The sequence below is a fragment of the Deefgea piscis genome (assembly GCF_013284055.1).
Taxonomy (GTDB): Bacteria; Pseudomonadota; Gammaproteobacteria; order Burkholderiales; family Chitinibacteraceae; genus Deefgea; species Deefgea piscis.
The window spans coordinates 916,463-1,030,638 of sequence record NZ_CP054143.1 but is presented as its reverse complement, the minus strand read 5'-3'; the positions used below and the strand labels follow the sequence as shown (position 1 = coordinate 1,030,638).

The window sequence follows — 114,176 nt, the reverse complement described above, 5'->3', positions numbered from 1 at the left end:
TCAATCCATTTTAATTACCGGCGCTACTGGCGCGATTGGTGGCGCTTTGGCGCTGGCGTATGCCGCGAGCGGGGTGCGTTTGATTTTGCTCGGCCAGCGCGCAGATCGCTTGGAGGCGGTGGCGCAAGCTTGCCGCGAGCAAGGCGCGAGCGTGTTGCCGGTGGTGCTCGATTGTCGCGATATTGGCGCTTTGCAAGCATGGGCGGCGCGCTGCTTGGTGAACGACGTGCCGGATTTATTGATTGCCAATGCCGGGGTCAATATTAATGTGTCTGATACCGCCGAGGGCGAGTTGTGGGCCGATATGCAGCGCCTATTTGAGGTGAATGTATTGGCCACCTTGGCCTTGGTGAATGCGTTTTTACCGGTGATGCGCCAGCGTGGGTCGGGGCAGATTGCTTTGGTTAGCTCGTTGGCGGCGTATTTTGGCCTGCCGATGACGCCAAGTTATAGCGCCAGTAAGGCGGCGATTAAGGCGTATGGCGAGGGTTTGCGCGCTTTATTGGCTGATGAGGGCATTGCGGTGAATGTGATTATGCCGGGCTATGTCACCTCGCCAATGTGCGAGGCGATGCCTGGGCCCAAGCCTTGGCAGTGGTCGCCTGAGCGCGCGGCGGCGTATATTCAGCGCGGTTTGCAGCGCAATCGGGCGCGGATTAGTTTTCCTTTTCCGCTCAATTGGGGTAGTTGGTGGTTGGCGGTGTTGCCCGCGGCGTTGTCGCAGCGAGTTTTGCGTTGGATCGGTTATCGTGTTTGATGGATTGCTTGCGGGGTGGGGGTTGCTGGCGTCGGCTTGCGCTTGGCCGGTGGCGCTGGGGCTGACCGCCACGGTGTTGATTGAGCGCTTGGCCCAGCCTCGGCCACAGGCGATTTGGCGGCGACCTTGGGCAATGAATGCTTTGCTGGTGTGCGCTTGGGCGGCTTTATTTTGCTTTGAGCTGGCGTTGTTTCAGCGGCCAGCATTTGCGGCGGTGTTGGCAACGGGTTTGTTGCTGCTGCTGGTGCTGATTAGCAATAGCAAGTTTCATAGCTTGCGCGAGCCGTTTATTGTGCAAGATTTTGAATACATCGCCGATGCGATTCGCCATCCGCGCTTGTATCTGCCTTTTTTTGGCGTGGCGAAGGCGCTATTTTGTACCGCGCTATTTTTTGCGCTGCTGTATTTGGGCGTGGCGCTGGAAGATTCGGTGCTCAATTCTGTCAGCTACGCCGTGTATTGGTCGGCGTGGGCGGGCTTGGTGTTGGCGGTTGTATTGGCGGTGCAGTTATTGCGCCGCGCGGTGCCAGCGATGCAGTTTTGCCCAACGCAGGATCAGCAGCAGTTTGGGTTTTTTGCGACTTTATTTGCTTATTATTGGGCCGAGCAACGCCACCCCGAGTTAACGCCACCAGCGTGGCCGCTGCCGCAGCCGAATCAGGGTGTGGTACCGCATTTATTGGTGGTGCAAAGCGAGTCTTTTGTGGATTTTCGCCGTTATTATCCGCAAATTCGCCCGGATATTTTGAGCGAATATGATCGGTTTTGCGCCGAGTCATTGCAGTACGGCCAGCTGGCAGTACCGGCTTGGGGCGCCAATACCGTGCGTAGCGAATTTGCGTTTTTGTCGGGTTTATCGCCGCAGCAATTGGGCGTGCATCAATTTAATCCTTACCGCCGTTTTGCCCGCCAGTATTCGGCATCATTGGCGGCGCAGTTGCGCCAGCAGGGTTATCGCACCGTGTGCATTCACCCGTATGCCGCCAGTTTTTACCACCGCGATGCCTTGTATCCGCAATTGGGTTTTGATGAATTTATCGACATCAGCGCCTTTGCGCCACCGCCCGCTGGCATGCCGTATGTGGATGATTTACAAGTGGCGGCCAAAATGGGTGAGGTGCTAGCGGCAGCGACACAACCGACGTTTATTTTTGTCATCACCATGGAAAATCACGGCCCTTTGCATTTAGAGCAATTGGCGGCGGGCGACGCCGAGCAGGTGTACCACGGCGCAGCGCCCAAAGACGGCGAAGAATTAACCATTTATTTGCGTCACCAAGCCAACGCCAACCGGATGTTGGCGCAACTACGAGCGCAACTCACCGCCTTAGCCAGACCCGCCACCTTGTGTTGGTACGGCGACCATGTGCCGATCTTGCCCAAGGTCTACGCCGCCCACGGTGAGCCCAGCGGCAACACCGATTATTTTATTTGGCAAACCCCACGTAAGACGGGTTATCGTAGGGTGTGCAAATCCAAAGGATTTGCGCACGCGCCAGCATCGCAGGTCTCCACCATTGCCCCGCGTGCGCCAAGGCGCACCCTACAACATCGTTCCGGGTCAAGATCACCATTGCTTGCACAAATGCCGTCGACGTCGTGCATCGCCGCACATCAATTGGCTGGAGACGTTTTACGCCATTTGGCTCGATAAAAATGCCACGGTACGTGGCATGGTGTTCACCACCATCGCTCGGTGCGCCAAGGCGCACCCGACGAAGCATTACGAATCAATGGGTCGTCGGTGACCTTGTTCGAGGTGGGTGACTAGGCGGTTGGCGAAGCGCATGAGGGGGGCGCCGTCGGTGACGTCGTGGTCGGCGCTGAGGTTGAGTTGTATATATTCGCTGCTTTTGAATTGCTCGCCGCTGGCGACGATGCGCTGGCTGGCGCCGCCGATGGATAGCGTTAGGCTTAGTGGCGATATGGGGAGTATCACCGCCGCGCCTTTGGCAAACATGCCGTTCGAGGTAATACCCACAGTGCCGAGCATTTGCTTGCGCGAATAGGGGTCGTAGCGCAGCCACCACCACACTGGTTTTCTAAGCCAGCTTGGTAGCTTAAAAAATGCCAATTCCAAGGCGGTGAGTGGCCCGCCGTTGCCGATTTCGCCGGTTTTGGCTTGGCTTAATTCGGCTTGGATTTGCGTTAGATTTTTGCTGCCGGCATTACGAATGATGTAATGCAAAGGTTGGTAGGATTGGTCGGCGAGTTGCCGCTCGATCATCACGGCGATATCGACTTCTTGAAAAATCACCCGCCGTGTTTTGCCGCGCAAACTCGATTGAATCGCCAAATCTTCATGAACCGCAGAGGCTAAACCTTTGGCAATCCAGCTGGTAAGCGAGATGCCGTGGTCCTTGCGGTATTGCTGCGCGGTGTCGCTGCAAAATTCGCTCACTAGATGGATATTATTTTTGCGCCGACCTTCGCGCAAAATATCCTCGATCAGGTGGCGCTCGACCGGGATTTTTTGCTCGATGGCGGGCGCTTTGGGCGCAAATAGCTCGGTGATCAGCTGCCGAACAATCAGCGAATACTTGGCCATTTATGCGCGTAATGCTGCTTGCAGTGCGTCGAGCGTGGCGTCGATTTGTTGTTCGCTGTGCTCGCAGCTAATAAAAAATCGCAGTCGCGCGGCTTTTTCTGGCACGGCGGGGTACAAAATCGGCTGCACATTCATCCCTTGGGCAAATAGTGCTGCTGACAAGCGCGCGGCTTTCAGCGAGCTGCCAACAATCGCCGGGATAATCGCCAAGCCTGCGCTGTGGCCGGTGTCGATGCCGCGCTGTTTGGCTTGCGCCAAAAAATATTGCCCGCGAGCTTGTAGCGTTTGCACCCGCTGGTTTTCTTGCTGCATACAGTTAAGTGCTGCCAAAGCCGCCGCGGCAACGGGGGCTGGCATGCCCACGCTGTATAAAAAGCCGGGGGCTAAGAATTTTAAATGCTCAATCAACGCCGATTCGCCAGCGATATAGCCGCCGCACGCTGATAGCGTTTTGCTCAGGGTGCCCATCCAGATATCAACGTCTTGCCCAGCCACGCCAAAATGCTCGCGGATGCCCATGCCGGTTGGCCCCATCACGCCAAACGAATGCGCTTCATCGACCATCAGCAAGGCGCGGTGGCGGTTTTTGATTTCGATGAGCTGTGGCAGATCGGGAAAATCCCCGTCCATGCTGTAAATGCCTTCAACCACAATCAATACCCGCTCAAATTGGCGGCGCTGCGTGCTGAGGATTTCATCTAGCGCGGCGTAATTATTGTGGGCAAACGGCAGGCGTTTGGCGCCCGACAGCAAAATGCCTTGCAAGGCGCTGTTGTGAATCAGTTCGTCATGCAGCACCAAGTCTTTGGGGCCAAATAAATGGCCGATGGTGCTGACATTGGTGGCGTGGCCGCTGACAAAAGTTACCGCGTCATCGACGCCATAGGCATCGGCAATGGCGCGCTCAAGTTCACGGTGAATTGGCCGCTCGCCTGAGACCACGCGGCTGGCCGAGACCGAAACGCCATATTGATCAATCGCGTCTTTGGCCGCTTGGTGCACTGCGGGGTGCTGATTTAAATCGAGGTAGTTGTAGCTGGCAAAGTTGATATACGGCTGGCCGTCGATTTGGCTGATTGCGCCAGCGATGCCGTCGTGTTGCTTAAAAAATGGGCTGGCAATGCCCATTTTTTTGGCGCCTTCATTGATGATACGCAGCTGCAAATAGCCCGGATGCAGATGAAAACGATAAAACGCTTCGGGGATATCGTCGCGCGCAGCAGGGCGAGCGATGGGCGCTTCGGCGTTTTTAAGCTTGCGCTCGAGCGCTTGCTGAATCAGCTGGTCTTTCAATTTGCTGGTGATACTCATTGAATAATCCGCGTAGTGCTTTGCTGGCTGATTTGGCTGGCTAAAGCATGTGAATCGGTTTCGCTACTTGCGCCATGCACGGCAGATAAATGCTGCACTTGCGCCAATGTGGCGTCGTCGCTGACGGCTTCGTGGTGTTTAAGCTGCAAAATCAAGCGATCGGCTAGCTTGTTAATCGTTGGGCTTTCGCTCAGCGCCATCACTGGCAGGCGGGTACCAAAACGCTCTTCGAGCGCCACCACCAGTTCAACGCCCATCAGCGAATCTAAACCGATGTCGTATAAAGAGCCGCTGGCGTCGATTTTTTCGGCATTCACGCGCAAAATTTGCGCGACTTCTTGTTTAAGCATGCTGACAAACGTAGCGTGCAGCTCAGTATCGCTTAGCGTGTCGATCAAGCTTTGAATATCGCTGGCTTGATCATTCGCTTGATCATTGCTTTGCATGCGGCGGGCGATGGCGCTAAATTTTGGCGATTTGGCGCTGGGTAAAAAGCGCGCCAAAGCCGGCCAATCAAGCTCTAACACGCTCAAGCCCGAGCTTTGCTCGATCAGCATTTGCTCTAGATAATTGAGTGCTTGATCAGAGCTCAGTGCCTTGCCGCCCATGCGATTTTGTAGCGCATCTTTGATTTTTTCATTGCGCGCCAAAAAGCCTACGTCGTCAATCGCGCCCCAGCACACGCTGGTGGCCGGTAGGCCTTGCGCGCGGCGTTGCTCTGCGAGTGCTTCCATATAATGATTGGCGGCGACATAGCTCGCTTGGCCCGGATTACCAAAAATCGTTGTTGCCGATGAATACAGCACAAAGAAATCCAAATCGAGCGGCGCGCTTAGTTGATGCAAGTAATCGGCGCCGAGCATTTTGGGCGCCAGCACTTTATTGATTTGCGCCGGTTCGGTATTGCGAATTAGCGCGTCATCAATCACCACCGCGGCGTGCACAATGCCTTTGAGCGGCGGCATGGTTTGGCCAAAGTGGGAAAATACTTGAGCCAGTTCGGCCAATTGGGTGACGTCGCAAGCCAGTGGCAACACTTTAACGCCGCGCAAACGCAGCGCGGCAATCGCCGCTTGCGCTTCGGGGGCGCTTGGGCCGCTGCGGCTGATTAACACTAGATTTTTAGCGCCTTTATCAGCTAGCCATTGCGCGGTTTTAAGGCCAAAGCCAGCTAAACCGCCAGTCACCAAATAGCTGCCCTCAGCCGACAATTGCAACGCGGCTGGTTGCGGCGCGGCATGTTGCGCCATCAGGCCATGCGAATAAGTGACGACAATTTTGCCGATTTGTTTGGCCTGCTGCATATGGCGGAAGGCGTCGACAATCTGCTCGGCATCAAACACTTGATACGGCAATGGCGACAATACGCCCTCACTAAACAGCGCCATCACTTCAGTAAACAAACGCTGGGTGAGCGCGGGACGCACTTGCATCATTTGGTCGGCATCAATGCCGAAATAACTGATGTTATTGCGGAATGGCCGTAGGCCAATTTTGCTGTTTTCGTAAAAATCGCGTTTGCCCAATTCCAAGAAACGGCCAAACGGTTTAAGTACCGAGAAATTGCGATTAATTGCTTCACCAGCCAGCGAATTGAGCACCACATCGACGCCTAAATCGGCGGTGTCGCGCAAGATTTCATCGGCGTAGCTGAGCGAGCGCGAATCATAAATATGCTGCACGCCCATTTGTTGCAAGAAGGCGCGTTTTTCATCCGAACCGGCCGTGGCGTAAATTTCTGCGCCTAAGTGCTTGGCCAATTGAATTGCGGCAATACCTACGCCACCGGCGGCACCATGAATTAAGATTTTTTCACCGGGCTCTAAGCGCGCCAGATGCTGCAGCGCGTAGTACACGGTGAAAAACACGCTAGGAATCGTCGCTGCGGCAGCAAATGAAATGCCTGCGGGGATTTTGGCAATGGCGCTGCTTTGGGTGCGTACCCGATTGGCAAAGCTCGATGGGCCAAAACCAACCACTTCATCGCCAACTTGATAACCCACCACGTCGGCGCCCACTTGGCGCACCACACCAGCAAATTCAAGCCCTAAGGTTGGGCCAGCAAAGCCGTTTTCGACTGCTTCATCCGAGAGTAAACCCAGCGCATACATCACATCGCGGAAATTAAGCCCAGTGGCCACAACGTCGATGTCGATTTGATCGGCAGCCAGCGGCGCAGGCGTGGTGGCGGCCCAGCGCAAATTGCGTAATTGGCCGGGGAATTCAAAACCAAGCTGGATGATTTCGCCGTCGTTGGCGGCGGATTTTTCGCTATGCGCCGCTTGAACTAACTGCAGGCGCGGCACAAAGCGCGCGCCATTGGCGTCGATAATGACTTCTTGCTCGGGGCTTTGCGCGGCGATTTCTCGCGCTAATGCGGCGGTCTGAATCGCCGAGTTGTTGTTGGCAAAGTCGATTAAGTGAAACGCCGCATCGCTGGCTTCATTGAGTAAAGTGCGGGCAAAACCCCAAAGCGCACTGTCGGCGCGCTCTGTGGCTGCCGCGGCCGGCGTTAGATCGGTGGCACCTTGGGTGATAATCCAGCAATCAGCGGCGCATTGGCTGTGCTCGACGGCGCTGAGTAATTGCGCCAATTGCCCGCAGCGTTGGGTTTGTTGCGCTAGCACGCTTAAGCTGTCGCTTGCAGGGCGATACCCCGGGTGCAAAATAATATGCCCGCGTTGCGCGCTAAATAATTGGCTGATAACGGCATTGAGCGGCTGCTCGGTGCTGGCCTGATGCAGCTCGGCAGTGATGCCTTGAACGCTCAGTTGTTGCTGCAGTTCAGCCAGCCATGCTTGGTGCGCTGCATCGTCGATTTGCGATGGATCGATAAGGATGAGGCAAGGCGTGATATCGCTGGCCGTGGCCACCATCGGCGCGGGCTGATCTAGAGTCGCGATTTGGAAAAACAAGTCAGTATAGCGATCAGGCGCAGCTTCAATTAGCTCGGCACAGCAATACCCTTGCTGGCTGAGGTGGCTGGCCCAGTATTCGCTCGGGCTTTCCAGTGGCTGAGCGAGATCGGCGCAAATAAAATCCAGCCATTGCGAACGATGACGACCAATCAGTAAGAGCTTGCCTTGTGGTGCCAATTGCGCGCTGGCATAAGCGATGGCGGCTTTGGCGCTGCTGACATCACTAAAGTCCAGACTCACTATCGCCAGATCAACGCCGTGTGGCACGCTGCGCTCGATTTGCTCGATGGCTGGGATTTTCTCGATGCGTAAATCCGGCAGCTGCTGACGCCATTGCGTGAGCTCGGCCAAGGTGTCGTCTGATGGTGTGGCAAACCCATAGTCGCAGTGGGTTAAATCGAGTTGGCTGGCGGCTTCTTGGGCAAAAATCGGTGCGCCTGCGGCGACTTCTAACAGACTCAGGCGTTGGCCAATATCGAGCATCGCTGCGTGCTCGGCGAGTAAATCGGCGATGTGTTTAGCCAGCGCTTGTTGGCGTTGACCACCTAAAGCGGCGCGCCACAGGCTTGGATAATCGCTGGCGGCGAGATGCGGCTGCGCGGCGCTCGGATCAAAGTCGGCTTGATGGCGAATTTTGGCCAAACCAATGGCATGAATGCTGTGGAAATACGCGCTGTATTCGCTGACCAACACTTGCCAAATGGCATTGGCGCTAATGCCGTCGTCGCTATTGGCGCTGCGTTGCCATTGATCACCATGGCGCTCAATCAGCTGATCTTTGGCGGCAATCGCCAAGCAGTTGAGATAGCGCTCAGAATTGTTGGCCGCATCCAGCTCGCCCAGCAGCTCGATATTGCTATGGCTAGCAAGGCTGTCGAGCAGTGGCTCGACTTCGTTTAAATAGCGATTAAACTCGGCTTGCTCGCTTAAGCTGGCAACGTGTTGCTGCAGGCTAGCAGCCAGTGCGTTAACAGGCAGTTGTGGCAATTGCTGCGCCGGTAAAGGTGCGGCTTGGCCGCGATAGTGCAACAGATGCAGGGCATCGTGCTGGGTTTTACGCAGCCGAACGCTGCGAAAGCGCGCTTCTTTAATCGCGACAATCACTTCACCCGCTGCGTCGCAAATAATGAAATCTGCGGTTAAAGAATGCGGCGCACGTTGAATTAATGTGAGCTGGGCCAAAGCCGGTGGATTGCTGTTGCTGGCAAAAGCAATTCGGCCAATTTTGGTGGGCACAAACGCTACGCCAGAGAGCGCCGCCATTTCGTCTTGCAATAGCTGAATAATCAGCTGGAATGTGCAATCGAGTAGCGCAGGGTGCAAGTGATAATCAGCTAGCTCGGCTTGCAGTGCCGTTGGATATTGCAGCTTGGCAGTCACTTGATTGCCGTCGATCCAGCCGTGCTCAACACACAAAAATGCCGCGCCGTAATCTAAGCCTGCCGCTTGGGTGAGGGCTTGATGGCTGGCGCCGTTAAAGTCGACGCAGCGCTGCGGAATTTGAATGTGGCTTTGCGCGAGTAATAGCGCATTGGGTTCGGGCTTAATGCGCGCCTTGGCATGGCTGGTCCATAAGTCTTCACCACAATAGTCCCGCGCACTGATGTGGATTTGTTGCCCGCTAATGACGGTGCGAACCAGCTTGGTAGGGGATTCGGCCAAAATCAGTGGTGCGAGAATTTCTAATTCTTCAATTTCAATCAATGCACTTTGGGTGTGCTGGCTGGCCGCTGCCAGCGCCAGCTCAACATAACCAGTGCCGGGGAAAACCACCGCGTCGCCGACGACATGATCGGCCAGTACGGTGTTTTTGATGGTGTCGAGTTGGTTTTCCCAGCTGCTAGTGTGTTGCTTGAGCGCGTAGCCCAATAGCGGGTGCAGCATGTCGCGGCTCAGTTGCCCTAGCGATTCGGTGCTGCTATTGACCCATAAGCGTTCGCGTTGCCACGGGTAATTGGGCAATTGCATAAATTGCCCGGGCGTTGGAAATTGCGTTGCCCAGTCAATTTCGCAACCACTGGCGATAATGCTGGCCATGGCGCTAAAGACTTTATTTTCGCAATGTTCGGTTTTGCTTAATGTGCCAAGCACTAAACCTTCGCAAGCATTATTTTTTAGTGTTTCTAAAATATATGAGCGCAATACGCTGTGTGGACCGACTTCTAAAAAGACATTGGCGCCAGATTGATTGATCGCGTTAATGGCATTTTCAAATAGCACCGGTTGGCGGATGTTATGCCACCAATATTGGGCATTGAGTTTCTCGCCGCTGAGTAATTCGCCGGTTACGGTGGAATAAAATGCAATGCTATTTAATTGCGGTTTAATGTCGCTGAGCGCGGCAATTAAATCGTTTTCAATTGGATCCATTTTTGCGCTGTGAAATGCGTAATCTAAATCCAAGCGTTTAAAGCGAATGTTTCGCGCGGCAAGTTGCGCTTCGATTTGGCTTAAGGCATTGACTTCACCAGCCAATGTAATCCCCCGCGCGCTATTAATACCCGCAATCGCAATATTGAGGCCGCATTCGGCTAATAGCGCATTCATTTCGCTTTCGCCCATGGCTACGGCGGTCATTTGCCCGCTGCCTTTGGTTTTGCCTTGCATGCGGCTGCGATGATAAATCACTGCGGTGGCGTCTTTGAGCGTTAGTGCGCCAGCGGCCCATGCGGCTGCAACTTCACCGACGCTATGCCCTGTTACGGCCGACGGTGTAATGCCTTGGCTGCGCAGCATTTGCACTAGGGCAACTTGAATTGCAAACAGCGCGGGTTGGGCGATCTCGGTTTGTGCGTAACGATTGTCGCTATCTTGGCCATTGCGGCCGGCGATTTCGTCTTGTAATCCATAGCCGCTGAGCGGCATAAAGTGCGCGTCGACTTCAGCAATGGCTTGTTGAAATACGGCGTTGCTGGCGAGTAAAGATCGGCCCATGCTGGCCCATTGCGAGCCATTGCCAGAGAAAACAAACACCGGCCCTTGCGCCTTGGCGATGGTTTTGCCGCCGAGCACGGGCTCTGATTGCGCAATGACTTGGCTTAAAAATGCGCTGACTTCGCTTGGCGTTTGGCAAAACGCCATCACTTGATGCGGGTGTTGTTCGCGGCGCAGAGTGAGCTGGTAAGCCAGATCATAAACGTTGAAATCGGGCGTTTTGGCCAAGTAGTCATTCAGATTGCTGGCTGCCGCGGGCAAGGCAGCGGCGGAGCGGGCGCTTAAAATAATCGGCAACGCTTGCGCTGGTGCGGCTGACGCGCTGGCCGCGTGCTGTGGTGCGCTTTCTAAAATCACATGGGCATTGGCGCCACCAAAACCAAAGGAATTCACCCCAATCACTAAGCGGCCAGTGGCTTTTAATGGCTGCGCTTGGGTGACAACCTTAAGGTTGAGCTCAGCAAATTTAATTTTTGGATTGAGTTTTTTAATGCCAATCGTCGCTGGCACCATCCGGTATTGCAGGCAATGCAAGGCTTTGACTAAACCCGCGACGCCTGAGGCGGCTTCTAAATGGCCCAGATTACTTTTGACCGAGCCAATTAATAATGGCGATTCGCTGCTGCGGTGCTGGCCAAGCGCGAGGCCAATGGCGCGGGTTTCGATGGGATCGCCCACGGCGGTGCCGGTGCCATGCGCTTCGAGATAATCAATTTCGCTGGCTGCGATGCCGGCTTTAGCATAGGTTTGCTTGAGTAGCTCGGCTTGCGCGGTGCAGCTGGGTACGGTGAGGCCATTTTTTTTGCCATCGGTATTGACGCCCGAATGCGCGACCACGGCAATAATCGGATCGCCATCGGCAAGGGCTAAATCATAATCTTTTAAGACAAAAATCCCGCCGCCTTCTGAGCGCACATAGCCGTCGCCAGCTTCATCAAAGACATTGCAGCGGCCTTTTTTGGACAGCATTGAGGCTTTGGAGAAAATAATAAAGCCATAAGGGTGCAAGTGCAGGCTAATGCCGCCCGCTAAAGCTTGGCTGTTTTCGCCAGAGAGAATCGATTGGCAGGCTTGATGAAAAGCCACCATTGAGGATGAACAGGCGGTATCAATCGCCATGCTCGGGCCACGCAAATCGAGCGCGTAGGAGAGTCGATTGGCGGCGATACTGGCGGTGTTACCCGTGGCAACGGCTGAATCAATCGCGGCCAAATCGTCGGCTAAACGATAGGAATAATCGGCGCTGGCAATGCCAATATACACGCCGCATTGGCTGCCGCGAATCGTTGATGGCTTGATGCCGGCGTTTTCTAATGCTTCCCAACTGAGCTCAAGCAAAATGCGTTGTTGCGGATCCATTTGCGCCGCTTCGCGCGGGGCAATGCCAAAAAAGCCCGCATCAAAACCAGAAATATCGCCAATTGAACCGGCTTTAAAGGTATAGCTGGTGCCTGCGTGGTTTTTATTGGCGTGAAGAAAAGCTTCTTTAGACCAGCGGCCAGCCTCGACTTCGGTAATGAGATGTTCTTCATTGAGAAGATTATCCCAGTAGCTATTACCAGTTGAATTAGGCAGTCTGTGAGAATAACCGATGATGGCAACGCGTTTTGTCATTGAGATTAATTGCTTTTTTGATCTAGTAAGTCTTGGACCACATCTTTAAATATCAATTTCTGAATGAAATAAAATTTAAATCAGTTGAAGTAATTAGCAACAGACGATTGTTTTTCTTGCGGCAATATCGGGGCTATCTGCCCCATGTGGCCGATGCATCAATTAGAAATCGGTGTTTTTAACTACGAATGCTTGAGCGCACAATCCAATCAAATTTGAATGTTGAAAATTGTCATCAAATTTTAACACTGCTTGATGTTTACTTCATGAGTAATTTCATTTTGTCGCGCAGAATGTGACGTAAATCAGGCGAATGAGGGTTTTTTGCTTTTGCGCATTTGAATAGTAACAATTTTAATCGTTGACCTTTATGGCTCGGCGGAGGATTTAATTTGATATTGACTGTTTTAATCGCGAGTTTTTAGCCAATAGCAGGAGGATGCAAGTTTTGTTGTTGCCATGAAATATATGCTGCATCAGCGTGCGGTTGTGGGTTTGCGTGATTGTGTAGGGTGCGCCTTGGCGCACGCGGTTGCGATGGTGGATGGCTTCACGGTCGGCGTGTTCTTGTTTTGCGGTGTATCCGCGTGCGCAAATCCTGCGGATTTGCACACCCTACGGTCATGCGGGTTGGGTGTGCGTGATTGGTAGGGGGCGCTTTTGCGCACGCGGTTGCGATGGTGCGGTGTGCGTAAATCTGGTGGATTTGTACACGATCGATTTTAAATCGAGCTCTTAAATTTCACCCAAGATGCGTGCGTTTTTTATCCAATTTGCTGGGGGTTTCCATATCGGCTAAGCCTTGCAAAATCCCGCAAGGATTGTGATTGCTTTGGCAGTGTTGGCGTAGCTCGGTGAGTTGTTGTTTGAGTTGTTTGAGCTCTTTGATGCGGGTGTCGACGTGGGCGATGTGCTCGTCAAATACATCATTAATTGCGCTGCACCCATCGCCGCCTTGATCGGCCAAACGCAGCAAGGTGTGGATTTCTTCGTGGCTCATATCGAGTGCGCGGCAATTGCGGATAAAGCGCAGCCGTTCAATATGCGCCGGGCCATAAACGCGAAAATTGCCGATGGTTCTTTCGGCGGTTGGCAGTAGCCCTTCTTTTTCATAAAACCGAATGGTTTCAACCGAGCATTGCGCTAGCTTGGCCAGTTCGCCGATTTTCATTTCTCGATTCCTTTATCCGTGTTGTCGCATTGCTTGATTCAAATGGCTTGGTAGCCGCGCGCGCAAATTTTGCAGGTTTGCACACGGTGAAATTTAGGGTTTTTAGGGTGCGCATTTGCGCACGCTGTTGCGATGGTGGGGCGTGCGCAAACCCTGAAATTTGCCCGCTTTACGATCACACTTTCACGATCTACTGAATTAAATTTTGCAATACTGCACAACGTTGATTTTAGCGGTTGACTCTATAGTAACTTCAGGGTGTGTAATGTATTTAATGTTTAATCGTTGGAGCTGCCTTATGTCGCAATATCGTCAACATTCTTCCGCGCATGCGGCGCATTCCTCGGTCAGCCATGCGGCGTGTTGTGCGGGGCATAGCGAGGGCGCGGCATTGACCACCTTGGCTGCAGCTGAGCTAACAGCTGATGGTTGGGCGCAAACGCCGATTCGCATTATGCAAATGGATTGCCCAACCGAAGAGGCTTTATTGCGTAAAAAACTCGGCGCGATGACGGCGGTTTCGGGTTTGGAATTTAACCTCATGCAGCGGGTGCTGACGGTGCAGCATCAGCCCGAAGCGCTTGAGGCCATTTTGGCGGCGATTCGCAGCTTGGGCTTTACGCCCGAGCTGGGCGAGGCGGTGGCCACTGACGCACCGGTAAAGCCATGGTGGCCTTTGGCGCTAGCGGGGGTGGCGGCTTTGGCCGCTGAAGTGACGCATTGGCTCGATGGACCAACGCTGTTGGTGGCAGGCTTGGCGCTGCTGGCGGTCTTGGCTTGCGGCTTAACAACGTATAAAAAAGGCTGGATTGCACTCAGCAATGGCAATTTAAATATCAACGCTTTGATGAGTATTGCTGTGACCGGGGCAATGCTGATTGGTCAGTGGCCCGAGGCGGCGATGGTGATGGTGTTGTTTACTGTGGCTGAATTAATCGAGGCCAAATCGCTGGATCGGGCACGCAATGCAATTCAAGGTTTGCTACGACTGGCGCCGGATAAGGCGACAGTGCAGCAAGACGATGGCAGTTGGCTGGATGTCCCTGCGCAATCGCTGCTAATTGGTCAGCGCGTGCGGGTTAAACCGGGCGAGCAAATCGCGGTGGATGGGCAAATTTGCGCTGGGCAATCAACGATTAATCAAGCGCCGATTACCGGCGAGAGTTTGGCGGTGGATAAGGGCGTGGGTGATCCGGTATTTGCTGGCAGTATTAATGAGGCCGGTTCTTTTGAATTTACCGTGACAGCATTGGCCAGTAATAGCACGTTGGCGCGGATTATTCATGCAGTAGAAGCTGCGCAAGGAACACGCGCGCCGATTCAACGCTTTATTGATCAATTTGCACGGGTATATACCCCCATCGTCTTTGCGATTGCGCTTTTGGTGGCGATACTCCCGCCCTTGTTTTTTGCTGGGGATTGGCTGGCGTGGGTGTATAAGGCGCTGGTTTTATTAGTGATTGCTTGCCCTTGCGCTTTGGTGATTTCAACGCCGGTAACGATTGTTAGTGGTTTAGCAGCGGCAGCGCGGCACGGTATTTTGATTAAGGGCGGGGTGTATTTAGAAGAAGGCCGCAAGCTGGCGTGTATTGCGCTCGATAAAACCGGCACGCTGACGCATGGCAAGCCAGTGCAAACCGATTTTATTGATTTGCAAACGCCGGCGCAGCAAACGGCCAGCGCGGCGCAAGGCATCGCGGTTGAACAATTAGCCGTGAGTTTGGCGCAGCGCTCAGATCATCCGGTATCGCGCGCTTTGGCGCTGGCTGGCCAAGATGTAGCACTGTTAGAGGTGAGTGGTTTCACGGCTTTGCTTGGCTTGGGCGTAGAAGGGACGATTGCGGGTCAGCGCTATTATTTAGGCAATCATCGTTTAATTCATCAGCAAGGTTGGTGCTCGGCTGAGCTTGAGGCGCAATTGTTGCCACTGGAAGCGCAAGGTAAAAGCGTGATTTTATTGGCCAGCGAGCAAGGGGTATTGGCTTTGTTTGCTGTGGCCGATACGGTCAAAGACAGTAGCCGCCAAGCGATTGCTGAGCTGCATGCCTTGGGGGTCAAAACCATGATGCTCACGGGCGACAATGCCCACACCGCGCGCAGTATTGCCGAGCAAGTCGGCATTGATGAAGCTCGAGGCGATTTATTGCCGACAGATAAATTAGAGCTGATTGTGGCACAGCAAGCTCAGCTCACATCAAGCCAAAAAATCGGCATGGTTGGCGACGGGATTAATGACGCACCTGCTTTGGCGCGCGCCGATATTGGTTTTGCGATGGGCGCCGCTGGTAGCGGCACGGCGATTGAAACCGCCGATGTGGCGTTAATGGACGATGATTTACGCAAATTGCCACGTTTTATCCGCTTATCGCAGCTAACCCACCGTATTTTGTTGCAAAACATCGCCTTGGCGTTGGGGATTAAATTGCTGTTTTTAATCTTAACTTTGCTCGGCTACGGCAGCATGTGGATGGCGGTTTTTGCCGATGTGGGCGCCAGTTTATTAGTGGTGGCCAATGGTTTGCGATTGCTACGCACGGACGCATTGTTTAAACGCGAATAAATTGAATTAAACATTTAATCAACGCCACGCTGCAGTATTGAATGCAATTGGAATAATCAATTGTGGCGTGGCAATTAAATGCGTGCTGATTGAATTAAACGCTGTTTTGCATGGTAAATATTACAACTTATTTCTGCCGTTTCCTTTGATTTATGCTGTTGGAAGTCAAGTAAAATGCTGAAAAATAAAGGGCTGGCAGTGGTTGATTTTTAATCATTGTTTTACTGTTTGCCCTGCTAGATCGCATTAAAAAGAACGGCTACTTTTTAATGCTGCGCTGGTTTTCAATTTGACTAACAACAACGGATATAAATTAAATATGGCATTGATGAGTTGGCTTCGAGCAAAATTATCGAGTCGTGATATTAACAATGATGCAGAAGATACCGAAGAGCTGGTGCTGACTGCAGAAGAAAATAATCTCGATGGACTCAATTTAAGCCAAGCCTTGGCGGCGCATACCGCATGGAAAACGCGCTTAAGTGATGAATTAGCCGGAGCAAATGCCGAAAAACTCGATATCGCTTTGTTATCGCAAGATAATCAATGTGAATTGGGTCGGTGGCTGTATGGTGAAGGCAGCTTGAAGTATTCGCAAATTCCAGAATTTAATATGGTATGCCGAGCGCATTCTGAATTTCATTTTTGTGCCGCAGAAGTGGTGATTGAGCATCAATCGGGCGCGGTAGAGCAGGCGAAGTCTTTGTTAAAAGGCAAATTTCGCCAAGCATCCAATAAAAATCAATTAGAACTGGTGCGATTTTTTGCGGTGGCTAAAAAATTACTTTAATTTTATTCAATGCATTCACCCCGATTTTTAACGGTGAAATGGCTCGCTCAAACCCGCGTTTATCACGCGGGTTTTTTTTTCTTGATCGCGCGAGCTTGGCCAAATACGCCTGCTGTGCAGGCGGCTGGATGTCGATAAATATAGTTTCGTGAGAATAATTATTTATTTTATCGTGGTTTGAGTCTGTTGCTCGACTTGGTCGGCGCTGGTCTGGTTTGGGCGAGAATCCAAGCTAGATGCGAGTTTAATCTGCAGTTTGTGAAGAAAAAGCCCGAAAAAGTAACAAAATTTACCGTCAAGTTGTGATTGATTTTTTATCATTAAGATTGATATACTTTCGATGAGATAAATTTTATTGTGCACGACGTGATGAAAATACAAATAGATGCCCAATTATTGGTCGACTTTATTGCCGCCGTGTTGGGTGAAGATTCTGAAGTCGTCGTGCATGATTTATCGGATGTAAATGCGTCGCTTGCGGCGATTAGCCATGGTCATTTATCGGGTCGCACCGTTGGGGCGCCAGCAACCGATTTGGCGCTGCGCATGCTGCAAGAATGTATGCAGGTCAGCGACGTGAGCTACAAACTGAATTACCGCAGTAAAACGCGAGGTGGTGTTTTGCTGCGCTCTTCGACCTTGATTATTAAAGGCGAGAATGGTCAAGCCGCAGCTATGCTCTGCGTGAATACCGATGATAAGCGCTTGCTTGAGTTGCAAGAGTCGGTCAATAAGCTGCTTCCAGCGGATATGGCCGAACAGCATCAAGAATTGTTGTCGGCATCGGTCGACGATGTTGGGCAAGAAATTTTACACAGTGTGCTAGAGCAATATCCGATTACGCCATCGCGGATGTCGGCCGATGAGAAATCCCAAGTCGTGAAAGATTTAGAGCAACGAGGTTTGTTTTCAATTCGTGGCTTTGTGGCTAAAACGGCGGCGATTTTGGAGATTTCTGAGCCCACACTGTATCGCTATCTAAAAACCAATACCCATTAAACCTCAGTGCAGCATGCCAGCCACGCAGCAGCATGCTGAGATATTTGACATCAAAAAGGTCTAAAAACGCATGAATATGTCTTCTTCACACGCCCTATGGCCAGAATTTATTAAAGCAGTTCAGCACGAAGTAGCACCGGCATTGGGCTGTACTGAGCCAATTTCTTTGGCTTTAGCTTCAGCAATTGCTGCGCAGCATTTGGCAAAAACGCCAGAGCGCATTGAAGCCAAAGTGTCGGCCAATTTAATGAAAAACGGCATGGGCGTCGCAGTGCCAGGTACCGGTACTGTTGGGTTAAAAATTGCCGCTGCGGTGGGTGCATTGGCTGGCAACCCAGATGGCAAATTGGAAGTGCTCAAAGGCTTAACACAGGCGCAAGTGGATGCGGGCAAGGCGATGATTGCCGAGCAGCGCGTTGAGTTATCGATTGCCAATGTGCCGCATATTTTGTATTCGGAAGCGTGTGTGTTTCACGGTGAGGAGTGGGCCAAGGTACGCATTGCCGATAGCCATACCCGAGTTATTTATATTGAGCACAATGGCCACGTTATTTTTGAATTGGCGGATGTGGGCGCAGCAACGGCTGCCGCCGCTTACGATATTGCCAGTGCGACAGCGCAAGATGTTTATGATTTTGCCACGCTGGCACCCTTAGAAATGATTGATTTTATCGACGCGGCTGGCGTGTTAAATGATGCTTTGTCGCAAGAAGGCATGAAGGGCACGTTTGGTTTACATATTGGCGCGACATTGCAGCGCCAAATCGCCGCAGGCTTGATGTCGGAAGGCTTGTTGAGCCAGATCTTGATTCGTACTACGGCCGCTTCAGACGCCCGAATGGGTGGTGCGACGTTGCCAGCAATGAGTAACTCTGGCTCGGGCAATCAGGGTATTGCCGCAACGATGCCGGTAGTCGTGGTGGCCGAGCATATACAGGCGAGTAAAGAGCAATTAACTCGCGCTTTGATGATGTCGCATTTAATGGCGATTTACATTCACAGCAAACTACCGAAACTATCGGCATTGTGCGCGGTGACAACGGCATCGATGGGCGCGGCTGCGGGTGTGGCTTGGTTGCTCAAAGGCGATTTTAAAACCGTGAGCATGGCGATCTCGAGCATGATTGGCGATTTGTCCGGCATGGTGTGCGATGGCGCATCCAATAGCTGTGCGATGAAGGTCTCGACTTCGGCGCAATCGGTTTATAAATCAGTTTTGATGGCGATGGATGGCGTTTGCGTAACGGGTAATGAAGGTATTGTGGCGCATGACGTTGATCAATCGATCAATAATTTAGGGCAGTTGGCTTGTCAGGGTATGGTACAAACTGACGTGCAAATTTTGCAAATTATGCTGCATAAACAAGCAAAATAATGCCAGAGTAGGATTGAGCGAGTGAATACTGGCTCGTACTGAGTTTGATTTCAGTTTTAATATTTTAAAGGAATGAAGATGAAGGAAATTATTTTTACCGACGCCGCACCAGCAGCTATTGGTCCGTATTCACAAGCGACTGCGTTTGGAAACCTGATTTTTACTTCGGGCCAAATTCCATTAGTGCCAGCAACGGGTGAAGTGATTGCCGGTGATGTGTCGGTGCAAGCACGCCAAGCGTTAGAAAACCTGAAAGCGGTGTTGCTGCAAGGCAATAGCTCGCTCGACAATGTGTTGAAAACCACGTGTTTCTTGGCCGATATGGCTGATTTTGCTGCATTTAACGTGATTTACACCGAGTATTTTGGTGCTGGCGTTCCGGCACGCTCTTGCGTGGCAGTGAAAACCTTGCCAAAAAATGTATTGGTTGAAGTCGAAGCCATTGCGTATCGCGTTTAAGGTTTTAATTTAACGCGCTAGGCGCGAAAAACAATCACCGCCCGCCTTTCAATTTAGAAAGCGCAAGGCGGTGATTTTTTTTTGCCTGGCACTTTTGTTTGAGCAATTCAAATCCGCTTTGCTGTTGAGGTTTTCGCCGTTTCTGAAATACAACAGTTTGTATTTTATTTCACATTTGTTACATCTTTTTTGTCTGCCCATATGCGGCGTTTGAAATGAGATGGCAGGGTATCTTTATTGAGCCATTAATAAGTATGTCTTTGTAATATATACCTATGTTTTATTGGTTTTCACCTTGGACTTGAGATTGACGTTGTAACGCCGAGCGCATGCGGGTGTGTGGTGTTTTTGGATGGGGGATAACCCGCGTGTTGCTGCGATTTCGCTATGGCAAAATCCAGCCGGAGTTGGTTTATATCAATAAAAATAAGATCTGGAGCTGTGGTGAAAACAAATTTTCCGATAACAGAACATGAAGTGTTGGTGAGTAAAGATCGACCGTTAGTGACCAAAACAGATTTAAAGGGCGTGATTACTTATGCAAACCGCAGTTTTATTGAAATTAGCGGTTTTACTGAGAGCGAATTAATCGGCAAATCGCACAATATGGTGCGCCATCCGTTTATGCCTGAGGCGGCGTTTTTTGATATGTGGCGCTCGCTCAAGGCCGATCAGCCTTGGCAGGGCATGGTCAAAAATCGAACTAAATCAGGTGATTTTTATTGGGTGCATGCCTACGTTACCTGTTTGTATGAAAACGGCATCAAGACCGGCTATATGTCGGTGCGATCAATGCCAAGCGACGCGGAAAAACGCGCTGCGCAGGCTTTATATCAAGCGGTGAATCAGCGGCAGGCAACGTTGCCGGTGAGTTTGGCGCGGCCAGGCTTTTCATTGGCGCAGTTGGGTATGCTGTTTTGCTTGCCGATTTTATTGCTCTTGATCGGTCTGTGTTGGTTGGTACCGGGGGTTTGGATATTGGCTGCGGCATTAATGCTGTGGATAGCTGGCGGGGTGTGGTGGTTAACGCGGCAAACCGCGCAAGGCTTGCAACAGGCGGCATCGGCCTTGGCTTTATTTGCCGAGGGGCAGTTTAGTCAGTCGTTAACGCCGAGTGGCTTTCGGGAAATGAAAAGCGTATTGATGCGGCTTGAATCAATGCGGATTAATTTGCGGGCCTTACTCGCTGATGTGGTAATGACTGGGCGTGAAGTGGCGCAAGCGGCGCAAACCGCCAAGTTAGAAGCGCAGCAGGTCGAGCTACGCTCGGGGAAAACCGCAGAAGAAATTACCCGGATTGCTGCCGCTTTAGAGGAGTTATCGGTATCGGTTGAGGATATTTCTGAAACCACCCAGCGCTCTGAGTTGAGCGCCAATGAGGCTTGCCAACAAGTCAGCGTTGGCGCGCAAAAAATGACGCAATCGAAATTAGCCAATGACGCAGTGAGCGAGCAAGTACGGATGTCGTGCACCGCCATTGGTGAGCTCAATGCCGTGGCGCAGCAAATTGAATCGATTACGGCGGTGATTAATCAAATTGCCGATCGCACTAATTTATTGGCACTCAACGCCAGTATCGAGGCGGCACGCGCGGGTGAGCATGGGCGAGGATTTTCGGTGGTGGCCGACGAGGTGAGAAAGCTTGCTGAGAGTACCGGCATAAATATCAGTGATATTTCACAAGCGATTTTGGCCTTGCGCGCGCAGGTGTTGGCAACGCAAGCGCAGATCAATACTGTTTCACTCAGTAGTGAGCAGGCCAATCAGCAAATTGATCAAACGGTTGAGAGCTTAGATAGCCTGCGGCAATCAAGTGCTTTGATTGTGATTGCAGCCGGTGAAGTGGCCAATATGCTGGCGCAGCAAGTGAAGGCCACGACCGATGTGGCGCAAAGCATGGAGGCGGTGAGTGTATTGACCGAGGAAAATCATCAAGGCATTCAACGAACCAAAAATTGCGCCACTCAGCTGCAATCATCGGCGCATTCTTTGCATTTGCTGCTGGCGTATTTTGAGAAGTCGCTCTAAACGCCGCCGCATTGGGGCGAGCGAAAGCTGGAACTGATGCTGCTGCTAAAGATCCAATCGCTGGGTTGTGGCTCAGCGATTGGTGTTCGCACAGCGAATGAAAAATAATTCGTCATTTTTCGGCCTGCGCGTTAATAATCTATTTAGCTAGAAATCATCATGAAAGGTTTAAAGCATGGTCAGCAGCAAGGTGCAGCTGCATTTGAATGTTCCTTTTAAGGCAAAATCAAGCTAAGTAGCTAGGGGCTGTTGACGTTTGTTTTTTGGGCGCTATAGCGTCATTCTGGTTAATTTATTGGAGTATATGAATGAAGCTAAATAAAATCGCTGCATTGGTGGCAATACTCTTGGCGGGTGCTGTGAGCGCCAAGCCGCTAACGGTGTGCACTGAGGCCAGCCCAGATGGCTTTGATGTAGTGCAATACAATTCACTCACCAATACCAACGCGGCAGCTGATCCGATTTTTAATCGTTTGCTCGAATATGATGCGGCGACAGGTAAGCTGGTGCCGAGCTTGGCGCAGTCGTGGCAGGTGAGCGACGATCATTTGCAATACACGTTTAAATTACGCAAAAACGTGGCGTTTCAAAAAACGGATTACTTTCAGCCCAGCCGTGCTTTGAATGCCGATGATGTGGTGTTTAGTTTTCAGCGCATGCTCGATCCAAATCATCCATGGTATGCCAGCGCCCCGAACGGCTACCCGCACGCGCAATCCTTTGGCTTGGCTAAATTGATTGCGAGTATTAAAAAAACCGCCGATGACACGGTGGTGATTCAGCTTAAACAAGCCGATGCGACTTTTTTGCCGCTGCTCAGTATGGGGTTTACGTCGATTTATTCGGCGCAATACGCCAATCAATTGCTGGCGGCCAATCAGCAGGGGCAGTTGAATACTAAACCGATTGGCACTGGGCCTTTTGCGCTAAAAAGCTTTCAAAAAGACGCGGTGATTCGTTACGACGCGCATCCCAATTATTTTGCCGGCCAGCCCAAGGCAGACAAGCTGATTTACGCCATCACCGCTGATCCAACGGTGCGAGTACAAAAAGTCAAAGCCGGCGAATGCCAGATTGCGCTGGGGGTAAAGCCGCAAGACATTACTGCCGCGCGTAACGACAAAAAGCTCAAGGTCTTGAGTACGCCGATGTTTGCCACGGCGTTTGTGGCGATCAATACGCAGCACAAGCCATTGGATAAGGTGGAAGTGCGCCAAGCGCTGCAATTGGCGTTTGATCAAAAAGCCTATTTGGCGGCCGTATTTGAAGGCACGGCCAGCGCAGCGAACGGGCCTTTTCCGCCTGCAACGTGGAGCTATTTGGCAGGCAATCATGAACAGCAAAATCTAACTAAAGCCAAAGCGTTATTAAGCAAAGCAGGCTTGCCCAATGGCTTTGAAACCACCATTTGGGTGCGCCCTAGCGGCAGCACTTTGAACCCGAATCCGCGCATGGGCGCTGAAATGCTGCAGGCGGATTTGGCCAAAATTGGTGTTCGGGCCGAAATTAAAACCATAGAATGGGCCGAACTCATTAAGCGCGCTAAAGCCGGTGAGCACGATCTGCTGTTTATGGGCTGGACTGGGGACAATGGTGACCCGGATAATTTTTTAACCCCGCAGTTTGCCTGTGCCTCGGTTGAATCTGGGCTTAATTTTGCGCGCTTTTGCCAGCCGCAACTCGATGGCTTGATTCGCTCAGGCAAAACTACCGCTAAGCTTGCCGAGCGCACGCAGCATTACCAAGCCGCGCAAAAAATCATCCGCCAACAAGCGCTATGGATTCCTCTCGCTCATCCACTCACCTCGGTCATCACCACCGATAAAGTGAGTGGCTACGTGGTAAACCCATTTGGTCGGCAAGCTTGGGCGAATGTGGTGGTGAAATAGGGCGAGGTAGTAGAGGTAGCCAGAACGCAAAAAAACCTAGGCTTGAGACCTAGGTTTTTTGGTATTGGTTGCGGGAGTAGGACTCGAACCTACGACCTTTGGGTTATGAGCCCAACGAGCTGCCAACTGCTCCATCCCGCGTCTGTACTGGGTTTCTGCTGCAAAATACGACGAGCAGAAACTAAAAAACCACCAACCCATTAAGCATGAATCAGTGGCTTAGATATTTGGTTGCGGGAGTAGGACTCGAACCTACGACCTTCGGGTTATGAGCCCGACGAGCTGCCAACTGCTCCATCCCGCGACTGTTTTGTTGCTCTACAAACTTCGACTTGGCTTGCGAAGTAGGTCTGGTTGCGGGAACAGGACTCGAACCTGTGACCTTCGGGTTATGAGCCCGACGAGCTGCCAACTGCTCCATCCCGCGACAGAGAGGCCGAACTATATATTGGATATATCGCTTCGTCAATGCTTTTTTATCGATCATGCTGATTAGGGGCGGAAAAACAGATTAAATCACAATGACTTAGCGCGGCGTTTTCGGTTGTCGCGATGCTTTGCCGTGGCCGTAAAAAAAGACGCCGCAGCGTCTTTTAAAGGCACAGATTTATGCATTTATGCTTGCGTGAGCGAATTGATTTCTTCTACGCGGTGGCAGGCGATCATTCTGCCGGCAACGGGGCGTAATTCTGGGACGGCGCTTTGGCAGTGGGCGTTGGCGTAGGGGCAACGCGTATGGAAGGTGCAGCCGGATGGCGGATTGATTGGCGATGGTAGCTCACCAATCAATTTAACTTTTTCGCGTCGATTTTCGGCGCGAATCGCCGGCGTTGCCGACATTAAGGCTCGGGTGTACGGGTGCAAAGGTTGCTCAAAAATACTGGTTTTTGGACCGTATTCAACGGTGCTACCAAAGTACATCACCATCACATCGTCGGCGACGTGTTCAACGACGGCCAGATTGTGGCTGACAAACACGTAGGCGGTGCCCAGTTGTTCTTGCAAATCCATGAATAGATTCAGAATTTGCGCTTGGATGGACACGTCGAGCGCTGAGGTTGGCTCGTCGGCGACCAAAATCGCCGGTTGCAGCATCATGGCGCGGGCAATCGCCACGCGTTGGCGCTGGCCACCAGAAAACATATGTGGGTAGCGATGATAGTGCTCTGGGCGCAGGCCGACGGTTTTGAGCATCTCGTGCACGCGGGCTTTTCGTTCTTCGGCAGAAAGCTCGGTGTTGAGTAATAAAGGCTCACTGAGCATGTCGCCAATGGTTTTACGCGGGTTTAAGCTGGCGAAAGGATTTTGAAACACCATTTGCACTTTAGGGCGCAGTGTTTTGAGCTGGCTGGCATCCGCGCTGGCAATATCAATGCCGTCGATAATCAAATGACCGGCGCTGGGGCTTTCAATTAAGGTGAGCTGGCGCGCTAGCGTGGATTTACCACAGCCCGATTCGCCGACAACGGCCAGTGTTTTACCGGCAAACAGTTCAAATGAAACGTCATTGAGTGCTTTGACGGTGGCGGCGCTTTGCCATAGTCCACCGCCGACTTTATAGTGCCGCGATAAATGTTCAGCGCGCAGAATAGGGCTTAAGTTGTTTTCACTCATGACTAGGTATACCGTTGGAATCTAATGGAGTAAAGCAGCGCACACTAGTACCTGCTATAGGTATTATGGGTGGGTGCTGCGATGCACATTGTGCGTTGGCATATAGGCAGCGCGGGCTAAGTAAGCAACCTGTTGGCCTATCGTATTGGCCCGGCACCACGCCAGCGAGGGTATTTAAGCGTCGTGCGCCTTTGCTGTGCTCTGGAATCGAGCTGAGCAGCGCTTGGGTATACGGATGGCGTGGGGTGGCAAATAGGGTGTCGGTGGCGCTGGTTTCGACGACTTCACCGGCGTACATCACGACCATTTTTTGCGCGATTTCAGCGACCACGGCCAGATCATGGGTGATTAAAATCAGCGCCATATCATTTTGTTTTTGCAGATTGACTAGCAGCTCCATAATCTGCGCTTGCACCGTCACGTCGAGCGCGGTGGTGGGCTCATCGGCAATCAATAACTTGGGTTTACAGGCAATCGCCATTGCAATCATCACGCGCTGGCTCATACCGCCCGAGAGTTGATGCGGGTAGGCATTGAGGCGCGATTTGGCGTCGGGGATTTCAACTTGCTCAAGTAATTCTAAAGCGCGCGCTTTTAACGCCGCCCCGCGTAGTGGGGTATGTTGTTTGAGCGTTTCTATCAATTGGTCGCCAACGGTATACGCGGGGTTGAGGCTGGTGAGCGCATCTTGGAAAATCATCGCAATATCGCGGCCAATGATTTGTCTTTTTTGCGCCGGTTTCATACCAATTAAATCTTGGCCGGCAAAGCTTAAGTTCTCAGCGGTGACGATGCCGGGCGCGTCAATCAGGCCCATCATGGCCAGCATGGTGACCGATTTACCTGAGCCCGATTCGCCGACGATACCTAAAATTTCACCGCTATTGATGCTCAGATCAAGCCCCGATACCGCCCGAAATGGATTGCTGCCGTGGCCAAAAGTCACGTTGAGCTTGCGAATGTCTAATAAACTCATACCTTGCCTTACGCTAATTTTTTTAATTTAGGATCGAGCGCATCGCGCAGACCGTCGCCCATTAGATTTAAGGCAATCACGGTAATCAAGATGGTGAGTCCCGGCATAGTGACCACCCACCAAGCGCTTTCGATGTAATCACGCGCGGATGCGAGCATCGTGCCCCACTCAGGTAGCGGTGGTTGTGCACCTAAACCCAAAAAGCCCAGCGCCGCAGCATCCAAAATCGCCGCCGAAAACCCGAGCGTCGCTTGCACAATTAACGGTGCCATACAGTTAGGCAACACGGTGTTAAACATCAAACGCAATTGGCCCGCGCCAGCTAAGCGGCTGGCAATCACATAGTCTTTGTGTAGTTCGGTCATGGCTGAAGCGCGCGCTAAGCGCACATACGATGGCAAAGACACCACGGCAATCGCCAGCATGGTATTGGTGAGGCCAGGGCCGAGTACCGCCACAATCGCTACCGCGAGTAGTAATGAAGGCAAGGCCAGCATCACATCCATTAAACGCATAATGGCGTCGCCAATTTTGCCCGGATAAAACGCCGCAATCAGCCCCAAAATCACACCGGGAATTAACGATAGCAACACCGATACCAAGCCAATGGTGAGCGAGAGCCGTGCGCCATACATCAGGCGCGACAAAATATCGCGGCCGACTTCATCTGTGCCCAGAATAAATTGCCACGAGCCGCCTTCTAGCCAAGCCGGCGGCGTTAAAAACGCATCACGGTATTGCTCGATAGGGCTGTGTGGCGCAAGGATAGGGGCAAATACCGCCACTAAAACCAAGCAAACAAAATAAATTAACGCAATCAACGCGCCACGGTTGCCGCGAAATGATTGCCAAAACTCAGTCCATGGCGAGGGGTGAGAAAACGGGGCTTCAATAGCAGTGGTCGGGGTATTCATAAAAGCTTATCTCGAATGGCGAATACGTGGATTGATCACCCCATAGAGGATGTCGACCAGCAAGTTAACAAAAATAATCAGCGTGGCGATCAGTAAAATACCGCCTTGCACCACCGGATAATCACGGCGAGAAATCGAGTCAATCAGCCATTTACCAATGCCCGGCCAAGAGAAAATCGTCTCGGTGAGCACGGCGCCAGCGAGCAAGGTGCCCACTTGTAGACCGATCACGGTGACGACGGGAATTAAGGCATTACGCAGCGCATGCACAATAATAATCCGCGTGCGGCTGAGCCCTTTGGCGCGCGCGGTGCGGATATAGTCTTCACGCAATACTTCGAGCATCGACGAGCGCGTCATCCGAGCGATCACCGCCATTGGAATGGTGCCTAAAACAATCGCCGGTAAAATCAAATGCATGACTGCAGATTTAAACGCGCCTTCTTCACCGGAGAGCAAAGTATCAATCAGCATAAAACCAGTCACTGCCGGAATGTCGTATTCCAGCGAGATTCGCCCAGAAACCGGCGTCCAGCCAAGATGAACTGAAAACACCATGATGAGGATCAGTCCCCACCAAAAAATCGGCATTGAGTAACCGGTAAGCGCTGCACCCATCACGGAATGATCAATCACGGTGCCGCGTTTAGTTGCCGCGAGCATGCCGGCAGCGAGGCCACAAATGACGGCAAACAGCATCGCCGCCATCGAAAGCTCGACGGTAGCGGGGAATAATTTAAGAAACTCGCTCATGACTGGCTCGTGCGTCACGATGGATTCGCCTAAATTGCCTTGCAGCAATTGGCGCAAATAATCCCAATATTGCACGTAGAGCGGCTGATCAAGGCCAAGGCGCTGCATGGCGGCGCGGTAAAATTCTGGGTCCAGTCGGCGCTCGCCAACCAGCAATAACACTGGATCACCAGGGATCATGTGAATGAGCGCAAAAGCCAGTAGCGTGACGCCCAAAAAAGTGGGAATAGCGACTGAAATACGCTTAATGATAAAGCTGAACATGGGCATTCTCCCCGTGAGAAAAACCACGGGCGGTGATAAGACGGAGAAAGCCCAGCCTAAAATGAATTAGGCTGGGCGCATTGCAGATTATTTGACGGTCACACCATAAAAGGAATTGAGGCCAAATGGGCTGACTTTGAAGCCTTGCACTGATTTGCTAATGGGTTGATACACCGTCGAGTGAGCGATGGGGGTAAATGGCAATTCACGCTTGAACACTTCTTGGGCTTTTTCATACAGCTTAGTACGCTCGGCTTGATTGCTCAGCGTGCGTGCTTTGACCACTAAAGTATCAAATTCTTTATTGCACCAGCGCGAATAATTATTGCCGCCGACCGCTTCGCAGCCTAAGTTCACGCCAAGCCAGTTGTCTGGATCACCATTGTCACCAGTCCAACCAATCATCAATGAATCATGCTCGCCCGCTTTAGCGCGCTTGATGTATTCGCCCCATTCGTAGCTGACAATCTTGGCTTTAATGCCAATTTTGGCCCAATCGGCTTGAATCATTTCGGCCATCAATTTGGCATTCGGGTTGTAGGCGCGTTGTACTGGCATCGCCCACAGGGTGATTTCAGTGCCGTCGGCAACGCCAGCTTTGGCGAGCATCGCCTTGGCTTTGGCTGGATCAAATGGCGCGTCTTTGAGCTTTTTGTTGTAAGACCATTGTGTTGGTGCCATTGGGTTGGTGGCCGGTTGCCCTGCACCTTGATACACCGCGGCTAAAATGGCGGGTTTATTGATCGCCATATCGAGTGCTTGGCGCACTTCCAGCTTATCAAATGGTTTTTTCTGTACGTTGTAGCTGAGCCAGCCGAGGTTAAAACCAGCTTGTTGTAGCAAGTTGAGTTTTGGATTGGCTTGAATGGCCTTGATGTCTGCCGGGCGTGGGTAGGCCATCACTTGGCATTCATTCTTTTGCAGTTTTTGGTAGCGAACCGACGCGTCAGTGGTAATGGCAAAAATCAATTTATCCAGCTGAACGTCGCCTTTGCGCCAATATTGGCTATTGCCATCAAAACGGATATTGGAGTCTTTTTGGTAGCTGCGAAATACGAAAGGGCCGGTACCAATTGGCTGGGTATTGATTTGATTGGCTTTGCCTGATTTTAATAATTGATCGGCGTATTCAGCAGAGTGAATCGAGGCAAATGACATCGCTAAATTTTGCAAGAAAGCGGCGTCGACGGTTTTGAGTTTGATGCGGACAGTATTGGCGTCGAGTTTTTCGACTGCAGCAATATTGGTATCGAGACTCATGTCAGAAACATAAGGAAAATCAGCTGGCGCAGCTTTATTGAATGGATGATTTTTATCAATCATTCGTTGCACAGTAAAGATCACGTCATCAGCATTGAAATCACGGCTTGGTTTGAAATATGGCGTGGTGTGGAATTTAACGCCTTTTCTCAACGTGAACGTGTAAGTCAGGTTGTCGGGTGAAACATCCCATTTTTCGGCCAAACCTGAGCGAATTTGTGTCGAGCCACGCTCGAATTCGGTAAGACGGTTAAAGATTGTTTCGGCTGAGGCGTCAAAATCGCCGCCTGTCACTTGGCGGGTTGGATCAAAACCGGATGGGCTGGCTTCGGAGCAATAAATCAACGTTTTATTCGCTGCCATGCTGGTACCAGCCATGAGGGCCAGCGTTGTGGCTAACATCAGTTTGCGTACTTCGAGATGCATTGAGTATTACTCCGCTTAAAAGAAAATGAGCCGTAGATTGATAACAATCTTACGGCCCATGCTAATAGCTAAGTAGAGAACTCCACATCAGGATTATCCCGCACTGCTTCAGTAATTTTAATTTACGTCAAGATGCAGTATTGGTGTAATTTTACTCTATCAGTTCTTTGTAAGCATACCAGGTGGCGTGCCCGAGTAAGGGAAATATGACGATTAAGCCAATTAAAAATGTGGCAAAACCCAGCGCAGTTAATCCCACGATGAGACCTGCCCATAACATCATTGCAGGGAGGTTTTCAGCTACTGCACGCAAGCTAGTCATCATCGCTGTGACGCTATCTAATTCTCGATCAGCTAGCAGTGGAATTGAGACTGCAGTTAATGCAAATACAAAACAGGCTAATACAAAACCACCAGCAAGCCATGCCAGTGTGAAGGGTAGAAACTCACCGCTTAAAGCTTGCAAAATGGATTGTTTTTCAATGAATTGCCCTGAGTACATTAGGGCAAACAACACCGCCGACGTGCGTTCCCAAGAAATGGCGATAAAAGCCAAAATCACGCCTAAAAACGCCAACTGACCGCCATTTTTATACAGGTCATGAATTGATTGTAAAAAAGACGTTTCACGGCCTTCGTCTCGTTCGCTAGTTAATTCATAAATACCAGCAGCGCCCAGCGGAGCTAGCAGTAAAAAGCCAGTAATTGCGGTGGTGTAGAGGTGTACGTCTTGCAGCGTGAACAGTAGTAATAAAGCACCGGTGACTGAAATAATCAGCCCGTACAGCAGGCTGGGCGCTGGGTGTTTGATGAGATCTTGCCAGCCCATTTTGATCCACGCTAAAGGGCGAAGAAAGCCGACTTTTCGCGTTACAGGCAGCGTGAAATGCTGATCCAATTCATTTAAATGTAAATCCATGGCGAGGCACTCCCAAGACGCAGTGTATAAAAACAGCTATTTTTTCATAGTCAGTTTTGACGTGATTAGCTTTGCTTTCAGATGGGCGGATTTTGCTGCAACGCCGCATTTTTATTTGCTTTTGCTGACTTGCGCCTGAGTAAAACTCGACTAGTGTGAAAGCGTGAGTTGGGAGGAAAAATCAATGCTTTGGCGTTTATCTGGAGTAATGGCACTGCTATTGATAGCAAATGCCAAGGCTAGTGGTGAGTTCTGGACATTTCAGCCGCCCGTGACGGGGATTGCACAACAAATCGAATCCTTACACAGTTGGTTGATGCTGCTGATTTTGCTGATTTTTGTTTTGGTTTTTGGATTTATGTTTTATGCCATTTTGCGGCATAGAAAATCACTCGGGCATGTCGCGAAACCGTTTCATGAAAATACCCTGGTCGAGATTTTATGGACGCTGATTCCAGCGCTCATTCTATTGGGCATGGCCTGGCCTGCTGCAAGCGTCATTCTGGCGCAAAAAAACACTCACGATGCTGATTTTACGATTAAGGCCACTGGCCATCAGTGGTATTGGGCGTACGACTACCTTGATCATGGTTTTGGTTTTAAAAGTAAATTGGCGACCCCACGTGGGCAAATCGAAAATTACCAGAGTCAAGGCGAAGCGAAAAATCCACAGTATTTACTCGAGGTGGATCAGCCTTTGGTGGTGCCTGTCGGTAAAAAGATTCGCATCCTAACCACCAGCAATGATGTGATTCATAGCTGGGGCGTACCTGCTTTTGGGGTGAAGCAAGATGCGATTCCGGGCTTTATTCGCGACACCTGGTTTAAAGCCGACAAGATCGGTACTTATCGTGGGCAATGTGTTGAGCTGTGTGGAAAAGATCACGGCTTTATGCCGATTGTGGTCAATGTGGTGTCACAGGCGGATTTTGATCGGTGGTTGGCGCAGCAGCAAGCCAGAGCCAAAGCGGCCCGAGATGATCCGAATAAAGTGTGGACCCGCGATGAATTATTGCAGCGTGGCAAGCAAGCTTATGAAGCCAATTGCGCCGCTTGCCATAAGGCCGATGGCGCGGGGAGCGGGGCATTCCCTGCTTTAGCAGGGTCTAAAATCGCTAACGGCGCGAAAGCTGAGCATATTCGCATTGTGCTCAATGGCAAAAATGCGATGCCAAGTTGGGGCACCTTGTCAGATGTTGAGCTGGCTGCGGCAATTAGTTACGAGCGTACGGCTTGGGGTAATCAAGCCGATCTGGTGATGCCAGCAGAAATTCGTGCAGCGCGAGCAAAGGGTAAATGATGACGACAGCAACTGAGCATTTAAATCATGGCCACGACGCGATGGATCACGGCTGGCGGCGCTGGTTGTATGCCACCAATCATAAAGACATTGGCACGCTGTATTTGTTTTTTGCTTTAGCGATGTTTTTTGTCGGTGGCTTTATGGCTTTGTGTATTCGGGCGGAATTATTTCAGCCGGGATTGCAGTATTGGCAGCCTGAGTTTTTTAATCAATTGACCACATTACACGGCATTATCATGGTTTTTGGCGCGATTATGCCGGCATTTACCGGCTTGGCCAATTGGATGCTGCCTTTAATGCTCGGCGCGCCAGATATGGCCTTTGCGCGGATGAATAACTGGAGTTTTTGGTTATTACCTCCCGCAGCCGCGTTGTTGCTGATTTCTTTATTGGTGCCCGGCGGGGCCGCTGGCGGCGGCTGGACTTTATATCCGCCGCTATCGATTCAAAGTGGCATGGGCATGGATTTGGCGATTTTTAGCATTCATTTGCTCGGTTTATCGTCGATTATGGGCTCGATTAATATTATTACGACGGTTTTAAATATGCGCGCACCGGGAATGCCGCTATTGAAAATGCCTTTGTTTGCTTGGACGTCATTGGTGACTGCGTATTTATTAATTGCAGTCGCACCGGTTTTGGCGGGGGCGGTCACGATGTTGTTGACCGATCGGCATTTTGGCACGCATTTCTTTAAAGCTGCGGGGGGCGGCGACCCGGTGCTGTTTCAGCATATTTTCTGGTTTTTTGGCCATCCCGAGGTGTACATCATGGCGCTGCCAGCGTTTGGGATTGTCAGCCAAATCATCCCCGTATTCGCACGAAAACCTTTGTTTGGCTACGTTTCAATGGTCTATGCCACCTGCTCGATTGCGATTCTGTCGTTTATGGTGTGGGGGCATCATATGTTTGCCGTCGGTATGCCGGCCACTGCACAACTATTTTTTATGTTTTTAACCATGCTGATTGCGGTGCCGACTGGGGTCAAAGTCTTTAACTGGATTGCGACAATGTGGCAATCCAGTATGACGTTTGAAACGCCAATGTTGTTTGCGATTGGTTTTGTTTGCTTGTTTACCGTGGGTGGCTTTTCTGGATTGATTTTGTCGATTGCGCCGGTTGATACGCAAATGCAAGACACCTATTATGTTGTCGCGCATTTTCACTATGTATTGGTCGCTGGTGCTCTATTTAGCTTGTTTGCAGCCGCATACTACTGGTTGCCGAAATGGACTGGCTTTATGTACCACGAGGGACGGGGCAAGTTTCATTTTTGGTGGTCGATGCTGTGGTTTAACGTGACGTTTTTCCCTATGCATTTTTTGGGGCTCGCTGGCATGCCACGGCGAATTCCAGATTATGCGCTGCAATTTACCGACTTTAATGCCATCGCCAGCGTGGGGGCGATCTGTTTTGGTCTCGGTCAGGTGTTCTTTTTATTCAATGTGATTCACACCATTCGCGGCGGTGTTGGCCCCGCGCCGAGTCGGCCATGGGAAGGCGGCAATACCTTGGAGTGGGAAGTGCCTTCGCCCGCGCCACACCATACGTGGGAAACACCGCCGGATTTAGCCACCGTGCAGCGCGGTTTACGCGCGCAAGGTTTGGAGAACGATTGATGACACGCAATCATAAAACTGCCCTAAAACTGGTTTTGCTGGCGGCGCTGTTTTTTATCGCCGTGATGCTCAGACAAGTTTATTTCACTGTTTGACCTAGCAGCAGCAAGGATCAACGATGGATTTAACGCAAAAAAATCAGCGTTTGGCGCTACGCTTAATCGCGGTTGCGGTGTTGATGTTTGGATTTGGCTATGCCTTGTCGCCGCTGTATAGCGCATTTTGTAAAGCCATTGGCTTGGATCGGGCACAGGCGGCCATTACCCAGCCGGGCGCGGCTTTGCGCTTAGAGTTTGATAGCAATGTGGCAGCCGATTTACCGATGACGATGCAGGTTTTAGATCCGGTGGTGATGGCCAAAGCTGGGGGCGTCGTCAAAGCGCGCTTTGTGTTGCAAAACGAGTCCGACCAAGTATTACAAGTGCGCGCCGTGCCAAGTTTTGCCCCAGTTCGGGCGGCGGGTTTATTACAAAAATTAGAATGTTTTTGTTTTGATCAATTGCAAATAGCGGCCAAAGAGCGCCGTGAAGTCACCGTGGTGTTATTGGTGGCGGATCAATTGCCGGCCGAAATGGGCGCGGCGACTTTGTCGTATAGTTTGCAAAAAGTGGCGCAGCCATGAAAACCTTATGGGCGACGATATTGGCGGTGCTGTCGGGGTTTTTTGGCGTAAGAAGTCGTAAAAACGCCGAGCGAGCGCCGCTTAAATTGCCATATTTAATCGCCGCCGGTGTGTTGTGTGCGCTACTGTTAGCGGCGCTTTTGTTGGCTTTGGCACGGTATTTAGTGAGTGGAGGTGGAGCATGAATGTAGAAAACGGCGTTCACGATGCACATTATTTTGTGCCGTCTCCCTCGCGCTGGCCAGCGGTGGGGGCGGTGGCTTTGTTTTTTCTTGGGCTGGGTGCGGCATTGAGTTTGAATCAGGTTTCGCTGGGCACTTGGAGCTTATTGCTGGGCTTTGCCATTTTAATTTGGATGTTATTTGGTTGGTTTGGTGACGTGGTAAAAGAATCCAATGCGGGGCAATATGGTCAGCAGGTGGATTATTCGTTTCGCTGGGGAATGAGCTGGTTTATTTTTTCTGAAGTCATGTTTTTTGCGGCATTTTTTGGCGCTTTATTTTATACCCGAGTGATTTCAGTGCCCGAACTGGGCTTTTTTAGCGATACGCAAAGCATGTTGTGGCCAGGGTTTACAGCCAATTGGCCGATGGCAACTGGGCCAAGCATTGACGCTTATCATGTGATGGGTGCGATGGGATTACCTGCGCTCAATACCGCGATTTTATTGACGTCGGGACTGACGTTAACCTGGGCCCATTGGGGATTAATGCAAAACAAGCGGCAGCAACTCAGCCTAGGACTAGGCATTACCGTTTTGCTCGGCTCGCTGTTCTTATGCTTGCAGGCCTATGAGTATCGTCATGCGTGGAATGAGCTGCATTTAACCTTAGGCTCAGGCGCTTACGGCGCGACTTTTTATATGCTGACTGGGTTTCATGGCATGCACGTGTTGGTGGGAACGATCATTTTGGCGGTGATGTGGTTTCGGGTGCAAAAAGGACACTTTACCCCGCAGGCCCATTTTGGTTTTGAGGCGGCGATTTGGTATTGGCATTTTGTCGATGTGGTGTGGTTATTGCTGTTTATTTTGGTGTATTGGCTATAAATCGCTCGGCCAAATTTTGTATCGTTGCCTGCAATAATGCGCTAAATCCAGCCCATGAAGCGACTGAGCATCAAGAATAAAAATAAACCAATAGATAAGCCAACTCGCCATGCGAGTAAGGTAAATAAGCGTTGTGATCCACCACGGATGAGCTGAGTTAAAGCCAGAGCAAGCAGTGCCATGATGGTTAGGAGTAGTCCTATGAGTACGATTTTCATTCCCAATCCTCCAGCTCATCAGCTTAAGCCAAATCAACAGATTTTGCGCAAACGGCAGTATGCCGCTTTGATTTTTCTGGCGGGTTTGGTTTGTTTAACGTTCGCTTTAGGCGCTTGGCAGCTGTGGCGGGCGAATCAAAAACAAAGCTTAATCGAGCAAATCACCACCCAACAGCGCTTACCCGAACTCACTTGGTCGCAAGGAAGCCCGCCACCATGGCGGGTTTTATTGCTCGATGGCGAGTGGCTCAACCACGCTGAAATCATGCTGGATCAACGCATGCTGGATGGTAAGTTGGGCTATCACCTGATTACGCCTTTTCGATTAAAAGACGGCTCGATTGTGATGATTAATCGCGGTTGGTGGTCGCCAGGCGAGCGAATGCTGCCACCGGTGGCTCAAGATCCGCCACGGGTCACGATACAGCCATGGCCGCGCTTTATTGAGCTGGGCGCGACACCGATTCAGGGGCGGGTATTTCAAAATTTAGATCTTGGCCGTTTCGCGGCGTGGGCGCATTTACCCATGCCAATTGCTTATGGTGTTGCTCAAGATGCTCCTGCAGGTATTTATCCTTTAACGGTGGATCGACCTTTGGGGGTGGCGCGGCATTTGGCGTATGCCCTTAGTTGGTGGTTGATGAGTGCTTTGGGGGCGTATTTATGGTGGCAGTTTTACTCTGCCGCAAGGAGGGGGTATGTCAGTAAAGGCTAGGTCTATAATTGTCTTGATAGCAATACTGGGCTTGTGTATTACGCCAGTGCTATTGGCGCAGTGGTTTTGGCTGAGCGGTCGCGTGAAAGGCGGCGAAAGCTACGGGCAGTTATTGGCGCAACCGGTTGTCGCGGCTGATCAGCAATGGCGCTTGGTGGCGCATGATCCTGCAGGCTGCAGCGATTTGGCCACGCAATTGATGATGAGCGCCCAGCAATTGCAAATCGCCCAAGGCCGCGAGCGTGGGCGGATTCGCAGTGTTGCGGCGTGTTCAATGCGATTGCCGACGCACTTTGCATTGGGTTTATATCTGATCGATCCGCATGGTAATGCGGTGATTTTTTATCCGCCAACGTTGTTGCAAGATGTCGCTGGGCGGCAAAAAACCATTCAAGAAATTGCGACGATTTTAAAAAACAATCGTGGTTTAAGTATCAGCACAAAAGCTTAATGGCAAGGCGGTGAAGCCGCAGGCCGCACTTTAGTCCGACAAGTCGAAACAATGATGCAAGAAAACTTTGGTCTATCGACTTAACTTGAGGTGAATGATGATTCGAGCGCTCTTGCTACTGACCATTCTCTGGACGTTCACCTTACTCATGCTGGGCGCGTATGTGCGCTTAACGGATGCCGGATTAGGCTGTCCTGATTGGCCCGGTTGCTACGGGCAACTCACTGCACCGGATGAGCCGCACGAAATTACGCAGGCCGAGCAAACCTTTGGTGGGGAAGTGCATGCCGGCAAAGGCAGTAAAGAAATGCTGCATCGTTATGTGGCCGCTGGTTTAGGTGTGTTGGTGTTGGTGTTGGCTTTGGCGATGGTCTTGTGGCGGCAACGGCTAGATCGTTTGCCAATATGGCTGATTGTTTTGCCGGTCTTGTTGATTGTTTTTCAAGCGCTGCTCGGCATGTGGACGGTGACTTTAAAGCTCATGCCGGTGGTGGTCACGGCGCATTTATTGGGTGGTATGAGTTTGTTGGCTTTATTGGTGGCGATGGCTGGCCGAATTGCGACGCCGTTGCCGGCGGCTTTTGCTGAGGTGCGATCGGCTTGCTATCTGGCGCTATTACTGCTCACTGGACAGATTATTTTGGGCGGTTGGGTTTCGACTAATTACGCTGGCTTGGCGTGTTCAACTTCAGTTTTTTGCCAAAACGAGCTTGCTGGGCATAGCGGCATATGGGAGGCGTTTCGCCCTGATCGCTTATTAGGCCAAACGGCCGATGGCGCGTCTTTAAGCTTGGCGCATCTTGCGGCGATCCAAAGTTTGCATCGCCTTGGCGCTATGCTGGTGCTGTTGGTGATTGGGCGCTTAATTTATGTATTGCATCAGCGATCTAGTCGTTTGGCGTTGCCATTGGCGGCGGCATTATTGCTACAGATTGGTCTGGGGATCAGCAATGTGCTGTTTTCATTACCTCTGCCATTGGCGGTCGCGCATAACGGCGGCGCAGCGCTGTTGTTGGCGATGATCGTTTTTATCGCCGCGCGTTTGCCTGTGGCTAAATATACTGCGATTTCGCGGCTTGATGCGACGTGGGTAAGGAGTTCGCTATGAATAGCTTGGGCTTGGTTGTTTCGCATCGGGGTAGTGATTTATTGCGTTTGGGTAAGCCGCGAGTTGTGGCGCTCATCGTCTTTTGCGCCTTGATTGGGATGCTGTTGGCTATGCCCAGCAAGATACAGTGGTCGGTGTTGTTGGCCGCGTGTATTGGCATTGCTTTTGTGGCCACGGGCGCAGCGGCCGCCAATTGTATTTTGGAGCGCCAGCGTGATGCCTTAATGGTGAGAACGCATTTACGCCCTTTGCCGCAAGGGCATTTATCTTGGCAATGGGCGGCGGTGTATGCGCTGTTTTGCACCAGCTTGGGTTTAATAATGTTGGGGCTGTTTGTAAATACACTCACCATGTATTTAACGCTAGCTACCTTTTTTGCTTATTCAGTGGTGTATACCCATTGGTTAAAGCCATTAACGCCGCAGAATATTGTGATTGGTGGCGCTGCGGGGGCTATGCCGCCAGTGCTGGGCTGGGCCGCAATGACCAATTCTGTTTCGCCCGAGGCGGCGGTGTTATTTCTGATTATTTATGCATGGACGCCACCGCATTTTTGGGCTTTAGCTTTGTATCGCCTCGATGATTATCGCCGTGCTGGTTTGCCCATGTTGCCGGTGACGCATGGCCGTGCATTTACGCAATTGGCGATTTGGCTGTATTCATGGATTTTGGCGGCAACGACCTTATTGCCATTGGCTTTGGGATTTTCTGCTGGTGTATATGCACTGGCCGCGATTTGGCTCAATACCGGATTTTTGCGCCGTGCGTGGCAATTGTATCGTCAGCCCAGTGATGCATTGGCTAAAGCGCTGTTTCGCTATTCGATACATTATTTGGCGTGGTTGTTTGCTGCTTTGTTATTGGATCATTATTGGCAGCATTTGCCATCGTTTTGGCGCTAAATTCAGCAAAATGCACCGATCTGTACATTTGTACATAGCGGCAACGGGCATAAAAACTGTAAGCTTTGCGGCCAATTTATCTGCCGGATACTATTTTCATGCGTTTTTATATCACTGCCTGTGCTTTAGCACTTTCTGTTGGCGCACATGCAAGCGATTTTTCCGCTTCAATGGGTCATGAATACCTCGGTGTGCATTACAGCAATAACATCAATCAATTGAAGCTTTCTGCCGATTTGTTATACAACTACGATCACGAAAATACGATTGCCAATATCGGTTTGGGTAAAAATATTCCACTCGGTGACAATACATTGACGTTGGGTGCTAAGGCCAATTTGCTCGACTTTAATTACAGCGATACTGAATACGCGCTGTCATTTGGTGGCGATTTGACTATTCCATTGACGCAGCAGTTTTCAATTTATGGCAGTGCTTACTGGGCGCCTAGCTTTGCGTCTTCAGGCAGCTTGACCAGCTATGTTGATTCTTCGGTTGGTGTTCGTTTTAATATCAGTAAGCCTATTGCGATTGATTTCGGTTACCGCTTTAGCCAAGCCGAGTTTCATGATCGCTACACCCGTACCGTAGCGGACGGCTTGTACGCTGGTGTTGGTTTGAAATTCTAATTGAATTTATTTTGCGTTGAGAATGAAAAAAGCGAGTGCGAATGGCACTCGCTTTTTTTTGCGGGTCAATTTCAAACCATATTAGCGCTTAATTCCAGTTGCTGACATTGGCTGAGCAATTGATTGAGTAAGGCCAAGCCTGCAGGCCAATCGCCAAAACCACTATCCACATTAATATGGCCATACGCGCCAAGGTTTTTCCAGCTACTGCCCCATGCCGTTGCCGTGTGGATGGCAAATTCGAGTGAAGCATAAGGGTCATTACTGCTGGTAACGACCATGCTAGGAAAAGGCAGTGGCGCTTTGGATAGATGATCAAAACCGATCGCGGTATTTGGAAACTGTGGACTATGTGGATCAGGTGGCGCAACCAGAAAAGCTCCACGGATCGATTTGGTGGTTTGAGCTGCCCAATTGGCAACGAGTAAGCAGCCTAAACTATGGGCGATGAGTATTGTTTCTGGCCCAGAGCGTTGTACTGCGGCATCTAAATTGGCCAGCCAATCGTCATGATGCGCCAATTGCCAATTGCTTTGCTCGACTCGGCTAAAGTTGCTATTGGTTTTTTCCCAGCGACTTTGCCAATGTGCTTCATTAGAACCATTCAAGCCCGGAACAATCAGAAAATTCATTCTTTATCCTTTTTGAAGCCATAAGCCGCAGCTTGCCTGTGATACGCACTGTCACAGTAGCTCAATATTTTGTTACGTAAATGGTATATTATTATTCGTTAATTTGTCATGTAAATTACACGAAAGTAATGTTTTACGTAAATTTAGCCACAGTTAAGCTGGATTTGGCATAGAGACGCGCAGCAGCGCCGAGGATGATCAGCGCTGCTGGCCGAGTTAAACAGACGGGTTTGGATTATCGCTTGGCACGCGGGTGACTAATAATTGGTCAATTTTATAATGGTCAATGTCGACCACTTCAAATTTAAACCCTGCATGAATCACGCAGTCGGTGCGTTTGGGGACTTTGCGTAAGATATACATCATAAAACCGGCAATGGTTTCGTATTGGTCATCATCGGGAAAGGCGTCGATTTGCAAAACGCGCTCCAAATCGCCAATCGCGGTAATGCCATCAACTAACCAAGAGTTTTCATCGCGCTGCACGATTTGTTCTTCGTCAGGGGCAATATATTGATCGCCCATTAGCATGCCGGTAATGTCATTCATCGTAATCAGACCAACGACTAAAGCATATTCATTGATGATGACGGCAAAGTCTTCGCGCGCCGCTTTAAAGTGCGCCATGATTTCAGCCAGCGTGAGTGATTCGGGCAAAATCAGCGCATTGCGCAATAAGCCATCACCGCGCAAGGAAATACTTTCACCACGTAACACATTACTTAAAATATCTTGCGAATCAACATAACCAATCACTTGATCAATATTGCCCATACACACCGGAAACTTGGCATGAGGATGGGCCAAGATTTTATTTTTAATTAGCTCGTCGCTTTCTAAGCGATCAATCCAGATAATGTTTTCGCGCGCGGTCATGCTCGATGGTGCGGTGCGTTCTTCCAGCTCAAAAACGTTTTCAATCAATTGATGTTCTTGTTTGGCGACCACCCCAGCCAAAGCACCGGCATTGGCTAAAGCTAAAATATCTTCGGTGGTAATGTCATTTAACCGTGCGGCAGGCAAGCCAAGGCGTTGAATCACCCAGTTGGCTAAACCATTAAAAAACCAAACCAAAGGCCGTAAGCAAGAGACGCAAAATAAAATCGGCCGCACAATACGCACCGCAACGGCTTCAGATGCCGCCATACCAATTCGTTTAGGGATCAGGTCGGCAATTAAAATAAACGCGGTGGTGACAATCAGGAATGAACCAATCGAGCCGATACTTTGCGCCTGCGTCGGATGGATGTATTGACTAAAAAATTGGGTGAAGGCTTGGGCGTAAACACTTTCGCCGAGTACACCGGCCAAAATAGCGACGACATTCACGCCAATTTGTACGGCAGTAAAAAAGTGCCCGGGTTGTGACTGTAGGCCCAAGACCAGATCGGCGCGGGCGTCGCCTTCGTCGCGCATCTGCTCGAGTTTGAGCTTACGACTGGCGGCGAGTGAAATTTCTGAAATCGATAAAAAGGCGCTGATCGCAATCAACAAGGCAATCAGCAGCGTGCTACTGAGTAAATTCATTGGCTAAATCCAACAATGATAAGCTCTGTAGCATAACGAGTTCTGTCGTAAATCGACAGTAAATAATCAGTTTTATCCGCAGTATCGCGTCATTGCGGTTTATTGGGGGCGGGCACGGAGTGGGGTATGGCGTGCAATTTGGGCTAATTGCGCTTCATAATCTTGGCGTAAATCGGTGTCGAATTTGTTTTTAGCGATCAATTGGCAGAGCTCACTGATATAGCTTTCGACATCGAGCTCATGCACTTCTATGAGTTGATTGCTCGGTGAATGGGGATTTATTCCCGTGGTGTTTGCAGCAGAAGGCGATTCAAGATTGAGTAATTTGGAAAATAAGCTAGGCATTGCACAATATCAATATAATCAATTGCTAATTTTATCGTTTAAGTAATTGATTCTCTGCGTAAAAACGCCATAGGGTTTCGGTATTTATACCGTGAATCATGAGCCGCAGTAACCAGCAGGCGCTGCTGATTAGTTTGGCGTTACGCTGGGATGGGTGTCGGCGCATTTGCGGTGCTGTGCGCGACTAATTTCACCCGGTGGTAAACCAAAGTGACTACGAAAGCGCCGTGAAAAACTGGCGATTTCTTCATAGCCCACCATAATCGCGACATCGCTGACGCTATGATTGCCGCTGGATAATAATTGGTGCGCTCTTTGCATGCGTTGTTGAATAATCAATTGCTGCGGCGTAGCGCCCAAATATTTGATACACAGCCTTTGAAAGTGTGCGGCGCTCACGCCATATTGCTGCGCCAGTACATCGACACGCCAGCTTTGCGCTGGCGCATAAAAAATGCCGGAAAATAATTGCTGTAATCGATCCGGCAATGCCATGCTTTGCACCGCACCGTTGAGCATCCGCTGTAATAAAGTCATCACCAATTGCAGCGCACTGCCAGCTTGCGATTGCTGTTTGATTCGCGCTTCAAAGCACAAGGTGTGTAAGGCATAAAATAGATTGTGGGCGTATTGCACCGAAACAACGCTGGCATCGGCACCTGCAAGTTTATTCCAGTACGGCACGTCATCGAGCAAAAACCAAGCAAAGCGCCAATGTTCACTGCGCCGCTGAAAGCCACGATGGCCATACGCCGGCAATACCGCCAGTTGATTCGGTCCTAAAGTCAGCCTGCGCTCGCCATCAATAATCTCGCCTTGTCCTTCGACGCCAATCAATAAGATATGAAATGGCGCGCCCATTCGCTCAATATGAAACTGGCCACGCGCCTCGGATACGCCCATAAAGTGAATATGATGTTCGGCAAGGCTGGTGAGCTGCGGGTGATGAAACGCACGCACGCCAACGCTCATTTGCTGCGTTTCTGGGCCAACCTCAAATAACTCTTGATAGATCATCGACATGTTCGATCTGGACAAAACGCAAGTTTCATTCTGCTATTTCGTCATTCTTCCTCATCGTTTAGTGTGGCTTACTCACTGCGGCTTTAGGGTGAGCAATGACTTTGATTCATTATTATAAAAATGAACAGGATGGAGACAGGATGAATGAGTTTAACAGGGCCATCTTGGCCGCCACGATTTTCAGCGTGGCTAGTGTTGCATATGCTGCAGATCCAGCGTGGCAAGAAGGGAAAACCTACTCGCTCGGCCAGCGGGTGAGTTATCAAAATCATACTTATCAAGCCATCATTGCCCACACTGCTTATGTAGGTGCCGGTTGGAATCCTGCAGTTTCTGCGACGCTTTGGCTTGACTTGGGGGCCAGCGGCAGTACCCTGCCAAGCCCAAGCCCAAGCCCAAGCCCAAGCCCAAGCCCAAGCCCAAGCCCAAGCCCAAGCCCAAGCCCAAGCCCAAGCCCAAGCCCAAGCCCAAGCCCAAGCCCAAGCCCAAGCCCAACACCGAATGGTGCTTGTAGCACGCCTTGGGAGAGCGGCAAGGTGTATACCGCTGGCGCCAATGTCAGTTATCAAGGACATAACTTCACGGCTAAATGGTGGGTTGATCGCGCACCGCAAAGCCAAGACACTTGGGGCGGTTGGCTGGATTTAGGCGCATGTAAGCAAACCGAGCCGGTTTCCACCGTGGGCTTATTATTCGATGACTTTAGCTATAGCAATACCAGCCAATTGGCGAATAATGGCTGGCTATTACGCAGCTGGGATGGCGGTCCGGGATTGAGTAATGGGCAGTGGAGCCCGAACAATATCTCGTTCTTGAGCGATGCAGCGCAGCCGGGCAATACGTTGATGCGCTTAAAAGCCAGCAGCAATATCAGCGCCGACCAAGTGGTAGGCAACCGAGCCAATGGTGGGCAAAGCTCGCAAGTCGAGCTGATGACGACCGAAGCGCGGTATCAAAATGGCACTTGGGCGGCGCGGATGTACTTTACCGATGCGCCAGTGCAAGGTCCCGATGATGACTCTGTCGTGCAAACCTTCTTTGGCATCACGCCTTACCTAGAAGGTGGCGAGCCGTATAGCGAAATCGATTTTGAATACCTACCTAATGGCGGTTGGGGAATTGCTGCGCCAACCATGTGGAGCGGTACCTACGCCATTGCGGCGTACGATCCGGAAAATCACGTCGCTGTCGCCACCCAACAAAGCTTTGCCGGCTGGCATACGCTGGTGATGAATGTGCACAACGACGAAATTCGGTTTTATATCGATGGCCGTTTAGTACAAAGCTACCGTGGTAAAGCGCAGCCAGACCATCCGATGTATCTGTCGTTTCAATTGTGGTTTAACGGCAGCGGGCTGATTCAGAGTAATGAACTGCGTGAATACCAAGAAGACATCGATTGGGTTTACCACCGCCAAGATCAACAATTGAGCACCAGCGAAGTCGAAGCGCAAGTTCAGCAATTGCGCCAGCAAGGGCTCGCCGCAGTGAAAAACATTCGTTAATCTAAGGGTATCGCTACCTAGTCATTGATTGTAATGCGCTAGGTGGAGATACCCTTTGTTGCTGGGTTTTTTCCGATGATGTGTTGCTGCCAGCAAGCGGCATATTGCTTTTATTCAACACCAATATTGTTAAGGGGCCACTGCATGCGCATTACAGTGGCTGGCCCTTATTGATAAGGGTGCGGGGTATTGGTTTTGATTTTCCCCATCCCTTTGATGGTTGAATTGATTTGTGGCTCGTTGGCAAATGAAACTGTGCCAACGCCATACAACTGAATCGTCGCGGTTTCGGCATTTTCAACGTAGACGTTGCCGGTCCCACGACTATCGATTTCAATGTTTCCCACATTCGGCATGTAGACATCGCCAACACCATAATTAGAAACCGTGGCCGATTGTACTGTGTTGGTCAATATTTCGACCCTGCCTGTGCCACGATTAGAAACACTGATTTGTTTCAAATTGGGTGACTGGATTCTCGTGACGCCAGTACCGTGATTCTCCACCTCGCTCAAAACGCTTTGCTCAGCTACCAGGGCGCTATTAAAAACAATCGCTGGCATATTGGGGCTGATATTTTGCTCGGTGCGTAGCTGGATAATGCCTTGCGCCAATAAGTCCTGATCCAACTCGGCCAGCAGCGCTTCATCTAACTCAACACTTGCTTTAGGCGAAGAAAATTGCCGCACATTCACAGGGCTATGATTAATTAATTTCGCCCCTTGGTTGCTGAGCAAAACCTCGATCACCTTGCCGCTCGGTTGAATTGCACCTTTGCTTTGCAGTGCAAATTCAAATGCAGCGGCGCCACTGTTAATCACAAAATGTGGGTTGGGCTTTGCGTGCCAGACAGTCACTGTGCCCAAGGCCAATACGGCCAACACGCAAGCAGGAAATAACCATTGTTTTAGCGGCTTCAATTTATTCATGATGCTTCCCCCAAAGATTTATGCGGTTTGACCGGCTTTGCGTCGCCAAATCAGCGCGGCGAGGCATAGTCCACTGATTAGCAGCGCCATAACAAAAGGTGGATTAATGGCAAAGCGCAGCAGATTGCCAACTTGATCGGATAGATTGCTGCTCGCACTCAAAAAGCGGCCTAAATCGATTTGATCTATCACACCAAATAACCCCGAAAAATAAATATCCACAAAACGGCTGGCGGGCGCGTCATTGCTCAGACTGCCGAGTAAGGACTGCGCCATAAATGCGCCAATCAAGACCATCACCATCCCCCAGCGGCGAACTGCGCTATTGCCTAGTGCCAACAATAGGACTAAGGGTAAAAACCACAGCAAGGTCAGTAGGGCCTGCAGGCTAAAACCAATCAATGCCAGCAATAGGTTCGCCCCCATGAGAGCTGTCCAGTGAGTGATCCACAGTGGTGCAGACAGCAATAAATTCAGAGTAATAGCGAGTACGATGGCCAATAGAGGCAGTAGCAGCGCATTCATCAACACCGGCACAATCACCGCGTTTGCTTCATTGATGGGCAAAGAGCGCCAAAAAGACAACGATTTATCATCTTTATCACGGTACGGCAGGCCGGGAATCGTCAGCAAGACACCAATCAGCGCGATATACAGCACCATGCTCGATTGAGTTGAAATGCCAAAGCTCGCGACTTTAGCCGCATCCGAAATCGTTGTGCTATTAAACTGCGGCATGCCTTGATATATCAGCACGATATACAGCAGCGCCCATGCAATCACAGGCGTCCATAAGCCGAGTAATAGCCAAGAGCGACGTTGCTGCAGCCATTCGCGCAGCATTAGGGTTTTAAACTGTTGCATGTGGTTTCTCCATGCTCGGTTGTGCTAAGGCGACAAATAAATCGGCAAGTTCAACGCGGAAGGTTTGGCCGAGTTGATCAATATTGCTGGGCGCATTCCCCGCAAAAATCGCGCATTCCCCGCCCATTTGCCGAAAGCGGTGTAGCGGAGCGGCGGCCTCAATTTGCGCTGCAGCGTCTAGCCCATAACGCACACCGATAAAGCGCTCATCCAGATGGCTAATGCTCTCGTTCAGCACCAATTGCCCGTGATTAATCATCATCACATTCGAGAGTAGATTTTCGATCTCATCGACTTGATGCGTGGCAATCAGTACGGTGCGTGTGTCAGAGCACCAATCGTTGATCAACATATCGTAAAACGCTTTGCGGGCGGGAATATCTAGCCCTAGCGTGGGCTCGTCCAAAATCATCAGCTGGGCATCAATGGCGCTAATGATGGCCAAATGCAGTTGCACAATCATGCCGCGCGACAGTTGTTTAACCTTGGCGTTGAGCGGAATAATCGTTTGCGCCAGCTTTTGCTGCGCCAATTCAAGCTTAAATTTTGGATGCAGGCCACACATCAATTGGAGTAAATCGGCAACGACAATCCACGGCGGCAAAATCGCCACATCAGGGATGTAGCAAACGTGCTCTAGCATCGCCTCGCGCTGTGTTTGCGGATTAAAGCCCAAAATTTCAATTTGGCCTTGATAAGGTATCAAGCCCATCATCGCCTGCATCAGCGAGGTTTTCCCGGCGCCATTACTACCCAATAGACCGACAATTTGCCCGGCAGGTAAGGTAAACGAGATCTGCTTGACCGCAGTTTTATTGCCATAGCGAATGCTTAAATCACTGACTTTGACTAAGTCGTTCATGCGGACTCCTTGGCATGCCAGTCTAAATCGCTGGCGCTAATGCCTAAACGTTGCAATTTGGCGCGCAATAGCGGCCATTCTTGGCTTAAAAAACGCGCACGATCGGCAGCACGCAATCGCTCGCTCGCTTGCGGTAAAACAAACATGCCCAAGCCACGGCGGCTTTCGAGCAAACCGCCTTCCACCATCGCTTGCAAGGCACGATTTACCGTGAGGGGATTCAGGCCATATTCAGCAGCCAATAGACGCACCGAAGGCATTGCTTGCCCTTCTTGCGGTTGTCCATCGAGCAAGGCTTGGCTTAAGTGCTCAGCCAGCTGCAAATAGATGGGCGATTGATTATTCCAGTCGGCCATGTTCTGTACTTGTGTGTTAGGTATGTAGCACACTATAGATGTGAGTTTAGCGATTGACAAGTGGCGTGATGGATTATTGTGGAATGTGAGGTCGTTAAAGGTAAAAAAATAGGCAGAGTTTTACGGGGTATTGCTTAGATAGCGTGTAGATGGTTTTAAGTGCCTGCGGCACGGTGATTTACAGTCGCAGTCAGTGGCGGCTCACTCTTTCTTTGACTCGCCAAAGAAAGAGGGGGAAAGAAAGGCGCTTTTGATCACGCCCAGCTCCGCTGTGCCCTCGATCGATCGTGAGCCAAACGATAAAACCGTTTGTCTCTCTCCTCACTCGGTGCGCTTGAACGGGTTTTTAAGCCCCAGCTCGACGAGTGTGGCACAGCATCAAACTGAAATTATTTTTTATACTAGGTATTGACTTGATTGCATTTAAATCCAAAGCATAAAAGGCAATACCCTTGCTTTTTCTATTCTTTTAACGACTCAATTAAAGCCATTTCCTCAGTAGTAAATCCAGCCGCTTGGCGGGCGATGTGGTTGAGGGTGCCGCGAAATACGGGCGCTTCATAATCGCGCAGTAGCGCAACAAATGTGGCAATCGGTTCGAGCTGGCGCTCTTGGCAACACCAGTGATACCAATAGTTGCCAATGCGCACATGGCCGATTTCATCGGCCAGAATAATGTCTAGAATTTCACACGCGCGCTGATCGCCGATATTGGCGAGTTTTTGTCGAATCGGTGGTACGGCATCAAGGCCACGCGCTTCTAATATTCGCGGCACCAAGGCCATTCGTGCCATCACATCCTGATCGGTTTTGACCGCCATTTCCCATAAGCTGTTATGCGCTGGAAAGTCGCCGTAGGTAAAACCGAGTGTTTGTAAATGCTCGCACAGCAAATTGAAGTGATACGCTTCTTCAACGGCAATTTTTAGCCAATCGGCATAATACTGCGCGGGCATCTGGCGAAACCGATACAGTGCATCCAGCGCTAGATTGATGGCGTTAAATTCAATATGTGCAAAGGCATGCAACAGCGCCGCGCGGTTTTCGGCTTCGGCCAAATTGCGGCGTCGAGGTAAATCTTTGGGGGCGACCAATTCTGGGTGAGTCGGGCGGCCGGGGCTTTCAATTGGAATAATCGGCGTGGGATCGAGCAGATCGCGTTGCTCGAGATGAATTTCGGCCAGTTTGGCGATTTTAATCTGGGGGTTCGATTCAATTAAGGCAGCAAAGGCAGCAGCAAACACGGCGGGTTCCAAAGATAAAAGCAGCGCCAGTATTACGCGCTGATGGCTGACTGGCAAGTGCCGGTCTAAGATCAACTGGGTGAATCGCGGCTGGCATCCGCCAGCGTGAAATGGTTTGGAGAGGCGCAATGAAAATTTTAATGGTACTGACTTCGCACGATCAACTGGGCGACACCGGCCAGAAAACTGGTTTTTGGCTTGAGGAGTTTGCAGCACCGTATTATTTGCTACTTGATGCTGGCGCTGAGCTGGTGCTGGCGTCACCACTCGGTGGTCAGCCACCACTAGACCCTAAAAGTGATGCGGCTGATTTTCAAACCCCAGCCACGACGCGCTTTAAACAAGATATTGCCGCGCAAGCGGCTTTGGCCAAAACGCTTAAATTAGCCGATGTGAAAGCCAGTGATTACGATGCGGTGTTTTATCCCGGTGGCCATGGCCCAATGTGGGATTTAGCCGAAGACGCACAATCGATTGCCTTGCTAGAAACCCTGTATGCGGCGGGCAAACCCGTCGCCTTAGTGTGTCATGCGCCAGCGGCGTTGCGGCATGTAAAAGCGCCCGATGGTCAACCGTTGGTGGCGGGCAAAGCGGTGACCGGCTTTAGTGATTCAGAAGAAGCTGCCGTTGGCTTAACCGATGTGGTGCCGTTTTTATTAGAAGATGAACTGGTTGCTAAAGGTGGCGTGTATTCCAAAGGCGAAGATTGGCAGCCGTATGCCGTGAGTTCCGGCCATTTGATTACTGGGCAAAATCCGGCGTCCTCTGAACTTGTGGCACAAAAATTATTGGCTCAGTTGCAAGCATGAGCATTGAATCGACATAAAAAAACGGGGCTCAATCGAGCCCCGTTTGGTATTGCTGGATTCTTATTCAATCCCTGCAAAATCCTCATCGTCCACCGCACTGGCCGCACTGGCTTTAATGCGTGTTGGATGCATTACTTCCGCCGTTACACCGGCTTCGCCAGCGCGTACATTTTGGTGTACCGCAGGCAATTGATGGGCAATCCCTTTATGGCAGTCAATACACGTTGCGCCTTCAGCAAAGCCTTTTTGGTGGGCTGTGGCCGAGCGTGAGTTTTGCTCCATATAGTCAAAATACTCATAATTATGGCAATTACGGCAGGCTTGCGAATCATTGGCTTTCATTCGCTTCCATTCGTTTTGCGCTAATTGTTCGCGTTTTGCGAGGAATTTTTCACGGGTATCAATCGTTCCCGTGAGCATGCCCCAGACTTCTTTAGACGCTTCAATCTTACGAATCATTTTTGGACCCCACTCATGCGGTACATGGCAATCTGGACAAGTTGCCCGCACGCCAGAGCGGTTGGTGTAGTGAATCGTATCTTGATATTCCGGATACACATTGTCGGCCATCTCATGACAAGACAGGCAGAATTTCTCGGTATTGGTCATTTCGAGCGCGGTGTTAAAACCGCCCCAAAACATAATCCCCACGACAAAGGCAATCACAATGCCAACAATGCCGATTTTAATCGTGCGTAGTTTTTTGAGTCGCTCGCACAGTCGTGCTTTAAGGCTAGGTTTGCTTTCGCTCATGGTGCTTCTTCCTTTGTGGGCGAATTATTTCACTAAGCCATTGGCAGGTTTAAACGAGCTACCTACCAGTGGTTTGGCATCGGTTTGCGGTACGTGGCATTGCTGGCAGAAATAACGGCGTGGAGAAATATTGGTCAGCTCAGTGCCGCCACGAGTTTTGAAGTGGGTAATCGATACCTTGGTGGCGCCAGTTTCAGCGGTGCGATCCCAGCTATGGCAATCGAGGCATTTATTGTATTCAGTGGTGACGTTATAACCCTTGATGGAATGCGGAATTAACGGCGGTTGCTGTACAAACTGGCGTGGCAGTGGACGGCTATCGCGCTCCCAGCGGTAGTGCTCGGGGGCCACGTCGCCACTGACGGCTTCAGTACCGCGCAGTGATTTGAGTTCATCCGCTTGCACGCCGATGGCGCCAAGGCCAAAGGCCAGCAGCATTCCTAAAATACAGGCTAGTTTTTTCATTGTATTTCTCCCTTAAAGTGGTAAATCAGTATGTTGATTAAAGCGATGGCTAATTTTGAAAACGTCTTGATCACAAACATCGATACAGCGCGCGCAATTGCTGCATTCGCCCGCCACAATCACCGGGCTACCTTGGCCTTTGAGCGCCACCCGAATCACTTGCGGCTCAGGGCAGACATAAAAGCACTGCATGCAGTCATCACAAGCGTGGCGTTTGGGCGCGGTAATGCGGATGAGCGCGGTTTTACCGACCAGCGCATAAAAAGCCCCCACCGGACACCAATGTCCACACCAACCGCGGCTCACCAAAACGGTGTCGTAAATAAAAATCGCGATGGCCATCGTCCACGCCAAACCCATGCCAAACAGCATGCCGCGCTGCAATCCGGTAACCGGATTCACCCATTCCCAAGCCACCGTTTGCGTAATGAACGACAGCAGTAAGACGCCAGCTAATAGCCAATAACGGGTATTTCTGGCCACTTGCTGCCCAGCTTTTAAACCCAATCGGCTACGACACCAGCGGGCAAAATCGGTGATTAAATTAACCGGACAAACCCAGCTACAAAACATTCGGCCACCCACAATCAAATACACCGCCAGTACCAGCGCGGCACCGATCACGGCTTGCCGCTCAGGCGTATGCCCAGCAAGCCACGTTTGCAGCAAAATCATCGGATCGGTCAGCGGTAAAAAGCCAAAACTAAAGCTCGACGCCAGCGTGCCTTTAACCCACCAAATACCCAACAGCGGGCCGATTAAAAACAGCGCCAAAATCACCAGCTGGCTGCTACGCCGTAACATCAGCCAGCGATTGCGTTGCCAAAATGACCTCATGGCGACTCCTGCTCTGGCAGATTGGGCGGTAAGGCAATTTGTGGCCCGATTAATGATTGGCCGCCGGCATTGGCTTTTTCTTCCCAGCCTTTACGGTAATGTTCGCCCGATTGCCCTTGCACCAGCGCGCGCGGTAAAACGCTAATCGCTGCTTTAGGCAGTACACACGATTGCTCGCACTTGCCGCAGCCGGTGCAAAAATCGGAATGCACGGTTGGGATCAACATTGCGTGCCGGTCTGAGCGTGGGTTATGCATGGTTTCTAAGGTAATGGCTTGATCAATCACCGGACAAACGCGATAGCAGACGTCGCAGCGCAGACCGAGAAAATTCAGGCACGTTTCTTGGTCGTGCAGCACGGCCAAGCCCATTCGCGCGTCGTTAATCTCGGTGAGCTGGTGATCTAAAGCGCCGGTTGGGCAGACTTTGACGCAGGGAATATCCTCACACATTTCGCAAGGGATATTTCGTGCAGCAAAATACGGTGTTCCCCAACCTATGCCTTGTCCTAAGCTGGCGAGTTTCAAGGTGTCGTAAGGGCAATCGCGAACGCATAAACCACAGCGCACGCAAGCACTTTGAAACTGCGTTTCAGGCAAAGCGCCGGGCGGACGTAATGCTTGTACCGGCAGTGCTTTCGCTTGTTGACTGGCCAAAACCCCCAAGCCGCTAGACAGCACTAGGGCGCCACCACAGGCGGCTGCACTATTTTTTATAAACTGTCGTCGATTGGGTGTTGCTTTCATTTTATGAAGGTATTGCCGTCTAGTTCATTGCTAGCAATGCTTGGACGGCAATACCTATCCTCCATTAGGCTTTAACGACTTTAACCGCACATTTTTTGTAGTCGGTTTCTTTAGAAATTGGACACGTTGCATCCAAAGTCAGCTTGTTGACCAAACGGCCTTCGTCAAAGAATGGAATGAAGATCAAACCCACTGGCGGTTTATTACGACCGCGTGTTTCAAGACGCGCTTTGATTTCGCCACGACGTGAAGCCACTTTGACCACCATGCCGCGCTGCAAACCGCGTTTTTTGGCGTCGTTCGGGTTCATAAACACCATCGCTTCCGGTACTGCTTTATGCAGCTCAGGAACGCGGCGCGTCATCGTGCCGGTATGCCAATGTTCCAGCACACGACCGGTACACAGCCACATATCAAAATTGGCATCAGGCATTTCTGCTGGCGGGTGATACGGTAGTGCGATGATGTTGGCGCGGCCGTCTTTATTACCGTAAAAGCGAACGCCTTCACCTTTTTTCACATAAACGTCATAGCCTTCACGGTAGCGCCATTTGGTTTCTTTGCCGTTCACCACCGGCCAGCGTAGACCGCGCGCTTTATGGTAAAGATCGAATGGGCCTAAATCATGGGCGTGGCCACGGCCAAACTGGGCATATTCTTCAAACAAGCCTTTTTGCACGTAGAAACCGGCCAACTTGGCTTCAAAGTTTTCAAAGCCTTTTTGCAAATCGGTGTTTTTAAACTGATTCACCTGACCATTCATAAACAAGATGTCGTATAAGGTTTTGCCTTTTACGCTGCTTTGTTTGGCGATCAAATCGGCAGGCCAAACTTCTTCTACTTTGAAGCGTTTCGCAAATTGCATCAGCTGCCACAAATCAGATTGTGCTTCGCCCGGTGCATTGACTTGTTGCCGCCAGAATTGCGTGCGGCGCTCGGCATTACCAAATGCACCTTCTTTTTCCACCCACATGGCGGTTGGTAAGATCAAATCGGCCGCTAAAGTCGACGCGGTTGGATACGGATCAGACACCACAATAAAGGTGTCTGGACGACGCCAGCCTGGGTAGAGCTCTTCGTTAATATTCGGGCCGGCTTGCATATTGTTATTGCAGAGCTGCCAGTAGACTTTCACTTTGCCGTCTTTAATCGCGCGCGCCATGGCTACGGCGTGCAAACCGATCTTGCCCGGAATGGTGCCGTCTGGCAGTTTCCAGATTTTTTCGGCGGTTTTACGATGCTCAGGATTGGTCACCACCATATCGGCTGGCAAACGATGGGCAAACGTACCCACTTCACGCGCGGTACCACAAGCTGAAGGCTGGCCAGTGAGTGAGAATGGGCTATTGCCCGGCTCGGCGATTTTGCCGGTGAGCAAGTGAATGTTGTAAATCATATTGTTCGCCCACGTACCACGGGTGTGCTGGTTAAAGCCCATGGTCCAGAACGAAGTGACTTTGATTTTTGGATCGGCGTATAGCTCAGCCAAAGCAATCAAACGATCTTGCGGGATGCCACATAATTTACTGACTTTATCCACCGGATAATCAGCAACAAATTTAGCAAACTGCTCAAACGAATAATCACTCATATCGTTTGGATTGCCCTTCGGCTTGCCGTCGGCACCAGGGTAGCCGTTGGCCGTTGCTTTGCTTTCTAATGGGTTGTTCGGGCGTAAACCGTAACCAATATCGGTGGTACCGAGCTTGAATTTGCAATGGTCTTTAACGAATTTTTGATTCACTCGACCGGTAGAAATAATGTGATGACAGATAAAGTTCATCATCGCCAAATCGGTTTGTGGCGTGAAGACCATGCCATAACCACTGTCGGCCAATTCAAACGAGCGGTGCTCGTAAGTTGAAAGTACCGATACTTTGACTTTCGGGTTAGATAAACGGCGGTCGGTAATGCGGCTCCATAAAATAGGATGCATTTCGGCCATATTCGAGCCCCACAACACAAACGCGTCGGCGACTTCGATATCGTCATAACAACCCATCGGCTCGTCCATACCAAAGGTACGCATAAAGCCCGTGACTGCCGAAGCCATACAATGGCGGGCATTGGGGTCCAGATTATTACTACGGAAACCACCTTTCATTAGCTTGGCAGCGGCATAGCCTTCCCAAACGGTCCACTGGCCTGAGCCAAACATCGCAATCGATTCTGGACCACTGGTTTTCAGCGCGTCTTTCCATTTCAATTCCATGATGTCGAACGCTTCATTCCAGCTCACTGGCGTGAATTCACCGTTTTTATCGTATTTGCCGTTTTTCTTTCGCAGTAGCGGCTGAGTTAAACGATCTGAGCCGTACATGATTTTGGAAAGGAAATAGCCTTTGATGCAGTTTAAACCGCGATTCACTTCGGCATCTGGGTCGCCCTGTGTGGCCACTACACGGCCATTTTGCGTGCCGACCAAGACAGCACAGCCAGTACCACAGAAACGACAAGGCGCTTTGTCCCAACGAATCGCGTCTTTACCGTCACCGGCCATTGCTGGCAGGGTTTTGGCGGGGGCGGCTTGTGCTAGCGGAATACCCGCGCTGGCGGCGGCAGCAGTAACAGCGGATATTTTAATAAAGTCACGGCGGTCTAAACTCATGCTCATTGCTCCTGTTTTAATGTTTTTGGCGGCGCGTTTTCTTCGTCGCAATATTCATAGGCCAACGTGGCTGAGGCGACGTTGGGGATGTTTTGAATTCGGGTCAGCATTTCTGTGCAGCGCACACCGGGTACGTCTTCAACGGTGATAATCAGCTTGCCTTCATGCTCAACATGAATCTCAACGCCGGGCACGGCTGCAACCGCAGCTTTGACGGTGTCCAGTTGGCCAGGAACGGCGCGGATCACGAGGCTGAAAATATTCATACAAGACACTCTCTTATTTGGATGCTTTGGCTAGGGCAGAGGGCAAAACACGCGCCGCAACCGGTACATTGCTCGGTTTGAATTTTCGGCTGCGCCACCTTGCCGATGGCGAGTTCAAAATGGATGGCTTTGGCATCACAACTTTCGCCACAAATTCGGCAATCCACGCCGTGTTGCGCCAGGCAGCGATCATCGATGCTGGCGCGCAAATGCCAAGGCGTACAACGATCTAAATCGAGCGCCTTGCTGTGGCACGCCGTGGTGCAGTCGGCACAGAATGTGCATTCACCACGAGAAAAATCGATCGTTGGAAAACCACCGCTACCCAGTTGAATAATTTGGCTGGGGCAAGCACTGACACAGTCGCCACAACGCGTGCAGCGAGTAAAAAAGTCCTCTGCTGACCATGGTGGTGCTGGCGTGGTCGACGTTTGTGGGCGGCGACCTCGTAATAGATTGCGGCGTGATACATCCACAGCAGCATTCAACCCTATAATTAGATAAAAATAAGGGTATTCGGCTGTACTTATGCAGACAATGCCCTTTAGGGGGTAGGGTTTTTCTTTTGCAATTGACGTATTGCTTTAGGGGTAGGCCGATAGTTTGGCTAGGTTGCCTAAAGCGGGGTGGCGTGGTGTACTCGAGTTTTGCTGGTCAACTCGGCATGACCAGCCTTGCTATCAAGACGCAGCGCGCTTGCTTCGTGTGAATTATTGTGCCGATCAACGATTGTTTTTGCTGTTGAATCGCCGCACTATCGTGAGCATGGAAATTTGGAGGTATGGTTTTTGCGCATCATGAATTATTTTCGGCAAGCGTCAATCTTGCGGTTTATTACACAAGCCTTGCTTTTTATGGTTTTGCCCGCTTTTTTAGCTTTGTTTTTAAGTTGGGTTACCGTGGTGTATTCGACAGGAGAGGGCACAGCGATCAATGTCGCGGGCTCATTGCGCAAGCAAACCTATCTGATCGTGGCCACCCATTTGGCTTCGCCATCGCACGTCTCGAGCAATATGCCGGCATTGCAGCAAGCAGTCCAAGAGTTTGAGCGCGATTTATATGGCCCCGAATTACTCAAAAACCTATCGACCGACCCGACTGACTCTGTTCGCTATGCGTATGATCAGTTAGAAAACGCCTGGCGTACTGAGGTCAAAGGCATTTTAGCCTCACCGCATACCGATGATAATTTGCTCTCTAGAGCGGTGCATTTTGTTGATTTAATTGATACCTATGTGCAAGCAATAGAAGCCAAACACGAGGCGCGACTACAGTGGTTGGGGCAGATTCAATGGATTGCGATGGGCAGTATGGCGATTGTTTTTGTGCTGACTTTATTGTGGCTCACGCGGCGAGTGACTCGGCCTTTAGTCGCAATGGCTGCAGCGGCCGAAAAAATCAAACAAGGGGATTTCAGCGTACAAGCCCCTGAAGACGGCGCTGGTGAAATTACGCTATTGGGCCAAGCGATGAATCATATGGTGGCTGAGCTGGCGCTGGGCATCGAAGTGCTTGAAGCGCGCGTTGCGGAAAAAACCCAAGCTTTATCGCAAAATCAGCGCAGTCTAGAGCTGCTGTATAGCACCAAGCAGTTATTGTCAGACCAAGAGCCAAATCAGGCGACATTTGATCAGGTTTTAGTGGATGTTGGCGCTTTAATCGAGTTGGAGCATGCGGCGATTTGTCTTACCGAAACCGAACAAGCACCCCAAGCTTTCCGGCTAGCTTTAATGCCGAGCACCGCAGCTGAAAGTTGCGACAAAAATGATTGTGCCAACTGCGTTGAAGGGGTGAATGCGCCGGCGCAGTCGAATAACACCCCAGTGTTTCAGCTTACCGATGGCATTAACAATTACGGCATTATGCCGATTCAGCTCAAAACGCAGCAGGCCTTGCTCGATTGGCAGCAACAGTTGCTCGAAGCCGTGGCGCGGCAAATTGGTACGGCGCTGGCCAATGCCAAGCGCAAACAAGATTTACATCGCTTGGCACTGCATGATGAGCGCAGTGTGATTGCGCGCGAGTTGCATGACTCATTGGCGCAATCGCTATCGTATTTAAAAATCCAAGTGGTGCGTTTGCAAAATCAGTTTCCTGAAGCGCAGCGCAGTGACACTGCGAATGCGGCATTGTTTGAACTACGTGAAGGCTTAAACGGCGCCTATCGGCAATTGCGTGAGCTACTTAATACCTTTCGCTTACAAATGAACGAGCGTGGTTTAACCGAAGCGTTGGAAAAAACCGTCAGTGAATTTGTCGATCGAGCACAGCACAGCATTAGCCTTGATAATCGTTTGCTCGGTGTTGAATTGGCGGCGCATGAAGAAATTCATATTTTGCAAATTGTGCGTGAAGCCTTGGTCAATATAGAGCGCCATGCCGAAGCGCAGCATGCTTGGGTGAGTTTGGCTTGGGAAGATGAGCAGATTGTGGTCAAAATCGCCGATGATGGCGTCGGGTTGGCTAATCATCCTGAGCGTAAGCAGCATTATGGTTTGGGCATCATGCGCGATCGCGCGACGAATTTAAATGGCGAATTACAATTTTTACGCCGTGAACCCTGTGGCACACTGATAGAACTACGCTTTATTCCGACTACGCCGTTTGCGGCGTCCAATTCAACGCAACCGACTTGAGAATCGAGAAAATGAACGAACAATTTAATGTCATCGTAATCGATGATCACCCGCTATTTCGTAAAGGTGTGGTGCAACTTTTGGCTCTCGATCCACGATTTGTCGTGGTGGGCGAAGCGGCGAGTGGCGCTGAGGGCTTGGTCTTAGTGCAAGAACATAATCCGGATTTAGTGATTTTAGATTTGAATATGAAAGGCATGGACGGCATTGCCACACTGCGCGCGATGAAGGAGCTGGATATTGATTCGCGTATTGTGATGCTCACCGTGTCGGATCAATCATCCGACTTGGTCGCTGCGGTGCGAGCTGGTGCGGATGGCTATTTATTAAAAGACATGGAGCCAGAAGAAATCGTCGCGCGTTTGGCCGAAGCACTTGATGGGCAAATGGCGATTCCAGAACGCTTAGGTCGTGCTTTGGCTTTGGCTTTACGGGAAGACGATGGCAGCGAGCGCAATGCGATGCTGGCGTCTCTCACTGATCGCGAGCGCGAAATCTTAGTGTGCTTGGCGCATGGACTATCGAATAAATTAGTTGGCCGTGAGCTCGGCATTGCCGAGGGCACGGTCAAGGTGCACGTAAAAAGCTTGCTCAGAAAACTCAGCTTTCGTTCACGCCTTGAAGCGGCTATTTGGGCGGTGGAGCTGGGTATTAAGTAGGTATATAAATGCAGAGCATGCTTTATATGCTTTTTGATTAAATACCTAATAAAAAGCGATAGTATTCAGATGGCGTGTTGATGGGTTTAAGTGCCTGCGGCATGGCTGTTTACAGTCGCAGTCCGCGACGGGGACTCACTTTTCTTGCGTCGCCAAGAAAAGTAAGCAAAAGAAGGCGACCCGAGCGCGCCCAGCTCCGCTGTGCCCTCGATCGATCGTGAGCCAAACGGTAAAGCCGTTTGTCTCTCTCCTCACTCGGTGCGCTTGGACGGGTATTTAAGCCCCAGACCAACGAGCGCGGCACAGCATGAGATCTATCTTCATCAATTCACCCTAAGCCGCCGCGCATTTATTGCGCGGTTTTTGCTTTGCACGAGGCGAACCAATCGAGCTCGGTTTGATACAGCGACGTTTTAATGTCGAGCAAGCCTAAGGTCGAGTGAAATAGATTGTCGTGCGAATACGCTTGGCCCGCTTTCTTTTGCATGCAACCTAAGTCGATCTTGGCTTGTTGGGCAAATTCAGGCGATAGCCACAGCATGGCAGGCACATGCGTTTGCTCGCTTGGCGCCAGCATATACGGCGCACCATGTAGGTATAGGCCATTCTCGCCAAGTGATTCGCCGTGGTCAGACAGATACATCATGGCGGTATCCACGCGATTGCTGTTTTTGCGCAATAGATCAATCACACTCGACAATACATAATCGGTATACAGCAGCGAATTGTCGTAGCTATTGAGAATTTGTTCACGGCTGCAACGGTTAAGCTGTTTGTCATTACAGGTTGGTTGGAATTTGGCAAAAGCCGGTGGATAGCGTTTGAAATACGCCGGACCATGGCTGCCCATCATATGCAGCACAATCACCGCGTCTTGCTGTTGGGCGTCGATTTTGTCTTGCAGCCCAGTGAGTAGGGCTTCATCCAAGCATTCGCCATCTTTGCAGAGTTTTGGGTCGGCGGTTGCGATCATGCTTTCATTGGGCACGCGATCACAGGTGCCTTTGCAGCCCGATTGATTGTCGCGCCACAGTACTTGATAACCGGCTCTTTGCACCACATCGAGCAAACCTTGGTGGCTTTTGGCTTGTTTTTCGCTGTAATTGTCTTTGCCAAATTTAGAGAACATACACGGCAGCGAAACGGCGGTATCGGTACCACACGAGCTCACTTGTGGCAGATTAATCAAGCCGGCTTGTTGTTTAAGCCGCGGATTGGTTTCTCGTTCATAGCCATTGAGTGAAAAATTAGCCGCTCTGGCGGTTTCACCCACGACGATAATAGTGAGTTTAGGGCGACTTTGCGGTAGCGGCGTATATTTGGCATCGGTACCAATTGCGGCAACGACAATGGGTTTGATATTCACGCTGTGTTTTAAATAATTAGAGCTAGCTTGGATAAAATTCATTGGCGTAATTAAAAAACGCAATTCGCGGTTATTGCGAAACACCGAAGCAAACTCTTTATAAAAGCCCAAGCTCACCAGTAACAGCAGCACAATACTGCCCACAATCACACTGGTTTTAACCATGGCTTCGCGGCGCAATGGTCGATATTGAATTGGCGTTTTCCACAGCAAATACAGGGGTAAACCACCTAAAACCAGCCAATACAGCGCCATTTTTAGGGTGAGTAAATCTAAGGTTTCAGTTAGATTGGTTTGTGCGGCATTACGCAGCATGCCGCCGTTAATCATGATGCCAAATTGCGACATAAAATACACCACTACTGGGGTAATCAAGAGCAATACCGTTAACACGGGTTTCAGAACGTAGGGTAGTGCCAGCAGTGTGAATATCAGATTGAGCACCAAAATTAAAAAGGTCGCGCCAACCAGCATAAACAGCCAACCGGCAGCGGTACTCGGGTTTTGTATCGTATACAGCTGCTGCCAAAAAACACTATTGCAGGCAAAAACAAAAAATAGCGCAGCAATCAAACTGAGTTTTTCACTGGTTAAAGCTTTAAATTTAAACATGCGTTGATTCCATTTGGCGTACAGGGGGCCATACGCAGTACCAAAGTAATAAAACCACCCAGATCGTCCACAACGTCCATAAATTGTGCGACAAAAAGTGTGCGCCGCGCATCATTTGCGCCCAGCCCATGGCAGTGCCAAAGATTAAACCTGCGGCTAAGCCAACATAAGCCCAGCGTCGATTCAGATCGAGTAAGCCAAAATAAAACGCCAACAAAGCATAACCACCCGATGCATGACCACCGGGCATACATTGCCCGGGTTTAGCGCCGGCAGGCAGTGCGCCCCATAAAGGAATTTCAGCGGCATAGCCGCCGTAAAGACTTAAATCCCACGGACAAGCATGATTGCTGAAAGATTTAAAAATCGAGATGGTCAGCGCTGCCAGCCCCATACCGCATAAAGTCCAGCCAATCCGCCGGCGATGGGTTTGCAGTTTTGGGTATTTCCAGCTCGCCGCCCATGCTGCGAGCAAGATGAGCGCAGGTAAAATCATCAGGTCTTTTAAACCTTGATGCATAAATTGGGTTAGAAATGGGTGGTCTTTGAGGAAAAAACGCTGTTGCAGTGAATCAAAATACGGCGCGATCAGCGCATGATCCCATTGCGTTTGTGGATAAATCAGCGCGAGAAATACGCCACTTAGAAGGGCAATAAGCCAGTGCCATGGTAAAAATGGGAGACGCTGACGCATATTTATTTGGCTGGCAGCCAAGCTTGGCAAAGTAAGAGGCGCTTAGTGTAGCGATACTGTTACCGGCGTGTCATAAAAATATTGTATCCAAATATGTCGGGTTTACAGGCTGCTGTAGTTTTTAATTACTGCGTAAGAATATTTGGCAGGACCATGTATTGATGTGGGAGGGGACGCAATGGAATCGGTTGATCAACTCAAGGGGCTTGGCCCAAAAAGTCGAGTGATGTTGGCGAAAATCGGTATTCACACCGCGCAGCAATTGCGCCAAGCCGATGCCTTTGAGGTGTACGCGCAGTTGCGGCAAGTGGTGCCTGTTGTACGCCCTGCTTGGGGCGCAAGCAGATGTGTCTTGGCAAGAGATAAAGCAGCAACGAAAAACCGAGATTTTGCTGCGGCTTGATGATATGGGAATCGCACCCCAGCCAAAGTAAACCGTCGATGAATTTGGGGCTTTGGCAAAAAAAATGGCACAGCGTCGCGGCTATGCCATTGAAGTAGAACTCAAACTATTTAGGGGTGGGCCGCAGCGGTGGGGCTAGAGGCTTGGCGATCTTGTAATGTACGAATCTCACCTTGGAGCCAGACTTCGTCTTCTGAGCCCGGATCGAGTAAAGCCAATAATTGCTTCCACCACCGGATTGCCGAAGCATAATCCCCACGCTCAACGGCGGCGCTGCCCGCTAGCATCAGCGCATCAGGTTCGCTGGCATTTAAATCCAGTGATTTCACCAATAGCTCAGTCGGTCGTCCGGTAAAACCATTGTTTTCAATCGCCAATACCCCGGCAAAACGGGCTAGCTCGCCAGGGTCTTTTTCGAGCAAAGGCCATGATTTTTCATACGCTTGGGCGGCCTCAGCATAGCGAGCTTGTGCGCGATAGCTGCGCGCCAGCATCAACCAGCCTGCCGTATCATTGGGCTCGAGTGCCATTCGGGCTTCGAGTTTTTTCACCATGCTATCGACTTCGGCTGGGCCAATATTGGGGCTTTGATGGGTGCTTGGATCGAGCGCCGCAGGCGTGCCGATTTTAAAATACAGCCCAGCGGCCGCCAGTGGTAAGACGATGGCGAGAATCAAAGCAATTTTGTTTGCTGGCAGGGTTTTTTGCTGCGCGCTGCTGGCATCGGCCCGACCCACTTCGGCCACCAGCCGCGCTTCGGCTTCTTGTTTTGCGGCCTCAAAATCATCTTGGCTTAAACGGCCATTGCGCAAATCATCGTCGAGCTCTTCTAAAATTGTGGCATGCAAAGCATAGCGTGAACGACGAATATCGCCGGCAGCGGAGCGGCCACGCAATAAAGGCCAGAGTAGCATCAATAAGCAAAGGACAATGAGCAGCGCGCACAGTAAAGTGAAAATGCCAATATTAGTCGCGGTCATGATTCTTCCCATCAAATTCTTGTTGTAATGCTTTGATCGCATCGGCGTCGGTTTTTGCTGCTGGCGGCGAAACGCGGCGCAGGCGCAGCCACAATAAAATTAAGCCGATCATCAATAGCGCGGGTGGCAATAGCCACAGTAAGAAAGTGCGCGCTTTAAAGGGCGGCCGGTAGGTCACAAAGTCACCGTAGCGATCAGTCAGATAACTAATGATTTCTGAGTTATTTTTGCCGAGAGCTATTTGCTCGCGCACTTCGCGGCGCAAGTCTTCTGCTAATGGTGCTTGCGAACTGGCCAAGCTTTCGTTTTGGCACACGAGGCAACGCAATTCGGCAGATAATTCAACCAGCCGCGCTTCGGCATTGGGGTTGCTGGTCATCGATGAGGCTGTTTTGGCCGACACCGTCAGCGAGAGCGCCAATAATATTGGCATTAGCCAGTAAAAAGAGCGTTTCATCGTTGGGCCTTTTGGAGCTCGGGCAAGAGTTTGTCTTTAAATACTTGCTGGGTGACTGGACCGATGTGTTTGTACACAATGCGACCGGCTTTATCGATCACAAAGGTTTCTGGTACGCCGTACACGCCATAATCCACGCCAACGCGGCCTTCACGATCGGCAACGACGACTTTATATGGATTACCGCGTAGCGCCAGCCAATCTTTGGCATCGCGATCTTGGTCTTTGTAATTCAAACCAACAATCGGGAAGTCGTATGATTGCGCAATCTCGTTGAGCACTGGGTGCTCTTGAATGCAGGCGCTACACCATGAGGCCCATACATTCAGTAGCCACGCCTTGCCTTGTAGCTCGCTTGGCGAAAATTGGCCGGGCTTATCGAGCCGATCTAGCTCAAAATGTGGTGCAGGTTTGCCGATTAATACTGAAGGCAGTTCACGCGGATTGAGCGTTAACCCAATCCCTAGCAGCACTGCCAAACCAAAGAAAATCATCAGGGGTAGGTAGCGTTTCATGCTGTTTTACCCCATTTTTTTTGCCGGTAACGACGATCACTCAGCGCAATGATGCCGCCTAAGCCCATTAAAATGCAGCCATACCAAATCCAGCCCACCAGTGGTTTGTAGTGAACGCGGATTAACCAGTCGTCTTTAAACGGATCTTTGCCCAAAGGCTCGCCGAGGGAAACATAAATATCTTTAATTGGCGTGTGATGAATCGCCGCTTCAGTCATTGGCATTTGGCTGGAGAAATACTGCCGTTTTTCTGGCAGTAACACGCTTTCGACGCGATCATTTTTGCTCAGCGTTAATCGCCCAACTAAAGCCGAATAATTACTCGCGCGCTCGGAGTTCACCGCGTCAAAGCGCAAGGTATAACCCGAGATTGGATGTGTATCGCCCATGGTCATGCGTAAATCATCTTCGTGCTCGTAGCTCGATACAATCGTCACCCCAGCCACAAACACCGCCATCCCCAGATGGGCAATATGCATGCCCGAGAATGCCGCCGGCACTTTGCACAGCGCTTGCCACCAAGAACCACCTTGCCGGTGATAGCTGATTAAACGTAAGCTCCAATCGCGCGCTGCGGTGAGCGCAATCCATAGCGCTACTGCCAGTGCTAGCGCCACACCCCAACGCCATTCACCCCACAAGAGTGGCAAGAGAGCGCCGCCGACCAAGGCCAATATCAACGGCAATTGAATCGCCAACCATAAAGTATGCGCGTCTTGATATTTCCAGCGCACCGTGCCACTCAATCCCATAAGGATGAGCGCCGGCATCATCAGTGGAATAAACACGCTATTAAAATACGGTGGGCCAACCGAGAGTTTGCCTTGCCCCAGCGCATCAATCAGCAATGGGTAGAGCGTGCCTAGAAACACCGTTGAGCAAGCAACCACCAAAATTACATTATTGGCCAGCAATAAAGCCTCGCGAGAGCGCCAGCTAAATGCGCCACCGCCTTCCAGTAGCGGCGCACGCCAAGCGTACAGCGCCAATGAAGTACCAATCACCAAGCACAAGAAAATCAGAATAAACAAGCCACGCGCCGGATCGGTGGCAAAAGCATGTACTGAGGTTAAAACGCCGGAGCGAACTAAAAAGGTGCCGAGTAATGACAATGAGAACGTGCCAATCGCCAGCAATACCGTCCAATGCTTAAAGGCATTGCGCTTTTCGGCCACGGCTAAAGAATGAATCAAGGCGGTACCGGCTAACCACGGCATAAATGATGCGTTTTCGACTGGATCCCAAAACCACCAGCCGCCCCAACCCAGCTCGTAATACGCCCAAGCGCTGCCGAGCATAATGCCCAAAGTCAGCGAAACCCAAGCGGCCAAAGTCCATGGTCGACTCCAACGCGCCCAGCTGGCATCTAAGCGCCCGGAAATCAGCGCGGCCACGGCAAAAGCAAACGCCACCGAAAAACCGACATAACCCATATACAGCAATGGCGGATGGAAAATCAGCCCTAAATCTTGCAAGAGTGGGTTTAAATCCGCACCATCAGCCGCCGCCGGCAGTTGGCGAATAAATGGGTTGGAGGTGAATAAAATAAATAAATACAGCCCCGAGCCAATCCAGCCTAAAACGCCGCCGACCAAGGCTTGCACCGATAAGGGCAAGTTTTTTGCAAACACGGCGACCGCCGCACCCCAGCCTGCCAGCATCAATACCCACAATAACAGCGAGCCTTCATGGCCACCCCAAACTGCGGCGAATTTATAAAACACCGGCAACAGACTATTGGATTGTCGAACTACATAACGAATCGAAAAGTCGTCTTGCAAAAAAGCCGTTGCCAACAGCGCAAAGGCGATGCTGGTGAGCAGCAACTGCAAGACCGCCGCCGGACGCGCAACGCGCATCAGCGGCAAATTATTATGAATACCACCCCAAATACCGAGTGTGCCTTGGGCAATCGCCACCAGCAGCGCCAAGATCAGCGCAAAGCTACCGAGTTCACCAATCATTGTGCTTCCTTATTGTGCTGTGAGGCTTGGCTTGCCGAGTGGGTTTTGTTGTTGGCTGCCGTGATATGCGCTTGATTGACCGCTTCTTGCGCTTCGGGCGGCATATAGTTTTCGTCATGTTTGGCGAGTACTTCGCTGGCGATAAACGTGCCATTTTCCCAGCGCCCTTGCGCGACCACGCCTTTACCTTCTTTAAATAAATCCGGCAAGATGCCGCGATATTGCACGGGGATATTTTGCGCGGTATCGGTGATGATAAATTGCATGGTTACGCCATCGGCAGCACGCGCCAGGCTGTTTTCGGCCACCATGCCGCCAACGCGAAATGCGCTATTTTGTGGCGCTTCACCGGCGATAATTTGCGTCGGCGAATAAAAGAAAACTAGATTTTGTCGGAACGCGTTCACAACAAAAAAAGTGACTAAGCTCAATGCAATGAGCGCGCCGATAATCCATGCGGCGCGTTTACGTCTGGGGGTCATGATGCATCCTTGCTGACTGCGGGTGGTTTTTGGTTGATGTGTTGAATCGTCGCCGCTCGGCGTATTTGCCGCACAATGCTGCGGCGCTGGGATTTAATTAATACCCACTCTAGGCATAAGGCTGCGGCACATGCAAAAAAAGAGCCCCATACATATACCCCATGGTTTCCCATGGCGATAAAATCACTTAAATTATTCCAATACATAGCAACTCCTAGGCTTTATTCGCTGGAATGGCGAGTAATTCTTGCACCCAGCGTGTGCGTGCTTCGCGTTGCAAAATCAAATTACGCACTCGGCTGAGCGTGGTGGTGATTGAATACATCCACGCCGCCAGCGACATCAGCAGCATGGCAATGAGCATGGTGCTGGCCATGGTGCTGCCTTTTTCCATTGAAATCGACGCGCCTTGATGTAGCGTATTCCACCATTTCACTGAGAAATAAATCACCGGCACATTAAACACGCCAACAATCGCCAGTACCGAGCCGGCTTTATCTGCGCGATCGGGCTCATCAATACTGCGGGTGAGGGCGATAAAACCCAGATACAGGAAAAACAGCAGCAACATCGACGTTAGCCGTGCATCCCAAACCCACCATGTTCCCCACATCGGCTTGCCCCATAGCGCGCCGGTCAATAGCGATAAAAACGCCATTAAAGCGCCCGTCGGCGCCAAGGCTTGCGCCATCATCGCCGATAACCGTGTGCGTAAAATCAAATGCATCACCGACCAAAAAGCCATTGCCACATAAATCAGCATCGCCATCCAACTGGTCGGCACGTGCAAGAAAATAATCCGATAACCTTCACCTTGCTGGGCATCAGCCGGTGCAATCGCAAATCCCAACCACAGACCTGCCATGGCCAATAGCGTCGCCAGCGTAGCAAACAGTGGAATCAATCGACCGGCTAAAGGGTAAAACTGATACGGCGAAGCAAAATGAAAAATATTGAGCCAACGTGGCCCATCGGTATTCGGTTTCATTGCAGTCCTAGGATTTGAATGGGGCATTATTCCACCGCCAATTTGATCGACATTGCCGCTAGCCACGGCGCTAAAAACAGTGCTCCGCAAGCAATTGCCGCCAATAAAGAAAGCTCGGCATAGCCATTTAAGCCACCAGCGACGGCTGCTACCGCGCCACTGCCAAAAATAAGCACTGGCGCATACAGTGGCAAGACTAATAATGCCAAAAGCATATCGCCTTGGCGTACGCCTAAAGTCAGCGCCGCGCCAATACTGCCCAGCGCGCTCAGTACCGGCGTGCCGATAAATAAGGTCGCCATTAACATCAGCAATAAATCGCTACTTAAGCCGTATTGCACACCGAGTAAAGGGGCGATGAGGGTGAGCGGCACACCGGTGGTTAACCAATGGGCGACAATTTTGCCGGCCACCATCATGCTCGCTGGCGCGGGGGCGAGCAGTAATTGCTCGAGCGTACCGTCTTGCCAATCGGCTTGAAATAACCGCGGTAAGGCCAGCAAATTGGCCAAAATGGCGGCAACCCATAAAACACCGGGGCCAATGCGCGTTAATAATTTGGACTCAGGGCCAATCGCCAAAGGAAACAAGCAAGCCACCAAGACAAAAAACACCAGCCCGACCAATAAATCCCCGCGCTGTTGCCAAGCCAAAAATAAATCCCGCCGGATGACCGTGCAGAAAAAAGCCCAGCTACTCATACCGGCCTCGTGAGGGTGAACTCGCTTATCTTTTTGATTGTGCAGGGTAATTTCTGGTGTGAAGTTAAAATAACAAGCCCACCTTGCTGGCAATGTGTATTAATCCACTCTCCTAGCTCGCTTTGTGCCGCCGTATCGAGCGCGACAAATGGCTCGTCGAGCAACCACAAAGGCCGTGGCGTGGCGAGCAATCTGGCTAAGGCGGCGCGTTTTTTTTGCCCTTGCGACAAGCTACGCACCGGTAGATCACATTGCTGCAATAAGCCTACTTTGGCCAAAGTGTGCAAAATTGCCGCCTCTGATAGTGGATTTCCTGCGATTTTCGCCGCCCAATGTAAATTTTGATATGGACTGAGCAAGTCTTTCAGCGCATCTTTATGCCCTAAATAATGCAGCTGGCGGTGGTAGTCGTCGCCAAGCTCAGTCAGCGCTTGCCCTTGCCACAAAATCTGCCCTTGATCAGGCTGAGACAGACCCGCCAGCATTTTAAGTAAACTGGTTTTACCGATGCCGTTTTCGCCGCGCAAATGAATGCAGTCCCCTGCGTGAAGGGCTAAAGACAGATCCGAAAAAAGAGGGCGATCACCGCGCTGCGCAGCAATTTGGTCGATTAAAATCATAGGCTTAGTAGTATACGGACTCACTGTTTATTACAGGCGGGTATTTGGTTCTATCTCGGTCCACCTCCAAAGAGGTAGTCCTTAATACAATCAGCAGATTAAAAAAAGTATTTTATAGTGCTTAGGGGCTGTTGACGTTTGGTTTGCCGCCGCGCTGGAGTGTTTTTCGCGGCGAATCAAGGCGTAGTAAGCGACGCATAGTCATTCTATGTGAGCTTGCTACAACGCAGGGTCGCCGCGAAAAGCACCCAGCCCGCAGGGTTTGGCGGCTTTTGGCCTGATGCTGCGTTACAAAGCGCTGGCGTAGAATGACTACGCTACGCGCTTCGTGCCTTGCCTCAGGCCAAAATCCGCACAAACGCGGTTGGCAAACCAAACGTCAACAGACCCTAATCGTTTTATCGGTTTTGCCGCCGTCATTGAGGCTATCTACATCAGCAAAATTGCGCTTTGAGTGATTGCTTTGACTACACTGTCAGAACGATGCCTATCGCTCGACTAAGTCAATATACCGTGCGAGCCTCGTGCAATTAACTTGCTGAAGTTAAAAGGAAAAATATGTCAACGTCCACCTTATCGAGTTCGACCGCTTTGCAAGACCGATTTGGCCGTGCCATACGTTATTTGCGGCTGTCGGTCACCGATCGCTGCGATTTACGCTGCAATTACTGTTTGCCTAAAGGTTTTGACGATTACGAAGAGCCGAAAAACTGGCTCAACTTTGATGAAATGACCCGCTTAGTTGGCATCTTTGCCAAAGCGGGGGTATCGCGAGTTCGTTTAACCGGCGGCGAGCCTTTATTACGCCGCAATTTGCCAGAATTGGCCGCGCGTTTAGCCGCTTTACCTGGCGTTGAAGACTTGTCTTTATCGACCAATGCCACTCAGCTGGGTAAACACGCGGTGGCGCTCAAAGCAGCCGGCGTTAAGCGCATCAATGTTAGTCTGGATTCACTGGATAAGGGCTGTATTAATACCATCACCGGTCGGGATAGTTTCGACGCGATTATGGCCGGAATTATGGCAGGCAAGGCCGCAGGCTTTGCGCCGATCAAGCTCAATATGGTTGCCATGCGCGGCGTGAACGAGCATGAAATTCAACGTATGGTGGCTTTTTGTCTCGAAAATGGCTTTATTTTGCGCTTAATCGAAGCCATGCCGATGGGCGATACGGGTCGCAATGCCCAATATATGGATTTGAATCCCATCCGTGAGCAATTGGTGTCGCAGTTTGATCTGATTCCTGAAGTGGCTGAATTGGGCGGCGGACCAGCACGCTACTGGCAAACGCAAGACGGCAGTGGCCGAGTTGGTTTTATCACCCCCATTTCACAGCATTTTTGTGCCACGTGTAATCGAGTGCGTTTGTCGGTCGACGGCACTTTGTATATGTGTTTGGGCCAAGAAGAAAAATTTGAATTCGCGCCCTTATTGCGCGGTGGCGCGACGGATGAAGAAATCCTTGCCGCCTTGCAGCATGCGATTGAGTTAAAACCCGAAAAACATGAGTTTAAAGAGCAGCCCGGTAAGATTATCCGCTTTATGTCGCAAACGGGTGGCTAGGTATTACTCTGTGGCCATTGGTAGATAATGGTTGTAGTGATATACGGTGGTATGTAGGTCGGATAAGGCGCAGGCCTTGTCCGATTTTTTTGTTTGATGTTTTGAGAAGTGTGCCTGTTTTGGGCTGGTGTTTGCGGTGAGTTAGTTGTGGAGGTTTATGTGCCTGCGGCACGGTGGTTTGGGTGCGCGGGCTGCCGCGCGGCAGGTCTCTTTCTTTTGCTTCTCCAAAAGAAAGAGACGAAAGAAAAGGAGCCCCGAGCGCGCATCGGTCCCCGATGCCCTCGATTGTCGCGAGCCAAACGAAAAACCGTTCGTCTCGCTTCGCCCTCGGTGCGCTTAAACGGGATGGAAAACCATGATGCCACCAGTGGTGTGCTTAGTTGAGAGATTAGATAGTGTGGTCGGTTTTATTGTTATGTGATGTATTTAAATGAATATGAAATGTGAAGCACTACTTAGTATGGGTGAATGCGATAAATTCTCCATATTAATATTACATTTGCACACGTTTAATTCAGGAGATCTACATGAAATATATTGTAAATATTACAGACATAGAGAAAGCGCTTTTTGATCTCGGTGGTGAAGCTCGTGCTAAGACAATCCAAGATAAAGTTTTGGAAGAGTACTGCGATGGAGAAATTCCAGACAATTATCAAGATGCAAAGTCATTTCGGCAAACTATTCAACGAAAAATGGAAGACTATTGTCCTCAAGCTGCGGGATATAACTCATTAAAAAAGGAAGGCAAGTTTTTAAGAGTTGGTCACGGTATGTATAGAATTGCTTCAGGCCATAATGTGATGGAAGTTCTTTTTACAGAAGAGATCACAGAGCCAGAAAAATATACAGAAGGTGCGATAAAAAAAATTGCAGTAAATTTTTATGAAAGGAGCTCTGAAGCTAGACGACAATGTATTCAACATTATGGGGTTAAATGTGTAATTTGCGGATTTGACTTTGAAAAAACATATGGCGAAATTGGGCGATTATTTATTCATGTGCACCATCTTGTTCCATTGTCAGAGGTGAAAAGTAGTTATGTGGTTGATCCGATTAAAGATATGCGGCCAGTCTGTGCAAATTGTCATGCAGTGATTCATAGAACTACCCCTGCACTTTCCATTGAGAAACTCAAAGAAGTGTTTAATCAATAAATACGTTGGTTGGGCTAAATGAAATGCAGCCCAACGTTTAGCGCGAGACTTTCGTTTCGAAAATTCAGAAAAAAGCACCATTTATTTACCTTGGGCTCGAAGTCGGACTCTGTGTTGGACAATGTATGAGTCGCTGTCGATTGCAAATAAATGGCCAATGAATTGTTCATTCAGACGTAAATCTATCTGGAATGAATGACGGTGATTATATTAAATTTAAATACTGAAAGTGAGCGATATGACCCACATCCTCGGTATTACTGGTTATTCCGGTTCGGGTAAAACCACCTTGATTGAAGCATTGCTGCCGGAACTCGCTCAGCTGGGTTGGCGGGTGAATGTGATTAAGCATTCGCATCATGATTTGGAGCTAGAGCCGCCGCGTAAAGATAGTGCGCGGTTTCGCTCGGCAGGCGCAGGTGAGGTGATGGTGGTGTCGCCGTTTCGCTATGCCATTGTGCACGAACTACGCGGTGCGGCTGAGCCCACATTGGCTGAGCAAATTGCGCGGCTGGCACCGGCTGATTTGACCTTGTTAGAAGGCTTTAAATCGGAAGAAATCCCCAAAATAGAAATCTGGCGCGAGGCCAATGGCAAGCCGCTGCTGTATCCAGATCATGCCAGTATTGTCGCGATTGCGACAGACAGCGAGCTTCAGCAGGCAATACCCCATCTGGATTTGAATGATGTGCCGGCATTGGCGCAGTTTATTTATGCTTTTTTTTCAAGCGAATCACGCGGCGTTTGAGTACAAATCTAGCAGAGTGAGTGCGGCATGAATCCGAGTAAAGTCGATCGAAATCGCTTAAATCAACTGACAGATTTACCTAATATCGGCCCGGCGTTGGCAAAAGATTTGCAGTTGCTGGGCATTACCGAGGCCACGCAATTAATTGGGCGCAGTCCGTATGAATTGTATCTGGCGCTATGTGATGTCACGGGCGTGCGGCAAGATCCTTGTGTGCTCGATGTGTTGATCTCAATTACGCGCTTTATGGCCGGCGAAGCGCCGCAGCCGTGGTGGGCGTTTACTGCTGAGCGCAAACGCAGTTTTAAAATTTAATACTGATTGGAGTTTTTATGCTGGATTTTGCGACTGCCTTGGCGAACTTACTGGCCGCAGCGCGCCGAGTGCGCGAGTTTGAACATTTGGATTTATTAGCGGCCAATGGCCGAGTTTTGGCGCACGACGTGATTTCGCCGTTGGCGGTGCCCGGTTTTGATAACAGCGCGATGGATGGATATGCGCTTAATATCGCCGATTTTAACTCCCCGCCAGCCGATTTTTTGCTGAGCCAGCGCATTGCAGCGGGTGAAGTAGGGCAGGCACTCGCGGTCGGTGAGGCGGCCCGGATTTTTACCGGAGCACCGATTCCGGCTGGCGCTAATGCGGTGGCGATGCAAGAGGTTTGCACGGTGAACGATGGCCGAGTCACGGTGACGATGCTACTCAAAAATGGCGCGAATATTCGCCGCGCCGGTGAGGATATTGCCGCGCAATCGGTGGTGTTAACTGCCGGAACGCGTTTGGGCGCGGCAGAGATCGGCTTGGTGGCGTCGATCGGTTGCCCGACTTTGCCGGTGGTGCCGCCACTCAAAGTGGCGCTTTTGAGTACTGGCGACGAGCTGGTTGAGCCGGGTAAGCCGCTGGCGGCGGGGCAGATTTATAACTCCAACCGCTATGCGTTACATACTTTGCTACAAACCTTGGGCTGCGCGGTGACTGATTTTGGCATTGTGGCCGACGATAGAGCAGCGACGATTGAATTACTCACGATGGCTGCTGAGCAAAACGATGTGGTCATCACCTCTGGTGGGGTATCGGTCGGTGAAGAAGATCATGTAAAGGCTGCAGTTGAATACCTAGGGTCGCTCGATCTATGGAAAATTGCTATGAAGCCGGGCAAGCCATTTGCCCATGGCCGAATTGGTGAGGCTGATTTTATTGGTTTGCCGGGTAATCCAGTGTCGAGCATGGTGACATTTTTAATGCTGGTGCGTCCGTTCTTATTAGCGCGCCAAGGCGTAACGGCGCTTGATCCGGTGAGTTTGCCGCTGATCGCGGCATTTGATTGGAAAAAAGCCGGAGATCGCCGCGAGTTCTTGCGAGTGCGTTTAAATGCAGCCGGCCAAATCGAGCTATTCCCACGGCAAGGATCGGGCGTGTTGACGTCGATGGTATGGGGCGATGGTTTGGTGGATTTGGCGGCAGGACAAACGATTATCGCCGGTGATACGGTGAATTACTTGCCGTTGTCGGCCTTGGTTTAAGGGGTTCAATGATGATTAATTTGGTTTATTTTGCTCGTTTAAAAGAAGTTTTTGGGCTCGCTGAAGAAGTGCTACCCAGTACGCCCGCCACGGTGGCCGATTTAATCGCGCTATTGGCGGCGCGCGGCGGTGTTTGGCACGACGAATTGGCGACTGGCAAAGTGTTTCGCGTGGCAATTAATCAAGAAATGGCGCAATTGAGCGATGCGATTAGCGATGGTGCTGAGGTGGCGATTTTTCCGCCAGTGACGGGGGGCTGATATGACGCAGATGCAAGATGTGATACGCGTGCAAACGCAGGATTTTGATGTGGCCGCCGAGTACGCTCGTCTTGCCGGTGATGCTACGGTGGGGGCGGTGGTGATGTTTGTTGGCCGCGTGCGTGATCTGAATCCACAGCCAGAATTGATTGCTTTAGAGCTAGAGCATTACCCCAAAATGACTGAAAAAGCGCTGCATGCCATTGTGCTCAAGGCTCGTGCCCGTTGGGACTTAGGCGCGGTGACGGTGATTCATCGTGTGGGGCCGATGCAACCCGCTGAGCAAATTGTGTTGGTTTTAACGGCCAGCGCACATCGGGATTCTGCCTATATGGCAAATGCGTATATCATGGATTACTTAAAAACTGAGGCGCCGTTTTGGAAGAAAGAAGTGACTGCCAACCACAGTATTTGGGTTGATGCTCGCGAGTCCGACAGCACGGCAAAGCAACGTTGGGAAGGGTAATAATGATGGTTGATGCGGTAATCTTGGCCGGTGGTGAAGGGCGTAGAATGGACGGGCGCGATAAAGGCTTGGTTGAGCTATCGGGCCGCCCTTTGATCGAATGGTGCTTAGAGGGTTTACAGCGTCAATCGGTATCGGTAGATCATGTGTTGATCTCTGCAAATCGCAATTTGCCAGATTATGCGCGTTACGGTTATGCGGTGCTGCGCGATGTTTATCCAAGCCATCCCGGGCCTTTGGCTGGGATTCATTCGGCATTTTTGGCATCCCCAGCCGAGATGATGCTGGTCGTTCCTTGTGATTTGCCGTTTTTACCGTCGGATTTATTGCTTAAATTACGCGCAGAAATGGAGCGCTCGGGCGCACTAGCTGTGGTCGCCAAAACCGCCGATGGCCGCATTCACCCGACGATTTGTTTGCTACGCAAAGGCGTGCTTGCGTCTTTAGTTGAGCATTTATCAAGTAATCGCTTAAAGATGTTGGATTGGTTAGAGAGTATTCAGGCAGTGAGTTTAACTTTTGCAGAAGGCAGTTTCCCAAATTTAAATACCCCCGACGATTTAGCCGGATTGGCCGCGCGCTTGTCTGGCGTTGAAGCTATCCCAGTGGCCGGTGGTTTAACGCATTTTAATAGCGCGGGCGACGCGCATATGGTCGACGTGGGCAAAAAAGCCGAAACGCATCGCATTGCCACGGCGCAAGGCGAGATTCGGATGTTGCCCGATACCTTGCGTATTATCGAAGACGGCACGAATAAAAAAGGCGATGTGCTGGGTGTGGCGCGAATTGCGGCGATTATGGCGGCGAAAAAAACCAGCGATTTAATCCCGTTATGCCATCCTTTACCGCTGACTAAAGTGAGTGTTGATTTTAATATTGATCGACAAAAATCGACGGTGCGCTGCATCGTCACTTGCGAAACCTACGGCAAAACCGGCATCGAAATGGAAGCCTTAACCGCCGTTAACGTTGGCCTGCTAACGATTTACGATATGTGTAAAGCGGTGGATAAAGGCATGGTGATGAACGATATTCGCTTGCTGGAAAAAATCGGTGGTAAGTCGGGGCATTGGTTGAGCGAATCAGGCGACGCTGCGGCAGCAACGCCGCTGATTTAAGTCATTGAGCGATTTGGGTCGCAGCGCTGGCTGCTACCCAAATCAGGGTATCGTTTCGACTTAAGCCCAAATCATCGGGTTTTTGCTGATCGCCACGAAGATCATATACACAAACACCGCGATTGCGGCGATAAAGGCGATGACGCGGGTGCGGTAGGTTTTACCGCGTTTAATCGCAATGGTTCCCAAAATAATATACAGCGCCAAAGCAATCAGCTTGGCCATCAACCATAGGTGCGCGCCGGGTTTCATGCCGGCCATCAGCGCCAAACTAAAACCGGCAATCAGCAGCCCAGTGTCAATAATATGCGGACTGATGCGTAACACGGGGTGTTGCAACATTGCCGATTGCTTGAGCATTAAAACGCCGCGTAATAAGAACAGCAGGCCAGAAAGGCCAATTAAAGTCAGGTGCAAGTGCTTAATGCCTAGATAATATTCCATGCTTTTGTCTCGATGTGATGAATAGGTCTTATGCCTAGACGATTAAAACAGTAAAATGTTGCATTGTCGGCCTTTATTAGCAGAAAAAATTATGGAAGAACCCCTACGCTTATCCAAACGCATGGCCGAATTGGGCTTATGCTCGCGTCGCGAGGCCGATGAATATATTGCCCGCGGCTGGGTCTTGGTCGATGGCCAAGTGGTCGATGTGCTCGGGACAAAGATTTTACCGAGCCAGCAGATTGAGCTGCATAAATTTGCCGCCCAAGTACAAGCTGGCCGCGCAACGATTTTGATTAATAAACCGGTAGGTTATGTTTCTGGCCAAGCCGAAGACGGCTACGAGCCAGCGGTGGTGTTATTTAAGCCAGAAAACCATTGGGTTGGCGACAATAGCGGCATTCCGTTTTCGCCGGTGCATTATCAAGGCCTCGCGCCCGCAGGGCGCTTGGATATTGATTCGGTTGGACTTTTGGTGTTGACGCAAGACGGCGTGGTGGCTAAAACCTTGATCGGCGAAAACTCTCAAGTTGAAAAAGAGTATTTAGTGCGCGTTTCTGGGCATTTAAAAGCCGATGGTTTACGTTTACTCAATCACGGCCTTGAGCTCGATGGCGTTAAACTCAAACCCGCGCGGGTTTGGTGGCAAAATACCGATCAATTGCGCTTTATTTTGCGTGAAGGTAAAAAACGCCAGATTCGCCGGATGTGCGAGCTGGTTGGTCTGGAAGTCGTCGGTTTGCAGCGGATTCGGATTGGGCGGATTTTGCTCGGTGATTTACCGCGCGGCCAATGGCGCTATTTAAGCCCAGACGAATCGTTTATTTGATTGGATGGCCAGCGTTTGGCGCTGCGTTTGTTGGCTGATCGCCCTCTTTTTAGAGGGCGTTTTGATTGGTAGTGCATCCGTTGTGGCGTTGTTAATCAGCGCGCTGCGGATCTATTTTTTGGAATCAATATGCGTGCTGATTTATGGCTGCTTGAATTGGGTTTGGCCACGTCGCGCACTGCGGCGCAAACCATGATTTTGGCTGGACGAGTGTGGGTTGATGGCCAGCGAATTCATAAAGTGGCGACTAAAGTGTCTCCCGCGGCGCAAATCAGTGTCACACCGGATGAGTTGGATCGCTATGTGTCACGCGGCGGGCTTAAATTGGCGGGCGCTTTAGCCACAGCAGGCTTGGATGTCAGCGGCTGTTTGGCCTTGGATGTCGGGATTTCGACTGGTGGCTTTACCGATTGCTTATTGCAGTCCGGCGCGCGGCGCGTGGTGGGCATTGAGGTAGGGCATGATCAATTACACCCGCGCTTGGCGATTGATGCGCGAGTGACGCAGTTTGAAGGCGTCAATGCGCGGCATTTAAATTTAGCCATGATTGCCTCTGCGCTTGATGCGCCGCTGGATTTAGTGGTGGGGGACGTATCGTTTATCTCGCTGAGCTTGGTGTTGCCGGCATTGCGCTCAGTGTTACCGGTGGGTGGTCGATTATTGTTTTTGGTAAAACCGCAATTTGAATTAGGCCCACAGGCCTTGGGTAAAGGTGGCATCGTTCGTGATGACAGCCTTTATCCACAAGTTGAAGCCAAAATTTGCCTCGCCGCGACGGAAAACCAATTTCGCGTGCTCAGTTATTTCGCCAGCCCGATTGCCGGTGGTGATGGCAATCGAGAATTTTTTATTGATGCGGTGGCGATTTAATGTCTTGATAGGGTATAGCTTGCTAGCCCTGCTCAATACACTTGGTAATGGATATACATCAGCAAGAAAAACCCTAGGCCGAATAACATCAGTAGTTCTATCGCTTGATGCCAATAACGATTTTTTTGCATCAACATGCCGGTGGCAATCACCAGTGGAAATAAGCTCATCAAGTAGCGTGGGCCCGATAGTAACCAGCTTGGCGAATACGACACCCATAAATACACCGCGGCGTAGGCTAAATACGGCAGTGGCAATTGCCGGCCACTGGTGAGCAGCAAGGCAATTGCGGCAAAGTAGCACAGCACGGTAGGCAACCAAGTGCCCAGCGCTAGGTTTAAATCGCCTTGTACGAGGTTGCTAAAGGCATTGGCGACATTACTGGGCATAAAGCCAAAGCTTTGTGACCAATTTTGCCGTTGATAGATTAAAAACTGCAGCCAATTGCCGGCCACAATGTGATTGATCGCTAAGTAAGCCAATAAACCCAACGGAACTAAGGTAAGCCCTAGCAGCGCGCGCCAAGGGCGGTTGAGCTCACCATTGCGCCAGCGCAACAGGATTTCAACGGCAAATGGAACCAGCAATAAAATCCCTTGATTGCGGGTAAAGCCTGCCAGCGCAGCAAATAAGCCAGCAAGTAGCCAATGCCCGCCGCGTAAATACCAAAATGACAGTAATGTGAGCAGTAAAAATAAGCTCTCGGTATACGGCATGGCAAAAAAGAACGAGAACGGAAAAATCACTAAGATTTTGCAGCAATCCCAAGCCAGCTGTGTATTTTGCGTTTCGCGCTCGACCAAACGATAGAGCACGATACAGGCAGCACAAAAAGCGGCTAATGAGGCGATTAAGCTGGCCGCAAACAATGGTATTCCAGTGAGCCCAATCAGCGCGACCAAGGCTGGGTAGAGTGGATAAAACACCAGATTGAGCTTTTCTGGCATCGCGTCGGTGACATAGCCGTGAGCAGCAATATTTAGATAATGCACCGCATCCCAGCGCCACCAAATGGTTTTGAGGCTGTCAAAAAAGCCGACCACCTGATTTTCTCGAAAGATAAACAACAGCCATGCCAATAGCCAAGTCGCTAAACGCGCACCGAGCACCAATAACACAATGGCGTAAATCGGATGACGTTGGTGAAAAGAGGCTGAAGTATTGGTGTGCGGCGCAAATAACGGCATGTGCTCGTCAGCGCTTTCGCCAAGCGATAAGCGAAATTCATAGACGCCGCGTAAGGCGATATAGGCCAGTAGCAGAACAAATGCCAGTAGCGCGAAGGTGGTGATTAACATTGTCTCATCCATTATTTAAGTTGCGGCTTAGCGTCGATGCGCTATTGCAGTAAATTATGCCGTAAGGATGTGAGTCGCTGATGAAATAAGGCGCAAGGCTGGCTGCTTAGACTGAAAAGGCAACAGATTGCAGTGTTGTTCGCTCGCAAAAGGCAAATCGGTTGCTCTGCGTTCCGTTAAAAAATGCAGATCGATTGATCTGCAGATAGTTATAAAAAAGGCCGGTTGAATGATCTGCAGATAGTTATAAAAAAAGGCCGGTTGAATGATCTGCAGATAGTTATAAAAAAGGCAGATCAAATGATCTGCCTCTGTATTTAGTTGACGGTTTCTTCCTCAGGCGGGGTTGGGCGCTTTAATTTGAAATCGAGGTTGCGGTTAAAAAACTCGCGTCCTTCATCGACTTCTTTTACCAAGGCGCGCACTGCCGGTTCATCAAATTTAAATAAAGTTTCGTAAAAATAATCATAGCTTTCTGGATAAGCAAAAGCCGCTTGGCGCATGAGCTGCTGGGCAAGGGCTTGATTGCCATTGAGTGCTTCCATCACGGCTTGATCGGTCATTTGCCCAGGGTAAGGGCGAATCGCATTGATATTGCGTAAGATGCCGAGCTTCCAAGGCATTTCGCTCTTGCTGGCGACGATGTAATTGGATAAACCAAAGTCAGCATAAAAGTCGATTAACGGATTGCTGCGCATGCCTTCTAAAGTTTGAATTCGCGCTGCGTTCACTTTTTCGTCTTTGGCGGGATCCATAATCGGGTAAATCTTGAGATATAGCTGTGCGCCGAGCACCGAAATTGTCAGCGCCATCGCTGCCCAGATGGTCCAACTGATTCGCGCTGCGATCGCCGGAACTTGGCATTGGGGCCCATCGCTGCGCAACAAGAGTAGGGCGACAACAAAGGGGCCTAGGAAGTGGAAATACCACAGTGGGTATTCCACCAAACTATGCAAAATCGACACGATGGCCAGTGCAGCACCAAACACCACCACCGGTTGATTCCAGTTGCGCCATAAATTAGCAAACGCCCAAGTGATCCCTACTACGATGATCGCAGTACCAAAAATGCCGGTTTCAGCGAGTAAATTCAGCACTGAATTATGCGCGTGAGTAAATAAAACACTCTCTGAGACGATGGCAAATTCGGGTCTGACTTGCAGCGCAATACTTTGTGCACCATAAGCGCCCCAGCCCAGCCCAAGCCATGGATGCTGCAAGAAAGCTAACCAAGCTTTTTCCCATTCAACCAAGCGACGTGAGCCATTGGAATCAATGCGATCCAAGCCCGTTGGCACTTCATTTTTGGCTTTGAGTAGTGCTTGCAGTAATTCATTCACTAGCGGCGCTAAAAATTGCATCACAATGATTAAAACAGCAGCAATACTCAGTGCTTTACCAAATTGACGAACGATCTCGCCACCGCGCCACCACAAGAATAAACCCGCCGGTAGCCATGCAACGGCGTACAAAAATGGCGAACGTGAGCCACAAAATGCCAATGACAACGCCAACCACGGCGCAACAATCCAAAACATCCATTTTGGCAGTTCGTCTTTTTGCGTGACTAAATATGCCGCGCTCGCAAGGCCCCAAGCCAGATAATGCCCATACATATTTTTTTGGCCGATGTTGCCAAAAATCAGTCGTGGGCCTTCTTGTACCAATTGCATAATTTGTGGCACTGCGAGGCCAGAATTAAAGATGGCGCCAGCAAGTAAACCCCAGGCAAACATGGTGACGATGTCTTTTTGCCCATACACCGCGATTGCTCGCGATAAAGACCACGCCAACATCCCAGCGCCGAGGGCATAAATGATGGGGTAAACCACTTCGGTGGCGTAATACGGCTGAATAATGGCCGCTTGTATCCCAATAAAACTGGCAAAAGCCAGCCAAAAGAGACTAGTCCAGGGTGGATTGATTTTGTCTTTGTGATCACTTGGAATAAAAGCACAAGTGAGCGTAATCAAGACGCATAAAACAAAGGCGGCTAGCTCAGATGGGAAAACGGGATTGGGATTCCAGCGAAAAGGAATCCCACACGGCACGGCGGCAAACAAAAAGAGCAAGGTCTGCAATAGGCGCAGTTGAATCGGCATAATGAACTCAAAGAAAAATCAAACGGGTACGACCGCTTTGGGGCGAAATAACATGGCTGCAATAAAAACGCCCAGCTCGTAGAGCAAACACAGTGGAATCGCGAGCATCAATTGCGATACGACATCGGGCGGCGTAACAATGGCAGCAATGACAAAAGCGCCGACAATGACATAAGAGCGGATTTCACGCAATTTTGCGATGGAGACTACGCCCATTTTGACCAATACAATCACTGCAATCGGCACTTCAAAAGTCACCCCAAAGGCCAAAAACATGCCAATGGCAAAATCAAGATATTCGCCAGAGTCAGGCAACCATTGCATGCTGGCTGGCACAACCGAGACAATAAACTTAAACACAACGCCAAAAACCAGAAAATATGCAAAGGCCATGCCCAGAAGAAACAACAGGCTGGAGGCGATGATTAAAGGAATAATGAGTTTTTTTTCATGCTGATACAGACCGGGTGCAATAAAAGCCCAAGCCTGAAATAAAGTGTGCGGCAAGGTAATGACAAAAGCCACTAAGGCGGCGATTTTAACTTGCACCATAAACGGTGAAGCAATACCAATTGTGACTAATTTTTGGCCGGGTAAAACAGCTGCCAGCGGGGCCACGAGTAAATCGTAAAGTTGCGCTGAAAAAGCAAAGGCAACGATAAAGCCCAGCAAAAAAACCAGTACGCCACGAACTAGGCGGGTGCGCAATTCTAATAAATGGCTAAATAAAGGCTGTAGATTATCGATCATGTCTTTTTCGCTGTCGGCAAAGGTTGGGTCTATTCACAGCCGCAAGGTGATGAACTTAGTGATTCATCGTTCATTGAGGTTAGCGCCGATCGCGATAGGCACTATTGGGGAGTGCTGGCAACGTGTCGATGGCATGCTGAAGAGCGGCGCTGCTGTCCTCATCACTGCCTGTCGGCGGCATTTGAGCGCCTTCGGCTAGCATAGCGGCGGCGTCGGCAAAGGGCTGATGAATTGAATTACGTAAATCATCGGTCCCTTCGCGCAATTCGGCCTCTAGCTTGGCGAGTTCGCCCATTTGCATTTCTTGGTGGATTTCAGATTTCACATTGGCGATAAAGCGCTGCAAGCGGCCCAGCAGCATGCCGGCCGTTCTTGCAACTTTAGGCATGCGTTCCGGCCCCACCACAATCAATGTGACAGCACCAATGACTAATAACTCACCAAAACTCATGTCAAGCACAGGCATTACCGAAAAAAGCGGGGTGAATAAAAATAGCGAAAACCTGAGTGCCAAGCACGCTTAAGGTTTGTCGTTATCAATGACACGACCGACTTCTTTTTCTGCTGGTTTTTTGGCGTCTGCTTCAGCTTGTTCGCCTTCTTTTAAGCCATCTTTAAAGCCTTTGACTGCTGAGCCTAAGTCTTTACCGACTGAGCCTAATTTTTTGGTGCCAAAAACCAAGATGATAATGACCAGTACCACTAACCAATGCCAAATACTAAATGAACCCATGATATGCCTCGATAAGTAGAGGGCGATTGATCGCCGATAAATGCTAGATTTCTGTATCAATACAAATAGATATATTGATACAGAGTAATTAATCTGCGTCTGAGCGTCTATGACTCTTCTGGGGTACCCAAGACATGTAAATGTAAGTGATACACTTCTTGCCCACCCGCTTCACCGGTATTGATCGCTGTTTTAAAGCCGGCTTGTAAGCCTTGTTCACGCGCAATGTGTGGTACTCGTGCCAAAAGTTTACCCAGTAAAACTTGATCTTGTTCGGTGCAGCCAAGTAAAGAGTCAATATGTTGCTTCGGAATGACTAAAAAATGCACTGGGGCTGCTGGGCGAATATCGTTAAAGGCGATGAGGTCATCGTCTTCATAAATGATTTTCGCAGGAATCTGTTTGCCAACAATTTTACAAAATAAACAATCGCTCATTGTGCTTCCCATTAGACCTAAGTAGATCAGCAAAAGTTTTCGTGCATCGCAGCCTTGCCGAATTTCAATGTCAATTTTCGGCGCTTAGGCTAGGCGATAAAACTTTTGCACGAGTGCTTATTTACGTGCCGCTTTTTCATCAATACCCGAAATGCCTTCACGTCTTGCTAATTCGGCCAGTACATCTTCATGGCTTAAGCCTTGATGTGCCAGCAAAACCATAGTGTGAAACCATAAATCAGCAACTTCTCGCACCAAATGCAGTTTGTCGCCATCTTTAGCCGCCATAATGGTTTCGACTGCTTCTTCGCCGATTTTCTTGAGGATTTCATCGGTGCCTTTATGATACAGCTTGGCAACATAAGACGAAGTTGGATCAGCTAAACGACGCTCAGCCAGCGTAGTCGATAAACGTTCAAGAATTTCAGCGGAAACCATAGCGAGCTCCATACAGCAAACATGAGGGATTATATTGCGCTTACGTTACAAGTTCGTGGCAATTGTAACGGTGTGAGATTTTTTAATGTTGATGATTCGCACCATAAATCGACTTGGGATCTTTTAAAACTGCTTCGGAAACAACCCATTGGTCATTTTTCAAAGTGCGGAAAAAGCAGCTTTCACGGCCGGTATGACAGGCAATACCACCTTCTTGGCGAATTTTATAAATCAGTACATCACCATCGCAATCGAGCTCAATGGCTGATACGTGTTGAAAATGCCCTGATTCTTCGCCTTTGTGCCAAAGTTTTTGCCGTGATCGAGTCCAATAATGGGCGGTATGTCGCTCGGCGGTAAGTGCGACGGCCTCTTTATTGGCATACGCAAACATCATGACCCGTCCTGATGTTTCGTCTTGGGCGATGACCGGCACTAGGCCTTTGTCATCCCACTGGATTTCATCAAGCCAAAGTGGCTGGCTCATAAACGCACCTCAATGCCTGCTGCTTGCATGGCGAGCTTAGCGTCTCGAACTGAGTATTCGCCAAAATGGAAGATGCTCGCCGCCAATACTGCATCGGCATGGCCTTGCTTCACGCCATCGACCAAATGCTGCAAATTACCTACGCCACCCGAGGCGATAACTGGAATATTGACCGCATCGGATACGGCACGCGTTAGTGGCAGATTGAAGCCGATCTTGGTGCCATCTCTATCCATGCTGGTGAGTAAAATTTCACCGGCGCCCAGTTGCTGCATTTTTAGTGCCCATTCCACCGCATCGAGCCCGGTTGCACGGCGACCGCCGTGGGTAAAGACTTCCCAACGGCTATTGGTGGCATCGGTGGCTTTAGCATCAATGGCCACCACAATGGCTTGGCTACCAAAACGGCTAGCGGCTTGTTCGACCACTTCGGGATTGGTCACCGCTGTGGTATTGATGCTGACTTTATCGGCGCCAGCGTTGAGTAAACGACGCACGTCGTCAGGAACGCGAACGCCACCGCCAACGGTGAGCGGGATAAAAACTTGCGATGCAACTGCTTCGATGACGTGCAAAATTAAATCGCGGTTGTCGCTTGAAGCGGTAATGTCGAGAAAGGTCAGCTCGTCAGCGCCTTGTGCGTCATAACGGCGCGCAATTTCGACAGGGTCTCCGGCATCACGTAATTCGAGGAAGTTGACGCCTTTGACGACACGGCCAGCAGTGACATCAAGGCAGGGAATAATACGTTTGGCTAAAGGCATTTTATTTCCGTGCGGTGAGGCACCGCAGATTAATCGAGTTGTTGCTGTTTCCAGTTTTCCCAAATGGCGGCCGCAGCTTCAGCGTATTGGCTGCGGCTGCCAGCAAACTCTGGCGTAAACCATTGGGTGAAAACATTAAAAAGAAGTTGTTGCACGTCGTCGACGTTCAAGCACTGCGGTAGACTGCGTAAAATACTACCTACTTCTGGCGCATAACCTTCCGGCTCGCTCACTAGCGAAATCGTCATCGGGTCATATTCAAACAAAATCTGGCAAACCTCGGCAAACCACTTGGGGTTATTGGCGCGAATCCAATCACCCGTTTTTCTTTCGTCATTTGCCCAATTGAACCAGTCTGGTTTTTCCATGCGCCCTCGCTGACGATTTAGGCGGAAAGCTCATCCGCTAAGTCTTGTGCCTTGGCAAAATCGATGGTGCCTTCATAAATAGCACGGCCAGTGATCACACCTTCGATGCCTTCATCGGCCACTTCGCATAATTTACGCACATCGTCCAAATTAGTTAGACCGCCAGAGGCAATGACTGGGATGGTTAAAGCTTGGGCTAATTTGACAGTGGCTTCGATATTCACCCCAGACAACATGCCATCACGGCCGATATCAGTGTAAATAATGCTTTCAACGCCATAGCCTTCAAAGCGTTTTGCCAAATCAATCACATTGTGGTCGGTGACTTTGGCCCAGCCATCGGTAGCGACCATGCCGTCTTTGGCGTCTAAGCCGACAATGATTTGCCCCGGAAAGGCATCACACGCTTCGTGTAAAAACCCCGGTTGTTTGATTGCGGCGGTACCAATAATGACGTAATCAATCCCGGCATCCAGATACATTTCGATGGTTTCCAGCGAGCGAATGCCGCCCCCCAATTGCACCGGCACTTCGCCATTGATTGCCGCGAGGATTTTTTTTACCGCAGCCAAATTTTTTGGCTTACCCGCAAACGCACCGTTTAAATCGACTAAATGCATCCGACGCGCACCTTGATCGAGCCAATGACTAACGAAGCTTGCTGGGTCGTCAGAAAATACGGTGGCGTCGTTCATTTCACCTTGGCGCAGGCGTACGCACTGGCCATCTTTTAAATCAATTGCAGGAATAATCAGCATGATGTTAGCGTGTAAAAGTAAAAGAGTCGTTAATAGGTCAAAGCCAAGTAAGCAGTATAGGTTAAAACTAACTGAATTGAGCGAAGCGATTTCAAACTGAATATCTGCTTAGCTTATTGCTTACCATTCCAATGCACAAAATTTCTTAATAATTGCAGTCCCGCAGTGTGGCTTTTTTCGGGGTGGCATTGGATTGCAAAAATATTATCTTTAGCAATTGCCACGGCAAAACGATTGGGATAACTGGTTTCAATGATGGTGTCGTGTGGTTCGGCCGGCGCAAAATGATAGCTATGAACGAAGTAAAAGCGCTCTTTGTCGGCAATGCCAGCCCACAGTGGGTGGTCTTGCACAATGAATGTTTCATTCCAGCCCATATGCGGCACTTTGAGTTTTTGGCCGTGCTCGTCATGCATATTTTCGGGCTTGAACTTAATCACCTTGCCTTTAAATACGCCAAGACAATCCATATTGCCTTCTTCACTATGTTCAAACAATAACTGTGCACCAACGCAAATGCCTAAAAAAGGCTTGCTCGCCGCGGCATCGAGTACGGCTTGCTTTAAGCCGCTGGCTTCGAGTTCACGCATACAATCGGGCATGGCACCTTGGCCAGGAAAGACCACTTTATCTGCGCTGGCCACAACAGCAGGGTCGGCAGTGAGGATGATTTCAGCATCGGCTTGCGCGACAAACTCCAATGCCTTGGTCACCGAATGCAAATTGCCCATGCCGTAATCTACGATTGCTATTTTCATTTTAAATATTTCACCACAGAGGCACAGAGACACAGAGGGAGTAGTGGAAAAACAAAAACGATTGAGTGTTCATTGGTCGTCTTGGTTTGTCTCTGCGCCTCTGTGTCTCTGTGGTTAATGTTTTTAGCCAAATTAGCCGACTAGCGTGCCCTTGGTCGATGGCGTGATGCCCGCCATGCGGGGGTCGTGCTCAACGGCCATGCGTAATGCGCGGCCAAGTGCTTTAAAAATCGTTTCGGCTTGGTGGTGGGCGTTTTTGCCCTTTAGATTGTCGATGTGCAAGCTAATGGCGGCATGGTTAACAAAACCACGGAAGAATTCACCAAATAAATCAACATCAAAGCCGCCAATCATTGCGCGGGTGTATTCGCAATCGTATTCCAAGCAAGGGCGGCCCGATAAATCGACGACCACGCGCGAGAGTGCTTCATCCAGTGGCACATAGCTATGGCCATAGCGCACAATGCCTTTTTTATCGCCAACCGCTTGAGCAAAGGCTTGCCCTAACGTAATGCCGACATCTTCAACAGTATGATGGGCATCAATATGCAAATCACCAACGGCTTTGATTTCAATATCAAACAGGCCATGGCGAGCGACTTGGTCGAGCATATGTTCAAAAAAAGGTACACCGGTATCAAATTTACTGATTCCCGTGCCGTCTAAATTGAGGGTAATGGTGATTTGAGTTTCTAAGGTATTGCGGCTAACTGTTACTTGGCGCATGAGTCTGTTCTCGAGATTGGCAAAGGGCATTCAGCGGAATGCGCGGACCACGATGATGTCGTCCTATTCTATCAGAATCCGCCTAATCGTTACGGTCGCCACCGCGATTCTTTCTTACAAAAGTGAATGGGCTCGAAGCTTGTCGCTGGGCATTCAGGTTTAATCTGACACTATTATTTGCAGTAATGACATTTATCTTGGCGCCTCGCTCAAGTAATTCGACCTTGATGACGATAATAAGGCAAATAATCGTCTGAAAACGCCTATTCGTCCGTACTATACCGCGGATGAATCTGAGTACAACAAATTCAAGGGGTGAATCCATTCTGTGTTTGAGCTGCCATTAACCGAGCAAGTAATGCGACAACAGCGCGTATTGGCGGTAACGCAATCGATGTTTATCGAACCGGTGCGCGCACGCACGCAGTGTTTGGCGTTGTTAGCTGAAGCACGGCAAGTGTTTGATGCGCCTTGTTTGATTGATTGCGCTTTGTTGCTCTCGCAAATCGAAGATCAGCTAGGGGATGTAAAGCATGCGCTGAGCTGCTTAACAGAAGCATTGGTCTACGCCGAAGAATTCAAGCAAATGCAGCGCACGCCAGAAATTCTGGAGCAAATTGGCCGTTGTTACTACTCGCAAGCGTGTTACCCCCAAGCGCTTGAGCATTGGCAGCAATGTGCGGTCTTGTGTGGCAAACAAGTCGAGTTATTAAAAACACGCAGTTTGGCCTTAATTGGCTTGGGGCAAATTTGTGATGCCGGTGGCGACTATGCATTGGCGGCGAAAATGCACAGCCTAGCGCATGGATTATTGCTGGGGCATGACGAGCCATTTTTATTGGTTAAGGCCAAAATTAATTGGGCGGTTAATTTAAAAAAGATCGGTGAAATCCCTGCAGCAAAAGCGTTACTGCGCGAAGCTTTGCAGCTGTGTTTACAGCAGAAACTGCCACATTATGCGGCGACCAGTTCCTATCGTTTGGCTGAAATTAAGCTAGAAACGGGCGATCTAATCACTGCAGAAAATTTAATTGCGGATGGTTTAGCGATTGTTGCTAGCACGCCATATCATTGGGCCGAGGTTAATTTATTGGCGTTATGGGCGCAATTAATGGCCAAGAAAGGGCAGCTGGTCTCGGCGCTGAGTATTATTCAGCGTGGCTTGTTGATTGCAAAAGCCGATGGCTTACGGCATTTAGAGATGCGTTTAAGTGAGCAGGCCGAGCGTTACGCTCGCAATACGGGGCAGTTTGAATTAGCGGATGATTTAGCGCGCCGAGTGAATTTTATTTTGCTGCATTTAAATGCGGGGATGGTGCCCAATATTTCACCCGATTTGAGTGGTTTGAGTGAATTACTTGTTTAGGGTATGTGGCTGTAGCTTGTTTTCTTATTAGTCTATAGAGCAATACTTAAGTTATAAATTGCTAATCTCAACAGCCCCACAATCGTGATTGTGGGGCTGTTTGGTTTAAGCTTTTAAGCGTAGTTCAGCGGCATTGGCGTGGGCTGTCAGGCCTTCACCGTGCGCGAGCACGCTGGCGATTTTGCCTAACTTTTGTGCGCCGGCTTCAGAGACTTTGATAATCGACGAGCGCTTTTGGAAGTCATACACACCGAGCGGGCTGGAAAAACGCGCGCTGCGGGCCGTCGGCAACACATGGTTGGGTCCTGCACAATAGTCGCCCAAGCTTTCTGAGGTGAATTGCCCCATAAAAATCGCTCCCGCATGGCGGATTTGCGGCAATAGTGCGTCTGGATTGGCCACTGACAATTCCAAATGCTCTGGTGCGATGTAATTGCTGATTTCGCAGGCCTCAGTTAAGTCTTTCACCAAAATCAGCGCGCCGCGATTGGCCAGTGATGCGCTGATAATGTCTTTGCGCGGCTGGCTTGGTAGTAATTTAGCGATGCTGGCTTCAACTTCAGCTAAGTAAGCAGCGTCGGTACACAGCAAGATCGACTGGGCGATTTCGTCGTGTTCGGCTTGGCTAAATAAGTCCATTGCCACCCAATCGGCAGGCGTATTGCCGTCGGCAATCACCAGAATTTCGGATGGGCCAGCCACCATATCAATGCCGACAATCCCAAATACTGCACGTTTGGCGGCGGCGACGTAGGCATTGCCTGGGCCGGTGATTTTGTCGACTTGCGGAATGGTTTGCGTGCCAAATGCCAATGCGCCAACGGCTTGCGCGCCACCAATGGTAAAGGCACGGCTCACACCCGCGACATACGCTGCACCCAGCACCATATCATTGCGCTCACCACGCGGTGTTGGCACCACCATGATGATTTCTTGAACACCAGCAACGTGTGCCGGAATGGCATTCATCAGTACCGACGATGGATAAGTTGCTTTGCCACCGGGAACATAAATACCCACGCGATCGAGCGCGGTCACTTGCTGGCCGAGCAGTGTGCCGTCTTCGTCTTGGTATGACCATGACGTCATTTTTTGCTTTTCATGAAAGCTACGCACGCGTGCGGCAGCGGCTTGTAATGCGGCGGCTTGATCGCTGGGTAGGCGTTCAAACGCGGCTTTGAGTTCTGCTTGGCTTAGCTCCAAATCGGCCATCGATTGGGCGCTGGTGCCATCAAACTGATTGGTGTATTCAATCACGGCGGCGTCGCCACGTGCTTTTACATCCGCCAAAATGGCGGCAACGCGAACGTCGACTTGTGGGTCTTGCGAGGTTTCAAACGCCAGCAGTGCGGTGAGTTCAGATTGAAAATCGACGGAAGTAGAATCAAAACGGCGAATCATGGCGTAGACCCAATGCAAGAAAGAATGGCGTTGATTATACCCTGACTTATCCGTCTATCGGCGGCGATCCAGCTAATTGTCATTTAAGGTCGCAAGTTGAAAACACTGGAAAGTGAGTGCGCTAGGTGTAATTTTTGTCTTTTGATATTGAGCTCGATAGCAACAAAAAGCGCCGCCCATATTGGACGGCGCTGTGTATGGCAGTGCGCTGTTTAGTGCGAGCTAGACACTGAATGCAATAATTTATCGGTGTAGGCCAACGCGGCAGCAGACACCAGGAAAGACAAATGAATAATCACTTGCCATTTCATGGTGGCCTCAGAGGTTTGAGCGGCGTTGATAAAGGTCTGCAATAGGTGGATCGATGAAATACTGATAATCGCCATCGAAAGTTTGACTTTAAGTACCGTCGCGTTGACATGATCCAGCCATTCAGGTTGGTCTGGATCATTATCAATATGCAGTCGAGAAACAAAGGTTTCATAACCGCCAACGGTGACCATTAGCAATAAGTTTGCAATCATCACCACGTCGATCAAACCCAATACGGCGAGCATAATTTGGGTTTCACTCAATGAAGTTAAATTCATGAGCATTGTGTAAAGCGCGGCGAGAAACTTATAAGCGTAAACGCCTTGCACCACGATTAGGCCGAGATAAATCGGTAGTTGTAGCCAGCGGCTACTAAAAATGATTTTTGAAATTAACGGGGTTTTTAGATTGGATGCTGTTGAGGGTTTCATCTCACAAGGTCTCATAAATTCGAAGAAGTGGAGTTGTCAGTTTTACTGACCGCGTGATCGTCGTTGAGTTCGGTTTTGGGCTCGATTTTGGGTTTACGCGGCGTTTTGGGTTTGGATTGCGGAAAAATCACCCGACTAAAAATTAAAGTCATAAACACGCCAAAATGCGTGGTCCCAATCAGTGATTCGGCAATAAATAGCATTTGCCCTTGATCAGAACACGGCAGTAAATCGCCAAAACCGACGGTAGAAAAAACTTCAGCTGAAAAATAAATCGCTTGCAGTAAAGTCGGCTCTTTGAGGCAATGCAGCTGTGGGCCAAATAAAGCAAAATGATGCCAACCGATAGCAAAGACCAAGGCCAAAATGATGTTACTTAAGACAAACAACCAAACCGCATGTTCCGGCGTAACGCCTTCGCTAAGACGCTGGCCTTTCGCAATACTAAAAATAAAGTAAAAATAATTAGCGTAAATGGCAACAATAAAAAAAATCAGCCGCTCATTGACGTGGGTAAAGGCAAATAGCTGCAATAGCCATGGCCAGCAAAACATCATGGCTAGCGCATAAAATGGCGCTTTGCGCCAACTAATCCAGCTTTGCCAGCGCACGGTACTTAGTTTTTCCGGCCGTTCACTGTCGCGGTAAACGCGTCCAGCATCGGTTGAATCCGCGCTTGCTTGAGTTTGAGTGCCGATTGATTGATGACTAAACGACTCGAAATATCGCGAATATGCTCAACGGCCACTAAATCATTGGCTTTGAGCGTGCTACCGGTTGAAACCAAATCCACAATCGCATCGGCCAAGCCCACTAAGGGCGCTAATTCCATTGAGCCATACAGTTTGATTAAATCGATGTGCACGCCTTTGCTGGCAAAATGCTCTTTAGCCTGCTCGGTGTATTTAGTGGCGATGCGTAAACGCGCGCCTTGTTTTACGGCTTCGGCATAATCAAAGCCATTTTGCACTGCCACCATCAGGCTGCATTTGGCGATTTCTAAATCCAGTGGCTGATACAAACCTTGGCCGCCATGCTCGATGAGCACGTCTTTACCGGCAACGCCTAAGTCGGCCGCGCCGTATTGCACATAAGTTGGCACGTCGGAAGCGCGTACGATAATCAGCTGCACATCGGCTTGATTGGTGCCGATAATCAGCTTACGTGTGCTTTCGGGCGCTTCACTTGGCACAATCCCTGCCGCTGCCAATAGGGGTAGCGTTTCTTCAAAAATACGGCCTTTCGATAGCGCGATCGTAATCATTAGGATTTCCTGCAGTGGCGCTAAGCGCCACGGTTTTATTTAAATAGTTTGAGACCGGCAGGGTATTTAGCTGGCCAACCATTCATGGCTTTGGCCGCTTCCCAAACTGAAAACAAAGAAGCACCAATGGCGACCCACCAAATAAAAATGGGTGTTTTAAAGAACAAGGTCGCAATCAGCGCCAAGACATAAAAACAAGCCATTAGCATTTGAAAGTTACAAATTTGCACCGCGTGTTGTTCAACGAATTCTGAGTGCGCGCGGGCAAATTGCAAACCCAAAAAAGGAACAATCAGCGCCAACACTTGCAGCGGGATAATCGGTAACCAAGATAGTCCCGACAAATGCAAAATCACGGCACAGGTTTTTTCTGCCTGTGTGGGCGGTTTGAGTTTGCCGTCGCTATCTTCACTTGCTGGTTTGGGATTGATATTGAACATTAATGAAATCGCTCAATACTTGCGCCAATGCCGGCGAGTTTGGTTTCAATATGCTCATAGCCGCGATCAAGATGGTAGATACGATCGACAATGGTTTCGCCTTCGGCAATCAAACCGGCGATGACTAAGCTGGCCGATGCGCGTAAATCAGTGGCCATGACGACGGCACCAGAGAGTTTTTCAACGCCGGTGATGATGGCGGTATTGCCTTCGGTATTAATTTTTGCGCCCATGCGAACCAATTCAGGTGCATGCATAAAACGATTTTCAAAAATCGTTTCAGTCACCACGCCGGTGCCTTCGGCGATACAGTTGAGCATCATAAATTGCGCTTGCATATCGGTCGGGAAGGCTGGGTACGGCAGCGTGCGTAAATTCACTGCGCGCGCGCGATGCTTCATATCCAATGAAATCCAAGTTTCACCGGCTTCGATATAAGCGCCGGCTTCGCGTAGTTTATCCAGTACCGAATCCAGAATGTCAGCGCGGGTATTTTTAAGTAGCACTTTACCTTGCGCTGCAGCTGCGGCAACTAAGAAGGTCCCCGTTTCGATTCGGTCAGCGATGATGGCGTGTTCTGCGCCATGCAAGCTGGCAACGCCTTCAATGGTAATGGTGTCAGTGCCGTGGCCGGTGATTTTGGCGCCCATTTTGATCAGGCATTCCGCCAAATCAACGACTTCGGGTTCACGTGCCGCGTTTTCAATCACGGTAATCCCATCAGCCAGCGTTGCCGCCATCAATAGGTTTTCAGTGCCGGTTACCGTGACCATATCGCAAACAATGCGCGCACCTTTGAGGCGACCTTTGGCTTTGACATAACCGTGCTCGATAATGATCTCAGCACCCATGGCTTCAAGGCCTTTGATATGCTGATCAACAGGGCGCGCGCCAATGGCGCAACCGCCTGGTAAAGACACTTGGGCTTCACCAAAGCGAGCCAGTGTTGGGCCGAGTACCAAAATTGAAGCGCGCATGGTTTTAACCAATTCATACGGCGCAGTGAGGCTAGTGAGTTCAGCAGCAGTGAGTTCGTACTCGTGGACGTTATCAGTCATCACGCGAACGCCCATGCCTTGCAGCAATTTTTGCGTGGTTTTCACATCGGCCAATTGCGGCACATTGGTCAAACGTAATGTGTCAGCAGTTAGCAAGCAGGCACATAAAATCGGCAGTGCGGCGTTTTTTGCGCCAGAAATGGTGATTTCACCAGCCAGTGGGTGGCCACCGATAATTCTTAATTTGTCCATGATTGTATCAATTCTCTAAAAACGAAATAGGCAATGAAATCCGTCGACTTATGGCTTATGCAGCATCCAATGCGCGATCGCATGATGCTTGGCAGTGGCTTGGCGACGGTGAAGTTTTATTTAAACCAAGTCCACCACACCCAAGCGACAATACCAATTAGCCACGGCAAATTAGTTAGTGCCACTAAACGGCCAACGCTACGGCGATCTTGGGGTTTTTTGGCGTCGATTTTGGCTTGTTCAATAACGGCTTTGGCGTCATCAATGGCCGATAAATCAAAACGTTTATCGGGTTCGGCCATTAACGTTTGGCCATTTCAGCCGGTGTGAGGGTCGCGCGCATTGAAATTGCGTGCAATTCACCTGAATCGATATAGGATTTTAAGCCGTCGTTGATTAAGCGATGTCGCGCTAATAAACCCAAACCTTCAAAGCGGCTTGAGACAATCGTGGCATAAAAATGATGACCATCGCCTTCAACATCCAGTTGTTCGCAAGGCAGGATTTGGGCAATAAGGGCTTGTACTTGTTCTGGCGTCATGATGCTCTTTAGGGGGTCAAATCGACTCTAGGCGATGAAATTATCGCTGGAGTAAAAAGTTAGCGGCGAATTTTGTATCCCGATTTTATCAAGGAGAAGGCCATTGCGGCGAGAATAAGTAAACTAAATCCGACTACGGACAAAGAAAGCCATGGATTGACATCACTTTGACCAAAAAAACCGTAGCGAAAGCCGTCAATCATATAAAAAACTGGATTAAAGTGCGATACCTTTTGCCAAAATGACGGCAAACTATGAATCGAGTAAAACACGCCAGATAAAAACGTCAGCGGCATAATCAAAAAGTTTTGAAAGGCGGCGAGCTGATCAAATTTTTCGGCCCAAATCCCAGCAATCATGCCCAATACCGCCATAATGCCGCAGCCTAGCAGCGCAAAAATTAAGATCCATAAGGGGTATTTAAGGCTAGGCATATCAAATATTAGTGCGGTGAGCGATACCCCTAGACCGACCACCAGTCCACGCACAATTGCGGCCAAGGTATAGGCTGAGAAAAACTCAAAGTGCGACAACGGCGGCAGCAAAACAAACACCATGCTGCCGGTGATTTTGGATTGAATAATGCTCGAGCTGGTATTGGCAAACGCGTTTTGCAGCATGCTCATCATCATCAAGCCAGGAATCAAAAACGCGGTATAGCTCACGCCTGCTAAGGGCTGAACGCGATCGGCTAATACTTGTGAAAACACCAACAAATACATCAATGCCGTTAAAATCGGCGCGGCGACAGTTTGAAAGCCCACCTTCCAAAAACGTAATATTTCTTTATAAAACAGCGTATAAAAACCGGTCATTGTCGTTGCCTAAGGTCCAGCGGTGAGGGGACGGTTGCGCGCGGTTAAGCACTCATCATTTGAACGAAAATGTCTTCTAAATCAGCTTGGGCAATTTCGATGTCTTTGAGCGTGAGGCCCGCTTGGCGCAAGGTCATTAAAATATGCTCAAGTGCATTGCAGTCGGCCAGTTTGATTTCAAAGCCATTGTCACGCTCGCGCAGTAATAGCGACTGCAAAGCCGCGGGCCATTGCCCCGCAGTGAGCTTGATCAGTGCGGTGCGCGCGGCGCCCCGGCTCATGATTTGCTCTTTGTTTTCTAGCGCCAGTAGGCGGCCTTGCTTGAGCATGGCGATGCGATTACACAGTGTTTGCGCTTCTTCGAGGTAGTGCGTGGTGAGCACAATGGTATGGCCAGCTTGATTCAGGCTGCGAATAAAGGCCCACAATGTTTGCCGTAACTCGACATCGACCCCTGCGGTCGGCTCATCAAGTACGATAACCGGGGGTTTATGTACCAAGGCTTGAGCTACCATAACGCGGCGCTTCATACCCCCAGATAGGGCGCGCATATTGGCGTCGGCTTTACTCGTTAGGCCGAGGTTTTCCAGAATATCGTCAATCCAAGCGCCGTTATTTTTTAAACCAAAATAACCCGATTGAAATTGCAAGGTTTCGCGCACAGTGAAAAAAGGATCAAACACCAATTCTTGCGGCACGATGCCGACGGCGCGCCGCGCTTGGCGGTAATCGCTGCTGACGTCGTAACCCATGACGGTGGTGCGCCCTTGGCTGGCTTTGCTCAGGCCCGCAAGAATAGAAATCAACGTCGTTTTGCCGGCGCCATTGGGGCCAAGTAGGGCAAAGAAATCGCCTTCTTCAACGCGAAAACAAATGTCGTTCAGTGCAGTAAAGTCGCCAAAATGTTTGCTTACGTGGTCAAAAATAATTGCGCTCATGGGGTTTCCGCAGTAGCTGCGCTTGGGGCGCTGGCGATCGGTGCTGCTTCTGGGCCATCAGCGTCTAAGTCGTCTGCTGAGCCCATGGGTAAAGGAAACGGTGGGTTGCCATCGTGAATTTTAAACCAGCGGCGCTGTAAATAGCTGTCGCGGATAAAAGCGTAGGGATCCACTTGCTCGTCGATGATTTTATCTAACGGTAAGATTTGTGCCCGAGCATTGACGATGTAGACGCTGTAATAAGTGATTTGCCCGGCTAAATCATCAACGTAATCAATTGGCCCCCAAATAAAGCGCGATAAAGGCTCTACGCTATCGCGTAAGGTGGTTGGGCCATAAAATGGCACCATCAAATAAGGCCCTGTTGGTAGGCCCCAATAGCCGAGAGTTTGGCCTAAGTCTTCATTTTGTTTTTCAATCGGTAAATCACTAGCCCAATCAATAAGGCCGCCCACGCCCACGGTTGAATTCACCAAAACTCGACCAAAGCTTTTGGATGCTGGGGTGGCTTTGCCTTGCAATAGCGCGGCGGGAATGCTGAATAAATCATCGATGTTTTCAAAAAAGTTATCGACGCCTTTACGTAGCGGCGGCGGCACAAAGCGTACATAGCCCTTGGCGACTGGTCGCAATACCGCATCGTCAACCGCTTTATTCATTTTATAAATGGGGCGGTTGATTGGCTCGAGTGGGTCGTAATTATTTTGCGGCGTTGCACAAGCGCCGAGCAGCAATAAGGGGAACACAATCAGGCGGCGTAACATGGCAGACTCAAAAAGCAAATTAGATAGATGAAGTATAGAGAGCATTTTTAGCAACTTGATTCGCTTTCGCCGGCATTATAAAAAAAATGACTTAAGCCATAAACGGCAATCAGTTGCAGTAGATTTGCGGGTAAATGAATCAGCCGTAATGTGCATTGCGCCGCACTAGCACGGCGCTGCCATTCGAGCAGTAAGGCCACAGCACTCGAATCGACTTGCTTTAAATCGCTAAAATCGAGCGTGAGCTCGGCTTGCGATAACGAGGCGTCGAGTAGATTGAGTGCTGCAGGGCTACTGGCAAAGCTGAGCTCTGCGCTAATACGAATCTCGGTCTTCATTTGCTTTGACGTGAGCTGTTATTTTTTTCGCTCAGCGATTTAATCAAACCATCAATGCCATCTTTGCGAATCACGGCGCCAAATTGGTTGCGATGATTATTGATAAAGCTAATGCCTTCAACGCTGATATCAAACACCTTCCATTCGCTACCGATTTTTTCAAAGCTAAAATCCAGCGGAATCGGTTTTTGCCCCGGTAAGCTCACTTCGGTGCGCACGGTTTGTTCGCTAGCGTCATTACCTGCACGCGTACCGCGCACATTGATTTGCGCGTTTTTGTATAAAGTCAGCGCCGATAGATAAGTGCGAATCATCATGGTGCGAAATTCTTTGCTAAGCGCATCTTGCTGCGCGGGCGTTGCGCTTTTCCAGTAACGGCCTACAGCCAGCGAAGTCATTCGATTGTAATCGGCCAATGGCGACAGGCGTTGATCGACTAAGTCGCGCATTTTGCTAGTGTCTTTATCATTTTTTTTAATGATATCGAGCACGTCTTTACTGGTGCTACGCACAATTTGTTCTGGCGTATCATTGTTGGCAATACTTGCGCCAGCGGTAAAGCTAAAGGTGATGATTAATAATAATTTACTAAAAAGCGAGTACATGTTTATTGCTCCGAGTTGTTGGCTTTGTCGCCTTGACTAAATAAAAAGCGACTAATGAGTTGCTCCAGCACAATGGCAGAAGAGGTGACTTTAAAGCGATCACCATTGACGAGGTTTTTCTCGTCTGCGCCCGGCGTGATGCCAATATATTGTTCGCCCAATAAGCCCGAGGTCAGAATCTCTGCAGAGCTGTCTTTGCTAAAGTGGTAGCGGCTATCCATCGCCATTTCGACCTTGGCGACATAGCGTTCATTATCAAAACTAATATTGCTCACGCGGCCAACCACCACCCCAGCACTTTTAATCGGCGCGCGAGGTTTAAGGCCGCCGATGTTTTCAAAATCAGCGCTTAATTCGTAGCTCGATGTGGCAGGCAAACTGCTTGAGCTACTCACTTGCAACGCTAAAAACAATAGGGCGGCAATGCCAGCTGCGGCAAATAAACCCACCCAAAAATCAATCATGCCTCGTTTCACTATTAAACCCCTCGGAACATAAACGCGGTCAAAATAAAGTCCAGCGCCAAAATAACTAAAGAACTCGTGACTACCGTGCGTGTCGTCGCCCGCGAAACCCCTTCTGCGGTTGGCAGTGCATCGTAACCTTCAAAAACGGCGATTAAAGACACGGCAAAACCAAAGAACACACTTTTGATAATGCCATTCATCACATCAAGGCGAAAATCAACCGCGCCTTGCATTTGCGACCAAAAACTACCGTCGTCCAAGCCCAATAAGTGCACGCCGACCAAGTAACCGCCAAAAATCCCCATCGCGCTAAAGATCGCTGCCAGTAAAGGCATGGAGATCACCCCACCCCAAAAACGCGGTGCAACTACGCGGGCGATTGGATTAACCGCCATCATTTCCATGGCAGACAATTGCTCGGTGGTTTTCATTAAACCAATTTCAGCCGTGATGGCACTACCAGCGCGGCTGGCAAAAAGGAGCGCAGCAACCACGGGGCCCAATTCGCGAACTAAAGATAACGCTACTAAAATCCCGAGCGAGCTCGAAGCGCCAAAGCGTTGCAGCGTGTCATAGCCTTGCAACGCCAACACCATGCCCACAAACAGCCCCGACACTGAAATAATCAATACCGATAACACGCCAGCAAACCAAATCTCACGCATCGTCAATTGCGGGCGCAGCAGGCAACTGCCTGAATGGCGCAAAATAGCGATTAAAAATCGGCAAGCAAAACCCAGCTTAATCAAGGCATTGGTGAATGGTGCGCCAAGACGGCTAAAAAAATTAAACAACAAAAGTGGCCTCCGCGATGGTGGTATTCAACATGTCAAACCCAGTTGCTCAGCATAAGGTACTGCTGGCTTATGAAATGGCAATGGGCCATCGGGACGTGCATGAATAAACTGCTGCACGAAAGGGTGCGTTGAGGCTTTGACTTCTGCTGGCGTGCCTTCGGCCACTACGCAGCCATCGGCTAGGAAGTAAACGTAATCGACAATCGCCAACGATTCGGCAACATCATGCGTGACCACAATCGACGCCGTACCGAGGGCATCATTGAGTTCACGAATTAATTTACCCACCGTTGCCAAAGAAATCGGATCTAAGCCAGTAAACGGTTCGTCATACAGCATCACCGCAGGGTCTAAAGCAATGGCGCGCGCCAAAGCCACGCGTCTTGCCATGCCGCCAGATAATTCATGCGGCATTTGCTGTGCCGCGCCGCGTAAACCAACGGCTTCGAGCTTCATCAGCACTAAATCTTTAATCATCGATTCAGGTAGCTGAGTGCGCTCGCGCAGCGGGAAAGCCACGTTATCAAACACCGATAAATCCGTAAATAACGCCCCAAATTGAAACAACATGCCCAATTTACGCCGCATTTGATACAGATCGTGCTCGTTGAGTTGGCCAACATTTTGCCCATCCAGCCAGACAGCACCTTGCTGGGCCTGTAATTGGCCGCCAATCAATTTGAGCAAGGTAGTTTTACCCGAGCCTGAGCCACCCATGATTGCCACCAGTTGACCACGGCGTATTGATAACGATACGTCGCGCAATATCTGGTTTTCAGCATAGGAAAAGCTGACATTTTGAAATTCAAGCAGGTTCATGGATTTAAGCTGAGTGATTGAAAACGAATTTTAGGGCTTTCTAAGTATACAGGCTAGAGGTCATTATTGATGCTGCGTTGCAGCAAAACAATTCGCATCACCGTCATTGCGCTGATGACAGGCTTGCAGCTTCTTCAATCATAACGCCGGATTATACCGTGTATATATTTTCTCACACCTGACTATTTGACGTATTGCATGCTGGCTCATGGTTTTTAAGGCGGGGCATGAGATACCTCGATGAGTGTTGCCAGAGCAAATTCTTTCTTTACATTTACTTACAATTTATTTAAACAAACGCTATGCTATTTGACAGATGAAATCTTGTTTTCAAGCTGCTGCCATACGGCTTATGTCATGGGGTTTAATTTTGTATCAAACGTATTTTGGTTTACATAGCCCACCATTTCGTCTGACTTCGCATCCTGATTTTTTCTTCTTAGGGGCGGGGCGCGGTGAAATACTTGATACCGTACTGAGCGGTATTCAGGCGGGTGAAGGCTTGATTCAAGTGATCGCTGAAATTGGCGCGGGCAAAACGCTATTGTGCCGCATGCTATTGGCACGGCTATCCAATCGCGTTGATACCATATTTATGCCGAATTTTGCGGTACTTGAGAATGAGTTTTTAGTCACCATTGCGACGCAATTACAGATTCAACTCAGTGGGACCAGTTGCCATCAAGTGTATGCTCGAATTGAAGCGGAGCTCATACAACGGCAGGCTGCAGGTCGGCGGGTGGTGTTATTGCTGGATGCTGCGCATGCCATGCCGGTTGAATCGTTTGAGCTATTGCGCTTATTGAGTGATTTAGCCGTTAGATCGCAGCCATTATTGCAAATCGTGCTGTTTGCCCGCCCAGAGTTAGAGCTGCAATGGGCCAATACGGCGTTAAGTCCGCTGCGTGAACGAGTCAGTCACAACTTAGTTTTGCCTTCACTTACGGTCGATGAGGTGAGCGAATATTTGGCTTGCCGCTTATCCGCTGCGGGTTATCAAGGAGAAACCTTGTTTAGCGCTGCGGCGGTGCAATTGATTGCCAAAGCAGCGCATGGGATCAGTCGGCAGATTAATTTGATTGCAGATCAAGCCTTGCTGGCGGCCTACACCGATCAAGCTGTGAGTGTGGACGCTAAGCATGTGCAAAGCGTATTGCAAGATGAAGCGGCATCGTCACCGCGTTTTAGCCATCTTTGGCGGTTGGCGGCAATCATGGTTCTCGGCGTTTTGTCGCTACTATTTTGGTATTTTTATCCCGATCCAGTGCAAATTAACGAGCCCTTACTGTGGCCGCGCTCAGAAAAACTCTCAACGCTCAGCGAAAATGCCGACAGCAAATTACGCGCGGCAGCTGCGCCACTATTACTCAATGAGCGAGTGATGCATTCAAATAAAAAGTTGATTGCCGCTGACGCCAATAGCATGACGATCTTGGTATCTAAAGTGCCACAAAATCAGTTGCTGCGCTTAGAGCAGCTGGTCAGAGATTTAGAAGTGCATCTAGGGCCAAGTCGGGTGCTGGTGTATCCCACATTACTCAATGGCAGCTTGGCCTGGGGGGTGTTGGCAGGGCTTTATCCGGATAAGAAAAAAGCCCGCGAAATAACGCAGTTGCTGGAACAAACGCACCCACAGCGCAAGCATAAAATTCAGACCATCGGTGTTTTGCGCGGCGAAATGTTGTTGCTGCGCGACTAGATGCACGAGCAGGTCGCTGAAACTTTGAATTTTTAAAAGCTATGCTAGCTTGAGGTAAGTTAATAAAAAGAATTTAAAGTATGCAAAGAGCTTGGTTGATCGCCGGATGTTTCTTGTTATTTGGCAGTGCTTGCTCAACATCCAACGGTTTACAAACCACTGGGCACATCAGTCAAAGTACTGCTTCGATGCCCAGCGCTGCGATTCCGCCGCTGGTGCCATCTATTCCTATTTTGCCCAAACCCAATGTGCGCCAGCAACTCGAAGTTTACAGCGTCGTCGTTAGTCAGCTTGGGGTTCATGATTTATTGTTTGCTTTGGCGCGTGACGCACGCATCAATATCGACGTGCATCCTGCGGTGAGTGGCAATATTACGCTGAACGCGATTAATCAAACCTTGCCACAAATTCTCGATCGCATTGCCGGGCAAGCTGATATTCGTTGGAGCATGGTTAATGGTGTGCTCACCGTGGTGCCGGATACGCCAACGCTGCGCATTTACCAGCTCGATTATTTTAATTTGCAGCGCACCATGCGCTCGAATTTAAATATTTTAAATTCAGTTAAATCGGTTTCAGACCCAAGTAATGCCAGCAATAGCACCGGTAGTACCTCGTTTTCGGCGATTGATAGCGAGTCGAAAAATCTATTTTGGCAGCGATTAGAAAACAATCTAAAAGAAATCCTCGATATTAAACCTGAGCCCGTGCCAACGAGCGCAGCAACGAGCAAACTTAGCCAATACGCGGCACAACAAGCGTTACTGCCAGGTCAGGCGCAAACTACGGCCATCGAAAACAGCGCCAAGCTAGAAAAAACGCTGGCGCAAATCGACAAAATCCAAGCCGAAACGCTCGCCATCCAACAACAAGCCGTGCAGGCGGCCTCATCCGTTGCACCGGTCGCCAATTTAGTGGTTATCCATCCTGAAACCGGCACCATTAGCATTCGGGCGACGCAAAAATCGCAGCAAAAAGTGGCCGAGTATTTGGCCAAGATTCAAGCCTCTGCGCAGCGGCAAGTCTTGATCGAAGCCACGATTGTTGAAGTGGTGCTCAGTGATCAATATCAGGCGGGTATTGATTGGGCGCAAATCGCCACCGGCGCCGGTTGGAGCTTTGGGCAAAGCGTATTGGCGAATAATCTGGCGACTGCGCCGGTGAGTTTATTGGCTTACAAAAGTAATAACTTTAATGCCACGGTGAAATTACTCGAGCAATTTGGCAAAACCCGAGTGCTCTCTAGCCCCAAAATTACTGCGCTGAATAATCAACCGGCGGTGATGAAAGTGGTGGAAGAGCTGGTTTATTTCACCATCACCGTCACGCCGGCCACATCAGACACCAATGGCATCATTACCCCAGCGGCGTATGAGAGCGTGCTGCATACCGTGCCGGTGGGGTTGGTGATGCAGGTGACGCCGCAGATTTCTGAATCGGGCGCGATTTCAATGAATGTACGGCCGACCATTACCAATGTCAGCGGTTATGTTGAAGATCCAGCGGTGGCGATTATTGCGTCGACCACCAAAATGGCCTTAAAAAGCTTGGTGCCGGAATTACAGGTGCGCGAGTTTGATTCCACACTCAAAATTGCCAGCGGCCAAATCGCGGTGTTGGGTGGCTTAATTCAAGACAAACAAGTCAATTTACGCCAAGGCGTGCCGGGTTTATCGCGCTTGCCGTGGATAGGCGATGCGTTTAGTTATCGTGACGACAAAGTCAGCAAGATCGAATTGGTGGTGTTTTTGCGCCCGATCATGATTAAAGATCAAGGCGTTGACCCAAGTATTTTGCCGAGTGCAGATTTTTTTAATCCCAAATCAGCGCCAGAATTGTCGGCGTTTCAAAGTGGGCTGATGCCTTCTATAGGGCCGGCGCAATGAATGTGCCAAGCTTCAAATCCCCCGAGGGCGTGCCCGCAGATTTAAGCGCCGTCGATGAGGTCGCTGCGACCGTCAATCGCTCGGCTGGCAAAAAACATATCAGCCAGTTTAAACATGCTCTGGCGGCGAGTTTGCCATGGTTGATTGTTGGTGGCGGCATCGTGCTTGGCTTGGGGCTAGCCTACGTATTTTTACCGTATCAAATATCAGCACCACCCATGCTGGCGAGCGCAGCGCTTGGCCGTGAAGCGGTCTCTACTGAATCCGCCGCTGGTCAATTGGTCACCAGTGCATCGGTCGCTACCACTTGGCAATTGAACACTCCAGTTGATGGGTATGTTGATATAGCATCCTCAGCTAAAGCGCTAGAAGCCAATACCCAGCTTGTTCAAGCGTCAGCGCCCTCGGCTAGCCCTAAGCGCTCAGTGCCGCAATCACAATTGAATGTGAGCACGCAGCCAGTTCGGCCAAGTGGGCCGCCGCATTTAGCGGGCGTGACGCAGATAAAACCGCAGATTCAACGGCAGCCAGCGAACTCGGTTGACCCCTTACTGCCAGCATGGCAAGCCTACCAACAAGGTGATTTTACGCAGGCCGAGCAGTATTACCAGCAAGCGATGCAGCAAAACCCGCGGCAACGCGATGCGGTTTTGGGTTTGGCAGCGATCGCACAAATCCGTGGTGATACACCACGCGCACAACGTCTGTATCAGCAACTCTTGCAGCTGCACCCTGAAGATGCCGCGGTGAAACAGGCGTTGATGGCATTGCCACAAGCGGTGGCTGAGCAAGATATTTTGCAATTAGAGCAAAGCGGCCAAGCTGATCCACAGGTGTTAGCGCAGTTTTATGCCCGCGAGCAGCGTTGGAGCCAAGCGCAGGCGCAGTTTTTTATCGTTTATAGCCAAAACCCCAGCGCCACGGCGGCGTTTAATTTGGCGGTGAGCTTAGATCATTTGCAGCAGCCCACCTTGGCGCTGCAATATTATCGGCAAGCTTTACAAGGCGTCGGGACGTTTGATCGTTCGGCGGTGCAGCAACGGATTGCGGCCTTAAGCGCAGCCCCCTTGTCGAGTGAGGGACAACATGCTGCAAAGCACTAAACGGCGCTTGGGTGAGCAGTTAATTGATAAAGGATTGATTTCTGACGATCAATTGCGCATCGCCTTGCTTGAGCAGCGCCAATCAGGGTTGTTATTAGGCAAAATTTTGGTGGATTTGGGGTTTTTATCCGATCACGTGTTACGCGAAGCACTGTCGGAAAATCTAGGCCAAGTCAGTATCGATTTGAGCCGCGTTATTTGTGATGCGCTAGCGATTGCTTTACTCCCCAAGGCGATGGCCAAGCGCTTATTGATTTTGCCGATTGGTTTAAATCCAGCACAAACCAAGCTGACGGTCGCCATGGCCAATCCCAATCATTTATTACAGATAGATCAGCTGCGGTTACACACGCAAGGGCAATTTGAGATCGAAGTGGTGTTAGCCGCCGAATCCGATTTAATCCGCGCCATTGATCAATATTATGGTTTTGAATTATCCATTGACGGCATTTTGCGCGAAATCGAAACCGGTGAAATTGATTACGGCAGCTTAAATCATTCGCAGTTTGAATATTCGCAACCGGTGGTGCGTTTGATCGATGCCTTATTGGCCGACGCCGTGCGCTGCGGCGCGTCGGATATTCATTTTGAGCCCGAATCGTCTTTTGTTCGCATCCGCTATCGAATTGACGGCGTTTTACGGCAAATCCGCGCGCTGCATAAAACCTATTGGCCAGCGATGGTGGTGCGGCTAAAAGTGCTGGCACAGATGAATATTGCCGAAACGCGTGCCGCGCAAGACGGGCGAATTTCGCTGACTTTGGCCGGACGGGCGATGGATTTTCGCGTGTCGGCGCAGCCAACCAGTTGGGGCGAAAACTTAGTGTTGCGGATTTTAGATCGCCAAAATGGATTGTTGAGCTTGGCTGAGCTCGATTTAAGCGCGGCGAATTTAGCGTTATTGCAGCAGATGATTCGCCGCCCCGCAGGGATGATTTTGCTCACTGGGCCGACGGGATCGGGCAAAACCACCACCTTGTATTCGATTTTAAATCACATCAATTCAGTCGCGCTCAATATCATGACGCTGGAAGATCCGGTTGAATATCCATTGCCATTGATACGGCAAACGTCGGTGAGCGAAGCCGCCAAAATGGACTTTGTGACTGGCATTCGCTCGATGCTGCGCCAAGACCCCGATGTGATTTTGATTGGTGAAATTCGCGATCATGCCACCGCCGAAATGGCGTTTCAAGCGGCGATGACTGGGCATTTGGTGTATTCCACTTTGCACAGTAATTCGGCAATGGGCGCGGTGCCGCGCTTACTCGATATTGGCGTGCTGCCGGATATTCTGTCGGGCAATATCATCGGTATTATCGCGCAGCGTTTAATTCGCCGCCTCTGCATGGCTTGCCGTGAGGGGTATAGCCCTGATGAATATGAAAGAAGCGTATTGCAGTTAGATACCCAAGATGTACAAATCTATCGTGCGGTAGGTTGTGCACAATGCGCGCAACAAGGTTACCAAGGCCGCAGCACGGTGAGTGAAATCTTAAAGCTGGATCTTGACCTTGATGAATTGATCGCCCGCCGCGCCAGCTTTAAAGAAATCCGCGAACTAGCGATGCGTAAAGGTTTTAAAAGCTTGGCTGACGACGCTTGCCGCCGCGTCAAAGAGGGGGTGTCGACCTTCGACGAGATTGCTCGCGTGGTGGATTTAAGCGAGCGGATGCCGTGATGCAGTTTGAATATCGCGCCGCTGATGCGCAGGGCAAAATCCAACAAGGCGGCATGGATGCGGCCAATTTGGCCGATATTGAGTTGCGTTTGTCGCGCTTGGGTTTAACGCTGATTGATGCCAGAAGCCATACTCAGCCGCGCCGCCGTTGGCGCCGCGTGCGAATCAGTCGCCGCGATTTAATCACGTTTACGTTTCATTTAGAGCAATTGCTGCGTGCCGGTTTGCCTTTGCTCGCGGGTTTAATCGATTTGCGCGATCACCTCGAACAGCCGCAATTTCGTGAAGTGCTGGCCACGGTGATTGATGATATTGAAGGCGGTTGCTTGTTGTCGCAAGCGCTGGCGGCGCATCCCTTGGTATTTGACGCGGTGATGGTGCAAATGATTCATGCCGGCGAAGTCAGCGGGCAATTAGTAACGGTATTACAAGGACTGACCACCTCGTTGCAGTGGCAAGATGAGTTAAGCGAGCAGAGCCAAAAAATCCTACTGTATCCGGCCTTTGTCGCCTGTTTGGTGTTGGCGGTACTGGTGTTTTTATTGCTGTACTTAGTGCCGCAATTATTAGGATTTTTGCAGGCGATGCAACAAAGCATACCGTGGCATACCCAGCTGTTATTGGCGCTAGCCGATGGTTTACAGCATTTTTGGTGGTTGATTTTAATTAGCCTTGCTGCGGCGTATGCACTGCTGTCGTGGGCGCGCCAGCATGATGAGCGCTTTGCTGATCGACTCGCCGCATGGCAATTGCAGCTGCCGCTGGTGGGGCCGATTCAACAAAAAATTATTTTGGCGCGCTTTGCCAACTGTTTTGCACTGCTGTATCGCGCAGGGATTCCGATTTTAGATTGCCTAAAGATTTGCCAAGGTGTGGTGGGGCATCGGGTGATTGCCGCTGAATTACGCCAGATTACGCAATTAATGCATGAAGGGCAGGGTTTGAGTGCGAGCTTTACTCAGCGGCGCTTTTTTCCGCCGCTGGTGCTGCGCATGCTGCATATTGGTGAAACCACTGGGCAATTGGATCAAGCGCTGGGCAATGTGGCGTATTTTTATCAGCGCGATATTAAATTGGCGGTCGCACAAGCACAAACGCTGCTCGAACCGATGTTAACGGTGATACTCGGCTTGTTGCTCGCTTGGGTGATGTCGGCGGTGTTGCTACCGATTTTTGATACCTTGAGTCAAATTCGATGAAGCGCTTAGTTTTACTGCTAACGCCAACGCATATCGCCGCCTTGTGCTGGTCTAATCAAGGCGCGCGGCCCTTAGCGCATTTTAATCACGACGCTGCTGGCCTTGCTGACTTGGCGCAGTTCGCGCTGCAGCAGCAACAGCGCTTATTTTATATTTTGACCGATTTAGCTGAGGAAGACTTTCAACAAGAAATGATTCCTCATCTGGCGCGTAAAGATCAGCAGCGCTTGATTGGGCGTAAGTTAGAACAGCGCTATCGCGGTGTGCCTTATCGGCAAGGACAAGTGCATCGCCAGCTAGGCGCGCAAGATCAATTGCAACTTTCCGCCTTACTCAATGAAGCGCTGCTCAATGCGCTGATCAGTACTTTGCTGGCAGCACAATGCGCGATTGTGGGTGTGTATTCGGTGGCGTTGTTAACGCAAAATTTACTGCAAAAATTGTCGCTAGATTGGCCGCACTTACTCATTATGTCGCGCTCGACCCCCGAGACGCTGCGGCAAAGCTATTTTGCCAATGGCGCTTTGCAGTTTTCTCGCTTAGGTTGTCTGGATTCAACTCAGGACTTATTGGCGCAAGCAGAAGAAATTATTCAAGAAGTACGGCGTGCGCGGCAATATTTGACGACGCTGCGGGTGATGGCGCGCGGTGAAATCTTGCAGGTATGGGCCCTATTTGACAGCAATATTGCGCAATCGCTACAACAAGTGGCCGCGGATTTGGCGGCCGCAGACGACGAATTAAAGCTCGATTTACAAGTGGATCTGGCTTTTTTACGCCACCAGTTGCAGTTGCCAAGCGAGTGCTCAAGCTGGCTGGATGTTTTGGTGGCGGCATTATTTCGCCTTAATTTGCCCAATCAATATGCGCAGCCTGCAGTGCTGCGTTTTGCTCGCGCCAAACAATTATCCAGACGTATTGAGCTAGGCGCTTTTTCGCTTGTGGCTTTGGCGGCAATACTGCTTAGTTTGGCGCTGTGGCATGGTCAAAAATTGCAGACGCAATGGCCGAGTTTGCAGCAGCAAATTGAGCATGAAACGCAGCAATTAGCCAGCCTGCAACAGATGGCCAGCGACATTGATCCAGTGCAAATGCAAGCGGTGGTGCAGTTGTATCAGCGAGATATGGCCAATTGGCCCAGTGCAGAAGAGACCGCACAGCGTTTTAGTCAGGTGTTGGCGCCGTTTACGCAGCTGCAATTGCTTCATTTTCAGTGGCAAACGGGAACGGCGGGCTTGCTGGCGAGCACCGACCCAAATTTGCCGCTACGAGCGCAGCAAATCCAAGTCATTTTGCGCGCCAGCGCTGAAGCAACAGAGCAACAAGCGTGGCAGCAAATGAAGCAATTGGCCGCTCAATTGCAGCGCTGGCCCAATGCCAAAGTGACACTGCTGCCTAGCCCAACTGAAGCGCGCACCAGTGCCAATAGCCATGAATCAGCAGCGGCGCAGCCGATGGATTTTGTATTGCAACTGACATTAGCCAGCTCGCCGCAGGTGGCGCCATGAATCGCGCGTTCAGTTGGCCATTGGAAAAATCGCTGCAACTGGCTTTATGCTGGCTGACTGCTGCGCTGCTTGTAGCAGGGGTATTGCTATGGGGTGCTCATCGATATTGGTCTTGGAGCCAATACGAGCAAGATCGCTTGCAGCAGACTTTAGCTCAGCTGCGCCAGCAAGTGAATCAGCGCCAGCAGGCGTGGCAAAATATTCAGCAGCATCAAGCGCAATTTAAGCGCCTAAACGCCCAATTGATGCTTGGCGCCGAGCATCGCGTTGAGTATTTGCAAGCGCTGGCGCTCTATCGACAACAAAACCCTCAGCAGCAATTGCAGTATCAATTGCAGGCGCCGCAACCTTGGCCTGCAGCAAGCCCGATGGCCAATTTACACACCGTTGCTAGCCCGCTAAATATCCAACTGCGCTTGCGCGACGAAGACGCACTGTCGAATTTTACGCTCTGGCTTAAGCAGCAGCCGGGCTTTACTGCGCCAGCGCGCTGCGAAATGAGCTTGGCCCAGCCCAGTGGCATTGCGTTGAACTGTGATTACCTATGGCTAACGATTCAAGCGCTGGTAACGGAGCCAAGATGAAATACAGGGCAATGTTGAGATTTTTTGTAGATGCTGTGCTGAGCTCGTCGAGCTGGGGCTTTAAACCCCGTCCAAGCGCACCGAGTGCGGAGGGAGACAAACGGTTTTATCGTTTGGCTAACGACAATCGAGGGCACAGCGGAGCTGGGCGCGCTCGGGTCGCCTTTCTTTTCCCCCATTTTCTTTGGCGAGTCAAAGAAAATGGGGTCCCCGTCGCGGACTGCGACTGTAAAACAATGTGCCGCAGGCACTTAAAATCATCAACACATAATCTGAACAAAGCCAAATACAGCGTATTGCTACTGCTCTGTTGGGCCATGCCGGTGTCGGCCGAGTGGGGGCGATTATTTTATACCCCGCAGCAACGGCAGCAATTGCAATCGAGCGCACCGGTTGCCTCCATGCCAGCGGCTTCGCAGCTACGGCGTTTTAACGGTGAATTAATTGGCCCGCGCGGTAAAGTGCAGTGGTTGGATGGTCAGATTGCATCTGTGCCAGCGGGTGCTAAGCCTGGCTCTGTGGTTGATGTCAGAAAATAATTATTAAAATTTCATATGTATTTCAGCTAGCTAGTGCTTGAATAAGAAAAGCATCGTTTTGATGTGTTGTTGAATGGGAAGATCGATGAAAAACATTAAGCCTTTATTGATCGCGTTTATCGCAATTGTGATTAGTGTTGCCTTATTACAATTTGTGCTGCTGTTTGTTTTTTTGAATCAGCTCCAGTCGCTACGCCAGTATGAACACACTCAGATCGACCCCTTAGTGACGTATTTGGTGCAAGTGAAGCATGATGTGGTGCAAATTCAGCAGTACATTACTGACTCGGCGGTAACCCAAGAGAGTGACGGCATTGCTGATGCGAAAAAATCACTCGCCAGTGCCGAAAAAAATATCGCGGCAATCAGTCAGTTGGCACCCCAGATGCAAGCTTCGGCTGATTTGTTGCAAGCCAATGCGCGGCAACTGTGGGCGACTGGGCTGCAAATGGTCGCCACTTACGCTCAAAGCCGTGAGGCCGGTAATGTGCTAATGAAAGCGCCAAAAACCGGCTTTGATGCGCAGTCGGATGCGTTGCAAGCGCAGATTGATCAATTGCAGCTCGCGGTGGATGCTTTGCAATCGCAAACGGTGCAAGCGATTGATCACAAGATTGAGGCGATTTTCTGGCTCGGCTTAAGCATGAGTTTGGTATTGGTGTTTGTGGTTAGTCTCGGTGGCCTCTTTGTTTACCGCTTTATTATGAAAATATTGGGTGGAGAGCCTTCAGTCGGTAATGAGGCGGCACATTATTTAGAGCAAGGCGATTTAACTTATATCGTGCCGGTGAAAGAGGGTGATCAAACCAGCTTACTGGCCACGCTATCGCGAATGCGCGGACGTTGGACGGATGTGATTTCTAGCTTGAACGGACAGACCGCCATGTTATTGGGCAGTGCCGAGCAATTAACCGACCAAGCGCAGCATTTATCGCTCTCAAGTGAAGCGCAAAGTCAAAATGCGAAGCAGATTTCCGAGAATGTCGATCAGCTCGCTAGCACGATGGCGAGTATGGCCAAGCAAGCCACAGGGGCGTTTGGCCAAGTCTCGGCCACCGGCGAGGCGGCAATGAAAACCACGCGAGTATTGCAAGAGGTGACGCATGAGGTATTAAGCGTCGAGCAAAGCGTCACGATGTCGGCGCAGCATATTGGCCAGTTGCATGTGCAAATGAGCGAAATTAATTTAATTGTCACCACGATTCGCGAAGTGGCCGATCAAACTAATTTATTGGCGTTAAATGCCGCCATTGAGGCGGCGCGTGCCGGTGAAGCTGGGCGCGGTTTTGCGGTAGTGGCCGATGAAGTGCGCAAACTGGCCGATCGTACCACTGGCTCGGCGCGCTCGATTGGCGAGATGATTGCTGGCATCGGTACCATGACCGATGAAATTATGAAAACCATCAAGCAAAGTGTCGATCGTGTTGGCTCGGGCGTGAGTTTGATTGGCGTGGCGCAAGCGGAAATGCAGCAAGTGCTCAGCGCCTCGATTACCGCGAGTAAAGATATGGCGCAAATTCATGATGCACTAGAAGAAATTAGCCGCAATACCGACGATATTGCCGATTCAGTCGAAAAAATCTCAGTTTCGAGTCAAGATCATTCCACTGCAGCGCAATCGGTGGCCATTACCAGCGTGAATATCAAACAAGTGGCTGAAGCTTTGCGCGGCGATTCGGCGTATTTCAAAGTCAGTAGTGGTAGTGATGATGATATGACTTTGTTTTAGCTTTTCGTCTGCGTGGTTAAAAAAACGCTGTAAACATGGTGTTACAGCGTTTTTTTATGGCTAGCGTAAAATGCGGGCATTGATTGCGTTTGAGCGCGATAGCGGCGAAGGGGTAGTGAGTGTTTGATACGCGTTTGCGTTCTAATATTATGGCCTTGTACTTGGTACAGGGCCTTAATTATGTGGTGTCTTTTGTTACCTTCCCGTTTTTATTGGTGCAATTAGGCACCGAAGGCTTTGGCGTAATGAATTACGCCTTTGCGGCGATTCAGTACGGCGTTTTGCTGACCGATTTTGGTTTTAATTTATCCGCTGTGCGCGATGTGGCGCAAGTGCGTGATGACCCGAAAGCCGCGGCGCGGATTTTTTGGCGCGTTACTTGGGCCAAGCTCGGGCTAATGCTGGTGTCGAGCCTGATTTTATTGCTGCTGACCTTTACTTTGGGTAGTTGGCAAGCGCACGCCGAGGTTTTCTTGTGGAGCCAGCTATATATCCTCAGCTCGGTATTGTTCCCCATTTGGTATTTCCAAGGCTTTGAAAAGCTGCAGCTCGCTTCGGGCTTAATGGTGGTGGCGCGTGCGCTGACCTTGGGCTTTTTATTGCTGTGGGTCAGTGGCCCCAATGACATCGTGTTGGCGGTGATTTTACAAGCGACACCGCAAATCTTAGCCGGTGTGGTTTGGTGGTTTACTGGTTGGGGCGTGGCCAAACCCGAGTGGGTGCGGATTCATTATTCCGAGTTGAAAACCGCGCTCAGAGCCAGTTGGCCGTTTTTTCTGTCGGCGATTTCAACCAGTCTCTACACCACATCGACCACGGTATTGCTGGGTTTATTTTCGACCCCGGTGCAAGTGGGCTTGTTTGCAGCGGCCAGTAAGCTGGTGTATATCGCCCAAGGTTTAATCGGCCCTTTGGTGCAAGCGACTTATCCCCGGATTGCCCAATTGGCGGCAACCGATCAGCCGGCGGCAGTGCGTTTAATTCGCAAAGCATTTTTGATTCAAGGCGCAGTGGGTTTAAGCATGGCTTTGATGCTGGCGCTGTTTTTGCCGCTACTGACGCCGATTAGCGTGGCGTGGTTTGGCGCGGATTTTTCTTTATCCAAGGCGTTTTTAGCGTTAAGCAATTCACAAGCGGTGATGATGTGGTTTGCACCGGTGATTTTGCTCGGCGCTTTGTCTTTGGTGTATGGGCAGCAAACCTTGCTGGTGTTTGGGTTTGAGGGCTATTTCAGTCGTGTGCTGGTGGCCGCTGGCATACTGAATGTGATCTTGATGTGCTGGTGGGTGCCCGGTTCGGCGCAAGGCGGCGTTCGTGCGGCGCAAAGTGTGCTGTGTGTAGAATTATTTATCGTGCTGGCTTTTTGGTGGCGCGCGCGACCGATTTTTCGTCAAGCGGCAGCAATAGGGACAAATCATTGATGAGTTTGGTTTCTTTTCTTTTGCCTTGTTTTAATTCCGAGGCGTATCTACAGCAAACCCTTGATTCAATTGCCGCTCAAACTCATACCCAATGGGAATGTATTGCGATTGATGATGGCTCAACGGATGGCACTTGGGCGTTATTGCAGCAAGCTGCGGCCACTGATTCGCGCTTTAAGGTGATCAGCCGCGAAAATCGCGGTTTGATTGCCACGCTCAATGAAGCGATTGCTTTGGCGCAAGGACAATGGCTGGCACGCATCGACGCCGATGATATTTGCTGGCCACAGCGGTTGGCAATGCAGTTGGCGCGCTTGGCGGAAACCGGCGCCGATGTTTGCGGCACGTGGGTGCGCTTTATTGGCGATCGCTCGGGAGAATGGCAAACGCAAAGTACCGATGCCAGCATTAAAACCGGCTTGCTGTTTAATTCTACGCTGGCCCATCCCACGGTCATGTTGCGCGCCAGTTTAGTGAAAAACGCCGGCTACGACGCGACTGCGATTCACGCCGAAGACTATGCGCTATGGTGCCGTTTGGCTTTGCAAGGCGCGGTGTTTACTGGTGTACCTGCCGTGCTGCTGGATTATCGCTGTCACGCCGGACAGATTACGCAGGCCAAAAAACAGCAACTTCGCGCCACCGCGCAGAAAATTCGTCTCGATTACGCGAGGCAAGCGCTACCTTTGCCCTTGCAAGCCGTCGCGACCGAATGGGCTGAGCTGCTAGAACCGGCTCGTGTATTGACGGTGAGCGAGTGCCGCAGCGTATTTGCGATGTTATTGCAAATCGCGCAGTTTTCTCCGGCGAGCCAACCGGCGCTGGCTGAGGCTTGGTTAGATGCTTTGCAGCGCACGCAAGGCGTGAGTTTGGGTATGTGCTTTGATGCTTTTTCTATCAAGGCTAAGCTACCCATACCCCAGTCAGAAGCCAAAAAATGGCATAAACAAATATTTCGCATGCTGATCAGTGATCGCGTGTGGCAAATCATCAAACGAGCGCAAGCATGAAAATCGCCATTTTTTTACGTGATTTGGGTTTGGGTGGCGTCGAGCGCTGCGCGGTGTTAGTCGGTGAAGCTTTAGCCGCACGCGGTTTCGCGGTGACGCTGGTGCTGCTGGGCGGCAATCGCAATTTATGGACTTCACGCATTAGCCAAGTGCAAGTCGTTGATTTATCCAGTGTGTGGCAGCCACTCAAACCATGGACTTGGCTGGCCGGTTGGCGCGCCGCGCGCCGCGTGGCTCGCGAGCACGATGTGGTGATTGCTGGGACATTTTTACTGCCGCTGTATATGACCTATGCGGCCACGCTGGGTTTAAATAAACGGGTGATGGCTTGGGTGCATGGGCCGTTTTTTGAGCTTGATCAGTTTGCCAAAATGAACCCCGTGCATCGCACGGCATGCCAATTTGTGTATCGGCGGTTGGATGAATTGGTCTTTGTGTCTAATCACGCCAAAGATTCAATGGCGCGCTGGCTGGGTTGCGCCGCCAAAACCACGTGGCAAGTTTTGCCCAATTTTGTCGATGCCGCGCAAGCACTACCTAGCGCCGTGCCACGCGTTGACCCTGCGCCTTTGCGCTTGGTGTTTATTGGCCGGATCGCGACCGAAAAGCAGCCGCACCTGTGGCTGGATACGCTGGCGGCGCTCAATGCCAAAAACGTGGCAGCGCATTTGACCGTTGTTGGCGATGGCCCGCTAGAGACTTGGCTACTCGCCGTCGCTGCTGAGCGGCG

At 50.3% G+C, this 114,176-nt stretch carries 115 protein-coding genes and 3 tRNA genes (2 of these 118 running past the window's edge); 47 read left to right on the top strand and 71 right to left on the bottom strand.

The window, feature by feature from the left end; all coding sequences use genetic code 11:
• Together HQN60_RS04990 and HQN60_RS04985 are read left to right on the top strand one after the other, a co-directional pair.
• A protein-coding gene (locus HQN60_RS04990) for an SDR family NAD(P)-dependent oxidoreductase (RefSeq protein ID WP_173532623.1) crosses the window boundary here: on the top strand, positions 1–757 show its 3' portion. It extends 8 nt beyond the left edge of the window; 757 of the gene's 765 nt are visible here — the last part of the coding sequence; its start codon lies beyond the left edge, outside the window; its stop codon occupies positions 755–757.
• Positions 750–2,411: an LTA synthase family protein gene (locus tag HQN60_RS04985; protein ID WP_173532622.1), complete on the top strand. Its 1,662-nt coding sequence runs from the start codon at positions 750–752 to the stop codon at positions 2,409–2,411. The genes HQN60_RS04990 and HQN60_RS04985 overlap by 8 nt, the downstream gene beginning before the upstream one ends.
• Before the next feature lie 69 nt (positions 2,412–2,480).
• On the opposite strand, the gene HQN60_RS04980 is transcribed toward HQN60_RS04985, so the two are convergent.
• The 4 genes from HQN60_RS04980 to cadR form a co-directional block, all read right to left on the bottom strand.
• A complete protein-coding gene (locus tag HQN60_RS04980; RefSeq protein WP_173532621.1) occupies positions 2,481–3,305 on the bottom strand; it encodes a 2-oxo acid dehydrogenase subunit E2 in 825 nt (274 codons plus the stop codon).
• Positions 3,306–4,616, bottom strand: a complete 1,311-nt coding sequence (locus HQN60_RS04975; protein ID WP_173532620.1) for an aminotransferase class I/II-fold pyridoxal phosphate-dependent enzyme — start codon at positions 4,614–4,616, stop codon at positions 3,306–3,308. It abuts the gene before it with no gap.
• Entirely contained in the window at positions 4,613–12,082 is a 7,470-nt protein-coding gene (locus HQN60_RS04970) for a type I polyketide synthase (RefSeq protein ID WP_173532619.1), read from the bottom strand. Before HQN60_RS04970 ends, HQN60_RS04975 begins: the two co-directional genes overlap by 4 nt.
• A gap of 742 nt (positions 12,083–12,824) precedes the next feature.
• Positions 12,825–13,253, bottom strand: a complete 429-nt coding sequence (cadR, locus tag HQN60_RS04965; RefSeq protein WP_173532618.1) for a Cd(II)/Pb(II)-responsive transcriptional regulator — start codon at positions 13,251–13,253, stop codon at positions 12,825–12,827.
• 298 nt (positions 13,254–13,551) lie between these two features.
• On the opposite strand from cadR, the gene HQN60_RS04960 reads away from it, so the two are divergent.
• The 7 genes from HQN60_RS04960 (at position 13,552) to HQN60_RS04930 (ending at position 23,353) form a co-directional block, all read left to right on the top strand.
• On the top strand, positions 13,552–15,813 hold the full coding sequence (locus HQN60_RS04960) for a heavy metal translocating P-type ATPase (RefSeq protein ID WP_373281545.1): 2,262 nt from the start codon (positions 13,552–13,554) through the stop codon (positions 15,811–15,813).
• 328 nt (positions 15,814–16,141) lie between these two features.
• Positions 16,142–16,603 carry a CZB domain-containing protein gene (locus HQN60_RS04955; protein ID WP_173532616.1) on the top strand — a complete coding sequence of 154 codons (462 nt, stop codon included), beginning with the start codon at positions 16,142–16,144 and terminating at the stop codon, positions 16,601–16,603.
• A 369-nt stretch (positions 16,604–16,972) separates the two neighbouring features.
• A complete protein-coding gene (locus HQN60_RS04950) occupies positions 16,973–17,602 on the top strand; it encodes a helix-turn-helix transcriptional regulator (protein ID WP_173532615.1) in 630 nt (209 codons plus the stop codon).
• A 70-nt stretch (positions 17,603–17,672) separates the two neighbouring features.
• Positions 17,673–18,977 carry an L-cysteine desulfidase family protein gene (locus HQN60_RS04945; protein WP_173532614.1) on the top strand — a complete coding sequence of 435 codons (1,305 nt, stop codon included), beginning with the start codon at positions 17,673–17,675 and terminating at the stop codon, positions 18,975–18,977.
• Between the two features lie 78 nt (positions 18,978–19,055).
• Positions 19,056–19,436 carry a RidA family protein gene (locus HQN60_RS04940; RefSeq protein ID WP_173532613.1) on the top strand — a complete coding sequence of 127 codons (381 nt, stop codon included), beginning with the start codon at positions 19,056–19,058 and terminating at the stop codon, positions 19,434–19,436.
• A 444-nt stretch (positions 19,437–19,880) separates the two neighbouring features.
• Positions 19,881–21,464, top strand: a complete 1,584-nt coding sequence (locus tag HQN60_RS04935; protein WP_173532612.1) for a methyl-accepting chemotaxis protein — start codon at positions 19,881–19,883, stop codon at positions 21,462–21,464.
• Between the two features lie 308 nt (positions 21,465–21,772).
• On the top strand, positions 21,773–23,353 hold the full coding sequence (locus HQN60_RS04930; RefSeq protein WP_173532611.1) for an ABC transporter substrate-binding protein: 1,581 nt from the start codon (positions 21,773–21,775) through the stop codon (positions 23,351–23,353).
• Positions 23,354–23,418: 65 nt separating this feature from the next.
• Here the strand turns inward: HQN60_RS04930 and HQN60_RS04925 are convergent.
• The 9 genes from HQN60_RS04925 to HQN60_RS04885 form a co-directional block, all read right to left on the bottom strand.
• Positions 23,419–23,494: transfer RNA gene (locus HQN60_RS04925), tRNA-Met, on the bottom strand.
• An 87-nt stretch (positions 23,495–23,581) separates the two neighbouring features.
• A tRNA-Met gene (locus HQN60_RS04920) sits at positions 23,582–23,657 on the bottom strand.
• Positions 23,658–23,704: 47 nt separating this feature from the next.
• Positions 23,705–23,780 (bottom strand) — tRNA-Met (locus HQN60_RS04915).
• A gap of 188 nt (positions 23,781–23,968) precedes the next feature.
• Positions 23,969–24,967, bottom strand: coding sequence for a peptide ABC transporter ATP-binding protein (locus HQN60_RS04910; RefSeq protein ID WP_173532610.1), 999 nt, complete (start codon positions 24,965–24,967; stop codon positions 23,969–23,971).
• Positions 24,960–25,943 (bottom strand): ABC transporter ATP-binding protein, encoded by a 984-nt coding sequence (locus tag HQN60_RS04905; RefSeq protein WP_173532609.1) that lies wholly within the window; start codon positions 25,941–25,943, stop codon positions 24,960–24,962. Before HQN60_RS04905 ends, HQN60_RS04910 begins: the two co-directional genes overlap by 8 nt.
• Positions 25,944–25,951: 8 nt before the next feature.
• The gene (locus tag HQN60_RS04900; protein WP_173532608.1) at positions 25,952–26,857 is read right to left on the bottom strand and encodes an ABC transporter permease subunit; all 906 of its coding nucleotides are present in this window, start codon (positions 26,855–26,857) and stop codon (positions 25,952–25,954) included.
• Between the two features lie 6 nt (positions 26,858–26,863).
• Positions 26,864–27,874 (bottom strand): ABC transporter permease subunit, encoded by a 1,011-nt coding sequence (locus tag HQN60_RS04895; protein ID WP_173532607.1) that lies wholly within the window; start codon positions 27,872–27,874, stop codon positions 26,864–26,866.
• An 87-nt stretch (positions 27,875–27,961) separates the two neighbouring features.
• Positions 27,962–29,560 carry an ABC transporter substrate-binding protein gene (locus HQN60_RS04890; protein WP_173532606.1) on the bottom strand — a complete coding sequence of 533 codons (1,599 nt, stop codon included), beginning with the start codon at positions 29,558–29,560 and terminating at the stop codon, positions 27,962–27,964.
• A 151-nt stretch (positions 29,561–29,711) separates the two neighbouring features.
• Positions 29,712–30,479: a DUF2189 domain-containing protein gene (locus HQN60_RS04885; protein ID WP_173532605.1), complete on the bottom strand. Its 768-nt coding sequence runs from the start codon at positions 30,477–30,479 to the stop codon at positions 29,712–29,714.
• A 184-nt stretch (positions 30,480–30,663) separates the two neighbouring features.
• On the opposite strand from HQN60_RS04885, the gene coxB reads away from it, so the two are divergent.
• The 5 genes from coxB (at position 30,664) to HQN60_RS04860 (ending at position 35,071) form a co-directional block, all read left to right on the top strand.
• Positions 30,664–31,779: a cytochrome c oxidase subunit II gene (gene coxB, locus HQN60_RS04880; protein WP_173532604.1), complete on the top strand. Its 1,116-nt coding sequence runs from the start codon at positions 30,664–30,666 to the stop codon at positions 31,777–31,779.
• Positions 31,779–33,401: a cytochrome c oxidase subunit I gene (gene ctaD, locus HQN60_RS04875; RefSeq protein ID WP_373281556.1), complete on the top strand. Its 1,623-nt coding sequence runs from the start codon at positions 31,779–31,781 to the stop codon at positions 33,399–33,401. The genes coxB and ctaD overlap by 1 nt, the downstream gene beginning before the upstream one ends.
• A 118-nt stretch (positions 33,402–33,519) precedes the next feature.
• Positions 33,520–34,023, top strand: a complete 504-nt coding sequence (locus HQN60_RS04870) for a cytochrome c oxidase assembly protein (protein WP_173532602.1) — start codon at positions 33,520–33,522, stop codon at positions 34,021–34,023.
• A complete protein-coding gene (locus HQN60_RS04865) occupies positions 34,020–34,208 on the top strand; it encodes a DUF2970 domain-containing protein (RefSeq protein ID WP_173532601.1) in 189 nt (62 codons plus the stop codon). Before HQN60_RS04870 ends, HQN60_RS04865 begins: the two co-directional genes overlap by 4 nt.
• Positions 34,205–35,071, top strand: a complete 867-nt coding sequence (locus HQN60_RS04860; RefSeq protein WP_173532600.1) for a cytochrome c oxidase subunit 3 — start codon at positions 34,205–34,207, stop codon at positions 35,069–35,071. Before HQN60_RS04865 ends, HQN60_RS04860 begins: the two co-directional genes overlap by 4 nt.
• A 41-nt stretch (positions 35,072–35,112) precedes the next feature.
• Here the strand turns inward: HQN60_RS04860 and HQN60_RS04855 are convergent, their stop codons facing one another.
• Entirely contained in the window at positions 35,113–35,289 is a 177-nt protein-coding gene (locus tag HQN60_RS04855) for a DUF2909 family protein (RefSeq protein WP_173532599.1), read from the bottom strand.
• On the opposite strand from HQN60_RS04855, the gene HQN60_RS04850 reads away from it, so the two are divergent.
• The 5 genes from HQN60_RS04850 to HQN60_RS04830 all read left to right on the top strand — a co-directional run bounded on the left by HQN60_RS04850 (position 35,273) and on the right by HQN60_RS04830 (position 39,094).
• The gene (locus tag HQN60_RS04850; RefSeq protein WP_173532598.1) at positions 35,273–36,004 is read left to right on the top strand and encodes an SURF1 family protein; all 732 of its coding nucleotides are present in this window, start codon (positions 35,273–35,275) and stop codon (positions 36,002–36,004) included. The two genes, HQN60_RS04855 and HQN60_RS04850, sit on opposite strands and share 17 nt — an antisense overlap.
• 13 nt (positions 36,005–36,017) lie before the next feature.
• Positions 36,018–36,455, top strand: a complete 438-nt coding sequence (locus HQN60_RS04845; RefSeq protein WP_173532597.1) for a hypothetical protein — start codon at positions 36,018–36,020, stop codon at positions 36,453–36,455.
• A gap of 94 nt (positions 36,456–36,549) precedes the next feature.
• Positions 36,550–37,563 (top strand): COX15/CtaA family protein, encoded by a 1,014-nt coding sequence (locus HQN60_RS04840; protein WP_217390247.1) that lies wholly within the window; start codon positions 36,550–36,552, stop codon positions 37,561–37,563.
• A complete protein-coding gene (cyoE, locus tag HQN60_RS04835; RefSeq protein WP_173532596.1) occupies positions 37,560–38,465 on the top strand; it encodes a heme o synthase in 906 nt (301 codons plus the stop codon). Before HQN60_RS04840 ends, cyoE begins: the two co-directional genes overlap by 4 nt.
• A 98-nt stretch (positions 38,466–38,563) precedes the next feature.
• The gene (locus tag HQN60_RS04830) at positions 38,564–39,094 is read left to right on the top strand and encodes a YfaZ family outer membrane protein (protein ID WP_173532595.1); all 531 of its coding nucleotides are present in this window, start codon (positions 38,564–38,566) and stop codon (positions 39,092–39,094) included.
• A gap of 71 nt (positions 39,095–39,165) precedes the next feature.
• On the opposite strand, the gene HQN60_RS04825 is transcribed toward HQN60_RS04830, so the two are convergent.
• From HQN60_RS04825 to HQN60_RS04810, 4 genes are all read right to left on the bottom strand, one after another.
• Positions 39,166–39,726, bottom strand: a complete 561-nt coding sequence (locus HQN60_RS04825) for an RBBP9/YdeN family alpha/beta hydrolase (RefSeq protein ID WP_173532594.1) — start codon at positions 39,724–39,726, stop codon at positions 39,166–39,168.
• A gap of 216 nt (positions 39,727–39,942) precedes the next feature.
• Positions 39,943–41,253, bottom strand: coding sequence for a polyamine export protein PaeA (paeA, locus tag HQN60_RS04820; RefSeq protein ID WP_173532593.1), 1,311 nt, complete (start codon positions 41,251–41,253; stop codon positions 39,943–39,945).
• Between the two features lie 99 nt (positions 41,254–41,352).
• Positions 41,353–41,598, bottom strand: a complete 246-nt coding sequence (locus HQN60_RS04815) for a hypothetical protein (RefSeq protein ID WP_173532592.1) — start codon at positions 41,596–41,598, stop codon at positions 41,353–41,355.
• Positions 41,599–41,727: 129 nt separating this feature from the next.
• Entirely contained in the window at positions 41,728–42,621 is an 894-nt protein-coding gene (locus HQN60_RS04810) for a helix-turn-helix transcriptional regulator (RefSeq protein WP_173532591.1), read from the bottom strand.
• A 140-nt stretch (positions 42,622–42,761) separates the two neighbouring features.
• Here HQN60_RS04810 and HQN60_RS04805 point away from each other — a divergent pair, with 140 nt between their 5' ends.
• Complete coding sequence (locus tag HQN60_RS04805) at positions 42,762–44,126, top strand: carbohydrate-binding protein (protein ID WP_173532590.1); 1,365 nt, start codon at positions 42,762–42,764, stop codon at positions 44,124–44,126.
• 167 nt (positions 44,127–44,293) lie between these two features.
• Here HQN60_RS04805 and HQN60_RS04800 read toward each other — a convergent pair whose 3' ends face one another.
• The 5 genes from HQN60_RS04800 to HQN60_RS04780 form a co-directional block, all read right to left on the bottom strand.
• Complete coding sequence (locus tag HQN60_RS04800; protein ID WP_173532589.1) at positions 44,294–45,055, bottom strand: GIN domain-containing protein; 762 nt, start codon at positions 45,053–45,055, stop codon at positions 44,294–44,296.
• Positions 45,056–45,073: 18 nt separating this feature from the next.
• Positions 45,074–45,919, bottom strand: a complete 846-nt coding sequence (locus HQN60_RS04795; RefSeq protein ID WP_173532588.1) for a hypothetical protein — start codon at positions 45,917–45,919, stop codon at positions 45,074–45,076.
• Positions 45,906–46,781: an ABC transporter ATP-binding protein gene (locus tag HQN60_RS04790; RefSeq protein WP_173532587.1), complete on the bottom strand. Its 876-nt coding sequence runs from the start codon at positions 46,779–46,781 to the stop codon at positions 45,906–45,908. Before HQN60_RS04790 ends, HQN60_RS04795 begins: the two co-directional genes overlap by 14 nt.
• Entirely contained in the window at positions 46,778–47,137 is a 360-nt protein-coding gene (locus HQN60_RS04785; protein WP_173532586.1) for a GntR family transcriptional regulator, read from the bottom strand. Before HQN60_RS04785 ends, HQN60_RS04790 begins: the two co-directional genes overlap by 4 nt.
• A 461-nt stretch (positions 47,138–47,598) precedes the next feature.
• Positions 47,599–48,393 carry a ferritin-like domain-containing protein gene (locus HQN60_RS04780; protein ID WP_373281555.1) on the bottom strand — a complete coding sequence of 265 codons (795 nt, stop codon included), beginning with the start codon at positions 48,391–48,393 and terminating at the stop codon, positions 47,599–47,601.
• 116 nt (positions 48,394–48,509) lie between these two features.
• Here HQN60_RS04780 and HQN60_RS04775 point away from each other — a divergent pair, with 116 nt between their 5' ends.
• Entirely contained in the window at positions 48,510–49,190 is a 681-nt protein-coding gene (locus HQN60_RS04775; protein WP_173532584.1) for a type 1 glutamine amidotransferase domain-containing protein, read from the top strand.
• A 60-nt stretch (positions 49,191–49,250) separates the two neighbouring features.
• On the opposite strand, the gene HQN60_RS04770 is transcribed toward HQN60_RS04775, so the two are convergent.
• From HQN60_RS04770 to napF, 7 genes are all read right to left on the bottom strand, one after another.
• Positions 49,251–49,943, bottom strand: a complete 693-nt coding sequence (locus tag HQN60_RS04770; protein WP_173532583.1) for a NapC/NirT family cytochrome c — start codon at positions 49,941–49,943, stop codon at positions 49,251–49,253.
• 24 nt (positions 49,944–49,967) lie between these two features.
• A complete protein-coding gene (locus HQN60_RS04765; protein ID WP_173532582.1) occupies positions 49,968–50,408 on the bottom strand; it encodes a nitrate reductase cytochrome c-type subunit in 441 nt (146 codons plus the stop codon).
• Between the two features lie 12 nt (positions 50,409–50,420).
• Positions 50,421–51,245 (bottom strand): quinol dehydrogenase ferredoxin subunit NapH, encoded by an 825-nt coding sequence (gene napH, locus HQN60_RS04760; RefSeq protein ID WP_173532581.1) that lies wholly within the window; start codon positions 51,243–51,245, stop codon positions 50,421–50,423.
• A complete protein-coding gene (napG, locus tag HQN60_RS04755; protein WP_173532580.1) occupies positions 51,242–51,991 on the bottom strand; it encodes a ferredoxin-type protein NapG in 750 nt (249 codons plus the stop codon). Before napG ends, napH begins: the two co-directional genes overlap by 4 nt.
• A gap of 64 nt (positions 51,992–52,055) precedes the next feature.
• Positions 52,056–54,599 (bottom strand): nitrate reductase catalytic subunit NapA, encoded by a 2,544-nt coding sequence (napA, locus tag HQN60_RS04750; protein WP_173532579.1) that lies wholly within the window; start codon positions 54,597–54,599, stop codon positions 52,056–52,058.
• Positions 54,600–54,601: 2 nt separating this feature from the next.
• The gene (locus HQN60_RS04745; RefSeq protein WP_173532578.1) at positions 54,602–54,865 is read right to left on the bottom strand and encodes a chaperone NapD; all 264 of its coding nucleotides are present in this window, start codon (positions 54,863–54,865) and stop codon (positions 54,602–54,604) included.
• The gene (gene napF, locus HQN60_RS04740; protein ID WP_173532577.1) at positions 54,862–55,341 is read right to left on the bottom strand and encodes a ferredoxin-type protein NapF; all 480 of its coding nucleotides are present in this window, start codon (positions 55,339–55,341) and stop codon (positions 54,862–54,864) included. The genes HQN60_RS04745 and napF overlap by 4 nt, the downstream gene beginning before the upstream one ends.
• A 321-nt stretch (positions 55,342–55,662) precedes the next feature.
• On the opposite strand from napF, the gene HQN60_RS04735 reads away from it, so the two are divergent.
• The gene (locus HQN60_RS04735) at positions 55,663–57,501 is read left to right on the top strand and encodes a HAMP domain-containing protein (RefSeq protein WP_173532576.1); all 1,839 of its coding nucleotides are present in this window, start codon (positions 55,663–55,665) and stop codon (positions 57,499–57,501) included.
• 11 nt (positions 57,502–57,512) lie between these two features.
• Positions 57,513–58,160: a two-component system response regulator NarL gene (gene narL, locus HQN60_RS04730; protein WP_173532575.1), complete on the top strand. Its 648-nt coding sequence runs from the start codon at positions 57,513–57,515 to the stop codon at positions 58,158–58,160.
• A gap of 349 nt (positions 58,161–58,509) precedes the next feature.
• Here the strand turns inward: narL and HQN60_RS04725 are convergent, their stop codons facing one another.
• Both HQN60_RS04725 and HQN60_RS04720 read right to left on the bottom strand, forming a co-directional pair.
• Complete coding sequence (locus HQN60_RS04725; protein ID WP_173532574.1) at positions 58,510–60,138, bottom strand: phosphoethanolamine transferase; 1,629 nt, start codon at positions 60,136–60,138, stop codon at positions 58,510–58,512.
• Positions 60,131–60,832: a phosphatase PAP2 family protein gene (locus tag HQN60_RS04720; protein ID WP_173532573.1), complete on the bottom strand. Its 702-nt coding sequence runs from the start codon at positions 60,830–60,832 to the stop codon at positions 60,131–60,133. Before HQN60_RS04720 ends, HQN60_RS04725 begins: the two co-directional genes overlap by 8 nt.
• A 178-nt stretch (positions 60,833–61,010) precedes the next feature.
• Here HQN60_RS04720 and HQN60_RS04715 point away from each other — a divergent pair, with 178 nt between their 5' ends.
• Positions 61,011–61,235: a TfoX/Sxy family DNA transformation protein gene (locus HQN60_RS04715; protein ID WP_217390243.1), complete on the top strand. Its 225-nt coding sequence runs from the start codon at positions 61,011–61,013 to the stop codon at positions 61,233–61,235.
• Between the two features lie 110 nt (positions 61,236–61,345).
• Here HQN60_RS04715 and ccmI read toward each other — a convergent pair whose 3' ends face one another.
• From ccmI to ccmA, 9 genes are read right to left on the bottom strand one after another with little or no spacing between them, the layout of a single operon-like run.
• Complete coding sequence (gene ccmI / locus HQN60_RS04710; protein WP_173532572.1) at positions 61,346–62,215, bottom strand: c-type cytochrome biogenesis protein CcmI; 870 nt, start codon at positions 62,213–62,215, stop codon at positions 61,346–61,348.
• Complete coding sequence (locus HQN60_RS04705) at positions 62,202–62,672, bottom strand: cytochrome c-type biogenesis protein (protein WP_173532571.1); 471 nt, start codon at positions 62,670–62,672, stop codon at positions 62,202–62,204. Before HQN60_RS04705 ends, ccmI begins: the two co-directional genes overlap by 14 nt.
• Positions 62,669–63,187 carry a DsbE family thiol:disulfide interchange protein gene (locus HQN60_RS04700; RefSeq protein ID WP_173532570.1) on the bottom strand — a complete coding sequence of 173 codons (519 nt, stop codon included), beginning with the start codon at positions 63,185–63,187 and terminating at the stop codon, positions 62,669–62,671. Before HQN60_RS04700 ends, HQN60_RS04705 begins: the two co-directional genes overlap by 4 nt.
• Positions 63,184–65,151: a heme lyase CcmF/NrfE family subunit gene (locus HQN60_RS04695; protein WP_173532569.1), complete on the bottom strand. Its 1,968-nt coding sequence runs from the start codon at positions 65,149–65,151 to the stop codon at positions 63,184–63,186. Before HQN60_RS04695 ends, HQN60_RS04700 begins: the two co-directional genes overlap by 4 nt.
• The gene (gene ccmE, locus HQN60_RS04690; RefSeq protein ID WP_173532568.1) at positions 65,148–65,633 is read right to left on the bottom strand and encodes a cytochrome c maturation protein CcmE; all 486 of its coding nucleotides are present in this window, start codon (positions 65,631–65,633) and stop codon (positions 65,148–65,150) included. Before ccmE ends, HQN60_RS04695 begins: the two co-directional genes overlap by 4 nt.
• On the bottom strand, positions 65,630–65,839 hold the full coding sequence (ccmD, locus tag HQN60_RS04685) for a heme exporter protein CcmD (RefSeq protein WP_173532567.1): 210 nt from the start codon (positions 65,837–65,839) through the stop codon (positions 65,630–65,632). The genes ccmE and ccmD overlap by 4 nt, the downstream gene beginning before the upstream one ends.
• An 8-nt stretch (positions 65,840–65,847) precedes the next feature.
• Positions 65,848–66,621, bottom strand: coding sequence for a heme ABC transporter permease CcmC (gene ccmC, locus HQN60_RS04680; RefSeq protein WP_173532566.1), 774 nt, complete (start codon positions 66,619–66,621; stop codon positions 65,848–65,850).
• Positions 66,622–66,647: 26 nt separating this feature from the next.
• Positions 66,648–67,322, bottom strand: coding sequence for a heme exporter protein CcmB (gene ccmB, locus HQN60_RS04675; RefSeq protein WP_173532565.1), 675 nt, complete (start codon positions 67,320–67,322; stop codon positions 66,648–66,650).
• Entirely contained in the window at positions 67,319–67,942 is a 624-nt protein-coding gene (gene ccmA, locus HQN60_RS04670) for a cytochrome c biogenesis heme-transporting ATPase CcmA (protein WP_173532564.1), read from the bottom strand. Before ccmA ends, ccmB begins: the two co-directional genes overlap by 4 nt.
• Before the next feature lie 558 nt (positions 67,943–68,500).
• On the opposite strand from ccmA, the gene moaA reads away from it, so the two are divergent.
• The 8 genes from moaA to moaC all read left to right on the top strand — a co-directional run bounded on the left by moaA (position 68,501) and on the right by moaC (position 74,777).
• Entirely contained in the window at positions 68,501–69,505 is a 1,005-nt protein-coding gene (gene moaA, locus HQN60_RS04665; protein ID WP_173532563.1) for a GTP 3',8-cyclase MoaA, read from the top strand.
• Between the two features lie 527 nt (positions 69,506–70,032).
• Positions 70,033–70,662 (top strand): HNH endonuclease, encoded by a 630-nt coding sequence (locus tag HQN60_RS16110; RefSeq protein ID WP_173532562.1) that lies wholly within the window; start codon positions 70,033–70,035, stop codon positions 70,660–70,662.
• Between the two features lie 238 nt (positions 70,663–70,900).
• Positions 70,901–71,410: a molybdopterin-guanine dinucleotide biosynthesis protein B gene (gene mobB, locus HQN60_RS04655; RefSeq protein WP_173532561.1), complete on the top strand. Its 510-nt coding sequence runs from the start codon at positions 70,901–70,903 to the stop codon at positions 71,408–71,410.
• Between the two features lie 27 nt (positions 71,411–71,437).
• Positions 71,438–71,725: a helix-hairpin-helix domain-containing protein gene (locus tag HQN60_RS04650; protein ID WP_173532560.1), complete on the top strand. Its 288-nt coding sequence runs from the start codon at positions 71,438–71,440 to the stop codon at positions 71,723–71,725.
• Between the two features lie 17 nt (positions 71,726–71,742).
• On the top strand, positions 71,743–72,933 hold the full coding sequence (locus tag HQN60_RS04645) for a molybdopterin molybdotransferase MoeA (protein ID WP_173532559.1): 1,191 nt from the start codon (positions 71,743–71,745) through the stop codon (positions 72,931–72,933).
• A gap of 8 nt (positions 72,934–72,941) precedes the next feature.
• On the top strand, positions 72,942–73,193 hold the full coding sequence (gene moaD / locus HQN60_RS04640) for a molybdopterin converting factor subunit 1 (protein ID WP_173532558.1): 252 nt from the start codon (positions 72,942–72,944) through the stop codon (positions 73,191–73,193).
• Position 73,194: 1 nt separating this feature from the next.
• A complete protein-coding gene (moaE, locus tag HQN60_RS04635; protein WP_308419428.1) occupies positions 73,195–73,659 on the top strand; it encodes a molybdopterin synthase catalytic subunit MoaE in 465 nt (154 codons plus the stop codon).
• A 2-nt stretch (positions 73,660–73,661) separates the two neighbouring features.
• The gene (gene moaC / locus HQN60_RS16490) at positions 73,662–74,777 is read left to right on the top strand and encodes a cyclic pyranopterin monophosphate synthase MoaC (protein ID WP_444542349.1); all 1,116 of its coding nucleotides are present in this window, start codon (positions 73,662–73,664) and stop codon (positions 74,775–74,777) included.
• A gap of 60 nt (positions 74,778–74,837) precedes the next feature.
• Here the strand turns inward: moaC and HQN60_RS04620 are convergent, their stop codons facing one another.
• Complete coding sequence (locus HQN60_RS04620) at positions 74,838–75,221, bottom strand: SirB2 family protein (RefSeq protein ID WP_173532557.1); 384 nt, start codon at positions 75,219–75,221, stop codon at positions 74,838–74,840.
• Between the two features lie 91 nt (positions 75,222–75,312).
• Between HQN60_RS04620 and HQN60_RS04615 the strand changes: the two genes are divergently transcribed.
• Together HQN60_RS04615 and HQN60_RS04610 are read left to right on the top strand one after the other, a co-directional pair.
• On the top strand, positions 75,313–76,050 hold the full coding sequence (locus HQN60_RS04615) for a pseudouridine synthase (protein WP_254456676.1): 738 nt from the start codon (positions 75,313–75,315) through the stop codon (positions 76,048–76,050).
• A gap of 129 nt (positions 76,051–76,179) precedes the next feature.
• Complete coding sequence (locus tag HQN60_RS04610; protein WP_173532556.1) at positions 76,180–76,920, top strand: TlyA family RNA methyltransferase; 741 nt, start codon at positions 76,180–76,182, stop codon at positions 76,918–76,920.
• 32 nt (positions 76,921–76,952) lie between these two features.
• On the opposite strand, the gene HQN60_RS04605 is transcribed toward HQN60_RS04610, so the two are convergent.
• From HQN60_RS04605 to hisB, 13 genes are all read right to left on the bottom strand, one after another.
• On the bottom strand, positions 76,953–78,218 hold the full coding sequence (locus tag HQN60_RS04605; RefSeq protein WP_173532555.1) for a mannosyltransferase family protein: 1,266 nt from the start codon (positions 78,216–78,218) through the stop codon (positions 76,953–76,955).
• Between the two features lie 317 nt (positions 78,219–78,535).
• Positions 78,536–80,320 (bottom strand): PglL family O-oligosaccharyltransferase, encoded by a 1,785-nt coding sequence (locus HQN60_RS04600; RefSeq protein ID WP_173532554.1) that lies wholly within the window; start codon positions 80,318–80,320, stop codon positions 78,536–78,538.
• A gap of 18 nt (positions 80,321–80,338) precedes the next feature.
• Positions 80,339–81,070, bottom strand: a complete 732-nt coding sequence (tatC, locus tag HQN60_RS04595; RefSeq protein WP_173532553.1) for a twin-arginine translocase subunit TatC — start codon at positions 81,068–81,070, stop codon at positions 80,339–80,341.
• Positions 81,071–81,149: 79 nt separating this feature from the next.
• Positions 81,150–81,521, bottom strand: coding sequence for a Sec-independent protein translocase subunit TatA/TatB (locus HQN60_RS04590; RefSeq protein ID WP_254456706.1), 372 nt, complete (start codon positions 81,519–81,521; stop codon positions 81,150–81,152).
• A 69-nt stretch (positions 81,522–81,590) separates the two neighbouring features.
• Positions 81,591–81,803, bottom strand: coding sequence for a Sec-independent protein translocase subunit TatA (gene tatA / locus HQN60_RS04585; RefSeq protein WP_173532551.1), 213 nt, complete (start codon positions 81,801–81,803; stop codon positions 81,591–81,593).
• Between the two features lie 107 nt (positions 81,804–81,910).
• Entirely contained in the window at positions 81,911–82,240 is a 330-nt protein-coding gene (locus HQN60_RS04580) for a histidine triad nucleotide-binding protein (RefSeq protein WP_173532550.1), read from the bottom strand.
• Positions 82,241–82,357: 117 nt separating this feature from the next.
• Entirely contained in the window at positions 82,358–82,678 is a 321-nt protein-coding gene (locus HQN60_RS04575) for a phosphoribosyl-ATP diphosphatase (protein ID WP_173532549.1), read from the bottom strand.
• A gap of 82 nt (positions 82,679–82,760) precedes the next feature.
• Positions 82,761–83,165 (bottom strand): phosphoribosyl-AMP cyclohydrolase, encoded by a 405-nt coding sequence (gene hisI / locus HQN60_RS04570; RefSeq protein ID WP_173532548.1) that lies wholly within the window; start codon positions 83,163–83,165, stop codon positions 82,761–82,763.
• On the bottom strand, positions 83,162–83,929 hold the full coding sequence (gene hisF / locus HQN60_RS04565; protein ID WP_173532547.1) for an imidazole glycerol phosphate synthase subunit HisF: 768 nt from the start codon (positions 83,927–83,929) through the stop codon (positions 83,162–83,164). Before hisF ends, hisI begins: the two co-directional genes overlap by 4 nt.
• A 29-nt stretch (positions 83,930–83,958) precedes the next feature.
• A complete protein-coding gene (locus HQN60_RS04560; RefSeq protein ID WP_173532546.1) occupies positions 83,959–84,297 on the bottom strand; it encodes a hypothetical protein in 339 nt (112 codons plus the stop codon).
• 17 nt (positions 84,298–84,314) lie between these two features.
• On the bottom strand, positions 84,315–85,055 hold the full coding sequence (gene hisA, locus HQN60_RS04555; RefSeq protein ID WP_173532545.1) for a 1-(5-phosphoribosyl)-5-[(5-phosphoribosylamino)methylideneamino]imidazole-4-carboxamide isomerase: 741 nt from the start codon (positions 85,053–85,055) through the stop codon (positions 84,315–84,317).
• A gap of 113 nt (positions 85,056–85,168) precedes the next feature.
• The gene (hisH, locus tag HQN60_RS04550) at positions 85,169–85,813 is read right to left on the bottom strand and encodes an imidazole glycerol phosphate synthase subunit HisH (protein ID WP_173532544.1); all 645 of its coding nucleotides are present in this window, start codon (positions 85,811–85,813) and stop codon (positions 85,169–85,171) included.
• A 132-nt stretch (positions 85,814–85,945) separates the two neighbouring features.
• On the bottom strand, positions 85,946–86,539 hold the full coding sequence (gene hisB, locus HQN60_RS04545; RefSeq protein WP_173532543.1) for an imidazoleglycerol-phosphate dehydratase HisB: 594 nt from the start codon (positions 86,537–86,539) through the stop codon (positions 85,946–85,948).
• A gap of 358 nt (positions 86,540–86,897) precedes the next feature.
• On the opposite strand from hisB, the gene HQN60_RS04540 reads away from it, so the two are divergent.
• A complete protein-coding gene (locus tag HQN60_RS04540) occupies positions 86,898–87,905 on the top strand; it encodes a tetratricopeptide repeat protein (protein WP_173532542.1) in 1,008 nt (335 codons plus the stop codon).
• Positions 87,906–88,010: 105 nt separating this feature from the next.
• On the opposite strand, the gene hisD is transcribed toward HQN60_RS04540, so the two are convergent.
• From hisD to HQN60_RS04460, 16 genes are all read right to left on the bottom strand, one after another.
• Complete coding sequence (gene hisD, locus HQN60_RS04535; RefSeq protein ID WP_373281543.1) at positions 88,011–89,306, bottom strand: histidinol dehydrogenase; 1,296 nt, start codon at positions 89,304–89,306, stop codon at positions 88,011–88,013.
• 212 nt (positions 89,307–89,518) lie between these two features.
• Positions 89,519–90,049 carry a TIGR00645 family protein gene (locus tag HQN60_RS04530; protein ID WP_173532541.1) on the bottom strand — a complete coding sequence of 177 codons (531 nt, stop codon included), beginning with the start codon at positions 90,047–90,049 and terminating at the stop codon, positions 89,519–89,521.
• Positions 90,050–90,060: 11 nt separating this feature from the next.
• Positions 90,061–90,660, bottom strand: a complete 600-nt coding sequence (locus tag HQN60_RS04525) for a potassium channel family protein (RefSeq protein ID WP_173532540.1) — start codon at positions 90,658–90,660, stop codon at positions 90,061–90,063.
• A gap of 5 nt (positions 90,661–90,665) precedes the next feature.
• Entirely contained in the window at positions 90,666–91,313 is a 648-nt protein-coding gene (gene hisG, locus HQN60_RS04520) for an ATP phosphoribosyltransferase (RefSeq protein ID WP_173532539.1), read from the bottom strand.
• 35 nt (positions 91,314–91,348) lie between these two features.
• Positions 91,349–91,753: a DUF4870 domain-containing protein gene (locus tag HQN60_RS04515; protein WP_173532538.1), complete on the bottom strand. Its 405-nt coding sequence runs from the start codon at positions 91,751–91,753 to the stop codon at positions 91,349–91,351.
• Positions 91,753–93,003, bottom strand: a complete 1,251-nt coding sequence (gene murA / locus HQN60_RS04510; protein ID WP_173532537.1) for a UDP-N-acetylglucosamine 1-carboxyvinyltransferase — start codon at positions 93,001–93,003, stop codon at positions 91,753–91,755. Before murA ends, HQN60_RS04515 begins: the two co-directional genes overlap by 1 nt.
• Before the next feature lie 116 nt (positions 93,004–93,119).
• Positions 93,120–93,305 carry a hypothetical protein gene (locus HQN60_RS04505; RefSeq protein ID WP_173532536.1) on the bottom strand — a complete coding sequence of 62 codons (186 nt, stop codon included), beginning with the start codon at positions 93,303–93,305 and terminating at the stop codon, positions 93,120–93,122.
• Positions 93,305–93,547, bottom strand: a complete 243-nt coding sequence (locus HQN60_RS04500; RefSeq protein WP_173534600.1) for a BolA family protein — start codon at positions 93,545–93,547, stop codon at positions 93,305–93,307. Before HQN60_RS04500 ends, HQN60_RS04505 begins: the two co-directional genes overlap by 1 nt.
• Positions 93,548–93,603: 56 nt before the next feature.
• Positions 93,604–94,359 (bottom strand): ABC transporter permease, encoded by a 756-nt coding sequence (locus HQN60_RS04495; protein ID WP_173532535.1) that lies wholly within the window; start codon positions 94,357–94,359, stop codon positions 93,604–93,606.
• A gap of 44 nt (positions 94,360–94,403) precedes the next feature.
• Positions 94,404–95,297, bottom strand: coding sequence for an ABC transporter ATP-binding protein (locus tag HQN60_RS04490; protein ID WP_173532534.1), 894 nt, complete (start codon positions 95,295–95,297; stop codon positions 94,404–94,406).
• Positions 95,294–96,061, bottom strand: a complete 768-nt coding sequence (locus tag HQN60_RS04485) for an MlaA family lipoprotein (RefSeq protein ID WP_173532533.1) — start codon at positions 96,059–96,061, stop codon at positions 95,294–95,296. The genes HQN60_RS04490 and HQN60_RS04485 overlap by 4 nt, the downstream gene beginning before the upstream one ends.
• A gap of 47 nt (positions 96,062–96,108) precedes the next feature.
• Positions 96,109–96,399: an STAS domain-containing protein gene (locus HQN60_RS04480; protein WP_173532532.1), complete on the bottom strand. Its 291-nt coding sequence runs from the start codon at positions 96,397–96,399 to the stop codon at positions 96,109–96,111.
• Complete coding sequence (locus HQN60_RS04475; RefSeq protein ID WP_173532531.1) at positions 96,396–97,004, bottom strand: MlaC/ttg2D family ABC transporter substrate-binding protein; 609 nt, start codon at positions 97,002–97,004, stop codon at positions 96,396–96,398. Before HQN60_RS04475 ends, HQN60_RS04480 begins: the two co-directional genes overlap by 4 nt.
• A 2-nt stretch (positions 97,005–97,006) precedes the next feature.
• Complete coding sequence (gene mlaD / locus HQN60_RS04470) at positions 97,007–97,480, bottom strand: outer membrane lipid asymmetry maintenance protein MlaD (RefSeq protein WP_217390239.1); 474 nt, start codon at positions 97,478–97,480, stop codon at positions 97,007–97,009.
• Between the two features lie 2 nt (positions 97,481–97,482).
• Positions 97,483–98,268 carry a lipid asymmetry maintenance ABC transporter permease subunit MlaE gene (gene mlaE, locus HQN60_RS04465; RefSeq protein WP_173532529.1) on the bottom strand — a complete coding sequence of 262 codons (786 nt, stop codon included), beginning with the start codon at positions 98,266–98,268 and terminating at the stop codon, positions 97,483–97,485.
• Positions 98,269–98,292: 24 nt separating this feature from the next.
• Positions 98,293–99,087, bottom strand: a complete 795-nt coding sequence (locus tag HQN60_RS04460; protein WP_173532528.1) for an ABC transporter ATP-binding protein — start codon at positions 99,085–99,087, stop codon at positions 98,293–98,295.
• Between the two features lie 352 nt (positions 99,088–99,439).
• On the opposite strand from HQN60_RS04460, the gene HQN60_RS04455 reads away from it, so the two are divergent.
• The 12 genes from HQN60_RS04455 to HQN60_RS04400 all read left to right on the top strand — a co-directional run.
• On the top strand, positions 99,440–100,786 hold the full coding sequence (locus HQN60_RS04455; protein ID WP_173532527.1) for an ExeA family protein: 1,347 nt from the start codon (positions 99,440–99,442) through the stop codon (positions 100,784–100,786).
• 80 nt (positions 100,787–100,866) lie between these two features.
• On the top strand, positions 100,867–102,672 hold the full coding sequence (locus HQN60_RS04450) for a pilus (MSHA type) biogenesis protein MshL (RefSeq protein ID WP_173532526.1): 1,806 nt from the start codon (positions 100,867–100,869) through the stop codon (positions 102,670–102,672).
• Positions 102,669–103,775: a tetratricopeptide repeat protein gene (locus HQN60_RS04445; protein ID WP_173532525.1), complete on the top strand. Its 1,107-nt coding sequence runs from the start codon at positions 102,669–102,671 to the stop codon at positions 103,773–103,775. Before HQN60_RS04450 ends, HQN60_RS04445 begins: the two co-directional genes overlap by 4 nt.
• Positions 103,759–105,456: a GspE/PulE family protein gene (locus tag HQN60_RS04440; RefSeq protein ID WP_173532524.1), complete on the top strand. Its 1,698-nt coding sequence runs from the start codon at positions 103,759–103,761 to the stop codon at positions 105,454–105,456. The genes HQN60_RS04445 and HQN60_RS04440 overlap by 17 nt, the downstream gene beginning before the upstream one ends.
• Positions 105,456–106,655 (top strand): type II secretion system F family protein, encoded by a 1,200-nt coding sequence (locus HQN60_RS04435; protein WP_173532523.1) that lies wholly within the window; start codon positions 105,456–105,458, stop codon positions 106,653–106,655. The genes HQN60_RS04440 and HQN60_RS04435 overlap by 1 nt, the downstream gene beginning before the upstream one ends.
• A complete protein-coding gene (locus tag HQN60_RS04430; RefSeq protein WP_173532522.1) occupies positions 106,652–108,163 on the top strand; it encodes a hypothetical protein in 1,512 nt (503 codons plus the stop codon). Before HQN60_RS04435 ends, HQN60_RS04430 begins: the two co-directional genes overlap by 4 nt.
• The gene (locus HQN60_RS04425) at positions 108,160–108,747 is read left to right on the top strand and encodes a hypothetical protein (protein WP_173532521.1); all 588 of its coding nucleotides are present in this window, start codon (positions 108,160–108,162) and stop codon (positions 108,745–108,747) included. The genes HQN60_RS04430 and HQN60_RS04425 overlap by 4 nt, the downstream gene beginning before the upstream one ends.
• 236 nt (positions 108,748–108,983) lie before the next feature.
• Complete coding sequence (locus tag HQN60_RS04420; protein WP_173532520.1) at positions 108,984–109,286, top strand: hypothetical protein; 303 nt, start codon at positions 108,984–108,986, stop codon at positions 109,284–109,286.
• Between the two features lie 85 nt (positions 109,287–109,371).
• Positions 109,372–111,015 carry a methyl-accepting chemotaxis protein gene (locus tag HQN60_RS04415; protein ID WP_173532519.1) on the top strand — a complete coding sequence of 548 codons (1,644 nt, stop codon included), beginning with the start codon at positions 109,372–109,374 and terminating at the stop codon, positions 111,013–111,015.
• Between the two features lie 119 nt (positions 111,016–111,134).
• Complete coding sequence (locus tag HQN60_RS04410) at positions 111,135–112,436, top strand: oligosaccharide flippase family protein (protein WP_173532518.1); 1,302 nt, start codon at positions 111,135–111,137, stop codon at positions 112,434–112,436.
• Positions 112,436–113,446, top strand: a complete 1,011-nt coding sequence (locus HQN60_RS04405; protein ID WP_173532517.1) for a glycosyltransferase family 2 protein — start codon at positions 112,436–112,438, stop codon at positions 113,444–113,446. The genes HQN60_RS04410 and HQN60_RS04405 overlap by 1 nt, the downstream gene beginning before the upstream one ends.
• A protein-coding gene (locus HQN60_RS04400; RefSeq protein ID WP_173532516.1) for a glycosyltransferase crosses the window boundary here: on the top strand, positions 113,443–114,176 show its 5' portion. Its footprint extends 364 nt past the window's final position; 734 of the gene's 1,098 nt are visible here — the first part of the coding sequence; the start codon lies at positions 113,443–113,445; the stop codon falls past the right edge of the window. The genes HQN60_RS04405 and HQN60_RS04400 overlap by 4 nt, the downstream gene beginning before the upstream one ends.

Bases quoted from the DNA above. Each gene is read 5' to 3' on its own strand.
- HQN60_RS04980 (WP_173532621.1), bottom strand. From the start codon at position 3,305: ATGGCCAAGTATTCGCTGATTGTTCGGCAGCTGATCACCGAGCTATTT.
- HQN60_RS04975 (WP_173532620.1), bottom strand. From the start codon at position 4,616: ATGAGTATCACCAGCAAATTGAAAGACCAGCTGATTCAGCAAGCGCTC.
- HQN60_RS04970 (WP_173532619.1), bottom strand. From the start codon at position 12,082: ATGACAAAACGCGTTGCCATCATCGGTTATTCTCACAGACTGCCTAAT.
- cadR (WP_173532618.1), bottom strand. From the start codon at position 13,253: ATGAAAATCGGCGAACTGGCCAAGCTAGCGCAATGCTCGGTTGAAACC.
- HQN60_RS04960 (WP_373281545.1), top strand. From the start codon at position 13,552: ATGTCGCAATATCGTCAACATTCTTCCGCGCATGCGGCGCATTCCTCG.
- HQN60_RS04955 (WP_173532616.1), top strand. From the start codon at position 16,142: ATGAGTTGGCTTCGAGCAAAATTATCGAGTCGTGATATTAACAATGAT.
- HQN60_RS04950 (WP_173532615.1), top strand. From the start codon at position 16,973: ATGAAAATACAAATAGATGCCCAATTATTGGTCGACTTTATTGCCGCC.
- HQN60_RS04945 (WP_173532614.1), top strand. From the start codon at position 17,673: ATGAATATGTCTTCTTCACACGCCCTATGGCCAGAATTTATTAAAGCA.
- HQN60_RS04940 (WP_173532613.1), top strand. From the start codon at position 19,056: ATGAAGGAAATTATTTTTACCGACGCCGCACCAGCAGCTATTGGTCCG.
- HQN60_RS04930 (WP_173532611.1), top strand. From the start codon at position 21,773: ATGAAGCTAAATAAAATCGCTGCATTGGTGGCAATACTCTTGGCGGGT.
- HQN60_RS04910 (WP_173532610.1), bottom strand. From the start codon at position 24,967: ATGAGTGAAAACAACTTAAGCCCTATTCTGCGCGCTGAACATTTATCG.
- HQN60_RS04905 (WP_173532609.1), bottom strand. From the start codon at position 25,943: ATGAGTTTATTAGACATTCGCAAGCTCAACGTGACTTTTGGCCACGGC.
- HQN60_RS04900 (WP_173532608.1), bottom strand. From the start codon at position 26,857: ATGAATACCCCGACCACTGCTATTGAAGCCCCGTTTTCTCACCCCTCG.
- HQN60_RS04895 (WP_173532607.1), bottom strand. From the start codon at position 27,874: ATGTTCAGCTTTATCATTAAGCGTATTTCAGTCGCTATTCCCACTTTT.
- HQN60_RS04890 (WP_173532606.1), bottom strand. From the start codon at position 29,560: ATGCATCTCGAAGTACGCAAACTGATGTTAGCCACAACGCTGGCCCTC.
- HQN60_RS04885 (WP_173532605.1), bottom strand. From the start codon at position 30,479: ATGGATTTACATTTAAATGAATTGGATCAGCATTTCACGCTGCCTGTA.
- coxB (WP_173532604.1), top strand. From the start codon at position 30,664: ATGCTTTGGCGTTTATCTGGAGTAATGGCACTGCTATTGATAGCAAAT.
- ctaD (WP_373281556.1), top strand. From the start codon at position 31,779: ATGACGACAGCAACTGAGCATTTAAATCATGGCCACGACGCGATGGAT.
- HQN60_RS04870 (WP_173532602.1), top strand. From the start codon at position 33,520: ATGGATTTAACGCAAAAAAATCAGCGTTTGGCGCTACGCTTAATCGCG.
- HQN60_RS04865 (WP_173532601.1), top strand. From the start codon at position 34,020: ATGAAAACCTTATGGGCGACGATATTGGCGGTGCTGTCGGGGTTTTTT.
- HQN60_RS04860 (WP_173532600.1), top strand. From the start codon at position 34,205: ATGAATGTAGAAAACGGCGTTCACGATGCACATTATTTTGTGCCGTCT.
- HQN60_RS04850 (WP_173532598.1), top strand. From the start codon at position 35,273: ATGAGTACGATTTTCATTCCCAATCCTCCAGCTCATCAGCTTAAGCCA.
- HQN60_RS04855 (WP_173532599.1), bottom strand. From the start codon at position 35,289: ATGAAAATCGTACTCATAGGACTACTCCTAACCATCATGGCACTGCTT.
- HQN60_RS04840 (WP_217390247.1), top strand. From the start codon at position 36,550: ATGATGATTCGAGCGCTCTTGCTACTGACCATTCTCTGGACGTTCACC.
- cyoE (WP_173532596.1), top strand. From the start codon at position 37,560: ATGAATAGCTTGGGCTTGGTTGTTTCGCATCGGGGTAGTGATTTATTG.
- HQN60_RS04830 (WP_173532595.1), top strand. From the start codon at position 38,564: ATGCGTTTTTATATCACTGCCTGTGCTTTAGCACTTTCTGTTGGCGCA.
- HQN60_RS04825 (WP_173532594.1), bottom strand. From the start codon at position 39,726: ATGAATTTTCTGATTGTTCCGGGCTTGAATGGTTCTAATGAAGCACAT.
- paeA (WP_173532593.1), bottom strand. From the start codon at position 41,253: ATGAATTTACTCAGTAGCACGCTGCTGATTGCCTTGTTGATTGCGATC.
- HQN60_RS04815 (WP_173532592.1), bottom strand. From the start codon at position 41,598: ATGCCTAGCTTATTTTCCAAATTACTCAATCTTGAATCGCCTTCTGCT.
- HQN60_RS04810 (WP_173532591.1), bottom strand. From the start codon at position 42,621: ATGTCGATGATCTATCAAGAGTTATTTGAGGTTGGCCCAGAAACGCAG.
- HQN60_RS04805 (WP_173532590.1), top strand. From the start codon at position 42,762: ATGAATGAGTTTAACAGGGCCATCTTGGCCGCCACGATTTTCAGCGTG.
- HQN60_RS04800 (WP_173532589.1), bottom strand. From the start codon at position 45,055: ATGAATAAATTGAAGCCGCTAAAACAATGGTTATTTCCTGCTTGCGTG.
- HQN60_RS04795 (WP_173532588.1), bottom strand. From the start codon at position 45,919: ATGCAACAGTTTAAAACCCTAATGCTGCGCGAATGGCTGCAGCAACGT.
- HQN60_RS04790 (WP_173532587.1), bottom strand. From the start codon at position 46,781: ATGAACGACTTAGTCAAAGTCAGTGATTTAAGCATTCGCTATGGCAAT.
- HQN60_RS04785 (WP_173532586.1), bottom strand. From the start codon at position 47,137: ATGGCCGACTGGAATAATCAATCGCCCATCTATTTGCAGCTGGCTGAG.
- HQN60_RS04775 (WP_173532584.1), top strand. From the start codon at position 48,510: ATGAAAATTTTAATGGTACTGACTTCGCACGATCAACTGGGCGACACC.
- HQN60_RS04770 (WP_173532583.1), bottom strand. From the start codon at position 49,943: ATGAGCGAAAGCAAACCTAGCCTTAAAGCACGACTGTGCGAGCGACTC.
- HQN60_RS04765 (WP_173532582.1), bottom strand. From the start codon at position 50,408: ATGAAAAAACTAGCCTGTATTTTAGGAATGCTGCTGGCCTTTGGCCTT.
- napH (WP_173532581.1), bottom strand. From the start codon at position 51,245: ATGAGGTCATTTTGGCAACGCAATCGCTGGCTGATGTTACGGCGTAGC.
- napG (WP_173532580.1), bottom strand. From the start codon at position 51,991: ATGAAAGCAACACCCAATCGACGACAGTTTATAAAAAATAGTGCAGCC.
- napA (WP_173532579.1), bottom strand. From the start codon at position 54,599: ATGAGTTTAGACCGCCGTGACTTTATTAAAATATCCGCTGTTACTGCT.
- HQN60_RS04745 (WP_173532578.1), bottom strand. From the start codon at position 54,865: ATGAATATTTTCAGCCTCGTGATCCGCGCCGTTCCTGGCCAACTGGAC.
- HQN60_RS04735 (WP_173532576.1), top strand. From the start codon at position 55,663: ATGAATTATTTTCGGCAAGCGTCAATCTTGCGGTTTATTACACAAGCC.
- narL (WP_173532575.1), top strand. From the start codon at position 57,513: ATGAACGAACAATTTAATGTCATCGTAATCGATGATCACCCGCTATTT.
- HQN60_RS04725 (WP_173532574.1), bottom strand. From the start codon at position 60,138: ATGTTTAAATTTAAAGCTTTAACCAGTGAAAAACTCAGTTTGATTGCT.
- HQN60_RS04720 (WP_173532573.1), bottom strand. From the start codon at position 60,832: ATGCGTCAGCGTCTCCCATTTTTACCATGGCACTGGCTTATTGCCCTT.
- HQN60_RS04715 (WP_217390243.1), top strand. From the start codon at position 61,011: ATGGAATCGGTTGATCAACTCAAGGGGCTTGGCCCAAAAAGTCGAGTG.
- ccmI (WP_173532572.1), bottom strand. From the start codon at position 62,215: ATGACCGCGACTAATATTGGCATTTTCACTTTACTGTGCGCGCTGCTC.
- HQN60_RS04705 (WP_173532571.1), bottom strand. From the start codon at position 62,672: ATGAAACGCTCTTTTTACTGGCTAATGCCAATATTATTGGCGCTCTCG.
- HQN60_RS04700 (WP_173532570.1), bottom strand. From the start codon at position 63,187: ATGAAACGCTACCTACCCCTGATGATTTTCTTTGGTTTGGCAGTGCTG.
- HQN60_RS04695 (WP_173532569.1), bottom strand. From the start codon at position 65,151: ATGATTGGTGAACTCGGTAGCTTTGCGCTGATCTTGGCGCTGCTGGTG.
- ccmE (WP_173532568.1), bottom strand. From the start codon at position 65,633: ATGACCCCCAGACGTAAACGCGCCGCATGGATTATCGGCGCGCTCATT.
- ccmD (WP_173532567.1), bottom strand. From the start codon at position 65,839: ATGTATTGGAATAATTTAAGTGATTTTATCGCCATGGGAAACCATGGG.
- ccmC (WP_173532566.1), bottom strand. From the start codon at position 66,621: ATGAAACCGAATACCGATGGGCCACGTTGGCTCAATATTTTTCATTTT.
- ccmB (WP_173532565.1), bottom strand. From the start codon at position 67,322: ATGAGTAGCTGGGCTTTTTTCTGCACGGTCATCCGGCGGGATTTATTT.
- ccmA (WP_173532564.1), bottom strand. From the start codon at position 67,942: ATGATTTTAATCGACCAAATTGCTGCGCAGCGCGGTGATCGCCCTCTT.
- moaA (WP_173532563.1), top strand. From the start codon at position 68,501: ATGTCAACGTCCACCTTATCGAGTTCGACCGCTTTGCAAGACCGATTT.
- HQN60_RS16110 (WP_173532562.1), top strand. From the start codon at position 70,033: ATGAAATATATTGTAAATATTACAGACATAGAGAAAGCGCTTTTTGAT.
- mobB (WP_173532561.1), top strand. From the start codon at position 70,901: ATGACCCACATCCTCGGTATTACTGGTTATTCCGGTTCGGGTAAAACC.
- HQN60_RS04650 (WP_173532560.1), top strand. From the start codon at position 71,438: ATGAATCCGAGTAAAGTCGATCGAAATCGCTTAAATCAACTGACAGAT.
- HQN60_RS04645 (WP_173532559.1), top strand. From the start codon at position 71,743: ATGCTGGATTTTGCGACTGCCTTGGCGAACTTACTGGCCGCAGCGCGC.
- moaD (WP_173532558.1), top strand. From the start codon at position 72,942: ATGATGATTAATTTGGTTTATTTTGCTCGTTTAAAAGAAGTTTTTGGG.
- moaE (WP_308419428.1), top strand. From the start codon at position 73,195: ATGACGCAGATGCAAGATGTGATACGCGTGCAAACGCAGGATTTTGAT.
- moaC (WP_444542349.1), top strand. From the start codon at position 73,662: ATGATGGTTGATGCGGTAATCTTGGCCGGTGGTGAAGGGCGTAGAATG.
- HQN60_RS04620 (WP_173532557.1), bottom strand. From the start codon at position 75,221: ATGGAATATTATCTAGGCATTAAGCACTTGCACCTGACTTTAATTGGC.
- HQN60_RS04615 (WP_254456676.1), top strand. From the start codon at position 75,313: ATGGAAGAACCCCTACGCTTATCCAAACGCATGGCCGAATTGGGCTTA.
- HQN60_RS04610 (WP_173532556.1), top strand. From the start codon at position 76,180: ATGCGTGCTGATTTATGGCTGCTTGAATTGGGTTTGGCCACGTCGCGC.
- HQN60_RS04605 (WP_173532555.1), bottom strand. From the start codon at position 78,218: ATGTTAATCACCACCTTCGCGCTACTGGCATTTGTTCTGCTACTGGCC.
- HQN60_RS04600 (WP_173532554.1), bottom strand. From the start codon at position 80,320: ATGCCGATTCAACTGCGCCTATTGCAGACCTTGCTCTTTTTGTTTGCC.
- tatC (WP_173532553.1), bottom strand. From the start codon at position 81,070: ATGATCGATAATCTACAGCCTTTATTTAGCCATTTATTAGAATTGCGC.
- HQN60_RS04590 (WP_254456706.1), bottom strand. From the start codon at position 81,521: ATGAGTTTTGGTGAGTTATTAGTCATTGGTGCTGTCACATTGATTGTG.
- tatA (WP_173532551.1), bottom strand. From the start codon at position 81,803: ATGGGTTCATTTAGTATTTGGCATTGGTTAGTGGTACTGGTCATTATC.
- HQN60_RS04580 (WP_173532550.1), bottom strand. From the start codon at position 82,240: ATGAGCGATTGTTTATTTTGTAAAATTGTTGGCAAACAGATTCCTGCG.
- HQN60_RS04575 (WP_173532549.1), bottom strand. From the start codon at position 82,678: ATGGTTTCCGCTGAAATTCTTGAACGTTTATCGACTACGCTGGCTGAG.
- hisI (WP_173532548.1), bottom strand. From the start codon at position 83,165: ATGAGCCAGCCACTTTGGCTTGATGAAATCCAGTGGGATGACAAAGGC.
- hisF (WP_173532547.1), bottom strand. From the start codon at position 83,929: ATGCCTTTAGCCAAACGTATTATTCCCTGCCTTGATGTCACTGCTGGC.
- HQN60_RS04560 (WP_173532546.1), bottom strand. From the start codon at position 84,297: ATGGAAAAACCAGACTGGTTCAATTGGGCAAATGACGAAAGAAAAACG.
- hisA (WP_173532545.1), bottom strand. From the start codon at position 85,055: ATGCTGATTATTCCTGCAATTGATTTAAAAGATGGCCAGTGCGTACGC.
- hisH (WP_173532544.1), bottom strand. From the start codon at position 85,813: ATGAAAATAGCAATCGTAGATTACGGCATGGGCAATTTGCATTCGGTG.
- hisB (WP_173532543.1), bottom strand. From the start codon at position 86,539: ATGCGCCAAGTAACAGTTAGCCGCAATACCTTAGAAACTCAAATCACC.
- HQN60_RS04540 (WP_173532542.1), top strand. From the start codon at position 86,898: ATGCGACAACAGCGCGTATTGGCGGTAACGCAATCGATGTTTATCGAA.
- hisD (WP_373281543.1), bottom strand. From the start codon at position 89,306: ATGATTCGCCGTTTTGATTCTACTTCCGTCGATTTTCAATCTGAACTC.
- HQN60_RS04530 (WP_173532541.1), bottom strand. From the start codon at position 90,049: ATGAAACCCTCAACAGCATCCAATCTAAAAACCCCGTTAATTTCAAAA.
- hisG (WP_173532539.1), bottom strand. From the start codon at position 91,313: ATGATTACGATCGCGCTATCGAAAGGCCGTATTTTTGAAGAAACGCTA.
- HQN60_RS04515 (WP_173532538.1), bottom strand. From the start codon at position 91,753: ATGTTCAATATCAATCCCAAACCAGCAAGTGAAGATAGCGACGGCAAA.
- murA (WP_173532537.1), bottom strand. From the start codon at position 93,003: ATGGACAAATTAAGAATTATCGGTGGCCACCCACTGGCTGGTGAAATC.
- HQN60_RS04505 (WP_173532536.1), bottom strand. From the start codon at position 93,305: ATGGCCGAACCCGATAAACGTTTTGATTTATCGGCCATTGATGACGCC.
- HQN60_RS04495 (WP_173532535.1), bottom strand. From the start codon at position 94,359: ATGACCGGTTTTTATACGCTGTTTTATAAAGAAATATTACGTTTTTGG.
- HQN60_RS04490 (WP_173532534.1), bottom strand. From the start codon at position 95,297: ATGAGCGCAATTATTTTTGACCACGTAAGCAAACATTTTGGCGACTTT.
- HQN60_RS04485 (WP_173532533.1), bottom strand. From the start codon at position 96,061: ATGTTACGCCGCCTGATTGTGTTCCCCTTATTGCTGCTCGGCGCTTGT.
- HQN60_RS04480 (WP_173532532.1), bottom strand. From the start codon at position 96,399: ATGAAGACCGAGATTCGTATTAGCGCAGAGCTCAGCTTTGCCAGTAGC.
- HQN60_RS04475 (WP_173532531.1), bottom strand. From the start codon at position 97,004: ATGTACTCGCTTTTTAGTAAATTATTATTAATCATCACCTTTAGCTTT.
- HQN60_RS04460 (WP_173532528.1), bottom strand. From the start codon at position 99,087: ATGAACCTGCTTGAATTTCAAAATGTCAGCTTTTCCTATGCTGAAAAC.
- HQN60_RS04455 (WP_173532527.1), top strand. From the start codon at position 99,440: ATGTCATGGGGTTTAATTTTGTATCAAACGTATTTTGGTTTACATAGC.
- HQN60_RS04450 (WP_173532526.1), top strand. From the start codon at position 100,867: ATGCAAAGAGCTTGGTTGATCGCCGGATGTTTCTTGTTATTTGGCAGT.
- HQN60_RS04445 (WP_173532525.1), top strand. From the start codon at position 102,669: ATGAATGTGCCAAGCTTCAAATCCCCCGAGGGCGTGCCCGCAGATTTA.
- HQN60_RS04440 (WP_173532524.1), top strand. From the start codon at position 103,759: ATGCTGCAAAGCACTAAACGGCGCTTGGGTGAGCAGTTAATTGATAAA.
- HQN60_RS04435 (WP_173532523.1), top strand. From the start codon at position 105,456: ATGCAGTTTGAATATCGCGCCGCTGATGCGCAGGGCAAAATCCAACAA.
- HQN60_RS04430 (WP_173532522.1), top strand. From the start codon at position 106,652: ATGAAGCGCTTAGTTTTACTGCTAACGCCAACGCATATCGCCGCCTTG.
- HQN60_RS04425 (WP_173532521.1), top strand. From the start codon at position 108,160: ATGAATCGCGCGTTCAGTTGGCCATTGGAAAAATCGCTGCAACTGGCT.
- HQN60_RS04420 (WP_173532520.1), top strand. From the start codon at position 108,984: ATGTGCCGCAGGCACTTAAAATCATCAACACATAATCTGAACAAAGCC.
- HQN60_RS04415 (WP_173532519.1), top strand. From the start codon at position 109,372: ATGAAAAACATTAAGCCTTTATTGATCGCGTTTATCGCAATTGTGATT.
- HQN60_RS04405 (WP_173532517.1), top strand. From the start codon at position 112,436: ATGAGTTTGGTTTCTTTTCTTTTGCCTTGTTTTAATTCCGAGGCGTAT.